Here is a 115,343-nt window from a genome sequence, read left to right as displayed (position 1 = left end):
TTTTTTGAGCACCAAGGTGGTTAAAAATCAATCAAAAAATGTGTTCTAGAGCGACTTTATATTTTATTTTTGTGATCAATGTCACATTACATTTAAAATGAATCACTAGTCACATTGTATGTGCTAACGATTCGGGAGTAGAGTTGGGCCTCTTTAGGAATAATCCTAATATTTTGTAAGAAAAGTTTCATGGCGCAGGTGCAATATCAGAGCAGCATAAAACTTCAGCTGCCAAGAGCCGTGACATGTAATTTCATACCAAAACGGTATTTTTGTAATGTAGCACCAGTAGGTTTCAATTACTTTTAGTTCTATAGGTACTAATTAACTGTATACGGGAAGGATCCCAGGTCTTGGGTGAAGAATACTATCATCCAACTTATGTTTTAAAACATAATCAGTCGGGATGTGTAAAATGAGTACGTCTGAATTACTCAAACATATTTATGATATTAATTTGTCATATTTGCTTTTAGCACAGCGGTTAATTAACGATGAGAAAGCCTCAGCGATGTTTCGTCTAGGTATTACCGATACCATGGCCGATGCATTATCACAGTTAACATTACCGCAGATGGTTAAATTAGCTGAGACTAACCAATTGGTGTGTCATTTCCGTTTTAGTGACCACAATACTATTCATCATCTGACGAAAGAATCTCGTGTGGATGACTTGCAGCAGATCCATACAGGAATTTTATTGTCGAGCCACTTACTCCACGAACTATCGTTAAAAGACGGTAGTGCGCCTAAGAAAAGAGCATGACTGATGGTTGAAAAAAGTATTGTCCAGGAAGCCAAAGACATTCATTTGGCAATGGAGTTGATAACTTTAGGCGCACGCTTGCAGATGCTTGAAAGCGAAACGCAACTCAGCCGGGGGCGTTTAATTAAGCTCTATAAAGAGCTGAGAGGCAGTCCACCGCCGAAGGGAATGTTACCGTTTTCGACCGATTGGTTTATGACTTGGGAACAAAATATTCATTCATCGATGTTTTATAACGCTTATAGCTTCTTGCTAAAAAGTGGTCAATGCACCGGTGTTGAGGCCGTTATTAAGGCTTATCGTCTTTACCTCGAACAGTGCCCTGATCAGTCCGGAATCCCGCCATTACTGGCGTTGACCCGAGCCTGGACTCTAGTTCGATTCGTTGACAGTGGTATGTTGCAACTCTCTGGTTGTAACTGCTGTGGTGGGACTTTTATCACCCATGCGCATCAGCCACGAAACAGCTTTGTTTGCAGTCTCTGCCAGCCACCTTCCCGCGCAGTAAAAAAACGTAAACTTTCTCCGCAATCTGCCGATATAACTTCACAACTGCTGGATGAGCAGGTTAGACGCGCAGTTTGAGTTTCTTTGAGTTGTCAGAATTTTCGGTTACAGCAGCGGTATGGATACCGTTCCTGTAACCGGTTAATGGCAACCAGCAGACTCAAAGGGTGCTAACGCCTCACCTTCCACCCACACACTTTGCTAAGGATATCGCGTGTTAGTTATTTTGGGTTATATCGTGGTCTTAGGTGCGGTTTTTGGCGGCTACATCATTGTTGGTGGTCACCTTGGCGCATTATATCAACCGGCTGAATTCTTAATTATCGGCGGGGCCGGTATTGGCGCGTTTATTGTGGGTAACAATGGTAAAGCGATAAAAGCCACGATGAAGGCAATGCCAAAATTGATGCGCCGCTCTAAATATAACAAAGTCCTATATATGGACTTAATGGCGCTGCTTTACCGCTTATTAGCAAAATCCCGCCAACAGGGAATGCTGTCACTGGAACGCGATATAGAAAGTCCATTGGAAAGCGAAATTTTCTCTAATTATCCAAGGATTTTGGCCGATAAGGTATTAGTAGAATTTATTACCGACTATTTGCGGTTAATTGTCAGTGGGAATATGAACGCTTTTGAAATCGAAGCTTTGATGGATGAAGAGATCGAAACTCACGAGCAAGAATGCGAAGTTCCGGCGGGCAGTTTGGCCATGGTGGGGGATTCTTTACCCGCGTTTGGTATCGTCGCTGCGGTCATGGGGGTGGTGCATGCTTTGGCTTCCGCGGACAGGCCTGCGGCAGAGCTTGGGGCACTAATTGCCCATGCGATGGTAGGGACATTCTTGGGTATTTTGCTGGCATATGGGTTCATCTCACCTTTAGCAACCTTGTTACGTCAGCAGAGTGCAGAAACAACCAAAATGATGCAGTGCATCAAGGTGACTCTGCTTTCCAGCCTAAACGGATATGCGCCGCAAATCGCAGTGGAATTTGGTCGTAAAACGCTCTATACCACTGAACGCCCATCGTTTATTGAGCTGGAAGAGCATGTGCGCAGAGTGAAAGCTCCGGCACCGCAAGCGACAGAAGAGGACGCATGAAGCATCAGAACCACCCCGTTATTCTGGTCAAAAAGCGCAAAGCCAAACATGGTGCAGCCCATCATGGCGGGTCATGGAAAATTGCTTATGCTGACTTTATGACGGCAATGATGGCCTTCTTTCTGGTGATGTGGTTGCTGTCGGTTTCCAGTCCGCAAGAGCTTACGCAGATTGCAGAATATTTTCGGACCCCGTTGAAAGTTGCCTTGACCAGCGGTGATAAAAGTAGCTCCAGCACCAGCCCAATCCCCGGGGGCGGTGATGACCCGACTCAGCAAGTGGGTGAGGTGCGCAAGCACATTGACTCCGAAGAGAGTCGGAAAGAAGAGTATCGGCTCAATAAGTTACGAGAAAAACTGGATCAATTAATTGAGTCAGATCCAAGACTGAGAGCATTGCGGCCACATCTACTGATTAACATGATGGATGAAGGGCTAAGAATTCAGATTATTGATAGTCAAAACCGGCCGATGTTCAAAATGGGGAGTGCGCAGGTTGAGCCCTATATGCGCGATATTTTACGTGCAATAGCGCCAATCCTGAATGACATCCCGAACAAAATCAGTCTGTCTGGTCACACCGATGATCTGCCCTATGCCACGGGTGAACGCGGTTACAGTAACTGGGAATTATCCGCGGATCGTGCCAATGCTTCACGGCGTGAATTGTTGGCTGGTGGTTTAGATGAAGGCAAGGTTTTACGTGTGGTGGGCATGGCGTCGACGATGCGGCTAAAAGAGCAAGCCTCTGATGATCCGGTTAACCGCCGCATCAGTATCTTGGTGCTGAATAAACAGACTCAGCATGATATTGAGCATGAGAATTTAGATAACAAAGCGCTGGATATCGAAAAAGCCGAGAGTTTGAAACAGATTGATTCTGCGGGAACGACGCCAGCAATTACTGCGCCAGCTGCTGTGACAACAGGGGCAGTTACCCCCGCAGCACCTGTGGTGACAACGGATGCAGCTAAGCCAACGCCGCCGCCGGTTACCACCGGTTCAGCAACGGCAACAATACCGGCGACGCCCGCCATTGAGCCAGTGAAAGCGGCAGCGCCGCCAGCAGCACAAACACAACAATCGAGCACGGGGAACATCACTCCGGCAGCCAACCGGCCAACGACATCGTTGCCAGCGGCACCGGCCAGTGATGTACCGGTCTCTCCGACAAGCCGCGACGCACAGTAGAGGTGACACCGTGAGCATGGATATTACCGCGTTTTATCAGACTTTCTTTGATGAAGCAGATGAATTGCTGGCAGATATGGAACAGCATTTGTTATTGCTGGATCCGCTGGCACCAGACAATGAACAACTCAACGCCATTTTCCGTGCCGCGCATTCGATTAAAGGCGGTGCAGCGACATTTGGTTTTTCGGTATTACAAGAAACAACCCATCTGTTGGAAAACCTGTTGGATGGTGCCCGTCGCGACGAAATGCGCTTAAGCACCGATATCATCAATCTGTTTTTGGAAACGAAAGATATTATGCAGGAACAGTTGGACGCCTACAAAACCTCTCAAGAACCTAACGCGGAAAGCTTTGAGTATATTTGTCATGCATTGCGCCAACTGGCACTCGAGGCCCTAGAGCAGCAAGGTAATTCCAGCAATACACCGGCAACTGATCAGAGTAGCGCAACCACTCCGGTAGCTGAAAGTAAAGTTGGCGGCAAATCTCCGGCTCTGGTGCAGGGCGGCATGCGTATTCGCCTCTCAGGGCTGAAAGAGCAAGAAATTCCGCTGATGCTGGAAGAGCTGGGCAATCTGGGTGAAGTCAAAGATCCGCACCAAACAGCCGATAGCCTCGAAGCGACGCTGATTACGTCAGTCAGTGAAGATGATATCAGCGCGGTACTCTGTTTTGTGCTGGAACCTGAGCAAATTAGTTTTGTATCAGATGAGTTGGCGCAACAGCCACCAACTGAAACGATGGTTGCAGCCGTGCCTCAAGCTGCGCCGACCCCGGTTGCGGAAGTTAAAAATGCAGCAAAAGCTGATGCGGTTGCAGCCCCTACCAGCGCAGAACATGTCAAACCAAAAGCCAAAGCGAGCGAATCTACCAGCATCCGGGTGGCGGTCGAAAAGGTTGACCAACTGATTAATCTGGTGGGTGAATTAGTGATTACCCAATCGATGCTGGCGCAGCGTTCCAGTACCTTGGACCCAGTGATTAATGGTGATTTACTTAATAGTATGGGGCAGTTGGAGCGCAATGCGCGCGACTTGCAAGAGTCGGTAATGTCTATCCGTATGATGCCGATGGAGTATGTCTTTAGCCGCTTCCCGCGATTAGTCCGCGATTTGGCCAGCAAGCTGAATAAGCAGGTTGAACTGACCTTACTTGGCAGCTCAACTGAACTGGATAAGAGCCTGATTGAACGCATTATTGACCCATTAACCCATCTGGTTCGCAACAGTCTGGACCACGGCATTGAAGATCCTGAAACACGTCTCGCCGCAGGGAAACACCCGGTGGGGAATCTGACACTGTCAGCAGAGCATCAAGGCGGCAATATTTGCATCGAAGTCCTGGATGATGGTGCCGGTCTTAATCGGCAGAAAATTTTGGCGAAAGCTCAATCGCAGGGTATGGCGGTTAATGAGCATATGAGTGATGAAGACGTCGGGATGCTGATTTTTGCCCCAGGATTTTCGACCGCCGAGCAGGTTACTGATGTTTCGGGCCGTGGTGTTGGGATGGATGTGGTTAAGCGGAACATTCAGGAAATGGGCGGCCATGTGCAAGTCAGCTTCCAGGCTGGCAAAGGGACGTCAATTCGTATTTTGCTCCCTCTGACACTGGCTATCCTTGATGGCATGTCCGTTAAGGTCAGTAATGAAGTCTTCATTCTGCCATTGAATGCCGTAATGGAATCACTGCAACCATTGGCTGAAGATTTACATCCACTCGCCGGTGGTGAACGCGTGCTGCAAGTGCGCGGTGAATATCTGCCGTTAGTTGAATTGTTCCGAGTATTTGATGTTGAGAATGCGAAAACAGAAGCCACTCAAGGCATTGTGGTGATTTTGCAAAGTGCTGGTCGTCGTTATGCACTCTTGGTAGACCAATTGATTGGCCAACATCAGGTGGTGGTGAAAAACCTGGAAAGTAACTACCGGAAGGTGCCAGGTATTTCAGCGGCCACTATTTTGGGTGATGGTAGCGTGGCGTTAATTGTTGATGTGTCGGCATTGCAGGCTTTAAACCGGGAAAAGCGTGTAATGGCTGATGACACAGCTGCCGCATAGCAGAAGTACCGGTATGAAGCCTGTATCGAACCCGTAATAAAACAGGTATAGGGCCGTGAAGTTTGTTTCCGGCTCTAAAAACAAACATAAATTCAACCTATTGATTGAAGGGTAAAAACATGGCAGGACTAGCAACCGTCACGAAGCTGGCTGGCGAAACGGTAGGACAAGAGTTCCTGATTTTTACGCTGGGCGCTGAAGAGTACGGCATTGATATTTTGAAAGTACAAGAGATCCGTGGCTACGACCAGGTGACTCGCATTGCTAACACCCCGGCTTTCATTAAAGGCGTCACTAACTTACGCGGTGTTATTGTTCCTATTATTGACCTACGGGTTAAATTTGCTCAACAGGGTGTCAGTTATAACGAAAATACCGTGGTTATCGTGCTGAACTTTGATCAGCGCGTGGTCGGTATTGTGGTTGACGGCGTATCTGATGTGTTGTCATTGACCACCGAACAAATCCGCCCAGCCCCTGAGTTTGCCGTGACTTTGGCAACCGAGTACCTAACTGGTTTAGGTTCACTGGGGGAAAGAATGCTGATTTTGGTTGATATTGAAAAGCTGCTAAGCAGTGAAGAGATGTCACTGATCGATTCCGTGGTTAAAGGCTAAATCACTGCATCTGGGTGATTGGGGTGAGTATTGCTCACCCCTGCAATTTGTAAGATTAAGGGGCTGAGGATTACCCCATGATGCGCCAGATAAAACGCCCCCAGCACTAGTCATTTTTTGCCCCGTCACATAGATTGCGGCGAACGAACTTAGAAATAGCACGGCACCTACCACATCCTCAGTAATAACTCTATTCCTCCTTTGACCGCAGTGCGTAATACCGCTACCAGTACGGTTACATCGGCTGGACCAGTAATTATGCGATCAACACCTTGAGCCATTGCAGCCTTAATAAGCAAATAATCTTATTGAGTGAGCCGTTAGAAAATACATAAGTGAATTTTATTAATAAGCGCTGCTATTAGCCTTCGAAAAATGGAACTTGACTATGTCATGGTGGGCGGTTTTTCACTGGGTGCTCTACAGGATTGCCTGCATTTTAATATGTGGGAAATAAACGCCTTAATACCAATAAAGATATAACCTTAGCAATAATTGTCATTTATACAGTGCTAATTTAATATATTTTATTCTTAATGGTGATTAGGAAAAAAATATCTAATGATTATAGTCAAAGGACATTTTATTGGCTGTTAAATTACAATGATTATTAATCAAGGAAGGTGTCATGTTAAAACCTATCGCTATTTCTCTGGGGTTAATCAGTTTATCCCTCTTTACATTTAATACTCAGGCAGATGAACCATTGCCCGATGAAGTCCGCGTTGCCTATGGTGGTAGTTCGCAGGTTTTGGTCTTGGCTAAAGTGGATGGTTCATTAGAAAAGGCACTTAACACTAAGGTGAAATGGGTGCAATTTGCCACTGGGGCTGATGCCCTAGGTTATTTTGCTAGTAATGCTATTGATATTGCCAATATAGGTTCAAGCCCTGCTGTCGCTGGTTTAGTTCGAAAACTTCCGATTGAGATATTTGGTATATCCGGCGTTATTGCCACTTCCGAACGCCTTATTGCTAAAGACTCAATTAATTCTTTGAACGATATTGAAGGTAAACGAGTCGCTTACCCACCTAATTCGACGGCGCAATATGCACTAGATGCTGCGATTGCTGTTAATCATATTGATCGTAATAAGGTGACATTAATTCCATTGCGCCCAGCAGAAATAGTGGCGGCTTGGAAACGGGGCGATATTGATGCGGGGTACGTTTGGGCTCCGTTTGCGCAAGAATTAGAGATCTCTGGTGGGCACCCAGTATTTGCGACGAAACAACTTCAGCAAGATGGTTACCTTATTTATAACAACTATGTGGTTAGAACGGCATTTGCCAAAGCGCATCCCGAGTTATTAAGCCAATTCTTACAAATACATCAGCAAAAAGTTGATGAGTTCAAACGCGACCCTATTAAAGCGGCGGCTATTGTAGCGAAAGATGTGGGTGCTCCGGTGACGACAGCAACCAATACATTATCGGGTTTGGAATACCCAACACTCCAACAACAGGAAACTGCACAGTGGTTAGGCAATGGTTCAGATACCGATAACAGTGGTATCGGTCAGGCGGTACATAAAACCGCGGGTTTCCTAGAAAGTATTGGCGAAGTTCGCCAACGCGACATACCTAATTCATTCGAGAAAGGCATTAATGTCAGTTACTTAAAGAATGCGATCGCCGCGCAGGCCCAGCAATAGGTTATTTATGAATCGAGTGCAACATGTTGCGTTAAGTGTCGGGGCGGTTATTTCATTCTTCTTGTTGTGGCAGGTGGTGGGGGCCGAGCAGTGGATTGATCCGCTGCTGTTACCGCCATTATCTGATATCGCACTTACCGCCAAAGAGTTACTGCAAGAGGGATATCGCCAGGTGCCCTTGTGGCAACACATTGCCGTGAGTGTGGCCCGAGCACTGAGTGCATTCGCCGTCGCTATCCTGGTTGGTGTGCCATTGGGATTAATTATGGGGTTATCTGAGCCCATTGCCGCATTACTTAATCCCTTTGTGCAGTTTTTGCGACCATTGCCCAAGATTGCGTTGATTCCCTTAGCGGTTGTCTGGCTGGGTATTGGTGAGTCATCCAAGTTCTTCCTGATTTTTATCGCCACCTTTCTCAGTGTGGTGGTGGGGGCATCTTCGGCGGTTGAACGTATTGGACGAGCCCGTATTCGCGTCGCACAAACCTTAGGAGCCAGTCGCCGTCAGATTTTTTTCCGGGTCGTACTGCCTGAAACTTTGCCTGAATTGTTTACCTGTGTGCGTTTGTCTATTGGTATTGGCTGGACCTCACTGATTGCGGCTGAAATGGTTGCGGCAACATCCGGATTAGGCTGGATGGTGATTAATGCCAGTTCATATTTACGAACAGACATTGTGATGCTGGGAATACTGTTGTTGGGGGGCATTGGTTATTTGCTGGATCTGCTGATTGTTGGTTTACAGCGCTTATTGGTGCCATGGGCAGGGAGAGAGTAATGCAAAGTGAAGAAACGGTGTCTATTGCAGTTAACCGGGTCAATCTGAGTTTTTCCGCCAAGCAGGGGCGGCAAAAAGTCTTGGAAGATATCTCTTTGACGATAGCCGCAGGGGAGTTTGTGGTACTGCTTGGGCCGTCGGGGTGTGGCAAATCAACCATTCTCAATTTAATTGCCGGGTTTGAGCGCCCCGATAGCGGCAATATTCAATGTCAGGGGAGTGTGGTTTCAACTCCGGGGCCGGATCGGGGAATGGTGTTCCAGCAGGCCAATTTATTCCCGTGGTTAACCGTGCGCGATAATGTCTCTTTTGGCCCACGTATGCAGGGCGCGACCCAAGAGGATATTTTGCCCGAGACGCAAGCATTTCTAAAGTTAGTGGGGCTGCAAGGGTTTGAAGACCACTATCCCTGGCAATTATCGGGGGGAATGAAGCAACGGGTGGCAATGGCCAGAGCTTGGTTACCTAATCCCGATGTCTTGCTGATGGACGAACCTTTCGGGGCATTAGATGCGCAGACTCGGTTAATGATGCAAGAGTTGCTGTTATCGGCTTGGCAGCAAACGGGTACCACGATTTTATTTGTGACCCATGATGTTGAGGAAGCTCTGTTTTTGGCAGATAGGATCCTCATTATGTCAGCACACCCCGGTTGCATAGTTGATGAAATAAGACTGCCTTTTGGCCGCCAGCGCGACATAGAGACACTGGCGCACGCTGAGGGTTACAGCGAAATCAAACAACGGGTACTGCATCGTGTTCGCAGCGAAGCTCGTCGCCATTTCAATGATTAATATAATATTATTAAGGAGTTATTATGCACCTTGCTCGATTCCCTCGCCTTTCTCTGGGCCATTTTCCGACGCCACTAGAAGCATTACCTAATTTATCTCGCTATTTGGGGGGCCCTAATATTTATATTAAACGAGATGATTGTACTGGACTGGCGACTGGCGGGAACAAGACGCGAAAATTAGAGTTTCTGTTGGCGGATGCGCTGCAACAAGAGGCTAATGTGATCATCACTCAAGGAGCTACCCAGTCCAATCATGTCCGTCAGACTATCGCGGCGGCAGCCAAGCTCGGTCTGGAGTCACAAGTTTTGCTGGAAAAGCGTGTTAGTGATTTTGGTGATGATTATCAGTTTTCAGGCAATATCCTGTTGGATCATTTGCTCGGTGGAACGATAGCGGGGCATCTGCCCGCGGGGACGGATATGCAGCAGGCGATGGAGCATCTGGCTGAGACATTACGAGCACAAGGGAAAAAGCCATATATCATTCCTGGCGGTGGTTCGAATCCCATTGGGGCATTAGGTTATGTTGCTTGCGCAGAAGAACTGCTTTATCAGTCCAGCCAGCAGCGGCTGCGAATAGATCATATTGTACATGCGACGGGTAGCACCGGCACTCAAGCGGGATTGGTTACAGGGCTTGTTGCCAGTAACAGCAACATTCCGGTGCTGGGTATCAGTGTTCGAGCACCTAAAGATAAACAAGAGCAAAATGTGTATTCTTTGGCGCAGCGAACTTGGGAACTGCTGGGAGTAAAAGGCGAATTTCCGCGCGAAGCGGTGATAGCTAATAGCGATTATGTCGGTGCGGGTTATGGTTTGCCAACCGATGGCATGCTCGAGGCTCTGAGACTATTGGCACAGCTAGAAGGTATTCTGTTGGATCCTGTCTACTCAGGTAAAGGAATGGCGGGCTTGATTGATTTGGTCCGTCGCGGGCATTTCTCACCAGAAGACAATATTGTGTTTATCCATACTGGTGGATCTGCCGGGCTGTTTGGCTATCGTCAGGTATTGGAGCTGGTGGGTCAGTATGACTAAGCCACTTTTATTCGGTGTGCTGGGTGGGATGGGGCCACTTGCGACGCTGGACTTATTGCAAAAAATCATTGAAATTACGCCTGTTAGCCGTGATCAGGAGCATTTGCCTGTCGTGACATGGAATGTCCCACAAATACCTGATCGGCAAAAAGCCTTAGCGGGAATTGGCGAATCGCCTTTGCCACAGTTGCTACATGCAATACAGCAACTGAATCAATTGGGTGTCAGCCATATCGCGATACCTTGTAATACTGCGCACCACTGGTATCCCCAATTGACCAGTGCCAGCCGGGCACCTATTCTGCATATTGTCGATATCGCCGTCGCACACATTGCTAACTTGCATCCACGGCCACAGCAGGTCGGGATTATTGCCACCGAGGCAACGTTGCAGGCGCAGTGGTATCAGGAGCGATTAGCTGCATTAGGCATCAGCACAATTTTACCGACGGAACAGGAACTAAAGACGTTATTCGTTCCTGGATGTTATGCGGTAAAACGGGGTGAGGTTGAGTTGGGTGGGCGATTATTGCAAGAATTGGCTACCGCCTTGCTAGAGCGCGGCGCGGAAAAATTAGTATTGGCCTGTACGGAAATTCCGCTAGCCTTTAATGCTATTGAATCCCAGCTACTTGCATTGAGTATTGATCCAACCTATGCCTTAGCCCAACACTGTGTGACGTTATGGCAACATTCACCAGCAGGACACAACCCCCAATATTTACCTGTGCCGCAGTAGCGGAAATATCACTGATACCTTGATACAATGACACTCTATTGAGATAGTGTGTCATTGAAATAAATAATGGTGAGTATCACTGTAGGTTTCAATATGATATTTAATTTTCAGCGATGAGTTGTAATTCAGATAGTTTCCGCCAGCTAACATCATCAATAAATATGCCATTAACCAAACGTTGCTGATAATTTCTTTGCTCCCACTCCCCGGGGAGTGTCAGTTGATTATCCGGATGAGAGCTACGTACCCAGTCTAATAGCGCTGGAATTTCTTGTTGATAACTCTGTGCACCACCCAAACGCTCGGGATCAATTAATATGGTCAGCATATTATTAATGATTCGCTGCTCTCCCGGTTCAGTATTTCGTTCGGTATTTCCTCCGGTTAATGCAGCCCCCAACATAGAGCAAATGAGCGCGAGGCCAGAACCTTTATGCTCACCAAATGCCCGCAATGCTCCAAAAGGTTCTTCCATCAAATAGCGAGGATCAATGGTGGCATTCCTCGATGATCTACCGCGCAGCCTGGCTCTAGCATACGGCCCTCATTCCAGGCAATACGTGCTTTATTACCGGCAATGACGCTGGTGGCAAAATCCAAAATGACGGGTTCGTTATGCAACAATGGAACTCCGGCGCAGAAAGGATTCGTTCCTAGTCGTGCTGACTGACCCTGCCAGGGAATGACATTGGCTCGATTGTTCACATTAGCAAAATGCAATGAGACCAGACCTGCCGCTGCCGCTTGTTCAGCCCAAGCACCAATACGGCCTAAATGGTGTGCATTTGCCAGACTCAGCACTGCAACTCCGTGTTGTCGAGCGCGTTCAATACCCAAAGTAATGGCTTGTTTACCCACTATCTGACCAAAGCCGTGCTGCCCATCAAATGAGATCAGAGCACCAAAATCTGTGATGACTTTTATGTTTGCCGCAGGGTTTAAACCCCCTTCATGAATGGCTGAAATATAGCGCGGTAACATGCTAACACCATGGGAGTCATGCCCCTTGAGGCTGGACTCAACCAAATTGTTTGCCACCTCGGCGGCGACCTCTGAATCTACCGAAATATCGATCAAGCGGTCGTGCAGATATTGCCGCAGAAAATGATGGCTAAAAACAGGCATTTTTTGCTCCGAAAATCACAATAGAATATCGCGAACTATAACGCCTCTAATGACTATCACATATAATATATATTGCTAAGGATAGCTTAAAATAAGCTACAGAATTTAAATGTTAATGTGATATTAATTATTGTCATTGCTCTGTTGCTTTTATTAATTATCGATTCTAGCTTATTCCAAAAGATAATTTATAAATGACATCCTTTAGCCCATAGGATGATTAAACTTATTAATTTAATCATCCCACTCAGTAATAGCGATAGTGGGATTATTCGGACATATATGAGGCAGGGAAATGAATAACTCAGCAAAAAATAGCAGCATAAAAAAAGTCACTGGAATTTTTACATTAACTTGCCTTGCACTAAGCCCCTTTGCTGTTCATGCCGAAGGTTCTATCAGTATTGCACAGCAATTCGGTATTGGTTATCTCATCCTTGATGTCGTGCGAGATCAGCAATTGATAGAGAAGCATGGTAAAGATCAAGGGATTGATATTAATGTCGACTGGCGCACTATCTCTGGGGCAACAGGGATGAATGAGGCGCTACTTTCTGGTGCTCTTGATGTCGCTTCTGCCGGGGTTCCGCCGATGCTGACTGTTTGGGACCGTACTCGTGGGCGTCAGAATGTAAAAGCGATAGCTTCACTGGGCTCAATGCCGAACTATCTGCTCAGTAATAATCCCGCGGTAAACAAGATCAGCGACCTTAGCGAGAAAGATCGCATTGCGGTGCCGGCTGCTGGTGTTGGTTTTCAGTCTCGCACCCTGCAAATTGAAACCGCTAAGCTGTACGGTAATAGCGAATATAAGCGTTTTGATACGATTACCGTTAGCTTGCCCCATCCCGATGCCAGTGCGGCTTTGATTGCTGGTGGCTCTGAAATTTCAGCCCATTTTTCCAGCCCTCCATTCCAATATCAGGCGCTAGAACATGCCAATGTCCATAAAATCCTCAGCTCCTATGATGTCTTGGGCGGGCCTGCGACATTTAATGTGCTCTACACCACGCAAAAATTTCATGATGAGAATCCTAAAACCTATCGCGCTTTCTACGATGCGTTGGCTGAAGCTTCACAGATAGTGAAAGCTAATAAAGCGGCGGCGGCTGAGACGTATATCCGAGTTGAAAAGTCCCGTTTGTCACCTGAATTGGTGAAGAAAATCGTCGAAGACCCGGAGATTGATTTCACTATCACGCCACAGCGAACCTATGTGTACGCTGATCAACTGCATCAACTCGGGATACTCAAGAATAGAGCCGACTCGTGGCAGGACTATTTCTTCGCCGAAGCCCATAGCGGGTCAGGTAGCTAAGCCATCGGCATCCTTTAACAATCAAAACCGACAATATTGCCAGATTACGCCGGAGGGGGCATGAACCGCATCATCAAAGAAATCTCACCACCGCCGCTATTGCAGGCCGATGGCGTGGGTTTGGAGTACCGTACTCGCCAAAAACGGGTACGTGCCACACATGATGTCAGTTTTGACGTCTATCCTGGCGACCGTTTTGTGCTGTTAGGGCCGTCAGGATGCGGTAAATCCAGCTTGCTTAAATCCATCGGGGGTTTTCTGCCGCCAGTTGACGGGGAAATTCGTCTTGAGGGGCAGGTGATTACCGAGCCAGGCCCGGACCGTATGATGGTATTTCAGGAGTTTGACCAACTGCCGCCGTGGAAAACCGTGTTGGAAAATACGTTATTTCCACTGGTGGCCAGCCGTCAGGCTAACCGCCAGCAGGCTCGCGAGCGGGCATTATATTATCTGGATAAAGTGGGGCTCGCCGGGTTCGCTGATGCTTACCCGCATATGTTGTCGGGTGGAATGAAGCAGCGCGTTGCTATTGCTCGAGCCTTGGCGATGCAGCCCAAAGTTTTACTGATGGATGAACCTTTTGCCGCGCTTGATGCACTGACCCGCCGTAAAATGCAGGAGGAGCTGTTAGCACTGTGGCAAGAGATCCGTTTCACACTGCTCTTTGTCACTCACTCGATCGAGGAAGCGCTGGTGGTCGGTAGCCGAATATTGCTGTTGTCACCGCATCCAGGGCGGGTTTGCGCTGAGGTAAACAGCCACCAGTTTTCTCTGGCGGACTATGGCAATGATGAATTTCAGTCCACGGCACAGCGTATCCATCATTTGCTGTTCCCTAATGAGCAACCGCAAGCTGCGGCGTCGCTCCTGTCGCAAGGTAAACAAAATGAGCATTCAACCGCCAATTCGCGCCGAATATCAGTTGGAACTGACTCCGCTCCAAGAGGTGGCGCTGGCACAGCCATTGCCATTGATTGTCCGCTGTTGGAACCAGCAATGGCTACGTCAGTTGAGCGTGTTACTAATATTGTTGGTGCTGTGGGAACTGGCCGCTCGCTGGCAGGATAACGACCTGATGTTTCCGGGATTTTTGCAGACATTGCGCGCATTGACCGAAGATATGTCCAGCGGTGAATTACCTGCCAAGGTCGCTAACTCACTGAGTACGTTGCTCAAAGGGTATGCCATTGGTAGCTTGCTCGCTTTGGGATTGAGTGCGCTGGCAGCTTCAACCCGTTTTGGTCGTGACCTGCTTCATGTGCTGACATCAATGTTCAATCCGCTACCAGCGATCGCCTTATTACCACTGGCGCTGTTGTGGTTTGGGCTAGGGGAGAAAAGTCTGGTTTTTGTGCTGATCCACTCGGTGATGTGGCCGATGGCATTGAATACTTACGCCGGTTTTCTGGGGGTCTCTGACACATTACGGATGGCGGGGCGTAACTATGGGCTGCGCAACTGGCGCTACGTGGCCTACATTCTTATCCCGGCGGCATTACCCTCAATTCTCTCGGGCCTGAAGATCGGCTGGGCCTTTGCGTGGCGTACCTTGATTGCCGCAGAACTGGTTTTCGGTGCTTCAAGCGGCCAAGGGGGGCTTGGTTGGTATATCTTCCAAAATCGCAATGAATTGTATACCGATAGGGTATTTGCTGGTCTGGCAACCGTGATTGTCATTGGTTTACTGGTTGAGGGGCTGATTTTCGCCAGTATAGAGAAACTGACCGTCAAGCGCTGGGGTATGCAGCGCTGAGGCCATTAACAGGAGTGAAAAATGCTGGCGATTAAAACCCCACAACATTATCTGAATCAAGACGGTATTAGCGGAAAAATCGGGCAATTTGTTGCGCCCTTGGCTCAAAAGGTACTTATCGTGACCAGTCCACGGGCGTGGTCGGCAGTGGAGAGTACGGTAACCACTAGCTTGCAACAACATCAGATCACTTTTCATCTCAGTTATTTGCCGGGAGACTGCACCCGTGCCGCCATTGATGAGCTTGCTGCACAAGCCCGGCAACAGGGGGCTGAACTTATTATTGGTGTCGGTGGTGGCCGGGTATTAGACAGTGCAAAGGCCGTAGGGCAAATACTGGGGCAATTGCCTGTCATCACTTTACCGACGATCGCGGCAACCTGTGCGGCATGGTCGCCAATCAGTGTTCTTTATGATGAGTCGGGGGCACATATTGGCCCTTTGCCTTTAGCCAGGTTACCGGTTTGGGTACTGGTGGACAGTCAGGTTATTGCCAAAACTTCCCCGCGCTATCTAAACGCGGGCATTATTGATGCTTTAGCTAAATGGTATGAGTTCCTTCCCTATCTACGTCATGGTGATGATGGGCTGGCGCTGATACTGAAATCGCAGGTTGCTAAGCAGGCATTGGATACCTTTAACACTTATGGGCAGCAGGCCATCGCGTCTAATCAGCGTCAGGAGGTCAGTGTTGCATTGCGAAAAGTCATAGATGCCGTCATTGCACTGGCGGGTTTAGCCAATAGCATGGCTGATGATATTCCACGTATCGGAATTGCTCATGCAATCCATAACAGCATGACCCGCTTGCCGGAGCTTCACCACTGGCTACACGGTGAAAAAGTGGGTTTCGGGTTGGTTGCACAGTCATTTATTGAGCACCCGGAAAAAGCAGACCGTAATGAGCTACTGTCACTATTAGCGCGTTTTGGTGGCCCATTAACCTTAGACGATTTGGGATTAAATCCACACGATACGCGAGTGAAAAAGATTGCCGAAGGGGTGGCTATCGCACCCAATATTGCGGCACGATTGCCGTTTTCATTGGCCCCAGAGCATATTGAATTAGCACTGCTTGCTACACAGAGTTTACGCGTTGAAGTGGTCAATCACTAAGGAGGAGGCATCCTTAATAAGATAATACTCTCCGCGCTAGCTTCAGCAGTTGCCGTGACGAGTCAGGGCTGATAAGAAGGGCCCTGACTATTTTGATATAGAGTGAAATAACAGGGGCGAAGCGACTCGCTATAAAATGTTAACCCCTGCGCAACCCGCTAAAATAATCCCTCACACCGGTAAAGTTCGCCCCTTTAGTGCCGATAACACACTTAATTAGACGTCTTATGTTTTGGCGTACCTGTGTTTTGACGTACTTATGAAGGGATAACATGTTCAAGCGTATGAAAGTGGTCACCAGCCTGCTGCTGGTGTTAGTGCTATTTGGTGCCTTACAGCTGGTTTCCGGTGGGCTTTTCTTTAACTCACTGAAAAATGACAAAGAAAACTTTGCGGTTTTACAAGTTATCCGCCAACAACAGTCAGTTTTAAATGAAAGCTGGGTCAATCTGCTGCAAACACGTAATACACTGAACCGTGCTGGCATCCGCTACATGATGGATGTGAATCACACGGGAAGTGGCCCGACGGTAAATGATCTTTTGGCCTCCGCCAAAGGGACATTGGGTGTGGCTGCGGAGCGTTTTACAAGTTATGAGCAAATTCCGCTGGATAGCCGACAGGATCCAGAGTCAGCTAAAAAATTAAAACAGACCTATGATCAATACTTTGGTGCTTTGACCGAGCTTATCCAGTTAATGGAAGCGGGCAAAATCAATGAATTCTTCGATCAACCGACCTCTAGCTTCCAGAATGCCTTTGAGCATGACTACAACACTTACCTGACACAAAATGATCGCCTGTATGCCTCCGCAGTGGAAGACAGCAATCAATCCTTCAGTTTTGCCATGGGAGTGATTGTTACCGTGCTGATTGTGGTATTAGCGGTGATTATCGTGGTGTGGCTGGGTATGCAGCATATCTTGATTAACCCACTGAAGCACTTGATAGAACATATCAAATATATCGCCAATGGTGATTTAACCCAGACCATCGAGGTGCATAGCCGCAACGAAATGGGCACCTTGGCTGCCAGCCTGAAACATATGCAATCTGAATTGGTAACCACGGTCAGTGACGTGCGCTTAGGGGCTGATGCTATCTATAGCGGCGCGTCAGAAATTGCGGCCGGTAATAATGATCTGTCCGCCCGTACTGAACAGCAAGCCGCATCACTGGAAGAAACTGCCGCCAGCATGGAACAGTTAACTGCCACCGTGAAACAGAATGCTGAAAATGCCCGTCAGGCTAGTCAATTGGCACTGAGTGCATCAGAAACCGCGCAGAAAGGCGGAAAAGTCGTGGCCAACGTGGTGCAAACCATGCACGAGATTGCCGGTAGCTCACAAAAAATTGCGGATATTACCAGCGTCATTGACGGCATCGCTTTCCAAACCAACATTTTGGCCTTAAATGCCGCGGTTGAAGCCGCGCGCGCCGGTGAGCAAGGCCGAGGTTTTGCTGTGGTTGCGGGTGAAGTTCGTAATCTGGCACAGCGCAGTGCCCAAGCAGCAAAAGAAATTAAAGGCTTGATCGAAGATTCGGTCAGCCGTGTCGATATGGGCTCGGTTCTGGTTGAAAGCGCCGGTGAAACCATGGGCGATATCGTTAATGCCGTGACCCGCGTCACTGACATCATGGGTGAAATCGCTTCCGCCTCTGATGAGCAAAGCCGTGGTATTGATCAAGTCGGTCAAGCTGTTACCGAAATGGACCGCGTCACACAGCAAAACGCCTCTTTGGTGGAAGAATCTGCTTCTGCCGCCGCCGCACTGGAAGAGCAAGCCAGTATGTTAACCCAATCCATGTCCGTATTTGTTCTGCGTATGGATAACGGTAGTACCACAAGAGATGTAAGAAAACCAAAGCAGCCGACACAGGATAAGAGCGGAACTGCTAAAAAAACACTGGGAAGTGACCTGCAAGAGAATTGGGAAACTTTCTAGCGCCCCCTACACAAAAGACCCTAAATAATTCGAGTTGCAGAAAGGCGGCAATTAAGAGAATCCCCAAGAGCTTGCATCAATAAGTGACTGGGGTGAACGAAGGCAGCCAACGCGCATGCAGCTTGAAGTATGGCGGGGATAAATAAAGCCGGACAACGAGCCGGCTGAGAAGAGGTTACGATGTTTGGCCGAATCCGGATTTCTACCAGCTTTTTCCTGTTACTGATGTTGATTTGTTCAATACAGTTAATTTCAAGTGGTCTGTCATTTACTGCTTTTCGTTCAGACTATCAAAATTTAAACCGTGTGGATCTCAGTAGTCAGCAACGGGATGCATTAAGCCTCAGTTGGGTATCCTTGCTTCAGGCGCGTAATACCTTAAACCGAGCGGGGACTCGCTCGGCTCTCAAAGTACCTCAGGAGCAAGTCAACGCGTTAATGGGGAATGCACGTAGCTCATTACAGAAAGCTGATCTCTATTTTAATCAGTTCCTGGCGGTGCCACGTCTGGATGAGAGTGATACCGGTGGTGAATTGATGGATGCCACCAAAAACAGTTATCAGAACCTGCGTACCTCATTACGAGAATTAATCGATCTGCTGGAAGCCGGTAATTTACAAGGCTTTATGGACCAGCCCACCCAGAAGACGCAAGATTTGTTTGAAGCCGATTTTGTGCAGTATTTGCAATATGCCAATGAGGTAATTGCTGAAGCAGGCACTCAGAATCAGCAAGCTTACCATCTCTCCATGTGGATATTTGGTGGCGCGATTCTGATGGTGATTGTGATGGCTATTTCTTCACTGGTCTGGCTGCGCACGATGTTTGTCACACCACTGAAGATTATGCGAGCTCATTTTGATCGCATCGCTGAAGGGGATTTATCCGGTCAAATCTATGTCTCTGGTCGCAATGAAATCAGCCAGATGTTTGCCAGCTTACGCACTATGCAGCGCTCGTTGATTACGACGGTTAGCCATGTGCGCGACGGCACCGAAGCCATGTTAACGGGCATTCAGGAAATCTCGGCCGGTAATAATGACTTATCAGCACGAACTGAGCAGCAAGCGGCATCATTGGAACAAACTGCGGCGAGCATGGAGCAGTTAACCGCGACCGTGAAACAGAATGCGGATAACGCCCGTCAAGCCACATTACTGGCGCAAGATGCTTCGGAGACGGCGGCCAAAGGAGGGGAATTGACGGGAAGTGTTGTCACAACAATGCACGATATTGCCACCAGTTCGCAGAAAATTGGCGCTATTACCAGTGTTATTGATGGCATTGCATTCCAAACCAATATTCTGGCATTGAATGCGGCCGTTGAGGCTGCCCGTGCCGGTGAGCAAGGCCGTGGTTTTGCGGTGGTTGCCGGTGAAGTGCGTAATTTAGCCCAGCGCAGTGCGCAGGCAGCAAAAGAAATCAAAGGGTTGATCGATGAATCGGTCAGCCGTGTTCGCCAGGGCTCCACACTGGTCGAAAATGCGGGAACTACCATGGAAGAGATCGTTCGCTCAGTGACTCGGGTTACCGACATTATGGGTGAAATCGCTTCCGCTTCGGATGAACAAAGCCGAGGCATTGAGCAGGTTTCACTCGCAGTAACACAAATGGATCAGGTCACTCAGCAAAACGCCGCATTAGTGGAAGAGGCTGCGGCTGCGGCTAACGCATTGGAAGAGCAGGCAAGTATGCTCTCTAATGCAGTGTCTGTTTTTCGTTTGGAGCAGGGTAGCGACAACGGGGAGGGGCAGGCAGCAGACGGCAGTGGTAAGCAATCGGTTGTAAAAGCCACGGTCGCAAAGGAAATCCCAGATTGTCAAACGACGTAACAAAGACTGTGTTGCGGGGTGAGGCCGAATGAAACCATCATCGATGAAGTCTTCATTAATGAAAGAATCTACTCAGCCGTCACCCCAAGAGTCTGGGTCGATTCTAACCCAGATGATTCAACGGCTCCCGCTGTCGGATGTGCATTTCCGGCGCATTTGCCAACTTATTTATCAACGGGCCGGGATTGTCCTGGCCGAACACAAACGGGAAATGGTCTATAACCGCTTGGTCAGGCGGCTAAGGTTACTCGGGATTAACGATTTTGGTCAATATCTTGCGTTGCTGGAGACCGATCCAAACAGTGCTGAGTGGCAGGCATTTGTTAATGCATTGACCACTAACCTGACGGCATTTTTCCGTGAGGCGCACCATTTTCCGATTCTGGCTGAGCATGCTCGCCAGCGAGCGGGAAATTATTCGGTATGGAGTACGGCAGCATCGACTGGCGAAGAGCCTTATTCCATCGCTATGACCCTAAGTGATGCGTTGGGAAATCGTTCGGGTTCCTGCCATGTAATGGCCAGCGATATTGATACCCAAGTGTTGGAAAAAGCCACCAGTGGCGTATACCGACAAGATGAATTGCGCTCGTTGTCCGCACAGCAAATGCAACGCTATTTCTTGCGTGGCACCGGCCCTCATCAGGGCATGGTGCGGGTGCGGCCAGAGTTGGCCAACATGATTCAGTTCCAGCAACTCAATCTGTTGGCGCCTGAGTGGGCATTGCCTGGGCAGTTTGACGCTATTTTTTGCCGTAATGTGATGATTTATTTTGATAAAGAGACGCAGGAGCGCATCCTGCGTCGCTTTGTTCCTTTGCTAAAACCCGGTGGCTTGATGTTTGCAGGTCATTCGGAGAATTTCAGTCAAATTAGTCGGGAATTCTATTTGCGCGGGCAGACCGTTTATGGACTGACCAAGGAGAGGTGATGAGTAAAATCAGAGTATTGTGCGTTGATGATTCTGCATTGATGCGCCAGTTAATGACGGAGATTATTAACAGTCACCCGGATATGGAAATGGTTGCGGCAGCACCTGATCCATTGGTTGCCCGTGATTTGATCAAAAAATTCAATCCGCAAGTTTTGACTCTCGATGTTGAAATGCCGCGGATGGATGGTTTGGATTTCCTTGAGAAATTAATGCGGCTGCGGCCCATGCCGGTAGTGATGGTTTCATCATTAACTGGCAAGAACTCCGAGATAACCATGCGGGCGCTGGAGTTGGGGGCGATCGATTTTGTCACCAAACCGCAACTGGGTATCAGAGAGGGGATGCTGGCTTACAGTGAGCTGATTGCGGAGAAAATCCGTACCGCGGCTAAAGCGCGTTTGCCGCAACGTGGCCCGGAACATGCCCCGGTGATGCTCAGCCATACACCTTTGCTCAGTAGTGAAAAGTTAATCGCCATCGGCGCATCAACCGGTGGGACGGAAGCGATCCGAACTGTCTTGCAGCCTTTGCCGCCGACCAGTCCGGCCTTATTGATCACGCAGCATATGCCACCGGGTTTTACCCGTTCATTTGCCGAGAGGCTCAATAAATTGTGTCAGATTACGGTGAAGGAAGCAGAAGACGGTGAAAGGGTATTGCCCGGACACGCATACATTGCACCCGGTGATCGGCACATGGAACTGGCGCGCAGTGGTGCAAACTATCAGGTGCGTATTCATGACGGGCCGGCGGTTAATCGTCATCGCCCCTCGGTCGATGTCCTTTTCCGTTCTGTCGCGCAGTATGCCGGACGTAATGCCGTCGGTGTGATTCTGACGGGAATGGGCAATGATGGTGCTGCCGGTTTGTTGGAAATGCATCGTGCAGGCGCTTATACCATCGCACAAAACGAAGCCAGTTGCGTGGTGTTCGGTATGCCGCGTGAAGCTATCGGAATGGGTGGGGTTAATGAAATCCTGGAGCTGAATCAGATAAGCCAGCGGATGTTGGCGCAGATCAGTAGCGGGCAAGCCTTGCGCATCTAGTCACTCTTCGTCCTTGACGTTACAGGAGGAGTGAGCTGCCTACTGGCAACGTCAATGACCTTGGCTGATATTACTGGATATAATTTTTCTATTATAAACAAGATATTGGTATTTAATCGCTCAGCGGTGAGCAACAAACTTTAGGAGTTAGTATGGCGGATAAGAATCTCAGATTTTTGGTGGTAGACGATTTTTCGACCATGCGTCGTATTGTCCGAAACCTGCTAAAAGAGCTGGGTTTTAACAATGTGGAAGAAGCCGAAGATGGTGTAGACGCATTGAATAAATTACGTACGGGTGGTTTTGATTTTGTGGTTTCCGACTGGAACATGCCAAATATGGATGGCCTGGACCTGTTGAAAACTATCCGTGCTGACGGTGCTCTTGGTACTTTGCCAGTTCTGATGGTAACTGCGGAAGCTAAAAAAGAGAATATCATCGCAGCAGCGCAAGCCGGTGCCAGTGGTTATGTAGTGAAACCTTTCACTGCCGCTACCTTGGAAGAGAAGCTCAATAAGATTTTTGAAAAGTTGGGTATGTAAGGAGGCGAGATGAGTAACCATCAAATGCCCGCAACAGATGCGGCGTCAGCCAGTGATATAATCAGCCGTATTGGTCAGCTCACACGGATGCTGCGTGATAGTTTACGTGAGTTGGGTCTTGACCAAGCCATTGCTCAGGCTGCAGAAGCGATTCCTGATGCTCGCGACCGTCTGGATTATGTGGTCCACATGACGGCACAAGCCGCTGAAAGAGCATTAAACTGCGTTGAAGCAGCGCAGCCGCGCCAGAATGAGCTGGAGTCTTCGGCTAAAGCGCTTAAAGTTCGCTGGGATGAATGGTTTGCAAATCCAATCGAGCTTTCAGATGCCCGTTCGCTGGTCACGGATACCCGCGATTATCTGGATGTGGTGCCACAACATACATCATTTACCAATGCGCAATTGTTGGAAATCATGATGGCGCAAGATTTCCAAGACCTAACTGGTCAGGTTATCAAGCGCATGATGGATGTGGTGCAAGAGATTGAGAAACAACTATTAATGGTGTTGATGGAGAACATTCCAGATATGCCATCCAAACCGCAGAAACCCACTGACAGCCTGCTCAATGGGCCGCAATTGGATAAAAATGGAACTGGCGTTATTGCCAATCAGGATCAGGTTGATGACCTGCTTGATAGCCTGGGCTTCTAATAGGCTCTGAACCCTGTAGCGGATAGTGAATTATACGGTGCAGATGAGGCTACTCTTTGTAGTAGATTAGATCTCATCTGCAACTCTTCTTTGGCTTATTAGCCGCGCTATTTCATCCTGACCATCGGCGTTTATCAAGTATCAGTCATTCATTTTAATAATAAGGTTATATTGCTTGGTGACTGTTTTACATTGATTTTCTGTTAATTTTTCATTGAATTTAATAAATAAGTTTTCGGTATAAATAATAGGCTCTTTATTGCGCTCTATTTTATAGCCATGACCGACAAATCTAACGTCAGTGTTTGCGGCAATATTTTCTTTTAATTTATTGATTTTATTGGCATCAGATTGCACGCTGACAACGTAGACCTCTGCTGAGGCGATGGTGAAAACGACCTGATACTCGATGTTATCTGTCATCGCATTGAGCATCATTACTGCGAAGTCTTTTCCTGGAAACATTCTAATAATCAGTATTTCACTTGATTTTATTATGGATAATATTTTTCTTTTATGATTTTGAATATCATAAGTCACATCGAATCTTTTCATCTCAATTTCCTTTTGATATGTTTTGTTTATCATTTAACTCTGTAGGTTTATTATTTAAATTGAGTTTGTGTGGGTAACAAAATAACTGAATTTAATTCTTTTTTTATATCACATCAAAATACACTGTTTATAAAAAATTCATTATAAAACATGAATAAGCCAATAATGATGTTGGAGGCTCTTGATGTTCGAGTGCTGAGTGAGCCGAAGAGGGCCACTGCGGGCACTGATCCGAGAAATAACCGCCTAATTGCAGCTTTGTTCCATCCATAGGCTAGCTGAATGTTTGTCATGCTAAGCAGCAATTTTATTTTTCATTCATTTCTCTGATATGGGAACGCTTACGCTGAACAGGAATACCTGCTGTGGCTGAAGATAGCGATCTGGAAAAAAGCGAGGAACCCACAGCCCACAAGCTGGAGAAGGCTCGCGAAAAAGGCCAGATCCCGCGCTCGCGCGAACTGACCTCGATGCTGATGCTCGGGGCCGGTTTGGCGATCTTGTGGGTTTCGGGAGAGTCGATGGCGCGACAACTTGCCGCCATGATTGCCCAAGGTTTGCATTTTGACCACGGCATGGTGAGTGATGATAAGCAAATGCTGCGGCAAATTGGCATGCTGTTGAGGCAAACACTGATGGCGCTGCTGCCGATTTTCGCGGGCTTAGTGATTGTGGCGCTGGCAGTGCCGATGCTGTTGGGCGGCGTGCTGTTTAGCGGCGAATCGATCAAATTTGATCTAAAGCGGATGAGCCCTATCGCGGGCTTAAAGCGAATGTTTTCTTCTCAGGCGCTGGCTGAGTTGCTGAAAGCGATTTTGAAGGCGACCTTGGTTGGCTGGGTTACCGGCATATTCCTGTGGCATAACTGGCCAGATATGATGCGGCTGATGGCGGCGCCTCCGGTCGCGGCTTTAGGCGATGCGCTGCATCTGATTATCTTCTGCGGATTGGTGGTGGTGCTTGGTTTGACGCCGATGGTCGGCTTTGACGTATTCTTCCAGATAACCAGCCATATTAAAAAGTTACGTATGACTAAGCAGGAAATACGTGATGAATTCAAAGATCAAGAAGGTGACCCGCACGTGAAAGGGCGCATACGTCAGCAGCAGCGAGCGATGGCCCGCCGGCGGATGATGGCGGATGTCCCCAAAGCCGATGTGATAGTCACTAACCCGACTCACTATGCGGTGGCTTTGCAGTATAACGAAGCAAAAATGAGCGCGCCGAAAGTCTTGGCGAAAGGGGCGGGGGCTGTTGCGCTACGCATCCGTGAATTGGGGGCTGAACACCGCATTCCTTTATTAGAAGCGCCGCCGCTGGCCAGGGCATTATTCCGGCATAGCGAAGTAGGCCAACATATTCCAGCCACCCTGTATGCAGCGGTGGCAGAAGTCCTTGCCTGGGTCTATCAGCTGAAACGCTGGAAGCGGGAAGGTGGGCTAATCCCGAAAAAACCTGAACATCTGCCGGTACCGGAAGGACTGGATTTTGCAACAGAGAGTGAGACTGACTAATGGCTAACTTGGCCGCCCTGCTACGTTTACCGGGCAACTTTAAAGACACGCAGTGGCAAATTCTTGCCGGGCCAATCCTGATCTTAATGATCTTGTCGATGATGGTGTTGCCGCTCCCGCCGTTCATCCTTGACTTGCTGTTTACCTTCAATATCGCGCTGTCCATTATGGTGCTGTTGGTGGCGATGTTTACCCAGCGCACGCTGGATTTCGCGGCATTCCCCACTATTTTGCTGTTCTCAACATTGCTGCGCTTGTCATTAAACGTTGCCTCAACCCGTATCATCCTCATGGATGGTCACACCGGTGCAGCGGCAGCGGGCCGGGTTGTTGAAGCCTTTGGTCACTTCCTGGTGGGCGGTAATTTTGCCATTGGTATCGTGGTCTTTATCATCTTAGTGATTATCAACTTTATGGTTATCACCAAAGGGGCCGGGCGTATTGCCGAAGTGGGCGCGCGTTTTGTGCTGGATGGGATGCCCGGTAAGCAAATGGCGATTGATGCTGACTTGAATGCCGGATTAATTGGTGAAGATGAGGCGAAAAAACGTCGTTCAGATGTCACCCAAGAAGCGGACTTCTACGGCTCAATGGACGGGGCCAGTAAGTTTGTGCGCGGTGATGCGGTTGCCGGGTTACTGATCATGGTGATTAACGTGGTCGGCGGCTTACTCGTTGGGGTACTTCAGCACGACATGGCCGTCGGTCATGCGGCAGAAACTTATACCTTGCTGACCATCGGTGATGGCTTGGTTGCCCAGATTCCGGCATTGGTTATCTCCACCGCCGCCGGTGTTATTGTGACTCGCGTCAGTACCGATCAGGATGTCGGCCAACAAATGGTCACCCAGTTGTTCAACAACCCGCGGGTGATGGTTTTGAGTGCCAGTGTGCTGGGCTTGCTGGGGATGGTCCCGGGGATGCCAAACTTTGTCTTCCTGCTGTTCACGGTAGCGTTGCTGGCATTAGCCTGGCGCTTACGGGGTAAACAGACACAGCAGCCGACAGAGGCAGAATCCCCAGTCATACAGGATCAACAACAAGCTACTGAAGCCACATGGTCAGATGTTCAATTGGAAGACCCGCTGGGTATGGAAGTGGGCTATCGCCTGATTCCTATGGTGGATTTTCAGCAGAATGGCGAGCTACTGGGCCGAATTCGCAGTATCCGTAAAAAGTTTGCCCAAGAAATGGGCTATCTGCCGCCGGTGGTGCATATCAGAGATAATCTGGAACTGCCGCCAGCAAGCTATCGGATATTAATGAAAGGGGTCGAAATTGGCAGTGGTGAAGCTCATCCCGGCCGCTGGTTAGCCATCAACCCGGGTAACGCCGTTGGGACATTACCGGGTGAGGCCACACATGATCCGGCCTTTGGTTTGGCGGCGGTATGGATTGAAAGTGCATTACGTGAACAGGCGCAGATTCAGGGCTTTACCGTGGTAGAGGCGAGCACCGTGGTGGCGACGCACTTGAACCATCTGATTAGCCAATTTGCGAGTGAGCTGTTTGGCCGTCAGGAAACCCAGCAGCTACTGGATCGTGTTTCGCAAGAGATGCCGAAGCTGACCGAAGATTTCATCCCCGGAGTGGTGACCCTAACCACGCTGCACAAAGTGTTGCAAAACCTGTTGCTGGAGCGAGTATCAATCCGCGATATGCGCACCATCATTGAAACACTGGCCGAGCATGCACCAAATCAAACTGATCCTTACGAGTTAACGGCGGTGGTACGTGTTGCATTGGGGCGCTCAATTGCACAGCAATGGTTCCCAGGCACCGGTGAAATTCAGGTTATCGGGCTGGATGCCGCACTGGAGCGCTTGCTGTTACAGGCACTACAAGGCGGTGGCGGTCTGGAACCGGGGCTGGCTGACCGCCTGTTAGAGCAAGCCAAACAAGCGCTGCAACGTCAAGAGATGCTGGGAGCACCGCCAGTGTTGCTGGTTAATCATGCACTTAGGGCATTATTAGCGCGCTTCCTGCGCCGCAGTTTGCCGCAGATGGTGGTGCTGTCTAATCTGGAAATTGGTGATAATCGCCAAATTCGCATGACGTCAACAATAGGAGCGGCCTGATGCCGATTCGTCTTCCTCAAGTCATTATCGGTAGTTTGCTTTCGCTCGGTTTGTTGCCATTGCATGCGGCAGCTTCGGGCTCTTGGGTGGCAGACGATATTGGCGTGACGCAGAGCCTGCGGGGCGTGGCGACATCAGCAAAACCGCTGCGTTCACCTGTGGCACTGGCTCAGGAAAACGCGCGGATTGTTTCAGTAGGCTGGCGCTACCAATTAATGTCGGCAGCACCAGATGGGTTGCAGGTGAAGTTATGCACACCAACCCGTTGTATGCCACTTGAAGGTGGCAGTGGGCAGAGTCGGGGGCTTGCTGGTGAAGCCGCCGCGACCCAACTGACTTTTGTTTATTTCATTGCGGGCAAAGGCCGAGTAAACCCGCCGCTACAAGTGATCAGCAACCAAGTACTAGTCAATTATCGTTAAGCTACATCCGCCGTCAACCTACACCCATATCGGGTAAATGCAGGCATAGCATATAGGCAGTGGCGGATGATTGTTGAGCTCTTTAGCCTGTGCCACCGAGTGTATTGACATCGCCATTACACTGCAAAAAAACAAACTAAATAACATGCGCTGTATTTTCATCTTTCCTCCTTGAAACCAAGCAAAGAGTTGCTTAGTCACGCCACATTAGCGCATCGCGAAAAACTCAAAGAACTTATTTTATGAATAGGATTGCAGTTATTTTAATAGTGAAAAACTATATTAAATAATTTATTAGCCATCTATTTAATATCTTTGTTATTTATTTGGCATTCACTTTTTAATAAATAAAATAATTTTTCATTCTAAGTTTAGATTATGTGCTACTTTAAATTAATCGTGAAAATTTAGAGGGAGGCATTAATGCATTCTTATTATACTAAATTAATAACCATAAATACTATATTAAAAATTATATTTTTGTCTTTTTTAATATTCATGATATTTACTGTGGGCGCTTCATGGAAATATAATGTCAACGATCAGTGGCAAGCTGATGCCGTAGATGTGGAAATGGCTAAAGAATATCGATACGACGAGGCAGTCAATAGGTTGGTAAATGCCAGTACTCGCTTGGCTTCCTCTGAGCGTGTACCCGAAATTGCGCACTCAATGGCAAATGATATGACTAATCAAGAGATAAAGAATTGGCTAAACCAATTTGGCACTGCACAAGTTAATGTTAATTTTAATAAAAAACTCTCCCTTAAAGAAAGTTCTATTGATTGGCTTATTCCTTGGCATGAGTCTCTTTCTCATGTGTTTTTTAGTCAATTTGGCTTTCGTAATAAAGACAGTCGAAATACGCTTAATATTGGCGCCGGGGCTCGTATCGCGCAGGAAGCTTGGATGTACGGTTTTAATACTTTCTATGATAATGATTTTACTGGGCACAACCAACGTATTGGCTTTGGTGTTGAAGCATGGGCTGACTATTTACAATTATCAGCTAATGGTTATTTTCGCCTCAATGGTTGGCACCAGTCCCGTGATTTTTCCGATTATAATGAACGGCCTGTTTCTGGGGGAGACTTGCGAGCAAAGGCTTATTTACCTGCACACCCTCAACTAGGCGGGAAATTAATATATGAGCAATACTCTGGTGAACGAGTCGCTTTATTTGGTAAAGATAATCTACAACGTAACCCTTACGCGGTTACCGCCGGGCTTAATTATACACCAATACCCCTCTTCACTCTTGGTGTTGATCAGCGCATGGGGAAAAGCCGCAAGCATGAAACTCAGTGGAATTTTCAAATGGATTATCGCCTGGGAGAGAGTTTTTACTCACAAGTGAGTTCTTCGGCAATAGCAGGAACACGTTTGCTCACTGAGAGCCGTTATAATCTTGTTGAGCGAAACAATAATATCGTACTGGATTACCAGAAAAAAAATATCCTCAAATTGATATTATCCCCCGTGAAGATTGTTGGCCAACCAGGTCAGAGTTATCCCATTAGCGCACGAGTACAAGCCCAATATGGGGTAAAACATATCGTCTGGAATGATGCGAATTGGGTTGCGGCTGGTGGCAAACTAATACCATTCAGTGCCACGCAGTTCAGTTTACTTTTACCGCCTTACCAGCGCGTGGCCCAAACCGATCAGACTGCTGTTCGTAGCCATGCCGAACAGGCTGCGAACACTTACACTTTGTCGGCGGTTGCTGTTGATGATCACGGGAATCGTTCTAATTCATCAGAATTGACTATCACTATTCAGCAACCCCAATTTTGGATCACATCAGCGGTCATCGGTGATGGTGCGCCAGCGGATGGCCGCACGGCAATAACCGTTGAGTTTACAGTTACCAATGCTGATAAAATGCCCATAGTGGGGAAAGATGTGGTCATCACGGCCAGTCATGGTGCGCTCCCCAGTAAAATAACTGGAAAAACAGAGGGTAATGGGACTGCGCGTATTGCACTAACCAATACGACTGCTGGTCCGTCGATAGTAACTCTGGACGTTGAGGGGCAACAGCAGAGTGTCAATATCCGGTTTACCACTGATTCTGCCCCTGATATAACTCGCTCACGCTTTACTGTCTCTGAGCCAGATATTGTTGCTGACGGCACAATGAGCTCAATACTCTCGTTTGTACCTCTTAATAAAGATAATAATTTTATTAGTGGAATAAAGAATATAGATTTTATTCAAAGTGGTGTCCCGGTGACTATTAGTGCGGTCACGGAAAATATAGATCACTATACTGCCACTCTGACAGGAGATAAGGTGGGCTATGTTACTATTACGCCACAGGTTGATACTCAGGAATTGAGCACATTACAGCAAAAAATAACATTATTCCCAGTACCAAAGATAACCAATATTGCGGTCAATGGCGAACAGTTCGCTACGGATAGAGGGTTCCCGAAAACGGCGTTTGAGAAGGCGACTTTCCAATTAGTGATGAATGACAATATTACTAATAATACTCAGTATGACTGGACATCATCATTCGCAAGCCATGTCGCGGTTAATAATCAAGGACGGGTGACCTTTATCTATAAACCCTTTGGTACATTGACTGTGGCCGCGAAAAGTAAAAAATTCCCGAGTTATACAGTCTCTTATCAATTCAAACCTAATTTATGGATATACTCCACTGGTAAAGGACCGATAACAGCTTTAGAGGCGAGCAGAAAATGCCAGGGTTCGGATCAATCAACACTGATTGATTCCTCACGGGCAACTAATGGGGCACGTGCGCCGGATGGCACGTTGTGGGGAGAATGGGGAAGTTTAACCGACTATGGTTCAGGTTGGTCAGCTGGCGAATATTGGACCAAAAAGACCAGCACAGATTTTATCGTCATGGATATGGCAACAGGTACACTACAGTCACCCTCTGTTACGACGGCACTCCCGCTCTGTGCCAATGGAATATAATCGCCGTGCGATAAAGGGGCTAAATACCAATCTTGCGGCCCAGTAGACTGGCGCCTTTAGATTGACCATCTGGCCCGTACAGTGACTGGCCGTGGCGGGTGTTCAGCACAGCTAATGCTTGAGTGTTATATTCAATATGTTGTTGCAACAACAGCCCATTATGCAGGTTGTTGTATTGAAGGCTTTCAGCCAATTCCATCATCCGCTGCCAGCGTATGGCTAGTTCAGCAACCTTATGATAAGGCGCTTGAATATTGACGGTTTTCTCGGTGGTGAGGCGAGTTTGATCCAGATAAGCCAAGGTAGCCAAGATTGAACTTTTCTGTTCGGTCACACCTTGCAACACGATACCTTGAATCCGACCGGAGCACAGCAATTGTTGCTCTTGCGCTACAACAGCTTTCAGGGATTCGAGAAGTTCAAGTTGTTGGTCTAGATTGGTCTGTAATCTTTCCACCACCAGATATCCTTTTACGATTAACTATTATGGCTTTACTTAACTATTTTTCAGGTCATCGGCGACATTTTTGAGCAGAGCATCGGCAATTTTACCGGTGTCCATAGTCAGTTGGCCTGAGCGAATAGCCTGCTTTAATGTTTCCACACGTTCTACATTGATATCCTGACTGCCCGGTTGCATCAGTTTTGCCTGCGCATCACTCAATTTAACCTCGGTACCGCTTACTGGCGTTTTTGTTTGGGCCGAAGGTTTACGCGTCTGTTGCGCAATATCACTGGTTTCCCGTGGCTGTACTGGTGTTACTGGTAATAGCGGCTGAGTGCGATCAATACTCATGTTGTGGTGCTCCCTTTATAGCGGGATTGGCGTTTATCGACCCGCTATCTTTCAGCAAAAGAATGGCGGGATTGTCACTATTTACCCCGCAAATAACTGCATATTAGTGTTATCGGCAAAGGTTAAAAAAACTTTAATCACTATAACATAATGCGAATTGTGCCATCTTCCGCCACGGTACCACTGACGATTTGACCCGAGGCCATGCGCACCCGAACATTATCTTGAATAGCGCCGTTATTCATGGCCTTGCCATTACTATTAACATTAAATCCTTCGCCTTGCGCTAAGACTTGTACATCTTGCCCGGCTTTTATGAGCCACAGGCGGCGCAGCATATTCCGAGTCAAAGGTTGACCCGCATTGATTTGCCGCAAACTCACCGCCCCTTGGGCAAAATGAGGTTCCAGTAATGCGCCGGGGGGCAGAGTATCGAGCCGGCCTTGTTTCATCTCAATATCCTGCGGGGTAATTTTCGCGCCACTGGCCAGTTGGCGAGCAGCGACAGCATAGTGCCCACTGACCTGTACTTGGGTCTGAATAAAACGGCGCTGACCATCGCAGCGCACCGACAGACTGATATTTCCCCAAGGGCGAGCATTGGTTGGCAGTGTGATTTCGGGCATCTCACATTGCGGCCATTGGCTCTGTGGCGTTTTGATGACAACTTTCACCTGACTCTCTTGGTCGGGATACTGTTGTCGGAAGAATTGATTTACCTGTGCAGATAAATCTGCCGCCACCGCTTGATGTGCCAATGCCTGACTCGCCAGCAGTAGCCCCACAGTTAATGTTATGGCGTCACTTCTTTTTATTGCCATCAATTTTCCTTTTCGCCCCTGCAATCCGCTCAAGCCAGGCTGCTCTTTTATTGCCTACAACCTCTTTTCGCCCACTAGTGTACCTGTACCTCAACAAGGTTAAGGGGATAAATAGCGACGCATTTTGCCCTTATTCTGGCGATAGGCTTCCCTATGCGGCGTTTATGCTGTCGACTCCAAATTCTAACCTTGCGGGGGGACTATGCTCGACAAACTGGACGGTGCTCTGCGTTTTCAACAAGAGGCGCTTAACTTGCGCGCTCAACGACAGGAGATCCTGTCGTCCAATATTGCAAATGCGGATACACCCGGCTTTCAGGCACGTGATATTGATTTCTCCAGCCAACTGAAAAAAGTGATGGAGCAAGGACGTGTCAATGGTACAGGGGTGTCGCTCAGTTTAACGTCAGCCCGTCATATCCCGGCAAGCACAGTTCAGCCGCCTGATCTTGATCTGTTATTCCGCGTCCCCGATCAGCCATCGATGGATGGCAATACAGTGGATATGGACCGTGAACGTACGAATTTTGCCGATAACAGCCTGAAATATCAGACCGATTTGACCGTTCTTGGCGGTCAGATCAAAGGGATGATGTCAGTGTTACAACAAGGATAAGACGTATGTCTTTACTGAATATTTTTGATATTGCCGGTTCCGCATTATCAGCTCAGTCGCAGCGCATGAACGTCAGCGCCAGCAACATGGCTAACGCCGACAGTGTTACTGGCCCAGATGGTCAGCCTTACCGTGCTAAGCAAGTGGTATTTCAGGTCGCGGCTCAGCCGGGGCAGGAAACTGGCGGTGTGCGTGTTGCTCAGGTAGTCGATGATCCGGCTCCAGATCGCTTGGTATTTCAACCGGGTAATCCATTGGCGGATGCCAAGGGGTATGTCCGTATGCCGAATGTCGATGTGACCGGTGAGATGGTCAACACCATCTCGGCTTCGCGCAGCTATCAAGCCAACGTCGAAGTGCTGAATACGACTAAATCTCTAATGCTCAAGACGCTGACCTTGGGTCAATAAAGCATTGGGTCAATAACAGGAGCCTGCATCAATGGCCATTACCAATTCCCTGACAGATAGCGATTACGGTATCACCAGCACCACAGGTACCAGCTCTACCACCGGTAGCGGCAGTACCAGTCAGGATCTGCAAAACAGCTTTCTGACCTTGCTTGTTGCGCAGTTAAAAAATCAGGACCCGACCAACCCAATGCAAAACAACGAGTTGACTACGCAGTTAGCGCAAATCAACACGGTGAGCGGCATTGAAAAGTTGAATACCACTCTGGGTTCTATTTCCGGACAAATCGACAGCAGCCAATCTTTGCAAGCCAGTAGCCTGATTGGTCACGGCGTGATGATCCCGGGCACCAGCATCTTAGCGGGCAGTAAAGATGGCACTGTGACCACCACGCCATTTGGTGTTGAGCTGGAACGTTCAGCAGACAAAGTGACCGCGACTATCAGTGATAGCAATGGTCTGGCCGTGCGCACTATTGAGATAGGCAGCCTGTCTGCGGGGGTGCACGCCTTTACCTGGGATGGCTCACTGGACGCTGGCGGCAATGCGCCAGATGGTGCTTATACCGTGACTATTACCGCCAGCAATGGGGGCGAGTCGCTGGTTGCTACTCCGTTGAGCTACGCCATCGTCAATGGTGTGACCCGCGGTAGCGACGGCTCCAAATTGGACCTTGGTCTGGCAGGAACCATCACGATGGATAAAGTCCGTCAGATTTTGTAAGCCGGTTATCGACATAAACAGCAGTAAACCCACATTACGGTGAGGCAATGATTCGAACTGACTCACCCTTATTTTTAAAAGTGGCATTTGATATGTCATCAATGCTCAAGGTCTTTAACGGGCCTCGAATCTAACGGAGAAGAAAATGGGCTTTTCTCAAGCAGTCAGCGGTTTGAACGCAGCATCCAGTAATCTGGATGTGATCGGTAACAATATCGCCAACACGGCGACCTCAGGTTTTAAAGCCGGCTCAGTTTCTTTTGCCGATATGTTTGCGGGTTCTCAAACCGGTATGGGCGTTAAAGTTGCCGGGATTACTCAGGACTTTAACGACGGCACGCCAACGACGACTAACCGTCGTCTGGATCTGGCCATCAGCCAGAGTGGTTTCTTCCGGATGCAAGATAGCAGCGGTGGCGTATTTTTTGCTCGTAACGGCCAGTTTAAACTTGATGAAAACCGCAATATCGTCAACATGCAGGGGCTGAGCCTGACCGGCTATCCGGCAACAGGTACTCCACCAACCATACAGCAGGGCGCTAACCCGGTTCCTCTGTCTATTCCTCAGGATATGATTGCCGCCAAAGCTACTGTGTCGGGCAACATGGTCGCTAACCTGACCTCAACTCACGATGTCATTACCGCCACTTTTGATCCAGAAAAACCCGACACGTACAGCTTTGTTAATAACATGACGACCTACGACAGTCTGGGTAACCGCCACGTTATCAATGTGTACTATGTGAAAACGGCGGAAGATGCCGCCAATGGCAACACTTGGGCGGTGTACACCAAAGACAGCAGCGCCACTCTGGCTGACGCAACCAAACCCTTTGACCCGGCTGACCCAGCGGCGGCATCCCTGCGTGGCACGATGGTATTTGATACCAATGGCGCATTGAAAACAGTAGCGAATGGCGGCGGTGTAGCCAGCGCGACTAACTTCAATATGACGATCCCGATGGGCGTGGTTAACGGTGCTCCAGCACAAACTTTCGCACTGAATGTGGGTGGCAGCAAACAGCAGAATACCGGGACTGACGGTATCGTGACCCAGAATCAGACCGGTTACGCTGCGGGTGAGTTCACTGGTTTCCAGATCAATAACGACGGTTCTGTGGTAGGTACTTATTCGAACCAACAGACCCAACTGCTCGGTCAAATCGTGCTGGTTAACTTCTCCAACCCTGAAGGTTTATCTCCAGAGGGCGATAACGTCTGGAAGGAAACCAAATCTTCCGGTAATCCCATTCTCGGTACTGCGGGTGGTGGTGGTTTCGGTACTTTGACCAGTGGCGCATTGGAATCTTCTAACGTGGATTTGAGTAAAGAACTGGTGAACATGATCGTGGCGCAGCGTAACTATCAGTCCAACGCCCAGACCATCAAAACTCAGGATCAGATCTTACAAACTCTGGTTAACCTGCGTTAATCGAACTGACGGGATAAGCTCATGGATCACGCAATATATACCGCGATGGGCGCCGCGCGGCAGTCATTAGAGCTGCAAGCGGTGACCGCGAATAACTTGGCTAACGCCTCTACGCCGGGTTTTCGTGCGCAGTTGGCGGCCATGCGCGCCGTACCTATCGACGGGCCGAGTATGGCCACGCGCACCTTGGTCACGGCATCGACCCCGGGAGTAGATATCAGCCAGGGGACGATGAATTACAGTGGTCGTCCGTTGGATGTTGCTTTGCAGCAAGATGGTTATCTGGCGGTGCAACTGCCCGATGGCACTGAGGCCTATACCCGCAACGGTAACATTCAGGTTGGGGCTAACGGGCAAATGACCGTGCAGGGTTATCCATTAATGGGTGACAACGGCCCGATCGAAGTGCCTCCTCAGGCGGCGGTGACCATCGCAGCTGATGGCACCATCTCGGCACTGAATGCCGGTGACTCACCCAATACTATCGCCCAGCTCGGCCAAATTAAACGGGTCAGAGCCACGGCGGGTGAAGTGATGCATGGCGATGACGGTTTGTTCCATTTGACACCTGCGGCGCAACAGGCCCGTGGTGCTCAGTTGGCCAACGATCCGTTGATTAAAATCATGCCGGGTGTGCTGGAGGGCAGTAACGTGAAGGCGGTTGAAGCGATGACCGACATGATTGCCAATGCCCGCAGTTTCGAAATGCAGATGAAAGTCATCCACAGTGTGGATGAAAACGAACAGCGCGCTAATCAGCTGTTAGCAATGAGCTAAGCGCGCAGGCGCAGAGGAATAAACTGATGATCCGATCACTATGGATTGCCAAAACCGGCTTGGATGCACAACAGACCAATATGGATGTTATCGCCAACAACTTGGCGAACGTTAGTACCAATGGCTTTAAACGCCAGCGGGCGGTGTTTGAGGATTTGTTGTATCAAACGATGCGCCAGCCGGGAGCACAATCTTCCGAGCAGACCACGTTGCCATCGGGTTTGCAGATTGGTACGGGTGTGCGCCCGGTCGCCACTGAGCGTTTGCACAGTCAGGGCAACCTATCCAAGACCGATAACAGCAAAGATATCGCCATCAAAGGTGAAGGGTTCTTTCAGGTGCAGATGCCTGATGGCACCAATGCCTATACCCGTGATGGTTCTTTTCAGGTTGACCAAAATGGTCAGTTAGTGACCTCCGGCGGTTTTCAGGTACAACCGGCGATTACTATTCCAGCCAATGCCTTAAGCATGACGGTAGGGCGTGATGGGATAGTGAGTGTCACTTTGCAAGGGCAAACCGCCACCCAACAAGTTGGGCAACTGACACTGACCACCTTTATCAATAACAGTGGTCTGGAAAGTGTGGGCGAGAACCTGTATCAGGAAACTGCCAGCTCCGGCGCACCTAATGATTCAACCCCAGGTCTAAACGGCGCGGGCTTGTTGTATCAGGGGTATGTGGAAACTTCTAACGTCAATGTGGCGGAAGAGTTGGTCAACATGATCCAGACGCAGCGCGCCTATGAAATCAACAGTAAAGCGGTTTCAACTTCCGATCAGATGTTGCAGAAACTGACACAGCTGTAAATCCGCTCTCGGGGGGCAATAGCGCCCCCTGATAGCCGCAGAATAATAAGTATTCGGGGCTGACCTTGCCAGCCTCTAACAGGTTACAGGATCGATAATCAGAAATGGATACATCGCCGCTGCGAAAATTAGGTGAGTTGAGATGGGTGGGTGCGCCATTGATGGCGATGCTACTGCTCAATGGTTGCGCGTATATTCCGCATAAACCACTGGTGGATGGCACTACGTCTGCCCAGCCAGCCCCCGCCAGTGCGCCACTGCCGAATGGCTCTATTTTCCAGGCTGCCCAGCCGATGAATTATGGTTATCAGCCGCTATTCGAAGACCGGCGTCCACGTAACGTCGGTGACACACTGACGATCACCTTGCAGGAAAATGTCAGTGCCAGCAAAAGCTCTTCAGCCAATGCCAGCCGAAATGGCTCCAGCAAATTTGGTGTCGCGACTGCGCCTCGTTATTTAGAAGGATTATTGGGTAACGCGCGGGCTGATATGGATATTTCTGGTGACAACACCTTTGGTGGCAAGGGTGGGGCGAATGCCAATAACACCTTTAATGGCACCATCACCGTTACTGTTAATCAAGTGCTGGCTAACGGCAACTTGCATGTAGTGGGTGAGAAACAGATCGCCATCAATCAGGGAACTGAATTTATTCGCTTCTCTGGGGTAGTCAACCCACGCACCATCAGCGGCAGCAATACCGTGACCTCAACACAGGTTGCCGATGCGCGCATCGAGTATGTGGGTAATGGTTATATCAATGAAGCGCAAACCATGGGCTGGTTGCAGCGGTTCTTCCTTAATATTTCGCCGTACTAAGAGGCCCATCAATGCGTAAAACGTCACTTATCACATTATTTGTTGTACCGCTTTTGGCGCTATTTTCGCTGCTGTCATTACCGGCTTCGGCTGAGCGTATCCGCGATTTAGTGACCGTTCAGGGAGTGCGTGATAACGCATTGATCGGCTATGGCCTGGTGGTGGGTTTGGATGGCTCGGGTGACCAGACCATGCAGACGCCATTTACCACACAGAGCTTGAGTAACATGCTGTCGCAGCTGGGTATTACTGTACCGCCGGGCACCAATATGCAGCTTAAAAACGTGGCTGCGGTGATGGTCACGGCTAAGTTGCCAGCATTTTCCCGTGCCGGGCAAACCATTGATGTCGTGGTTTCCTCGATGGGGAACGCCAAAAGTATCCGTGGCGGCACCTTGCTGATGACTCCGCTAAAAGGGGTCGATAATCAGGTTTATGCGCTGGCGCAGGGTAACGTATTAGTCGGCGGTGCCGGGGCTTCCTCTGGTGGTAGCAGTGTGCAGGTCAACCAATTGACCGGTGGGCGCATTAGCAATGGCGCGACCATTGAACGTGAATTGCCGACCACCTTTGGTACTGACGGCGTTATTAATCTTCAATTGAATAACGAAGATTTCACCATGGCACAGCAGGTCAGTGATGCCATTAACCGTCAACGTGGCTTTGGTTCTGCGACCGCCATTGATGCCCGTACCATTCAGGTTTTAGTGCCGCGCGGTAGTAGCTCGCAAGTCCGTTTCTTGGCTGATATTCAAAATATCCCGGTCAATGTGGATGCCGGTGATGCCAAGGTGATTATCAACTCCCGTACCGGCTCGGTGGTGATGAACCGCAATGTGGTGCTGGACTCTTGCGCGGTGGCTCAGGGGAATCTGTCCGTGGTGGTCGACAAGCAAAATACGGTCAGCCAGCCTGATACCCCTTTTGGTGGCGGTCAGACCGTGGTGACACCGAATACCCAGATTTCCGTGCAGCAGCAAGGCGGAGTATTGCAGCGAGTGAATGCTAGCCCGAATCTGAATAATGTGGTCCGCGCCTTGAATTCCCTAGGGGCAACGCCTATCGATTTGATGTCTATCTTGCAGGCGATGCAAAGTGCTGGCTGCTTACGGGCTAAATTGGAAATTATCTAATGAGTGATTTGATGGCGATGTCCGGGGCGGCTTATGACGCTCAATCACTGAATACATTGAAACGTGATGCGGTCAGAGATCCGCAGGGGAACCTAAAACAGGTGGCCCAGCAGGTCGAGGGGATGTTTGTGCAGATGATGCTCAAAAGCATGCGCTCTGCCTTGCCGCAAGATGGCGTCATGAACAGTGATCAAACCCGGCTTTATACTTCTATGTATGACCAGCAAATCGCTCAGCAAATGTCGGTCAAAGGGTTGGGGCTGGCGGATATGATGGTGGAGCAGCTTTCTGGCACTACCTCACCAAGTGAAAACGCGGGCACGGTACCTATGATGCTGGACAATGAAGTCCTGCAAACTCTGCCCGCGCAAGCCTTGGAGCAAATGGTGCGTCGGGCTATGCCGACGCCGCCGACCAACAGCTCAGCATCACTGCCACAAGGCACGGGTAGTTTCGTCGCGCGCATGTCTATCCCCGCGCAGATTGCCAGTCAGCAAAGTGGTATTCCTCATCAGCTCATTGTGGCGCAGGCCGCACTGGAGTCAGGTTGGGGCCAGCGTGAAATTCCAACGGCGGATGGCAAGACCAGCTATAACGTGTTTGGTATCAAAGCAGGCAGTAACTGGGATGGCCCGGTCAGTGAGATAACCACCACCGAATACGAGCAAGGGGTAGCGAAGAAAACCAAAGCCCGCTTCCGGGTTTACGGCTCTTACGTCGAAGCTATCAGTGATTATGTCAAATTACTGACCCAAAACCCGCGCTATGCCAATGTTGCTGCAGCACAAAGCCCTGAACAAGGCGCACATGCCCTGCAACAAGCTGGTTACGCCACCGACCCACAATATGCGCAAAAATTGGTCAGTGTTATTCAGCAAATGAAGAATGCGGGGGAGCAGGCGGTGAAAGCTTATAGTAGCGACTTAAGCCAGTTATTTTGATAAATAGATATTTTGATTGTAATTAAAGCCGAGTTTGGACCCACATTTTTACTCAAGTTATCAAAAGTCTGGTCGATAACCTTAATAGGCTGTGCGGGGGCTTCGGTTTCCTCAGGCAGTATCCCAATATTAATAAACGCAGGTTCGCGCGTGTTATCGCCTGCTGTAAAAGGATTTCTTCATGTCCAATAGTTTAATGAATACTGCGATGAGTGGTCTGAGCGCAGCACAATATGCCCTGAGCACCGTCAGTAATAACATCAGCAATTACCAAGTCGCGGGCTATAACCGCCAGAACACTATTTTTGCTCAAAGCGGCGGTACACTAAGTCCGGCAGGATTTGTTGGTAATGGTGTCACAGTGACGGGTGTGAATCGCGAATATAACTCCTTTATTACCAACCAATTGCGTTCAGCTCAGACCCAGAGCAGTGGGTTAACCACCTATTATCAGCAAGTTTCACAAATTGATAATTTGCTGTCTAACTCTTCCAATAATCTCTCGGTCACAATGCAAGACTTCTTCAGCAATTTGCAAAACTTAGTCAGTAATGCAGGTGACGATGCGGCGCGAAAAACCGTGCTGGGTAAGGCGGAAGGCTTGGTTAATCAGTTCCAGAATGCGGATAAGTACCTGCGTGACATGGATAATGGTGTCAACCAAAAGATTACTGAAAGTGTTACTAAGATTAATAACTATGCCGATCAAATCGCCAAGTTAAATGACCAAATTACCCGTCTACGCGGCAGCAGTGGCAGCGAACCGAACGCACTACTTGATCAGCGTGATCAACTGGTAACCGAGCTGAATCAGATTGTGGGAGTGACTGTTACTCAACAAGATGGCGATGCTTATAACGTCTCCTTTGCTAACGGTTTGCCTTTGGTTCAGGGACCAAGTTCTTATCATGTTGAAGCGATACCTTCTAGCGCTGATGCCACCCGATTAGCCATTGGCTACAAATATGGTAGTGGTACAACACTGGAAGTGGATGAAAGTCGTCTGATGACCGGTAGCCTTGGCGGTACCTTGAAATTTCGGAGTGAAGCTCTGGATAGCGCCCGTAACCAATTAGGTCAATTGGCACTGGTGATGGCGGATAGCTTCAATACTCAACATAAAGCCGGGTTTGATGCCAACGGAGATGCCGGTACTGACTTCTTTAGTTTTGCCGATCCTACTGTGCTGAAAAATGCTAGAAATCAGGGGGATGCAAGCCTGACCGTCGCTTACACCGACACCTCCAAAGTCCAAGCCAGTGACTATAGCGTTGAGTTCGATGGCACTGACTGGCAAGTGACGCGTTTGTCAGATAATACCAAAGTTCCGGCAAATCCGGTGAAAGATGCCAGTGGCAAAACCACCGGTTTAAGTTTTGATGGTGTTGCCGTCACTATTGATAACGGCACTGCAGGAGCAGAAGCCAGAGATAAATTCACCGTAAAAACGGTGTCTAATGTGGCCGCCAATTTTCAGGTAGCGATTACAGATTCCAGTAAAATTGCGGCTGCCGGTACCGCAGACGGTGGTGAGAGTGACAACGTCAATGCTAAAGCTTTATTAGATCTACAAACTCAAAAATTGGTGGGTGGTAAAGCAACACTTTCTGGTGCTTACGCCGGGTTAGTCAGTAACGTCGGTAACCAGACCAATACCGCGAAAACCAACAGTACCGCGCAAGCCAATATTGTGACTCAGTTGACGGCCGAACAGCAGTCTATTTCCGGGGTGAACCTGGATGAAGAGTATGGCGATTTACAGCGCTTCCAACAATATTACTTAGCCAATGCGCAAGTTATGCAAACCGCATCAACCCTGTTTGATGCGCTGCTGAGTATTCGTGGCTAAATTTTTTGGCGGCGGCAGAATGATGCGCCGCCACTTATCTTATTTCGAGTTAAGTCAGTCTATTGCTGACTTAACTGTTGCTAAAAGGAACTGACATTGTGCGCTTAAGTACCAGCATGATTTATCAGCAAACTATGCAGGGCGTCACCAATGCCCAATCCCTTTGGATGCAGTCGGGTCAACAACTCTCTACCGGTAAGCGCGTGGTTAACCCGTCGGATGATCCGATGGCGGCATCCCAAGCTGTGATGGTGTCGCAAGCTCAATCAGAAAATAATCAATATGCATTAGCGCGTAGCTTTGCCCGCAACGAGTTGTCGCAGGAGACTAAAACGCTAGAGCAAGTTACCAGCACCATTCAGTCAATCCAGAGCATTATCATCAGTGCCAAAAGTGACATTTTGAGTGACGATGATCGCGCCTCCTATGCGACTCAGTTACAGGGTTTAAAAGATCAGTTACTCAACCAGGCTAACTCCACCAATGGCAATGGTCGCTACGCTTTTGCCGCTTTTAAAAGTGACAAACCACCCTTTGTGATGAGTGCGACGGGTGAAGTCACTTATCAAGGTGGTGATGTCGCGATTGAGCAAAAAGTAGATGCTAGCCGCTCGATGACAGTAGGGCATACCGGTTCCAGTGTGTTTATGGCGCTGACCAGTAATGCAAAACCAGAGCCTGATGATGTCAATGGTGTTCCAGTTGCCGCTGAAGCCAATGTCTTTAATACCATCGATACTGTTTTAAAATCGTTGAAGACGCCATTGAGTGGGGCGACGGATGCGGTTAAGGATCAGGCGACAGCGGATATGGATAAAGGTATTCGTGGTATGGCTAACTCATTGAATAATATACTTTCTGTTCAAGCTGAAGTGGGCACGCAACTGCAAGAGCTAGATAACCTTGATAGCCTGGGTAGTGACCGTACATTGAGCAATAAGCAGCGATTAAGTGATTTAGTTGATGTGGATTGGACGTCAGCTATCTCCTCATATGTCATGCAGCAAGCCGCATTACAGGCTTCCTACACCACATTCACCAATATGCAGGGCATGTCTCTGTTCCAACTGAATAAATAAACCGTCTTCTGCCTGTGGGGTTCGCCCCACAGTCTCTCTCCTAACTTGCCAGTCCACTCAATACACCTGCCAAACGGTCAAAAAACTCACTAAACAGATGCTCTGAAAAGGGTGCCAGTAGCGGCATAATTAAACCAAGAGAAATAATGCCGACCGTCAAGGTCAGCGGGAAACCGATAACAAACACAGAAAGTTGCGGTGTCATGCGGTTGAGCATGCCCAGCGCCATGTTGAGAGTGAGCAGTAGGGTAATGAGGGGCAATGCCAGCATCAGTCCATTCATAAAGATCAAGGAACCGGCCTGTGTTAATGCCAGGAATCCATTGCCATTCAGTGGTTCGAACTGAATAGGTAAGGTATGGAAACTGTCGGCCAGCAGTGAAATTAGCCACAGATGGCCGTCGAACGCGAGGAATAACAGCATCGCCAGCAAGTTTAGCAAACGGGCGAGCACCGGCATATTCGGCCCGCCGGAGGGGTCAAAGAAGGTGGCAAAAGAGAGCCCCATTTGTAACCCAATCACCTCACCGGCCAGCCGGACAGCGGCAAAGGCAAACTGCATGGTTAAACCGATGGCGACGCCAATCAATACCTGTTGGGCTGCTACCCACACCGCACCGGCAGAGACCAATGGAATATTGACCGGCGGTAGCGAGGGAGCAATCAGAAAAGTAATTAACACCGCTAAACCGACTTTGACTTTGCGGTTTATCTGCTTCTCGCTTAATACGGGGGCGGTAGTGATCAGGGCCAATACCCGGACTAACGGCCAGAAATATTGGCTGACCCAGATGCTGAGTTGGGTGGTATCGAGAGAAAGCATATTAGCCAATCAACGTTGGCAGGCTGGTAAACAAATTACGCATGTAATCAAGAATCAAGCTCAGCATCCATGGGCCAGCAATAACCATGGTCGCGAAAACCGCCAAAATTTTCGGGATAAATGACAAGGTCATTTCGTTAATCTGCGTGGCGGCCTGCAACAAGCTGACAATTAAGCCGCTTATCAGGGCAGCTAATAGCAGTGGAGCGGCCAGTGCAAGGGCGATTTTCATTGCCTCGACGCCGAGTGCCATTACCGATTCAGGTGTCATGACGTATCTACCTCTTGCCTAACCGTGATTACAAATAACAGTGTTTTCAGCTAAATAGCATCAGCTATAGAAACTTTGCGCCAGTGAACCCAGCAACAGTTGCCAACCATCAACTAAAACAAACAGCATCAACTTGAAGGGGAGCGAGATACTGGCCGGCGGAACCATCATCATCCCCAGGGCCATCAGTACGCTGGCCACCACCAGATCGATAATCAAAAAAGGAATAAAAACGGTAAAACCGATTTGGAAAGCTGTTTTCAGCTCACTGGTGACATAGGCGGGCAGCAGGATCCGCATCGGGACCACTTCTGGCCCTTCCAGTGCCGGTATATTGGCTAAGCGGGCATAGAGTGCCAGGTCTGATTCACGGGTTTGACGCAGCATAAATTCACGCAGCGGCTGCGAGCCTTTATCCATCGCCACTTCCATACTTATCTTGTCCTGACTAAAGGGCAGATAAGCATCTTGATAAACTTTGTCGAATACCGGCGACATAATAAAGAAGGTCAAAAATAGCGCTAAACCCAGCATGACCTGATTCGGTGGTGCTGAGGGGGTACCCAGTGCGTTACGCAGCAAACCCAACACAATAATGATGCGCGTAAAACTGGTCATCATCAGTAAGGCGGCGGGCAGAAAACTCAGGGTGGTAATAAAGACTAATGTCTGTACCGGTAGCGACCAACTTTGCCCACCATTGGCCAAGGGTTGGCTGATAATGCCAGGCAATTGGGCCAATGCTGCCGGGGAGCAGAGCAGGGTGAGTAGCAACAGGGGAGCTTTATTCATTAGCGGACGCAGAGACATCATGCCGATTTTTCCGGATGTTTCAGTAGCTTGTTCAGTAGTTGGCGAAAATCAGCCGGTTTCGCACTATTTGGCGATGACTCGGGACTTGCTTCATCAACGGGTGGGCGGGGCAGAGTATGAAGTTGGGTGACATTTTGCGCGGTAACGCCTAATACCAACCAGGTATTGTCGACTTCCACAATCACGACCCGTTCGCGTTGACCGACCTGACAGCTAGCCCGGACATTCAATAACTTATTGTTGCGCGCCTGCGGTGCAAAACCTAAGCGACGAACCAACCACGCGCCGCACAAAATCAGCAGGAGAATGCCACCTAATACGCTGCCGACTTGTGTTAATACCGTGCCAGCGGGCATTGCTGGTGCAGTTTGCTGCGAAGCGACGCCCGGATGACTGGCAGCAAATCCGGTAACCGGTGTCTGCGCTGTAGTTAATGGACTGACAACTGCTGGGTTAACAACTGCTGGGTTAACAATCGATGAGTTAACAACCGGCTGATTAACTGCCGGTGTATTAACGGCCACCGGCACATCAGATGCAGTGGTCGAATCCGTTGCTGTCACGGTCTGTGCTGCGGTCATTAGCGACTCAGACGACGCATACGTTCTGACGGGGTAATGATGTCGGTGATACGTACGCCGTATTTATCTGCCACCACCACCACTTCACCCTGAGCAATCAGATAACCGTTAATCAGAATATCCAGTGGCTCGCCCGCCAGACCATCAAGGGAAACCACCGAGCCTTGGGACAAGCGCAGCAACTCTTTGATCGTCATTTTGGTGCGACCTAACTCAACAGTCAGCTTCACCGGGATATCCAGAATTAAATCGATATCCTGTAGGTTACCCAGTCCATCTGGCGCTTCCAGTGATTTAAATACGCCTTCGGTGGTGGCCGCTGGCTTATCCGCTGCTTGCTGCTCATTAAACGCATCAGCCCACAGGTCGTCCACGGATTCCTTTCCATCGTCAGACGGAAGCTTAGGGTCACTCATTGGGCTGTTCCTCATTCAGAGCATTCAAAATAGGGTTAATCAAATGTTCAACACGTAGGGCATATTGCCCGTTTAATGTCCCGTACTGACTGGTCAGTACCGGTACGCCGTCGACATGACCAATCAGTCGATCCGGTTTATCAATCGGCAGCACATCCCCGGGTTGCAGCTTGAGTATCTGCGACAGTCTTAGCGGGATATCTACAAAGTTTGCGACCAGCTCCAGCTCGGAATGCTGAACTTGCTTGACCAGTGTTTCACGCCAATGGCTATCTTCCTGACGGGAGTTCTCCAGTGGCGGGTTGGTCAGCAGCTCACGCAATGGCTCGATCATGGCGAACGGAATACAGATGTTAAACTCACCACTCAACGCACCGATTTCCACATGGAAAGGTGTGGTGACCACGATATCGTTAGGGGAGGTGGTGATATTGGTAAATTTCACCTGTATTTCGGAACGAACATATTCCACATCTATTTTATAGATAGGTGCCCAGGCGTCGCGGTAAGCATCCAGCGCCAGCCGCAGCATCCGGTTGATCACGCGTTGTTCGGTGTGGGTAAACTCACGACCTTCTACTTTAGTCGGGAAACGGCCATCGCCACCAAACAAGTTATCTACAGCAATAAACACCAAACTCGGTGCGAAAACGAACAGCGCAGTGCCGCGTAATGGCTTCAGATGGATCAAGTTGAGGTTAGTCGGAACTGGCAGATTTCGAGCAAAATCATGATATGGCTGAATTTTAATCGGGCCAACCGTGATGTCTGGGCTGCGACGTAACAGGTTAAACAGCCCCATTCGGAACTGGCGGGCAAACCGCTCATTAATGATCTCCAGCGCATGTAGCCGTTCACGGACTACACGGCGCTGGGTCGTTGGATCATAAGGTTTAACGTCTGTCTCGCTTCCCGTTACAGCTTCAGGTTCTTCACCACCGCTGTCACCGTTTAACAGTGCGTCAATCTCTGCTTGTGAAAGAATGCTATCGCCCATAATGATTATCGCAATATAAATGCGGTAAACAGCACATCGCTGACTACCTGATTAGGTTGGCCTTTAACCATTGGCGGGCTAAGAACGTTTTTAATTTCACCGACTAAACGCTGTTTGCCTTCTTCATTAGACAGGCTATCGGCGGACTGACGGGAGAGCAGCAACAGCAAGCGGCTGCGCACTTCCGGCAGATAGTCATTGAGTTTTGCACGAGTGGTATCGTCAGGTAGCCTTAAGGTCAGCCCGATATAAAGCACACGATCCAGATTGTTATCTGGCGTGATCAGATTGACCGTGAAGGTCTCCAGTGGCATGAACACCGGGGAAACCGGGGCAGCTTTTGCCGTGGTAGGTTTACTCTTATTGAGCAGCCACCAGCTATAACCGCCACCCGCAGTTGCTGCTACCGCAATCAGCACCAGCAGGATCACCCAGATCGAACTCTTACGCTTGGCCGGGAAGGTATTTTCAGACATGGAGAAGACAAGTTCCTGTTTCGGTATCAAACCGGTGAACCACGATAATAATCTGGGGCAGGTCACCCCAGGTTATCCGAATTATTACTGATGATTATCCCGCGCATCCTTAATCCCAATGGGCAGAATAGGTGGCGAAAAACGGCCTAACTTACTCGTTTGTCACCTTTTGCTGAAACTAACAGCAATTTTAGGCGAAAATATCAACGCCACCCTTGCCATTCGCCAGTGCCTGCAATGCGGCTGGGGTGGTCAGTGGGGTGCTGGTTACGGTCTCGCCTGAGGCAATTTCGCCATAGCCCGGTTGACCACGAGATGCAAAACCTTGTTGATTTTGCTGGCTCTGTTGTTGTGCTTGCTGCCATTGACCTTCGCTGCCGACACTGCTTTGGCCTAGTTGGATACCATTTTCAGCTAATGCACTGCGCAAACTGGGCATCGCCGCTTCGATAGCGGCCCGAACTTGGCTATGCGCTGAAGCAAAATGCAATTGAGCCTGGTTATCTTCTATTTTAAGGCTGATCTGGAGCGCACCTAACTCTTGCGGATTTAAGCGTAACTCAGCATTTTGCTGCCCATTACGACTGAACATAATCACTTGTTGCCCAAGTGATTGCTGCCATTCCTGGCTGCCCAATTGTGCGCTTAAATGGCCGCTAGCCGGGGGGCTGACCAGGGTGCTGGCGGTGGTTGATAACACCGGGCTAGAAACTGGCGGCAGAGACGGCGTGACGGTACTTGCGCTGGCTAAGGTTTTGTCTACTGCTGCTGAGGTGACGGCGGTTTCTACTTGCGCGGCTAATGGCGCCACTTTGGCGTTGTGGTCAGTATCTTTCGCACTCAACGGGCCCAGTTTATCTTGCGCTGCTGCTGTTTTAGATTTGGCGGTTGTCGCGGGCAGTACATCACCGTTGGTGGATTTATCACTCTTCACATTGCCCAGCGTGCCGCCAATCAATGCAGCTAAACCTTTATCTTGCGAGGTTAGGTTAGTCAGCGCGGCGATATCTTGCTTGGTACTGGTCTTGCTATCGGTTAGGCCATTGGCATTGGTTTTTTGCCCAGAACTGGCAGTTCCCAGAGTGTTGGCAACCTGATGGGGCAACATGGCCAACAAGGTTTGCAATGCAGCAAGATCGACTTTATCGCTGGTTTTATCCAACGCGCTGTCATCATTTGCCGTGGTTTTTTTGATACCTGCGGCATCCCCGGTTTGCCCTGCATGAGTCAGACCTGCGGGCAGTGTGGCACTGATGTCGCCTAATGCAGCCAACAACTGATTCAGTTTGCTGTTACCCGTGATTGATTTGCCACCGTCAACATCGGCGGTGATATCGGTCGTGGCGGCCAGAGAGGATTTCAGTGTCGAAGCATCAATGGCAGTAAGCTCTTTACCCAGTTGGTCACCCAATAATTTGGCAAAATCAGCCGGCAGCCCCGCATCGGTAAACAGAGCAGCAATGGAGGATGAGGATGCCGCGCCCTCGGCTTCACCGGCAGTTGCAGTTGTTGAGGCCGCAGCAGTAGGCAATAAAGACAGATTCATGAATTTAGACTCCTTTGTGAGGCTCGCTGGGCGAACTCATCCATCAATTTTTGATCCAAACGGTTTTCTTGCAGGCGTGCGGTGGTGTCGGCGCGCTCTTGCAATGTCTCAAATGCGTTTAGCCGCTGCTGTTTCTCTTGCCAGTGTTTAACTGCCTGTTCAACTTTGACATTCCATTGAGCCAACTGATTTCTATGTTGATCAATGGCTTGCTCCAATGTTTGAATAAATTGTTGATAATTTTGCCAGCTGGAGGAGGCCATCCCGTTACTCAGGGTGTCATTCAACCGCACCCGATATTCATCCTGATAAGACAGCAACATGGTGAGTTGCTGCTCAGCATTTTGATAGGACAGACGAGCTTGCCCCAGCTGAGTAGTTGCCTGTTCAACGGCCTTTTGGGCCAGTTCGCACAGGGTAACGAGAGGTGACTGATTTTTCATCGTATTCCTCATTTACACCCTTACTCTAATGTCGTTGAGCATCAGGTGGGATAGCAGGGACGTCATCGGCTGGCGATTAGCCAGGGAACAGACTCTTCAAGTGCTGGCAGGCATCTTCATAGCTGCTACGCTCGAACATGCCTTGCTGTAAGAAAATTTCCATTTGTGGATACAGGGCTATAGCCTTATCCAATAAAGGGTCGCTACCTGCGGCATAGGCACCCACACTGACCAAATCGCGGTTACGCTGGAAGCTAGCCAGTAACTGCTTGAATTGGCGAACTTTACTGTAATGGTTCTCATCAATCAGCGAGGTCATGGCGCGACTGATTGAGGCTTCAATATCGATAGCCGGGTAGTGGCCGGATTCAGCTAGCCGGCGTGATAACACCACGTGGCCGTCAAGAATGGCGCGCGCCGAGTCGGCGATAGGGTCTTGCTGGTCATCGCCTTCGGTTAATACGGTATAAAATGCGGTAATGGAGCCGCCACCGGATACCCCGTTACCGGCCCGTTCAACCAGAGCCGGTAATTTGGCAAATACGGACGGTGGATAACCCTTGGTTGCCGGAGGTTCACCAATAGCCAGCGCGATTTCACGTTGTGCCATAGCATAGCGAGTGAGGGAGTCCATAATCAGCAAGACGTGCTGGCCGCGATCGCGAAAATCTTCTGCAATGCGGGTGGCATAAGCCGCGCCCTGCATGCGCAGTAGCGGCGAAACATCGGCTGGGGCCGCTATCACCACCGAACGGGCACGACCTTCAGCGCCGAGAATATTCTCGATAAAGTCTTTTACTTCGCGCCCACGTTCACCGATTAGCCCAACGACAATCACATCAGCCTGGGTGTAGCGGGCCATCATCCCCAGAAGCACACTTTTACCAACCCCAGAACCAGCAAACAGCCCCATACGCTGGCCGCGACCTACCGTCAGCAGGGCATTAATGGTGCGCACGCCAACATCCAAGACCTGCTCAATTGCGGTGCGCTGCAATGGGTTGATGGGCGGGGTAATCAGGGGGGCGCGATAGCCGGTTTCAGGTGCCGGTAAACCATCAAGCGGTTTGGCACTGCCGTCCAGCACTCGTCCCAGTAATTCTGGGCCAAGAGGCAGTTGCTTGCTGGCCGAGGCACCACCGGTTGTGACTCGCGCATAGACACGAGCGCCGGGCACAATGCCTTCCACTTCTTCCAGTGGCATCAGGAACAGACGCTGGCCATTAAAGCCGACCACTTCACTTTCAACTTCCTGAACTTCGCCGTTATCGTGGCGTTCAATCAGACAAGTTGCACCCAATGGCAACTGTAGGCCGGTGGCTTCCAGCACCAGACCCGTCGCTCGCGTCAATCGCCCATAACGGCGGATGGTGGTTGATTGGCTGATACGCTCTTCGAATTTATCCAAAGAGGTGAGCCAGCGACCAAGACGGGCGGTCATCATAATTCTCCCGGTGCTGCCAGCCGACACAGTTCATGCCAGCGAGTCGCCAGACTGGCATCCAAGTCGCCTTCTTCGGCACTGACCTTGCAGCCGCCCGGATGAATTTGACTATCACCCAATAAACGCCAGCCATGCAGACTCAGGGTGGTTCCTAAACGCTGTTCAACCACGGCTAAGTCATTCGGATTCACTCGTAATTGCGGCTTACCGGCAAACATCGGTTCTTGCTGAATCATCTGCTGGATTTGGGCGAGCAAGGCGGTGCCATCACAAATTGCGGGTTGACCCAAAATCTGTTTGGCTGCCGCCAGCGCCATCTGCATAAGCCGCGAAGCAATGACGCTATCCAGTGCATCCAGAGTGCTTTGGAAGTCGTTAACCAGCAGTTGCCAGTGGGCAGTTATCGGGGCCAGTTGTTTCTCGGCATCAGCCAAAGCTTGCTGATGACCCTCTTCAAGACCGGTTTGATAACCTTTATCCAGACCTTCTTGCAGCCCTTTGGCAAAACCTTGTTGCCGGCCTTGCTTCTCAGCTTCGAGTTGCAGGTTTATCAGTGTTTGTTGCTCATCAACGGCAGTGGGCTCAGTCTCGGTACCCGGCTCATCAGTAAACAGCATGCTGATATCTGGCGCCGTGGATGCAGCGATAGGCTCGGGCTGGCTGGCAAAATCGTTAAGTGACCAGGGCTGCCAGGGCAGGGTATTAATCCGATCAGACATAGATATCCTCGCCGCCACCGATGACTATCTCGCCGCTTTCCGCCAAACGACGGACGATGAGCAAGATAGCTTTCTGTTCGTTTTCCACCAGTGACATACGCACCGGTCCGCGGGTTGCCAAGTCGTCGCGCAAGATTTCTGCTGCGCGCAGTGACATATTGCTGAGGAAGCGCTCGCGCAGTGCTTGATCCGCACCTTTCAATGCAATCAACAGCGACTCGTTGTCGATCTCTTGTAGCAAACGCTGAATGCTGCGGTCGTCGACACTGACCAAGTTCTCGAACAGGAACATTTCGTCGATAATTTTCTGTGCCAGCTCGCCGTCATATTCGCGTACCGCTTCCATAACCGTCTCTTCCTGCTGTGTTTTCATCAGGTTGATAATCTCGGCTGCGGTGCGGATACCGCCCATTTTGCTGCGTTTGAGATTCTGGCCATCGAGCAGGTTGTTCAGCACTTCAGTTAATTCAGCCAACGCCGCGGGTTGAACACCGCCAAAGGTGGCGATACGCAACATGACATCGTTGCGCAGGCGCTCGTCGAACAGGGCCAGAATGTCGGCGGCCTGAGCGCGTTTGAGGTGAACCAAAATGGTGGCAATGATCTGCGGATGTTCATCGCGGATCAGGTCGGCCGCCATCTGCGGTTCCATAAAGTTGAGTGTTTCCATACCACTGGTGGTTTCGCGTGATTCCAGAATATCTTCCAACAAGCTGGACGCACGCTCTTCCCCCAAGGCTTTTATCAGCACGGTGCGCAGATAATCGCTGGCATTGACACTCAGAGCCGCATATTGCTCGGCATCGTCTTCAAACTCAGCCAAGACATCAACCAACTGCTGATGAGAGACCTGACGCATACTCGCCATAGTGGTACTGAGCTGTTGCACTTCGCGCGAGGAGAGGTGCTTAAACACCTCGGCGGCATGGTCTTCACCCAGAGTCATCAGCATGATGGCGCTTTTTTCAGTTCCGGTCAGGCTCATTGGTCATTACTCATCCATTGACGGATAACCAGCGCGACAACACGTGGGTCTTTATCCGCAAGTTCGCGTATACGCTGGGCCTGAACTTCAGCACTTACCCGCTGCTGATTTTTCTTACGTAAGGCCAGCTCTTCTTTACTCTGTTTCGCCGTTTCAGTGGCTTGCGCGGTCTGAACAATGTTATTGACCGAGGCTGCTGCTTTATCAGCAATTTGTTTCTTGGCAATTAATGGACGAACCAGTTTGCGCCATAAGATCCACGCCACCAGCAAGATCAGCAGATAACGACCCGCATTCAGCAACTGATCAAAGAAGGACGGTTGTTGCCAGAATGGTAGGGTATTGCCGGAGGCATCATCGGTAGCATTAAATGGCGTGTTCACCACATTTAAGGTGTCGCCACGATTAGTGGAGAAGCCCATCGCCTCGCGGGTCAGAGATTCCACCTGCGCCAATTGATCTTTAGTCAAGGCAATGGGTTTGCCCGCTTTATCACTGCCGTAATTAACCACCACGGCGACGGAGAGGCGCTGTACCATGCCCGCTTGCTGCTGGGTGTGGCGGATAGTGCGGTCAACTTCGAAGTTAGTGGTTTGGTCATGGCGACTATTACTGGATGTCGCTGTCGGCCGGGTTGTGGCAGGGCGATTCGCCGCATTGGCATTATTCGCGGCTGCACCCGCAGCACTGGGTGCCGCAGCCGGCTGAGGCACTTCAATCGGAGCGACCGGCGTGGCTGAAGGTTGGTTGGACAATGCCCCCGGCACGCCACCAACATTGGTGCCGCCCAGTTGTTCACTGGAGCTGACTTGCTGAGAACGTACCGCGCCTTGGTTGGCTGCCTGATTCGGTTTGTACTCTTCGTCAGTCTGTTCGCGGCTGGCGAAATCAACCTGGGCAGTCACCTGAGCATGCACATTACCGCTGCCGACCATAGGGGCCAGAATGGTTTCAATGCGGCGCTGGAAGCGGTTTTCAACTTCATTGGTAAATTTGAGTTGTGCCGCATTTAAGTCGCGACCGGCGCTGTCAGATTGCGTCAGCAAACGACCGGTCTGATCGACCACGGTGACGTTAGCCGGTGGTAAGCCAGCCACACTGCTGGATACCATATACACGATAGCGTTAATCTGACCGTCATCAAGTGCACGGCCAGGTTGCAAGGCGAGTGTTACCGAGGCAGTCGGTGATTTTTGTTCGCGGACAAACAGTGAGGGTTTTGGCATCGCCAAATGGACTCGTACATTCAGTACTGGCCCCAGAGTGCCGATAGTCCGGGCGAGTTCACCTTCCAGCGCCCGCTGGTAGTTAACTTGCTCACTGAATTGGCTAATGCCAAATTTTTCCTGGTCCAGCAGCTCGAAACCGACTGCACCACCTTTAGGTAAACCTTGCTGTGCCAAACGCAGGCGGGTTTCATGTACTTTATCCGCCGGGATCAACAACGCCCCGCCATTATCAGCGAAGCGGTAAGGAATATTCAGTTGTGTCAGTTGTGTGACGATATCGCCACCGTCACGATCACTCAGGTTGCTATAAAGAACGCGATAATCTGGGCTTTTAGCCCATAACATCAGCGCGACAATAATAGCGATAGCGGCTGCCGCTGCAATCAGCAGTGGGATTTTTGGATTCGCGCGTAGGCGTGCCAGTGTCGTCGCAAAGGTATTTTCACGATTTTCACCGCCGGTTATCGAGGCATTCATACACGTCCTTGGCCAAGCTGATCAACGTTTGAGTGAGTATTCTTTGTGTAACTAGTGTGTCGAAACAAAACAGACTCCCAAGTGAAAGCATCAATAACTGATATCCCCTTTTGTGGGCACGCCATTATTTGCTGTAAGTGAGTGGTTTGATGGCTCAATTAGCCGGTATTTTTGTGTCTAATTAGCCGCTTTAGCGCAAAAATGATGTGTTAGGGTGTCATCCTGAAAAAAGTGATACGGGTCTGGCGGTGAATAACTGTGTTGGCCGCTTCACTTGTCATGATGTTATTCGAACAACTGAATGTTCTGGGGTGAGTATGTCTGTCCAAGGTATCGAAGGGGTTTTACAGCAGTTGCAGGTCACTGCATTGCAAGCATCTAACTCGGTGAAAACATTGCCCGCAGAAGCCGGTTTTGCCAGTGAATTAAAAGCGGCAATTGGCAAAATCAGTGAAAATCAGCAACATGCTCGCACCCAAGCACAAAATTTTGAGTTGGGCGTCCCCGGTGTCGGTCTGAATGATGTGATGGTGGACATGCAGAAGTCATCGGTCTCTTTACAGCTCGGTATTCAGGTACGTAATAAGCTGGTTGCGGCTTATCAAGACGTAATGAATATGGGGGTTTAATTATTTTAAATCTTTGCTGACTCCCCGCACGACTTAAAATAACTTGGGCTTTGTGCAGTGAAATGCCAGCCCGAGAGTCTCTTTCTCATGGTGATAATTAACTTCGCACCTGTGAGCAAAATCTCATTCAACATTTATGTAACAATTCGATGCGATATTTATTATTCAAATCAATTGATATAGGTGGCTGTAATGAGAATTTATTTAATGATATTCCTTGTCTCTTTTCCTATTTTTTCATTCTCTAGTGAACTCCAACCACTCTTGGCCGAACCGGCAATAATGAAAGTTTCAGAAGCTGTTTGCAGTAATCGCTATGTGAAGAAAGAGCGAATTGCCTGCATGAAATTAGTCGATTTATCCATTCTTAAAGCTTATTGGGTTGGGCAGATGAAAAATACTTGCAGCTCGAGGTTTGATACGCCGAAACCTGGCTGCGTTAATATTAAAAGGCTGGCGAATGCATTAGATAGAATGGGCGGGCGATATCTTGAGGAATAATATAAGGCAATAACTGCGCCACAGATGTTATTCAAATTCTTCGTGTGACAATGCCCATAGATAAAGTGATGCAGTGGTACCATAAGGGGTATAACGGCGGCGATATCGTTCAAAACGCTCGCGCGGCAATGTTTTATGGCGATATAAATTCATCATACCTCGGCGTATTGCCAGGTCACCCCAACTGACTATATCTGGGCGAGAAAGTGAAGAGATAAGCAGCATTTCTGCCGTCCAAATACCCACGCCGTTAAGGTTCGATAACTGAGTAATGACGTCATTATCGGGTAACTGCGAGATAGCTGATAAATCCAGTGATCCATCGAGTGCCGCATCTGCGGCTCCTTTAATGTATCCGGCTTTTCTCATGGTCATACCACAAGCTTGAATAGCCTCAATAGGCGCTGCTGCCACCGCCGTTGGTGTAACAGCACCGAGTAAAGTCACCAGGCGCGCATTAACAGTGAGCGCCGCTTTAACCGATATTTGCTGATCAACGATATTTCTGATTAATGCGGCAAATAGATCTGGTGATAATGGGCGGGCTATCATCCCTAATCGATCGATGGCCGCCGCCATCTTTTTATCCCGCCGCTTGAGATGATTAATTTCTGTTTCACCGTAGCTATAAAACATGCTTAAAAACTCCCTTATGGTGCATGTGAAAAGCGAAAAGCTTAGCCTCAATTCTGTTTGGCGCACACTCCGTTTCTTGCTGCTGGTGTTTAAGCCGTCTCCGCCAACGTAATATTCTGATGACCTATTCTTTGCAGTAATGCCGATACATCAATAACATCCACTTTATCGGCTTGCAAGTGAGCCACGGCGTATTCATGCCAGATACCCGATTGCAGGAACAAGATAAATATCTCTCTATCCAGATGATTCTCGTTCACCATATTAACCATGATGTTCAGTGCCTCAGATAACAATTTCCCCGGTTTATAAGGGCGATCGGCGGCGGTCAGCGCTTCAAAAACATCAGCAATGGCCATCATACGGACAGGAATACTCATCTGGGTATAATTGAGTCGATAAGGATATCCTTTACCATCCATCCGTTCATGATGCCCGCCGGCAATAGTGGGCACATTCGCCATGGTGCGCGGGAAGGGGAGTTTTTTAAGCATTACAATGGTCTGCATAATATGCTCATTTATTTTATAGCGATCTTCTTCCGTCAGTGTCCCACGGCGAATACTGAGGTTATAAATCTCCCCACGGTTATAAAGTAAGGTTGGCTCTGGCACTTTGAAATCATAATATTCTGGGCGTCTGTTTTTATTATCGCGATAAATAATATGTTCTTCTTTATCTGCCAGCATAGGCTCTTGTACTGGCAATGATGCGGCTGGCTGCCGGGCTTTACGTGCTCGTTCCTCATTAGCAATACCAGCGTTATCATCCAATGTGCGCGTCCAGCGATAACCGGCAATTTGCTGAATACGGGTTATTGCTTCATCAGACATAAATTCGCCGCCGACATTACAGTTAGCGATAAAGTAAAAATCTTCATCTAACTGGCGCAATTCATCAGCCAGCAATTGTTGGTCAGCTTCACTGGCCGTGATGGTGGCATGGCGGCGCAAGAAGGCAATTTCTTTCTCACGTTTTAATACTTCAAACCGCATTCTTACCTCGTGAATACGGTCATAAATTAATTCCAGTTTTGTTGATTTATCGACAACAAATTCTGGTGTTGTTATCTTGCCACAGTCATGTAACCAGCAAGCTGTATGCAGTTCTTCCCACTCATTCTCTGATAAAGTAAAGTCAGCAAAAGGCCCTTCTTTAACATTAACCGCGGCTTTGGCAAGCATTTTGGTTATTTCAGGTACCCGCTGGCAGTGCCCTCCGGTATAAGCACTCTTGGCATCTATTGCACCGGCAATAAGCTCTATAAATGCATTGAGCAGATTTTTTTGTTCTTGCAGTAATCGTTGTGTTTCTACAGAAACAGACAAACTACCAACCAGCGCATTAACTAACTGAATTTTTGACCGTTCACGTTCAGTATTTAATACATAAGGGTTAAAGAGCAGCAAGAAGCCCAATAATTGTTCATCATGCGTCTTCATTGGCACAGCAATAAAACGTAGCGGTAAATAGGGCAGGAGGAAGTCTTTCAATTGGCTGAATATATTTTCTTTGTTCAATGTGCCAGTGATGGTTTTTCCCTCCAGCACGGGATGGAAGGTGGCAAAATTATCTTCTGCTACCTGTAATGAAGACATCTCTGCCACAGGGATATTTTCACCATTCCAGCGAAATGCCGTTGGCGTAAAGATCCCTTCATTTTTATCCGCGAGGAATATCATCCCCCCAGTCATTGCTGCAATTTCCGTGGTTTCACTCAATAAACCCTGCATCTGACGGAAGAAGTTACTTTCGGCTGTCAGCATATTGCCCATGGAAATAAACTGTTTTAGCGTCGACTTCATTTTTGACATTGATTTGTGCAATTCATCCACTTCTTCAATCACCGAGTGCTCTACCTCGTGTTCCTCGAAATATAAGTTGCTGATGGAGTCAGCATCTTTACGGAGACGAATAAGCGGGTTGGATATTTTTCTGGAGAAGTACCAGACGATCGGCAAGCTGAGCATCAGAAGAATAAAGGCAATAAAGGTCGAATGATTACGAATAGAATTAGCATCGGCAGTTAGATAGCTGGCTGGAGTCGCAATGACTAACTGATATTTATTGTTATTGTTATTAATATCGACAACAGCACCATACCATTGCTGACTTTGTGCTTCAAACATGATGCTATCACCACTATTACCATCAAGATTGTTGGTGGCGGTGCTATTTTCTTTAGCATTTAGCAATGCTTGCAATACCGGAACTTGTTTATCAGCACTGGCAGAGACTGTTGTGCTTTCTTTGATTTTTGGCAAGCTAGCGATAACTTCGCCGCGAGAGTTAATAATGATGGCCTGACTGCCTGGCGGTAAGTTTTGTTTAACAAGAAATTGTGATAAAGATGCTAATGAAACATCGAGTCCAATAATTGCCTTTTTATTCTCAGCCTGACGGCTATAAGTAAAACCCGCCTCTCCTGTGCCTTTGAAAATATAGATAGGGGAGGTGACTAATGTAGGGCTGGCCGAGGCCAAAATAAACCAATCTCGCCGGCGGGGATCATAGTTATCATTGTCCCGAGGCATAACGGCAATGACTTGCTGCTGTTTATTCAGATAGATAAAGCGTTTTTCCGGCAAGCTATCGAGAAAGCGATTACTTTGAATCATCCACTCAGCATCTTCAGGGGCATGAAATAAGAGGCGATTAGCCGCTGTCAGACGCCTCAGCATAAATAAATCCCCATTAGGATAAGCACTGTAGACAGCGCTGGCATAGTTATTCTGCTTGAGGATTTCAATAAACTTACCCACAAAGTTCATTCTTTGTTCAAGGGTGGATAATTCTGTAATTTGCATACTGGCGAGAATATTAACCGACATCATCATCGGGCGGGTCACCGCATCTAACTCGGCCGCAATTGCTTGGCCAGTTTTTTGATACTGCCTATTGGTGCTGATTTCAGTCAATTTAGTGAGTTGGCTATGACCAAAGATAATAATTACCGTGCCAATTGAGACAATCAGCAACGTAAACAGGGCTGCAATCTGGATGTGCAGAGGATAGCGGTTTTTTAGTCCGAACAGGTTGCTAAGCATCATAACCATCCCGGAAGATTATTATTTAATCAAATTTAATAATAGAATGTACTGGCCTAACTAACATATTTCCCTTTTTTTCAGTGGGTTATGGATAATTGCATGATTGTAATCACTTTTTTAGTTATCAAGTCCGGTTTGTTGGATGAAATAACTAATGACCGCAGTAAAAAAAACGTTTTAACGCGCAGAATATCCAAAAGCAGTGTTTAGCAATCTAAATAACTGGCTGTAATACAGATAGAGAAAGCTTAAATAAGCGAGGCGGATGTATTTTAGATTGGAGAACAAAGAGCTACAGTGAAAATTATCTGAAGCTTCAATGAGTTTAGATTGAGTCTAAATCCGGTGTATGAAGATTTAAATAACTATGATAGTTGGGGGGCGATGGCTCATTATCAGGGGGTTGTAAACGATGATGCCCGCGAATGGCGGTGGGAGCAAAACCAAAACGTTTACGAAAACGTTCAGCGAAGCGTGATGCGCTTTCGTAACCAACTTGGCTGGCAATTAATGAAATCGGCCAATCTGTCCCTTGCAATAAACGTAAGGCACTGGTCATACGAACATCAATCATCAAATCGCGTAATAATGTATTTTCCGCCGCAAGTTTTCGCCGTAATACCACTTCGCTCATTGCCATATGTTCGGCGACCTCCGATGCTGACCATATTTTGTGGGGGTCAATCGCCAGACAACGGCGTACCTGCTCAGTTAATGAGTGACTTTCATTGAGTGTGAATTTAACCCCTCGCTGAGCTAACCAAAGCAGTAATTCAAGCATACGATGCCTGACGATAGATGGAGGGATATCGCCAATATCTGAGATGGCTTTAAAGGTATTTCCGAAGGTATTAATAAATTCGGGAGCTAAATTACGCACTGGCATCACACTAGGAATGGCCCTAAGGCCAGATGATGCTGGGTGATTGGCAAATGTGGCTATCAAACGAGGATCACAACGAAGCTGATGACTGAAAAATAACCCATCATCAGATAGGCCGTTAACTATATCAATGGTTTGGCCACTACTCACTGCGACTATTTCGCCCGATTGAACTCGACATTCTTGATTATTCCAACGAATAATCTTATGCCCACGGTTAACCATAATGAGCAATGGATGCTCAATATAGACAGAGGAGAGTAGTAGCTCTGTGTGTTGAATAACATGTGCCGAGCTACCCACACCAGGGCAAAAATTAATTGTACGTTCCATCGATATTCATTTCACAATTTTGGCCTGAGAATATCTTTACGCTTTGAATAGCAGACTGGCAACCCATTTTAATAGAAAACTTACAGTAACTGACTATTTTAGCGAAAAGTATTAAATATGAGAATAATAGTCAGTTAGATATGAGTAATTGTTACTGTCAATATAATCCCATGTTAAAAATAATGGTAATTAAAAGTAGTTATCATGATAATCATTTAAGTTGCAAGTTATTGCTTCGCAACAAGTCGATATATTGTGGCCAGGCGAACTGGAGATTATTGTGTTTCGCCTAGCAGCAATGCATGGTCAGGAAATTGACCATAGGTATTATTAACCGCCTGCTGTCGGGTGGATTGCCCGACCAATTCACTTAATGCATCGAGACGCAGTTGTAATAAACGCTTAATCTCTATTTCATTATCCAGAATAGCTTTCAGCTTCTCCCGTAATAGCTCTTGCAGCACCGAAGATGTGCAGGACGAAATAGTCACATTAGCCGTATTTTCAACTGCTTTGAGGTAAGTCATTTCCAGATCAACCAGCGCATCCCATTTTCCCTCAGTCGCCAGCATTAACATTTGCTCACTGAGGGTCAGGATTTGTTGATATTCGGACAAAAGGTGCTGGTGACGTTCCATTAAATGGGGTCCTAATCAGGTTGATAATTGGGGCCGATCTGCCGCCATGCATCTGCTATATTTTCGAGCAGAGCCAAGACTTCATCAATGGCCTGTTCGTCATTATGCAAATTGGCATGCAACAAGCGCCGTGACATATAGTCATACAAGGCTGACAAGTTTTCTGCCAGCTCGCCGCCTTTTTCTATATCGATACCTGCGCTCAGACCATTATTAATAATGTTGATCGCTTTAGATATCTCAGCCCCTTTTGCTGGGATATCACCTTGAGTCATCAGAATTCGTGCACGAACCAGGGCGCTCTGCGCCCCGTCGAATAGCATCACGATCAACTGATGAGGGCTGGCACTCATTACGCCACTTTCCAACCCTACTTGTGCGTAGGTTTGGCTCCCTGATCGGTTATACATACACTATCCTTTATGAACTGAATTGCTGTGTTAAGAAGTTAGCCGTACTGTTTAATGAAGTCATCATTTTATCTAATTGCGTAAACTGTGTTTTATAACGCGCAATAGTGGCAGTGATGCTATCAGTGGTAGCAGTAATTTGTTTATCTAAACTTTTTAATGACTTATTGATACCGTCAGTGGCATTTTTCAGTGAGCCATTAGTTGTATCGAGAGCAGTATTAAGCAAGTTATCAGTTAGGGTAGCAAAACCGGTGGTTTTACCATCGCCGACAAAGAATGCAGTGACACTGTTGGGTTTATCTTTTAATGCAGCATCAAGTTTGTCTGAATTAACGACTAATTTCCCATCAAGATCCTGTGTAATGCCTAAACTGGTGAGAGTTTTAATATCGCCGGATTGAGCCGACCCGATTAGACCTTTCAACTGAGTTTGGATATTACGTAAAGTGCCATCACCAACTAATGCCCCATTACTGGTGGACTGGTCGGCACCGGCTTCAACTGCTGTATATTTCGTTAAAGAAGCAAAGGTGGTTTGCAGCGAGTTATATGCATCAACAAAAGATTGGATTGCCGTTTTAGTCGCTGAGTTATCACGAATGATGTTTAATTGTTCTGGTGCGCCAGCCTTTGTCTCTGATTTTAGATTAATTGTTACGCCTTGAGGCGCATCTGTAATCGTATTGCTTTGACGTACAATGCTGGTGCCGTTGACCGTTAATTCAGCATTCTCTGCGGCGACTTTTTGTGTCATCCCACCACTACCACCGGTAGCACTTGGCGTATAGTTAAGAAAATCATTTAAAGTATCATCGCCAGTCACACTCACCGTCATTTCTGACTGAGTTCCGGTATCTTTAGCTGTTAATGACAAATAATAGGTATTGTCATCGGCTTTCATGATACTGGCGCTGACACTGCCTTCTTGTTTATTAATAGCGTCACGAATATCAGTCAGTGAGGTTTTTCCACTCTCTAACGTGACTTCCAGCGGTTTTTTCTGCCCTGGTTGACTAATAGTAATAGTTCGGCTGGCATTACTATTACCCAACTGCTCGGTTGCGGTTGCGACGTCAGAGGACAACAGTGATTGTGCTTTAGCAATATTAGTGACTTCAATAGTATAAGAGCCCGCAGTGGCTTTGCTGTCTGTGGTTGCACTAAATGCGGTATTACTACCACTAACAGTTGTGGTGTTTATGGTGTCTGCTTTTTTTAATGCTGCGGCTGAAGTTTCTAATTTTGCTAGGGCACTTTGCAGCACACCAAAGGCCGTCAATTTGCCTTTATAGCTGGTTTGCTGTTGTGTTAGTGGGGTTAAACGCCCTTGTTCTGCAGTACTTAACTGATCTAACAAAGACGTTAAATTTAATCCTGAACCGGTGCCCAATGCACTGATACTTGCCATATCTAATCCTTAATTTTCAAGTGTCGTTGCAATGGTTATCGGCTGAGGAGAAAGAAAGTTTACACATAAAAGTAAATTTATAATGGCTGGAATAACAGGGGATAACAGGGGGCTATTTCTGCCATTGAATAGGTAAGTAATATAAGGAGGAATGGCAGAATAATATTATAAATTTTTAAAATTATTTAGTGGAATGACTAAAGGTTCCTTAAAGAGCGCCGATACAAGTTGTGACGGTGATGAAGCCGTGGGCAGTAAGCCCAAACCATAACCCAACAGCATTTAAGGAATAATACTATGGCGGTAATTAACACTAACAGCTTGTCTCTGATGACTCAGAACAACCTGAACAAATCCCAGTCTTCTTTAGGCACCGCCATTGAGCGTTTGTCTTCTGGTCTGCGTATCAACAGTGCGAAAGATGATGCTGCGGGTCAAGCTATTGCTAACCGCTTCACCTCTAACATCAAAGGCCTGACTCAAGCAGCTCGTAACGCTAACGATGGTATCTCTATCGCTCAGACCACTGAAGGTTCACTGAACGAAATCAACAACAACTTGCAACGTGTTCGTGAATTGACCGTTCAAGCGCAAACTGGTTCTAACTCAAGCAGCGATTTGACCTCAATCCAGGACGAAATCAGCCAGCGTTTGAGCGAAATTGACCGTGTGTCTTCACAGACTCAGTTCAACGGCACTAAAGTTCTGGCTGAAAACACCACCATGAACATCCAGGTTGGTGCAAATGATGGCGAAACTATCTCCATCAATTTGCAGAAAATCGATTCACAAAGTCTGGGTCTGGGCAGCTTTAGTGTCAGCGGTGTGACCAACTCACTGACTGCATTGACTTCAACAACTGGTGGTGTAACCACAACTACTGCTATTGATATGAAAGGGGTTGAGGCAGCTGCTGGTAAAGGTGCAACAGTTCACGGTGTTGGTACTGCCGATGCAACTACTGGTGCGTATACTGACTATGTTATCCGTACTAGTGATGGTAAACAGTATCAAGGTGCTGTAGATGCAACTAGTGGCGCAGTCACCTTTAAAGATACTGATATCGCTGGAAAAGCAGCCGGTTTAGCTACAGCTGTTGCTGCTGCTGCTGCTGGTACTCCTGGTGATGCGACTCTTGCTGCTGCAGTTACAACTGCCAAGACTGCTTTTACAACCTCATTAGATGGTAAACAATATACCCCTGCTGGTGCAGCAACGGCTTCACCATTGGAAACTTTGGATAGTGCTATCAAACAAGTTGATGGTTTCCGTAGCCAACTGGGTGCGGTACAAAACCGTTTCGAGTCTGCTGTCACCAACTTGAACAACACCGTAAACAACCTGACTTCTGCTCGTAGCCGTATCGAAGATGCTGACTATGCAACAGAAGTATCTAACATGAGCCGTGCGCAGATTCTGCAACAAGCAGGTACTTCAGTACTGTCTCAGGCAAACCAGGTTCCACAAACTGTGCTGTCTCTGCTGCGTTAATTCCACAGATACACCATAAGTTTTCAAACCCCGCTACGGCGGGGTTTTATCTTGCCTTGTCGAAATAATAAACAGAGCTATTTCGATAAGGACAGTTCAAATCAGGCGCTAATTATCTATTTTTGCTGGTTTTTACTGCAACTTCTCGCTCTGTTTTTTCACTCTAAGCAGTAGATTAACCGTAAAACTCGCAGGCATAAGCCAAATAGCCGCCCTTTTATAGGCCTATTCCGGCGATTGTCTGACTGACCTGACAGGATAATGGTACGACTCTCTTACCCTTAGGTGCCTGTCTAGTGAGCGATCTGTATACCGCCGAAGGCGTGATGGACAAGAATTCCCTCTGGCAACGTTATGTTCCTCTGGTGCGCCATGAGGCATTACGTTTGCAGGTGCGCCTGCCGGCCAGTGTGGAATTGGACGATTTGTTGCAGGCTGGGGGGATTGGTCTGCTGAATGCCGTTGAGCGTTATGACGCTTTACAAGGAACCGCATTTACCACTTATGCGGTACAGCGTATACGTGGCGCCATGTTGGATGAGCTGCGCAGCCGAGATTGGGCTCCGCGCAGTGTTCGGCGTAATGCTCGCGAAGTTGCCAGCGCCATGCAAAAAGTCGAACAGCGGCTTGGGCGACCGGCAACTGAGCAGGAAGTGGCGCAAATTCTTGAAATTGATCTGGCCGAATATCGCCAGATCTTATTAGACACCAATAACAGCCAGCTTTTCTCCTATGACGAATGGCGAGAAGAGCATGGTGAAAGTGTCGAGCCGCTGCTGGAAGGGCATGAAGATGCCAATCCGTTGCAACATTTGTTGGAAGGAAATCTGCGCCAGCGCGTCATTGAAGCGATCGAGGCATTGCCGGAACGTGAGAAAATGGTGTTGACGCTGTATTACCAGGAAGAGCTGAACCTGAAAGAAATCGGCGCTGTACTCGAAGTGGGGGAATCCCGCGTCAGTCAGCTTCATAGCCAGGCGATAAAACGCTTACGCGCCCGCCTGAGTAACGACTCTTAATTCACTTTCGCTCAGTGATATCACAGTGTTTAACTTTATTAATGCAGGTCTTCTCATGCCAGGACTTCAGTTAAAAAAGCGGCCGCTGAGCCGTTATTTAAAAGATTATAAGCACGGCCAAACTCATTGCTCACATTGTCATAAAGAACTCGACCGCATGGCATTGGTTTTTCGCGGACAAATTATTAATAAAGAAGCAATCGCTGGCATGGACCAGCCTATTGACGATCAAGTCTGGTCAAAACTTCAGCATGAATTAACCGCATTATGCCGCTTTTGCAGTGAGATATACTGTAATAGCGCACCGGGTTATTTTGATATTATGGCGTTCAAACAGTATCTATTTGAACAAACTGAGATGAGTCATAGCACTGTTCGTGAATATGTTGTGCGTCTACGTCGATTAGATGAAATGCTGGTTGCCACTAATTACCCAGCAGAAAAATTCGCCAGTGAAACCATGCATCAGCGTATTATCGATGAACTGCCCAATGCCGCACATAACAATTACCGCATTGCTTTGCGTAAATATGATCAATATTTGGCATGGCAAAAAAATTACTAAGGTTAATAGAGCGCATTCCAGCAGTTGAGAAAGCTCTGTGTTTTCAGTGGAATCATTTCTAATATAACGCAAAACTATTCAGTCACACTCTTCCGTGATTCAGCGCCCGGCAAGGTTTCTCCTTCGCCGGGCGTTTCATTTATTCCTCCTATGATATTAATCTCCGACGCTGTTGCTTACCGACATCTATAATAAAATCAGTGATTATTCGTGTTACATCTGATAAATCTATGTAATTGCAGTAACTCATTAATTCCCCGGGGGACCCGTGACGTTTCAACATAAACTGGCGCAATTTCCGCGCCTGGACTTGGTCGGTCATACGACACCATTAGAAAAATTATCTCGACTCTCCGATTACCTGGGACGTGAAATTTATATCAAACGTGATGATGTCACCCCGCTGGCACTAGGTGGTAACAAGTTGCGTAAGCTGGAGTTTTTGGCTGCCGATGCACTGAGGCAGGGGGCCGATACACTGGTAACCGCTGGGGCTATTCAGTCTAATCATGTGCGTCAAACAGCCGCCGTTGCCGCCAAGCTGGGGCTACATTGTGTTGCGTTACTCGAGAATCCTATCGGCACTTCAGCGGAAAATTATCTGACCAATGGCAATCGATTGCTGCTGGATTTGTTTAATGCCGATGTGGTGATGTGTGATGGCTTGCACGACCCCAATCAGCAATTAGCGGAGCTGGCTACTCGAATTGAAGCGCAAGGTTTTCGCCCTTATGTGGTGCCGGTTGGCGGCTCCAATGCCTTAGGTGCATTGGGCTATGTGCAGTGCGCATTGGAAATTGCTGCCCAGTCGGCAGGGAATGTTGCTTTTAGCTCGGTGGTGGTGGCCTCGGGTAGTGCCGGGACTCATGCCGGGTTAGCCGTGGGGTTACAGCAACTGCTACCTGAGGTTGAATTGATCGGCGTGACAGTGTCGCGTAAAGCGGATGAACAACGGCCTAAAGTGGTGGATATTCAGGAAAAACTGGCCGCATCCCTTGGCATTACTGGGCCGCAGGCAGCAATTACCTTGTGGGATGACTATTTCGCTCCGCGCTATGGCGAGCCAAACGAAGAAGGATTGGCCGCGATAGGGCTGCTGGCAAGGTTAGAGGGCATGTTGCTGGATCCTGTTTATACCGGTAAGGCGATGGCGGGTTTACTCGATGGCCTGGAGCAGAAAAAGTTTCGTGATGAGGGGCCGATTCTGTTTATTCACACTGGCGGTGCCCCGGCATTATTTGCATATCATCCACAGGTGTAACCTTTGGTTATTGCTTATTCCATTTATGGCTATCGTTATTATTTTATATTCCTTTATTCCATTAACAGCACTGATAAAGTACTGAATATCAAAAACAAACATGACAGTTGGGGTATGTATGAGCTTTTCAATTGTACGTCGTCGAATGGTTCTGGGTATGGTGGCAGTTGCACTGGCAACCGGCCTTAATGTGAAGTCTTACGCTGCGGCTGACCTGCTCGATCAGGTCAAAGAACGCGGAACTCTGGTGGTCGGCCTGGAAGGGACTTATCCTCCGTTCAGCTTCCAAGGTGAAGATGGCAAACTGACTGGATTCGAAGTGGATTTTGCTAACGCATTGGCTGAACACATGGGTGTTAAGGCAAAAATCACTCCAACTAAATGGGATGGCATGCTGGCCTCACTGGAGTCCAAACGTATTGATGTGGCGATTAACCAAGTCACTATCTCGGAAGAACGTAAGAAAAAGTATGATTTCTCAACCCCTTATACCATCTCTGGTATTCAGGTTTTGACCAAGAAAGGTAATGAAGGCAAGTTCAACAAACCTGAAGATTTGGAAGGTAAAAAAGTCGGCGTCGGCTTGGGCAGTAACTATGAGCAGTGGTTACGTGACAACCTGAAAGGTGTTGATATCCGTACTTATGATGATGACCCAACCAAGTATCAGGATCTTCGCGTTGGCCGTACAGACGCCATTTTAGTTGATCGCTTAGCGGCGTTGGATTTGGTGAAGAAAACCAATGACACCCTTGCCGTTGCTGGCCCAGCGTTTGCTCGTCAGGAGTCAGGCGTGGCATTGCGTAAAAATAACCCTCAGTTGTTAGCGGCAATCAATCAGGCTATTGCTGAGATGCAAAAAGATGGCACATTGGCCAAAATTTCTGAAAAATATTTTGGTGCGGACGTAACTAAATAATGCAAGAAAGTATTCAATTGGTGCTGGATTCAGCACCATTTTTATTGAAAGGTGCTTGGTTTACCCTCCAGCTTAGTCTGGGGGGGATGTTTTTTGGTCTGGCATTAGGTTTTATGTTGGCAATGATGCGGCTATCCCGTTTCTTGCCACTTTCACTGCTCTCGCGTTTTTACGTCTCCATTTTCCGTGGTACGCCATTAATTGCCCAGCTGTTCATGATTTATTATGGTTTACCACAGTTTGGTATTGAGCTGGACCCAATGCCAGCGGCGTTGATTGGCTTATCATTGAATACTGCGGCTTATACCTCCGAGACACTGCGTGCTGCCATTTCATCAATTGAGAAAGGGCAGTGGGAAGCGGCGGCCAGTATCGGGATGACACGCTGGCAGACACTTTATCGGGTGATATTGCCACAAGCCGGGCGCACCGCTTTACCCCCACTGGGTAACAGTTTTATTGGTTTGGTCAAAGATACTTCTCTGGCGGCCACCATTCAGGTGCCTGAGCTGTTCCGCCAGGCGCAATTGGTAACGTCTCGGACACTGGAAGTTTTCACTATGTATCTGGCGGCATCATTGATTTACTGGATCATGGCAACATTGTTGTCAGCATTACAAAATCGCCTGGAAGCACATGTTAATCGTCAGGATCAGGAGTAGCCATGAGTGCCATCGACGTGAAAAAACTGACCAAACAGTTTAAAGGTCAACGGGTACTACATGGTATCGATCTTGAAGTGAATAGTGGCGAAGTGGTGGCGATCATCGGGCCTAGTGGCTCAGGAAAAACCACCTTGCTACGGAGTATCAACCTGCTGGAGATCCCTGACTCGGGGATTATTCGAGTGGGTGATATAGAGATTGACGGCAGTATTCCTATCAGCAGGCAGCAACGTCAGGTGCGCGCACTACGCCAGCAAGTAGGGTTCGTGTTTCAAAGCTTCAATCTGTTTCCGCACCGGTCAGTGCTGGAAAATATCATTGAGGGGCCGGTCATTGTTAAGGGCGAGAAACGCGCTGAGGCTGAAAAGCGGGCGCGGGCGTTGTTGGCAAAAGTTGGGTTAAGTGGCAAGGAAGATGCTTATCCTCGCCGTTTATCTGGTGGTCAGCAGCAACGTGTTGCTATCGCTCGGGCATTGGCAATGCAACCTCAGGTCATTTTGTTTGATGAACCGACTTCTGCGCTAGACCCCGAGCTGGTGGGTGAGGTATTAAATACTATCCGTGCATTGGCTGAAGAAAAACGCACGATGGTCATCGTCACTCATGAAATGAGCTTTGCTCGCGATGTCGCGGATCGGGCTATCTTTATGGACCATGGGCGGATTGTTGAACAAGGGCCAGCGAAAGAATTGTTTGCTCATCCGCAACATGACCGCACTCGGCAGTTCCTGGATAAGTTCCTGAATAATCACTGAGTCGCCAGTGGGTTAATTAGCATAAAGTGTGTTAATGAGCATAAACAGTTGTGTAATGGGGCCGCCAATGGCCCCTGATTTTTTCGGCAGTGCTATAGAAAGGCTTCGAGCTTAAGGCGATGAGCGGTTGTTTTAACTTCTTTCATGCGCCCATGGCCGGGTAATACTTTCTGTTCCACGGTAACCAACCCCGCTTTCTGCAAAATAGCGACATCGCGGGTGACGGCACTGCGATCTCTTTTGAGTAGCGTTGAAAGGGAGGTGATAGAACCGGGATGCTTTTTGACGGCTCGTAGTAGCACGATGCGTGCGGCACTTAATACTCGCACCATTTCCAACGGGTCTTCGAAAGTAATTATATGCTCTTCAGGTAATGTTTGCCCCACATCAGCCAAGGCTGCGAGTTGTTTACCTCGCTTGAAAAATTCATCTTCCGTTGCAGTTTTGATGACTAGCTTGTCCATTAACTTCTCCTTAGTGAAGTCCAATCCTTTTGAAAGCAATCCTCTATTTGTTCAAAGCTGACAAAATTAACCGCTTCAATGGCGCCTAAGTAATGGCGATGATGATACCCATGAGCATTGTCATAACCGATGACCCGACCATTATCACCCCGCGATAAACAGTGATTGATATAGGCTAAATTATAACGGGTAATGGTACCTGACCGGTCGGCCCATATCTCGCGGCGTAATTGACCATTACCGCGCCGGCTAGCAATTTGATGGGTCTCATCAATAATCTTTTTATCAGCCATGAATATAAATATCACCTCTGAAAGTTGCTGTATAGAATATCTTCACTAAGAAGAAAGCTAGGAACACAAGTCGCTCAGTTGTTTGCTTGAATTAATAGTGAGTTAGGCACAGCAAGGTGACAAGAACACGAAGCTAGAGATGCGGAATGTTGCCAGAGAAAAAGAGGATTGTTGCGGTTTTGCACACGACAGTGCGGGATACCTCGAGAAATAAACACTCATTATCGAGCAAATAATAAGGCCCCAAAGGGCCTTATTATGCTAATTAAAAAATTGGAAATACGAAAAGCTAGCCGATGGTCATCAGGCTGGCATTGCCACCCGCTGCCGCAGTATTGACACTGAGTGAGTGCTCAATGAGCAAGCGCTCTAACAGGATATTGGTTTCACCACGGGCAAAACCTTGTACCGAGACAATTGGCCCATCAATTTGCGCTATCTGCTCACACAAGATACGCAATTGGTCGGCATCGCCGTGGTAGATAACCGCATCAAAGCTGACATTAGCCGTTTGCCAATCTTTAGTGAGGGTAATACGCGCTTGCACAACTGGAGGTAATTTGCGGAACAAATCACTTTGCACGGTATTTTCCGACCATAATACCTCACTGCCGGTTGCCAGTACGGCGGCGAGTTGTGTCAGTGCATCGGCCTCGGTATCAGCTAAACATAACACTCGCTCACGAGGTAACAGAGCATAAGTATTACGCTCACCGGTTGGCCCCGGTAACAACCGGACTGTTCCCCCTTGAGCCAACTCACCATAGCGCTGCGCCAATTCAGCGAGCTCGCTGTGTTGCTGCTCTCCAGCCCATGTGATCAGAGCGTGATGGGCGGCTTGCAACATTTCACGGCCAGCGACATTCTGCACTTCTTCACTATGCGGATGTGACAGTGTATTGACCACCGCATCTTCCGGGCGACTGCACAGAAGGCGATACAGATACAGCGGGCCGCCGGCTTTAGGGCCCGTGCCAGATAAACCTTCACCACCAAAAGGCTGTACCCCGACCACTGCACCGACCATATTGCGGTTAACGTAGAGATTTCCGACTTTGGCTTTTTCAGTGATATGGGCGATGGTTTCATCAATACGGGTGTGAATGCCTAACGTCAGGCCATAACCAGAAGCATTGATTTGATCGACCAGTGCACTCAGGTTCTGGCGCTGGAAGCGCACTACGTGCAGCACTGGGCCGAAGATCTCTTTTTGCAGTTCATCAAAACTATCCAACTCTATTAAGGTCGGTTTGATAAAGGTGCCGTGTTGCCACTCTTTCTCATCTTGTTCATTGCTGCGGGCAGCTTGATAAACCTTGCGCCCTTTGGCGCGCATCGCCTGGATATGGCGTTCAATGCCAGCTTTAGCCTCCGCATCAATCACCGGCCCGATATCGGTAGATAGGCGTTCTGGGTTGCCCATCCGGCATTCAGCCATGGCGCCACGTAGCATTTGTAAGGTGTGCTCAGCGACATCATCCTGAATGCAGAGGATGCGTAAAGCGGAACAACGCTGACCTGCGCTGTCAAAGGCCGAAGCAACAACGTCCGTGACCACTTGCTCGGTAAGCGCCGAAGAGTCCACTATCATGGCATTGAGACCACCGGTCTCAGCAATTAATGGGGTTGGGCGGCCCTGAGGATCAAGTCTACCAGCAATGCTGCGCTGTAGAATGCTCGCTACTTCGGTTGAGCCCGTAAACATCACGCCGCGTACTCGCGCATCGTTGACGAGTGTGGCGCCAACACTGTCACCTTGGCCCGGCAACAGTTGCAGTACACCTTGCGGGATACCGGCTTCCAGTAGAATACGAACGGCCTGAGCGGCAACCAGTGGTGTCTGTTCTGCCGGTTTTGCCAACACACTGTTACCGGCAGCTAAAGCAGCAGCAACCTGACCGGTAAAGATGGCGAGTGGGAAGTTCCATGGGCTAATGCAAACCACTGGGCCGAGTGGGCGGTGGCTATCATTAGAAAAGTTATCACGTACCATTCCGGCATAGTAGTGCAGGAAATCAACGGCTTCACGCACTTCTGCAATGGCATTACTGAAGGTTTTACCGGCTTCGCGCACCAGGATACCCATCAGTGTTTGCATCTGATTTTCCATCAGCTCGGCAGCACGCACTAAAATAGCGGCTCGCTCCGCCGGTGGGGTGGCAAACCAAATCGCCCCGGCATTGGCTGCGGCATCCAAAGCACGGCTCACTTCAGCTTCTGTGGCTTCACGAACGTAACCGACGATATCTGTTGGCTCGGCGGGGTTGATAACGGGCAGATCGACACCGCTATCAAGCTCGGCATCAATAATAGGCTCTGCCCGCCACAGTTGACTGGCACTGGTGAGTAATGCGCTGGAGAGTGAGGCCAGACGATGTTCGTTGGCCAAATCTAACCCGCTGGAGTTAGCGCGGTCTTTACCATACAAATCCCGAGGTAATGGGATTCGTGGGTGAGGTAAGCCGAGTTGCCCCTCACTGGCGGCGATAGCCTCCACGGCACTCACCGGATCGGCGACTAATTCATCCAGTGGTAGGGTGGCGTCCGCAATACGGTTAACAAATGAGGTATTTGCCCCGTTTTCCAACAGGCGGCGAACTAAATAGGCCAGCAATGTTTCATGGGTGCCCACCGGTGCATAAATACGGCATGGTCGATTAAGCTTACCCTCGGCAACTTTCCCAACTACCTGCTCATACAGCGGTTCACCCATACCATGCAGACACTGGAATTCATATTGCCCAGGGTAGTAATTCTGCCCAGCAAGATGGTAAATCGCTGATAACGTATGCGCGTTGTGGGTGGCGAATTGCGGGTAAATCAGGTTAGGCACCGCCAGTAATTTTCGTGCGCAAGCCAGATAAGAAACATCGGTATAAACTTTGCGGGTATAAACCGGGTAACCCTCTAAGCCATCCATTTGGGCGCGTTTGATTTCGCTGTCCCAATATGCACCTTTGACCAAGCGGATCATCAGGCGGCGACGGCTGCGCTGCGCCATATCTATTACTGCATCAATGGTGAATGGGCAGCGTTTTTGATAGGCCTGAATAACGAAGCCAATACCATTCCAGCCTGCCAGCTTTGGCTCAAAGCAGAGTTTTTCCAGCAGATCGAGTGAAATTTCCAGACGATCGGCTTCTTCGGCGTCAATATTAATCCCAATATCGTACTGGCGAGCTTGCAGGGTGAGTGACAACAAACGCGGATAAAGCTCATCCATGACTCGCTCATATTGAGCACGGCTGTAACGAGGGTGCAGTGCCGAAAGTTTGATTGAAATCCCCGGCCCTTCATAAATCCCCCGACCATTTGACGCTTTACCAATGGCATGAATTGCCTGTTGGTAAGAGAGCAGATAAGCCTGAGCATCCGCTTCTGTCAGCGCGGCTTCACCCAGCATATCGTAAGAGTAACGGAAACCTTTATCTTCCAGCTTGCGGGCATTAGCCAATGCTTCCGCAATGGTTTCGCCAGTCACAAATTGCTCACCCATCAGGCGCATGGCCATATCCACGCCTTTGCGGATCAGCGGTTCGCCGCCTTTACCAATAATTCGGTTTAAGGAGCTGGAGAGTTTGGCTTCATTGTGAGTCGAAACCAGATGGCCGGTAAACAGCAGGCCCCAGGTCGCTGCATTGACAAACATTGACGGGCTACGGCCCAAATGGGAGTGCCAGTTGCCATTGCTGATTTTATCGCGAATCAGAGCGTCACGAGTGGGTTTATCCGGAATACGCAGCAGGGCTTCTGCCAGACACATCAATGCCACGCCTTCTTGTGAAGAGAGTGAAAACTCTTGCAGCAAGCCTTGGACTATCCCGGCACGACCATTGGCACTCTTTTGATTACGCAGTTTCTCAGCAATGGAGTAAGCCAGTTTATGGGTTGCTTGCGCCTGGTCTGCCGGTAAGCGCGCCTGCTCCAATAGCATGGGAATGGCTTCTGTCTCTGGGCGGCGATAGGCCGCGGTGATAGCGGCTCGGGTAACCGATTGCGGCAGCACCTGCTCGGCAAAATCTAAGAATGGCTGGTGGGCGCTTTCAGTGACTTGCGGCATAATGTCGTCCGCTTCCTGAGAGGTGGCCGCATTTGTTGCAGGAAGCTCCGGTAATTCGCTGTTATTTTCCAGTCGTTCCAAATAGTTAAAAATTGCCTGCTTGATAAGCCAGTGTGGCGTGCGGTCAATACGCTGTGCCGCGGCTTTAATACGGTCACGTGTCGCTTCATCGAGCTTCACGCCCATTGTGGTGCTACCCATGCGGTCTATCTCCTTCCATAAGGGGAGTTATGATTTTATTTCAGACAATATCAAGCATGTTGCAACTTTGTGCAACCTTGTTAATTGAGGTGCGTATTTGAACTGTGAATTCCGTCTTGTTTTTAACAATTATCAAGAATTGGTATTTGCTTAAAATTACGCGTAAGGACGACTAATGCTAATAATAGTAGGGGTTATGGCGGCTTTGCCTTAGGTGTCACTCGTTTTATGATGTCGGGTGTAACTGTCGACATTGCGTAATGTGATGCAGGGTGAATTTCTTGTAAATAATTTGTTTAAATTCTTGTGAGTGAAGAAAGGACTCTACTAGGATAGCAACCGCGAGACAGTGGTTTGCTAGCGAATAGGTGCGCTAGCAATGTATTTAAGGTTAAGCATTCAGCTCTGGTGCAACTTAGTGTCACGTTCCGACCAGCCAGAGAGATAACCATCATTTTGCAACCTATTGGGTATAAAGCATGATGCCGCTTTAAGCGGAAAGAACTAAAAATAGCGAGATATATTAAAACGATAATACGCACTATGGAGACGTTGCATGACCATGAACACACCGATGTTGGTGACTTTTTTAGTTTACATTTTTGGGATGATACTTATCGGCCTTATGGCCTACCGGGCGACCAATAACTTTGATGACTATATTTTGGGTGGGCGAAGTCTAGGCAGTGTGGTGACCGCATTGTCTGCTGGCGCTTCTGATATGAGTGGTTGGCTACTGATGGGGTTGCCGGGGGCGATTTTTCTTTCAGGCATCTCTGAGAGCTGGATTGCGATTGGTTTGACTATTGGTGCTTACCTTAACTGGAAGTTAGTTGCCGGTCGTTTGCGAGTGCATACCGAAGCGAATAATAATGCTCTGACACTGCCGGATTATTTCACCAGCCGCTTTGAAGACAACAGTAAATTGCTGCGGGTGATATCTGCGGTTGTTATCTTGGTTTTCTTCACTATTTATTGTGCTTCAGGGATTGTTGCCGGAGCACGACTGTTCGAAAGCACCTTTGGCATGAGTTATGGCACTGCTCTGTGGGCCGGTGCTGCGGCGACCATCGCATATACCTTTATTGGGGGTTTCCTGGCCGTTAGTTGGACTGACACCGTTCAGGCAACTCTGATGATTTTTGCCCTGATTCTAACTCCGATTATCGTCATTCTGGCGGTCGGGGGCATCGATACTTCAATGATGGTGATTGCGGCGAAAAACCCGGCCAATATTGATATGTTCAAAGGACTGAATCTGGTCGCAATTCTCTCTTTGCTGGGTTGGGGCTTGGGCTATTTTGGTCAGCCACATATTCTGGCGCGTTTTATGGCGGCAGATTCTCATCGTACTATCCGTAGTGCTCGCCGTATCAGCATGACTTGGATGATCTTGTGTCTGGCAGGGACTATCGCGGTAGGCTTCTTTGGCATCGCTTATTTCGAGAACCATCCAGAGCAAGCGGGAAGTGTGACTCAAAATGGCGAGCGAGTGTTTATCGAGCTAGCCAAGTTGCTGTTCAATCCGTGGATTGCCGGCATTCTATTGTCTGCTATTTTGGCGGCAGTAATGAGCACATTAAGCTGCCAGTTACTGGTGTGTTCCAGTGCATTGACGGAAGACCTGTACAAAGCATTCTTGCGTAAAAAAGCCAGCCAGAAGGAGTTGGTGTGGGTAGGGCGCGCCATGGTGTTGCTGGTGGCTCTGATTGCTATCGCCTTGGCGGCGGACCCAGACAACCGCGTGCTTGGCTTAGTGAGCTATGCTTGGGCTGGTTTCGGTGCGGCATTTGGCCCTGTGGTTCTGATTTCAGTGATGTGGCCACGAATGACGCGCAATGGCGCATTGGCGGGGATGCTAATTGGTGCGATTACCGTCATTGTCTGGAAGCAATATGCTTGGTTGGATCTCTATGAAATCATCCCGGGCTTCTTGTTCGCCAGTATCGCCATTGTGGTGGTGAGCTTGCTAGGCCGCACGCCGAGCAATGCAATTACTGAACGTTTCCGTAACGCGGAAGCCGAGTTTAAAACCATTTAATATCGCGGTCATTTTGCCCGTTGCCAGTGTGTCGGTGGTGCTTAGCCACTCTAATCACTCGCTGATAAAAGCTCCCTACCAGATAGGGAGCTTTTTTTTGCAATAAATCTTACACAGAACAAATCGCAGCATTAATTTGTATCCTAATGAATTTATTTATTATTTAACCCATCAGAAACAACTTGCCACAGTTTGTTTAACAATATTCTTATTCAGCCTCTTGAATTTCTTTTTGCCAGAATGATAATCACTATCGTTTTACTTTTCTTTACGTTTACTGACACTGTCTATAATCATAGATCGCTACCCATAGCCATACCCATCAGGGGTGTTTAGCATGTTTGTCCCATTTCTTATTATGTTTCGTGAAGGGCTAGAGGCTGCGCTGATTGTTAGCCTGATCGCCAGTTATCTTAAACGTACTCAACGCGGTCAATGGATGGGAGCAGTATGGGTGGGGGTTATTACCGCCGCAGCACTTTGTCTGGCGATAGGTATTTTTATTAATGAGACCACGGGTGAGTTCCCGCAAAAACAGCAAGAGCTGTTCGAAGGGATTATCGCGGTGGTGGCAGTTTGCATATTAACCTATATGGTTTTCTGGATGCGCAAAGTATCCAAGTCAGTCAAAGTTCATCTCGAAGGGGCGATTGATAGCGCACTAAATTCGGGCCGCAGTCAGGGATGGGCATTAGTGGCAATGGTATTCTTCGCGGTGGCTCGTGAAGGCCTTGAGTCGGTCTTTTTCTTATTGGCGGCGTTCCAGCAAGATGTCGGCATTGGTGCACCTATTGGTGCAATATTAGGCTTAACCTGCGCCATTTTAGTTGGCATGGCTATCTACTGGGGCGGTGTTAAGTTACATCTGGCTAAATTCTTTAAATGGACCAGCCTGTTTATTCTGTTTGTGGCCGCCGGTCTTGCTGCCGGGGCGATAAGAGCCTTCCATGAAGCCGGTCTGTGGAACCATTTCCAGGACATCGCTTTTGATCTGACCAATGTCCTGTCAACACATTCATTACTTGGCACCTTCCTTGAGGGCATGTTTGGCTATCAGGAAGCACCGACCATCAGTGAGGTTGCTGTCTACTTTATCTACCTAATTCCGGCATTGATTCTCTTCTTCCTTCCACCACGCACCACGGCGGCCTCAACCGTACCTGCTGCGCGGAAAACTAACCAATAATTCAGGGATTTATTACATGTCTAACCGGTTCTTCCGTCGCACAGCCTTACACGCCGCTTTATTGGCACTGCCTGCTTTTGCTATCAGCGCGCAGGCAGCTGATATTCCACAAGTTAAAATAACGGTTAATGATAAACAGTGTGAGCCAATGGCGCTGTCCATCCCTGCCGGTAAAACTCAGTTTATTGTCCACAATGCGAGCCAGAAAGGCTTGGAGTGGGAGATTCTGAAAGGGGTGATGGTAGTTGAAGAACGTGAAAATATCGCCCCTGGCTTTACGCAGAAGATGACCGCCAATTTGGAACCGGGTGAGTACGATATGACCTGTGGTTTGCTGAGCAATCCGAAAGGCAAATTGACGGTCACTGCAGCAGCAGATTCCAACGCAGCAGTAAAACCAGATGCCATGGCGCTGGTGGGGCCAATTGCCGAATACAAAGTCTATGTAACACAGGAAGTTGCTCAGTTAGTGGCGCAAACCAAAGCCTTTACTGACGCGGTAAAAAAAGGTGATTTGGCCTTGGCACGCCAGCTTTATGCGCCAACCCGCCAACATTATGAGCGCATTGAGCCTATTGCCGAGTTGTTCTCTGATTTAGATGGCAGTATCGATGCCCGTGAAGATGATTTTGAACATAAAGCGGCGGACCCGAAATTCACCGGTTTCCACCGTTTAGAGAAAATCTTATTTGGTGATAACACCACCAAAGGCGCGGATAAATTTGCCGATACGCTGTATCAAGACACGCAGGAATTGCAAAAACGGATTAGCGGCCTAACCTTTGCGCCAAGCAAAGTGGTGGGCGGTGCAGCAGGTCTGATTGAAGAAGTCGCCGCCAGTAAAATCAGTGGTGAAGAAGATCGCTACAGCCGCACTGACTTATGGGATTTCCAGGCTAACGTCGATGGCGCGCAGAAAATTGTTAATCTGCTACGTCCATTGCTGGAAAAAGCCGATAAACCGTTGCTGGAAAAAATTGATGCTAACTTCAAGACTGTTGATAGCATTTTGGCGAAATATCGTACCAAAGATGGCTATGAGTCATACGAGAAGTTAACCGATGCCGACCGCACTGCAATGAAAGGGCCGATTACGGCTCTGGCGGAAGACCTTGCTCAGCTCCGTGGCGTATTAGGTCTTGATTGAGGCATTAAGATGAGTAAGAAAACCGGCCCGCAATTAGGGCCGTATCAGCATGATAACGGGGCGGCTTTGCCGTCCCGTCGGCGTTTGTTGCTTGGTATGGGGATGATGAGTGGCGCACTGGCCCTCGGTGGGGCAAAAGTCGCGCGTGCTGCGGATTGCCCAGCCCCCGAGGCGGCTCCTGCTCAAGATGAGCGCTGGCAGAAACAGCCGTTTTATGGTCAACATCAATCTGGGGTACTCACGCCACAGCAGGCCGCGATGATGCTGGTGGCGTTTGATGTGCTGGCAACAGATAAAGCGGCATTGAGCCGGTTATTCAAGTTGTTAACCGAGCGCATTGCCTTTCTGACCACCGGCGGGCATGCACCCTCAGTGAATGCCAAGTTACCGCCACTGGATTCAGGCATTATGGGGCCGGAAATCTATCCGGATAATCTGACTATCACAGTGTCGGTCGGTGACTCGCTGTTTGATGAGCGTTTTGGCTTGCAGCAGCATAAACCTTTGCGGCTTCAGCGCATGACCCGTTTCCCAAATGACTCACTGGATGCGGGCTTGTGCCACGGCGATATTTTGCTGCAAATTTGCGCCAATACCAATGAAACCGTGATTCATGCGCTGCGGGATATTATTAAGCACTCACCGGATCTGCTCAGTGTTCGTTGGAAGCGCGAGGGGTTTATCTCTGCGCATTCTGCTCGCAGCCAAGGTAAAGAGACGCCGATTAACTTGCTGGGTTTCAAAGACGGCACTGCCAACCCGAAAACCAGTGATAAACCACTAATCAATCAGGTGGTCTGGGTGCAGGATAATGTCGGCGAACCTGCTTGGGCTGTGGGAGGGAGCTATCAGGCCGCGCGGATTATCCGCTTTAAAGTGGAGTTTTGGGACCGAACACCACTGCAAGAACAGCAAACTATTTTTGGCCGTGATAAGCACAGCGGCGCACCTTTGGGCAGGGTTCATGAACATGATGAGCCCGATTACACCCAAGATCCTGATGGCAAAGTCATCAAGTTGGATGCTCATATCCGCCTGGCGAATCCGCGTACCGTTGAAACTCAGAATAATTTGATGCTGCGTCGTGGTTACAGTTACTCATTAGGGGTTTCAAATTCAGGGCAATTGGATATGGGGCTATTATTTGTCTGCTACCAGTCTGATTTGGAAAAAGCCTTTCTCACCGTGCAAAAACGGTTAAATGGTGAAGCGCTGGAAGAGTATGTGAAACCGATTGGCGGGGGATACTTCTTTGTATTACCGGGAGTGAGTGACGCCAACCACTATCTGGCGCAAGGGTTGCTGGAAGCTTAATGTGTTATGTTTGAAATCCAGCACCGCTTTTATGCGGTGCTTTCATTTTTAATAGCAACTTAACTTTTCAGTTTGGCGGTAATCTTCGCCACATGCTCACCTTGGAAACGGGCTATCGCCAGCTCTTCAGCACTTGGCTGACGGGAGCCATCGCCACCGGCAATCGTCGTTGCGCCATAGGGCGTCCCACCACGAGTTTGTGAAACATCAAACAACTCTTTAGCACCATAACCAATCGGAACAATGATAAAGCCGTGGTGTGCCAAGGTGGTCCAGGTGGAGGTAATGGTATGTTCTTGTCCACCGCCAGTACCGGTTGAGGAGAATACACTGGCGACTTTGCCGTACAGTGCACCAGATGCCCACAAACCGCCGGTTTGATCGAGGAAAGTCCGCATCTGCCCAGCCATATTGCCAAAGCGGGTGGGTGTACCGAAAATAATGCCGTCGTAATCAGCCAGTTCTTGTGGGGTGGCCACCGGTGCTTTTTGGTCAGTTTTGCCGCCAGCTTTGGCGAAAGCATCGGCAGGCATAGTTTCCGGCACTCGCTTGACAGTCACTTCGACACCGCTGACCTTTTGGGCACCTTCGGCTATCGCGCCAGCAAGTGTCTCGATATGTCCATACATGGAATAATAAAGCACTAAAATTTTCGCCATCTCGCTTCGCTCCAATCAAGGTTATTGAATAATACTGATATTGAATGATGCTGATGATGTATTCATAGCCGCTAGTTATGATACTTACTAACAATACGCCAATACCACCAAGCTGCAAGATTGACCGCACGGAAGGTATATAGCGTTGGGGGTAACAACTTGGTTACCCAGACTTTTTAGTTGTTATGACAGATCGCGTAACTTCTTTTGTAGCCGTTTTTGCTGCCAGCGTTCCAGCCAGTTACCCAACACGAAAGTGTTTATCGCTCGCAAGCCCAATACAATACTGAACCCTAGCACCACCCACCATGCCCACATATAGCTGGGTGAGGTAAACCAGTTAATCGCCAACAATACGCCGCACAGGATCACTGCCCGCAATAATTGGCGCATAAAAGCCATTTCATTTTCAACCGCATTGCGGGCATCCAGCACACGTTGGTCAACCGCATTGGCCGGGGCATCTTGCTGCTGGCTGGCGTCGGAGGAGTAAAGCTCGCTGACTTTCAGATCCATTACAGCGGCAATCGCCCCTAAGGTTTCGAGGCTGGCCTGTTCGCCATTCTCAATACGTTGGATGGTGCGCACGTTAAGGCTGCAAAGCTCCGCCAGTTGTTCTTGTGACCAAGCCCGGGCTTGGCGTAATTCACGAATACGGTAAAGGTTCATCTTAAGTTCTCCTGGGGTTAGAAGGTCACCAATAACCCTATGCGCAAGCAGGCTACACCACCACGACAGTAACCAGACAATAACCCGACATCTTCCCGCCAGCGGTTGTGGCCGGTTAATCATCGGGCTATCTCGCCAAAATCTGACCTCTGGGGTATTTATCACAGTTATATGTCATTCGCATTGACAGTGCTGAGTACGGATTATAATTTCAATGGTAGTTAAACTCCATTTTGCTTTTAAATATGGAGTTTTATTTTTACTATCCCCAACACACAGCGCCAAAACTATTGATTAATGAGGAACACCGCGAATGACTCAGATATATCATCAATATAAGAAACCCGTGAGTAGCAAAATAGTCTTGTTTAGCGCCTTGACGCTGATGCTCTCGCTCTCTTTACCTTATGCCAATGCTGAACGTTATCCCGATGTGCCAGTCCCCTTTAAGTATGGTACCGGTGCGCGGATAGCTAACAATTTATATGTTGGCTTGGGCAGTGCCGGTCAGTCGTGGTTTCGCCTTGATACAGATAACGCCAGTGGTGGCTGGCAAAAAATAGCAGATTTCCCCGGTCAACCGCGCGAGCAGGCGGTAGCGGTAACACTGGATGGAAAGCTGTATGTCTTTGGCGGTGTGGGTAAAAATAGCGCCAGTGATACTCAGGTGCAGGCGCTCAATGATGTCTATCGATTTGATCCGCAAACCAATCAATGGCAACAATTGGCCACCCGCGCACCCCGTGGTTTGGTAGGAACTGCCGCGACCACATTAGATGGATCCCAAGCGCTATTATTGGGTGGGGTAAACAAAGCCATTTTTGACGGTTACTTCGCGGATCTTGCTGCTGCGGGGAGTAATGAAACACAAAAAAATGCGGTTATTGATGCCTATTTTGAGCAAGCTCCAGCCGACTATTTTTATAACCGCGATGTCCTAATTTATGAACCGAGCAAAAATCAATGGAAGAGCGGCGGTCAGGTACCATTTTTAGGCACGGCAGGATCGGCAATCACTGTTATGAATGACAACTTGATATTAATAAATGGTGAAATTAAGCCCGGGTTACGAACCGCTGCGGTATGGCAAGGGAAAAAGCAGGGGGGCGAACTGGCATGGCAACAACAGCCAGATTTAATGAGTGCTGAAAAAGGTGTCGTTCAAGAAGGATTGGCCGGGGCATTTTCCGGCAGCAGCAATAATGTGCTGCTGGTGGCGGGGGGCGCTAACTTCCCCGGAGCCTGGCAGCAGTTTAATGCCGGTCAGTTATATGCTCACAAAGGGCTGAAAAAACAGTGGAAGCAGCCGATTTATGCCCGAGTGAATAACCAGTGGCAGTTGGCTGGCAAATTACCTCAACCACTGGGTTACGGTGTTTCTATTCAAGATGGTGATAAATTGATTTTGGTTGGTGGCGAAACCACCGGCGGCACCGCCACATCCGCAGTGATGCAGATGTCTTGGCAGGGGGGGCAGCTACATATTGAATAATTCCGCCGAATAAAAAGATCGCTAACGCTCTATATTGAGCTTTTTGGCATAATATAAGAGCGTTATGGCACAATGTGACAGAGCCTGTTTGCGTAAGCTGGCAACTTACCTCACAGGAGAACGAACATGAAAAAAATAGCACTGTCTTTGGCTATCATTGCGGTTTCATTATCAGCTCAGGCGCACACTTTTAGCGTGAAAAGCCGGGATATGCCAGCCGGGAAACCGCTGCAAAATCAGCAGGTTTTTAACGGATTTGGCTGCGCGGGTGAGAATCAATCGCCACAGCTTTCATGGCAGGGTGCTCCCGCAGGGACGAAAAGCTTTGCTATCACGGCTTATGATCCTGACGCGCCAACAGGTAGCGGCTGGTGGCATTGGACGGTGGTGAATATTCCGGCCAATGTCCATGAATTGGCAACCAATGCAGGGCAGCGCAGCGATAATGAGGCGACCGGCAGCTTACCCCAAGGTGCCGTGCAGGGGCGCAATGACTTCGGCTATGCCGGATTTGGTGGTGCTTGCCCGCCAGCAGGAGATAAGCCCCACCGTTACCAGTTCACCGTCTGGGCATTGAAAACAGACAAATTGCCATTGAACAGTGATGCTAGCGGCGCATTGGTGGGCTTTATGCTTAACAGCAACGTCATTTCGAAAGCGGAACTGGTCACGACCTATGGCCGTTAGCCTCTAATCCAAGAGTAAAACGTATGCAGCAGATAAGCCACCGCCAGATGACCATCTCCAGTGCTGAGATTGTTGCCCGCCGTGCACACACGTTGCATCGGGTGACGGTATTTGCGCCAGCGCTGTGTCATGTTCGCCAAGGCAGTAAATTGGTGCAATGGGGAGCACAGGCCGCCAACGCCGGGCAATCAACACTTATTTTGTTCCCTGCTGGTGCGGAAGTCAGTATCGCCAATACCCCCGATCGGGGCCATTACTGTTCGGATATGGTTTATCTGCCACCAGAGTTACTGCGCCAGTTTCGTCAATGGTACGGCGCGCAGGCCGTCACACCGGTAACCAGCGCTTCTTTATGTGTTCCTCTGGATGCCGATACCCATCGAGCATGGGAATCTTTATTGCTCAACCTAAAAAGTCAGGCACCCAATGTACTGTTACAGCACTCTGCCATGGGGGTTTTATTGGCCCTCCATCTGGCTGGGCAAGCAGGGCCATTATTGATCGATCGCCGAGATAAACTGGCTGAACAGGTGCAACAAATTTTCTTGCTCGATCCGGCCCGTGACTGGAGTGTGAGTGATGTCGCGCAAGCGCTGCATATGGGAGACTCCACTTTGCGGCGCAAGCTGATGCAAGAAGAGCGGCAGTTCAGGGGGATTCTGGAGGAAGTTCGCATGGGCTGCGCGTTGCATGCACTGCAAACCACATCACTGTCGATAGGGGAGATTGCGGCACAGCACGGTTATATCTCGCCGTCTCGTTTTACCTCGCGTTTTCAGCAGCATTTTGGTTTAACTCCGCGCCGGTTACGTGAAGCAATAACCGCCCCATAGTCTGAGTAAGGCATTATAAAAAACCGAATCATAGCCAATGATGGTAGTCACCGGGGTTTGCAATGTCTTTTCTCTATTGCCACGGGATAAAGTGGGTAACAGCCACTCTTTAGCTTGGGGGATTGTCTGGCGTGATGGGGTTAAGGGTTAGCACCGGCGTCAGAAAAGTACTGACGCCGGGCTAGGCAGTGATGATTACAATTTAGTGATCTTGCTGTCGTACAGGCGGGCTCTGCGTTTTTTCAATGTGATATAACCGATGGTCAAAATGACAAACCACAGCGGCGTCACTATCAGCGCCTGACGGGTATCACTTTCCAGCGTTAACAGCACCAACACAAAGGCGAAGAACGCCATACATACCCAAGACATAAAGATACCGGCTGGCATTTTGTAGATGGATTTCTTATGCAGTGCTGGGCGTCTTTTGCGGTACACCAAATAAGAGCACAGAATAATGGTCCAGACGAACATAAACAAAATTGCTGACACGGTAGTGACCAACGTAAACACGGTCATGACGTTTGGAATCAAGTAGATAAGTACCACGCCGCCGAGCAGACAAATACAGGAGAATGTCAGGCCGGAAGCGGGAACAGAGCGACGTGATAATTTGCCAAATTGCTTTGGCGCATCGCCTTCTTTCGCCAAACCGAACAACATGCGGCTGGTGGAGAACACGCCGCTATTGGCTGAAGAGGCCGCAGAGGTCAATACCACAAAGTTAATCACACTGGCGGCAGCGGGTAGCCCGACCAGAACGAATAACTCAACAAAGGGGCTCTTATCGGCAACCACGGAACTCCACGGGGTCACTGACATAATCATAATCAATGAGAAAACATAGAACATGATTATGCGGATAGGAATGGAGTTAATCGCGCGCGGTAATACCACTTCAGGATCTTTGGTTTCTGCCGCGGTGGTCCCGACTAACTCAATACCAACAAAGGCAAAGACTGCTATTTGGAAACCGGCGAAGAAGCCACTGATTCCTTTCGGGAACATCCCACCGTCATTCCATAAGTGAGTAAATGACGCCGTGGTGCCCGAAGGGGACTGATAGCTCATCAACACCATAGTCAGGCCAGCAAAGATTAGCGCCACGATTGCCACGATTTTAATCATGGCGAACCAAAACTCCATCTCACCAAACATTTTTACGGTTGCCAAATTCAGTGAGAGCAACAGTAAAACCACTAACAATGAGGCGACCCATTGGGAGAACCCGGGGAACCAGAATTGCGCATAAGCGGTGATGGCGACAACATCAGCGATGCCGGTGATGACCCAACAAAACCAGTAAGTCCAGCCAGTGAAAAAACCGGCCCAAGGGCCAAGTAAATCCGCGGCAAAATCACTGAATGACTTATATTTTAGATTCGAGAGCAGCAATTCACCCATTGCACGCATCACGAAAAACAACATAAAGCCGATTATCATATAGACGAAGATGATCGACGGCCCGGCAAGGCTGATGGTTTTACCCGAACCCATAAACAAACCGGTACCTATGGCACCGCCAATAGCAATTAACTGAATATGGCGGTTGGAGAGACTTCGTTGAAGGTGCTCTTCAGGTTCCGGCAGCGGTTCTGCCACTATCTTGGATTGGTCTACCATCTTTCCCATTCCCTCTTCCTGTATTTGTGAAGTTGTTGAGCTCTATGCTGGCTCTTTGGTCTTAACCTGTCTGTCTGTCTGTCTGTTAGATTTTTTGTATGCTTTAAGTACAATTTGCGAATTATTTAATATCTTCGCAACAATAATTACACAACGCGCCTCGTTTTCCAGTGTTTATATTTCACACACTGAAATTTGTTAAGTTCATCACAGCGCGTAGAATTACAACATGAAGTTACATAACTAACAATAATCGCTAGTGCCAGATGCATAATTAATCCGCAGCGGTAAATACAGCGCAGTATAAAAAGAAAAATCCGACGAAGTGTTTGACAGCCAAGGCTAACAGGAGAATAATTATCGCCGTTGGGTCGTTAGCTCAGTTGGTAGAGCAGTTGACTCTTAATCAATTGGTCGCAGGTTCGAACCCTGCACGACCCACCAACAGAATCAATTAGTTAGAATTAACCTCTGGTTTTAAATCTATTCCATAGGATATGTTCTGGACACCATTATTAAATATCGCATCTATTTATTAGGTTCGTTTATTTATATTATTTGGCGAGGATGAACATATCTCCTAGTATGCATTAAATCACAGCACTATAAGTTATCTATTATTTTACTATTAAAGCTGAATAGCTTGATTTATTGTTATTAACACATAATTATTTTATTTCTGCTGGTTTTTTTCTGCTATTTGTATCGAATCACGGCTCTGAATTAGCAATGACCTAAATCCTGCTTTCTGGTTTTCTTCGAGGGAGTATGCCTTCCTTGGCGGAGTTTCTTCCATTTCTAACTTCATAAACTTGTGGTGTGGTATTGCACTATTGCAAGTCATCCGAAAAATCCACGTATAGCCGCGTTTTCGATGGTATATACACTCACCAGAGCAAGGTAAGCGATGATTGTCATGAGACACCAAGCTGTCTCCGGTATTCTACGTTTCATGATGTTTTACTCCCAAAGCTAGATTCAGCCATCAGGCTGATACATAAGATTATGGAAGGTTGTTTTAGATGTTGCCACTGCACGGACATATTTTGTCGATATTGCCTTTCAAAGACCCCTTTTCACAATAAAATATCGGCCCTATAAAAAAATATGACGTCTTGAATGGCGAGAAAGAGCCGTGCATTCGCTCGACTCTTTTTAGTGCTTATTGAAAAACAAAATGAATGGCCCCAGCAATCACTAGTAGAAACGCTGTATATTGTAAGTAGTATCCCGACATTGATTTCATATTTGCCCCCTTTAGCATCATCACACTTAATGAAGCAATATCTGCGCCAAATATAATCAATTGAAAAATAGCATAATTTATTTTTTCTCAATAAATGAATGCCCCTAATTAGGGCGTTGGCACTATTTGGGCGCAAATTGGGTGCACAGTATCCGGGGAGTTAGCCTCCCCAAGAATGGATGTTTCTAGAAATAGGTCGTGAAGGGCGGGCTGGTTCTTATTCGGGTTTTTTAACGGAGAGCAAAAATATCATTGGGCGCTCTTTTTCTTCATCCAATGCCGGATAATCAGCAATTTGCTGTGCTGTTGGTCCCCACTCATTTAAGTGTGTAATCGTAAATCCTTGCTTAATCAAAAGATTAATATAGGTTCCTAGCGTTCGATGCTGTTTGATGACTCCCTCGGCTAGCCAGTTTGTTATCCGTTCACCTTCAGCTTGATAACTATTTATTGGCCATGATTTCTGTCCATCATCTGCAATTAACCAACCTGGCTGTTTGGGGGAGGTATAGATAGGGTGTTCTGCAGTAAAAATAAAACTGCCACCGGGTAACAAAGTGTTATAAACCGCTTCTAGTAGGGCTGGTAGTGATTCTATATAATGCAACATTAGCGAACTATAAACTAAATGGTAAAACTGCTGTGGTAACTGAGTATTTTCCAAATCCTCCTGACGATAAACAATATCTTTGTCAGTGGTCATTTCTTTAGCTCGGTTTAACATTTTCTCCGAAATATCTACTCCCAAAATGTCAGTTGCGCCTTGCGATTTTGCATAACGGCAAAACCAGCCATAGCCACATCCCAGATCTAGTACTTTTCGCCCAGATAGGGGCGGTAAGATTTGGCGAATTGCCGGCCACTCTGGCGCTCCATCCAAACCATCAACTGAACGGCTAAGTTTGGCATAACCTGAAAAAAAAGCCTGATTATCATAAATATTCTGTGTCATCTATTTTTCCTTATAAATAGACTTCTTATTGTTCAATAAAAAGCTTGGGCAGTTTAGCATTAATAAGATGCGATTAGAAAAGTGAGCAAGATCTCAGAATGTTATCTTTGTTTAGCAATATTCCATGGAGGGATAATATTGTTCCGATAGTTAAAAGTATTTGAAGTAAGGCTCAGATAGAGTTAATGCAATTAGGATTGTGCTCTTTATCGATAAATAGACTAAACTTTGTACAGCTCGCGTTAGCGAATTATTGTTAACCGTTCTGAAAAGATAGTTTTCTGTTTGGCGTTCTCAAAGACTGATAAAGCACGCATATACTGCCGGAGTAGTCTGTTATATGCCAGAGAGTAGTGCTTTATCCCTGACTAGCTGCTTCTCTCGAAGGAGATAGCGATGACTCCCGTACAAATACTGATTATTCTGGTGCTAACACTTTTTGCGTTATACCGTCAGTCGGTCAGTCACGAGGTCTTATTAGGCCCTGCTCGTTTTAAATGGGCCTGGGTTTACGGGATGGTCGGTCTGGTAGTGGGTGGTACATATATGCCAACTACAATGACTTCCTGGGTAGTTTTAGGTAGTGGTGTCCTGTTTAGTATTATCATCGGTGTTTTACAAGGTCGCCTCATCGAGATCTGGCGTGAACCTGATGGGCTTATTTTCTGTAAAGGAACACCTCTGACCATGACTTTATTCCTGCTGCTCGTTGGGTCTAAATGGATTATTGGCACACTGCAGTATCTTTATAATCAACCAACGGAACAAGGCGGGTTTGGTGAGATTCTGATAATGATTGCTGTAATGGCTGCATTTCAGGTTGAAATCGTCAGACGTCGAGTCCGGGCCTTATATCCGGATAATCCGATTGACTCATTACCGGAAGGGCGATAACAAAATCTTCTCTCAGCTAACAGTCAAGGATTGGCTGCTAGCTGATATAGATGTGAAATCAACTCTTCTAAGAGACTGAATATCAATCGACAATAAAAAGTCTGGCACCTGAGGTTGTTGATGAACGGTGTGCTTCAGCATGATCAGCAACCTGATAACTCATCCCTGCCTTTAATACAAAAACGCGGCCATCATCCAATTCAGTGCTTAATTCCCCTTCGAGACAGAGTAAAATATGCCCTTTGGAACACCAATGGTCTGCTAGGTATCCTTCACTGTATTCAACCATACGAACTCTAATATTGCCAAAGTTCCTGGTCTGCCAGTAAGCAACACCTTTCTCTCCTTGATGTTCGGTTTTATCTACTGCTGACCAATCGGTGATACCAAATGGAATATCCACTATATTCATTTAAAGCCCCTATTTAATACAGACTGACCAATTAAAAGTTAACGCAGATTAAAAGGAATACACAGTCTATTACTTTATTGCCAGCCTAATCTTTATAAAGTGGGCCATACTATGGGGTATACAGTAAAATGGAATCATCAAGCCTATGAAAAATCCGACGATTTTCCAGTTTTTCCATTGGTACTACCCCGATGGTAGCAAGTTATGGCAGGAAGTCTCTGAGCGGGCAGAACATATTCACAATATTGGCATTAATGTTGTCTGGCTGCCTCCTGCCAATAAAGGGGCCTCAGGGGGATACTCAGTAGGTTATGATACCTATGACTTGTTTGACCTAGGTGAATTCGATCAAAAGGGGACTCAGGCAACAAAGTATGGTGATAAAGATGGGCTGTTGAATGCGATTAACCGATTGAAGGAAATGGATATCAAGGTACTTTTTGACGTTGTATTCAATCACAAAATGGGCGCTGATGAAAAAGAGCCAGTAAGTGTCCGTAAAGCGAATCCTGAAAATCGTACCGAAATTGACGATGAAGTTATCGATGCGCAAGCTTATACCCGTTTTACATTTCCTGGCCGCCATGAGGCTTATTCATCATTCATCTGGGATAAACAGTGTTTTACTGGTGTTGATTATATTGAAGACCCCACTGATGAAGGAATTTTCAAGATTTTAAATGACTACAGCGATGAGGGTTGGAATACCGAAGTGGACGATGAATTAGGTAATTTTGATTACCTAATGGGAGCGGATATTGACTTCAGAAATCCCGCAGTCATGGGGGAGCTAAAGTATTGGGGCGAATGGTTGCTCGAAACTCTGCCAATTGATGGTTTCCGGCTGGATGCAGTGAAGCATATTCCCGCGTGGTTCTTTAAAGAATGGATCGGCCATGTACAGAATAAAGCGGAGCATGATTTACTGATTATCGCTGAATACTGGTCGCCGGATATTGAAAAGTTACAGCTGTATTTAGAGCGGATTGAAGGTTCTGCAATGCTATTTGATGTTGCGCTACACCATAAATTTCATGCGGCCTCAAAACAAGGTGAAGATTTTGATCTGACCCAAATCTTCAATGGTTCGTTAATTGAAGTCGATCCGATGCATACAATAACGTTGGTCGCCAACCATGATACTCAACCACTTCAATCCTTGGAAGCACCCGTTGAGCCTTGGTTTAAGCCTTTAGCCTATGCATTGATTTTAATTCGTGAGCAGGGAATCCCATGTGTCTTTTATCCCGACTTGTTTGGTGCTAACTATGAAGATACTGGGGATGATGGAGAGACTTATCAGATAGAAATGCCGGTTATCCCTGAATTGGAAAAACTGATTCAAGCCCGACAACGTTTTGCCCATGGTGCACAGAGTGACTATTTTGATGACAAAAACTGTATCGCTTTTGTTCGCGCAGGTACGGAAGAAGATCCCGGCTGCGTAGTCATTCTTTCTAATGGTTCTGAGAATGAAAAAACAATCTCACTTGGAGAAGGTTTACAAAATAAAGAGTTTGCTGATTATCTGGATAACCACCAGGCTATTATTACGACTAATGATACTGGCGAGGCCGTATTCCCGGTGAACGGCGGGAGTGTCAGTCTTTGGGTGCTTAGAGAATTGCTATCATAAATAACATGCATAGCATTCGTATAGAATCAGAGAGAAGGGTGCCTTGGTATAAGAACTAAGTCTGTATGACTGACCAGAACTTAGCTCTTATACATTATTTTCCTAACTTACTGATGGTTCATTAATATGAAAGAAACGGATGACTTGGCGCAACTCAGCACCTTGCTCTGTTAATGACTGTGCTGCCGCCGCAGCTTGCTCAACCAGGGCTGCATTTTGCTGTGTAACTTGGTCCATCTGTTCGACGGCAATGCCTATCTCTTGGATACCAATATGTTGTTCTTGTGAGGCGGTAGATATTTCACCCACTATATGCGCAACTTTGCCCACAGAATCTACAATTTCGCCCATAGCCTGACTGGCATGATCGGCGCGTTCTGAACCTGCCGTAATTTTTTCAACAGTGCCGACAATCAATTGCTTAATTTCTTTCGCGGCATTTGCACTTTTTTGAGCTAAAGTTCGAACTTCACTTGCCACCACAGCAAATCCTTTGCCTTCGTTGCCTGCTCTAGCTGCTTCAACTGCCGCATTTAGCGCTAATATATTGGTTTGGAAAGCAATACCTTCAATGACCGCAATGATATCAACAATCTTTTTCGAGCTGTTGGATATTTCCTGCATACGAAGTAGCATTTCATCCACAATAATTCCACCTTCAGTGGCCGTGGCGGCGGTATTTATGGCTAATTCACTTGCTTGCCGAGCATTATCAGCATTCTGGCGTACAGTTTGAGTCAATTCTTGCATATTTGCTGAGGTCTGAATTAATGAAGACGCTTGTTCCTCGGTACGTTGTGATAAATCAGTATTTCCTTGGGCAATTTGGTGCGAGGCAACAGAAATTGATTCGCTACCGTGCATGATTTCATTAATTGTCTTCTTCAACTGCTGATTCATTGTATTTAGGGATGCCAACAGACTATGGTTATCTCCTGAGCGCAGTTTTATTTCAGTTGATAAGTTACCTGCTGCAATATGACCCATAATTTCTACTGCATAAGCAGGCTCTCCGCCCAGTAAACGTGATAAGTTTCGAGCAATGACAATAGCAAGCACGGCCGAAATGAAAACAGCAAAGAGTAATAAGGCGAGCAGTACGTTTTTAGCGGTATTAAAGCTTTGTTGGCCTTCTGCCGCTGCTTGCTCTCCGCCTTGAACTTCAAGTACCACCAACTCAGCTAAGTCTTTCATTAATTGCGTGCGAAATTTTCTGGAGGTATCTCCGCTTATCTTACTTGCTTCAGCCAATTGGTTATTATTAACGGCATCAATAACAATATTATTAGCTTGAGAAAAATGGTCAAAATCTGACATTATTTTCTTGAATAACTCCGAGTCATTGTAACCTTCCGGTAGTTTCAAGAATAGATTTTGTGCTGCACGAAAATCATCCATGGCCTGCAAAATCTCCAGACGATGACCTTCACGTTCTTTTTCTGTTGAGGAGGCGATATATTGCACCTGTTGCAGCCGCAGTTCAGCTAAAACTCCACGCATTTCCAATGCATAGCGAACCCCTGGTAGCCAGCTGTCGCGATAGGCTTCTAGCCGAGAGTTATTACTGCTTAACTGCGACAACGCTACAGCACCAAGCAATAGCATCATTAGGATAACAACAGAAAAACCGGAGAGTAATTTTGTCAAAATGGATAGGTCGGAGAACTTTTTCATGATCACTGCATTTATTAAATTTAGGTGCAATGTATAACGGCAAATGAAATGAATTCTTGATGTAATAAAACTACTTAATTTAGTTTTTTAAGTGTTTTGTTTTATATCTAAAGTTCAGATAAATGTTACTTAATAGAAGAGGGGTAATCAGAGCTCATGCCAATCCTAGATTATTAATCTGGCAATTCGCCGTATCTCAATGTTGTGTACTTGATTGATGACTGACTGATAAAAATATTACTCACAATAATTAACGAACAACCAACCTGGCACTAATCTTAATGATGTTTTCATACCGCTATTTTTTGCCTTTCTATCATTTTCAGTTCTCTCTCGCTAACGTGACTTAATCGTTTTTAAGGAATGTGCTAAGCTCGAATCATCAAAACTTTAGGTGGTCAATTATGGTCTTTGTCATTCTTTGGTTTGCTATTGCAGGATTAAGTGAGTACTTGGTGTGGGGCTATCCGCTATTGGCGGTCTTACTTGCTCTACTTTTTGTGGTGCTTGGCGGATACTGGATTTACCGAATCAGAAAAATTCAGGTAAGTGATGAGCCTTCTGATGAGGTCAGATCAACGTCAATCAGTAATCTAAACCTGACTTTTTCAGTGGTGCTGCTGGCGATTCACGCAGTTATTTTGTTGCTAGTTCGCTGATCGGACCCGGTTTCATGGCATATCCCGCCATTAACTGTGCCACTGGCCCCATGCGGATATGAGTATCCAGGCAGCAAGAACCCAACATAAAACGGCGGCCAATAGAGCTATGGGTAAACGTAAGTGAGCAATGAAAAAATAAAGTGATATCAGATAGATAAAGTAAGGAATTATCGCCCATAAGCCGAATATAATTGTTATGCGTAATGCTTGGATGCTACGCTCACTGCCCACAATATAATGTGCAATAAGAGCAAACGTCGGAAACAGCGGGATTAGGCCAGCAATATAGTAATTACGTGTTTTCGATAATATCCCAATCAGTACCACAACTCCGGCACCGATCAATGCTTTCAGCAGCAGACCCATTATTGTCTCAAACATATCAAAAATGTAAGCTACCAATAAAGTATATTATCTTGAAAGAAAAGAAAATTCTTTATCGGTAGCAGCATTACATCAAGATTTCACACCTATCTCGCGGCTATTATTGACGATAACCGTTCTTAATTTGAGCCAGAGTATTGGTGAAAACTTCAGCTTGAGCAGGGTCTTCAATACCGGCGATGGAGCGTTCGATATTTAAGATTACTTTCCCAGCGTCGGCTTGGCCGATCGCTTTTAGCAGCAGGGTCATCGTTGCTTTCAAACAGGCAACTTCATTTGCTAAAGTTTCTGGGTCAGCAGAAGTGGTAAAGTCTGGATTACTCATTTTTTTTCCTGAAGTTGTAGCTTACCTGCGCACAAGGAGACGTGGGGAACCCAGTATCACAGTGAACATTAGCGGCATTATTAAACAGTCGTTTCATTATATCATAAACTGATGATTAGCTTTGATAACCTGTGCGTAATTTTAAATGGACAGCCCGAGCAATGGTGTTGTCGACGGTGGTAGGTAGCGGCAGCTATACTCACTCAATGTTTTCACTCACCACGCTTTAACTTAATTAAGTCACTTTTGTTCATAAAAAACATATCCATTTTCTCGGTATGATTTGTGTCAAAAAACACTCATTTTGATAGTAAATGAGATATAAACAATAAATAAACAACTAAGAATAATTCCTATGCCAGAAAATAGTGCAGAATTATCTGATTGTTAGTTTTATCAATATGTTGTCTCAGTCTGCCTAAAAAATTACTTTCTAGTGTTAAGATTTATTTTTTGTATGAATATGTGGGCGACGCCGAGAAAAATCTTAAAAAAACTTTTCTTTTCTATCATGGTATTAATTGATATGCCTGCGATTTTATGTACATAGTCAAAATGATGATGAAAATAATATCTGTCAAACAATATAGATATGAATTTGCAATTATTCTGTATTCATTCTTTGGTCGAAAACAAGTAATATCATTAGCGTAAACAAAGTGTGATTAGGTTACTCCCTTATTTTTGGAGAATTTTCTTTGATTAGCGTTCTTCTTGTTGATGACCACGAACTGGTGCGCGCAGGGATACGACGCATTCTTGAAGACATCAAGGGTATCAAAGTTGCGGGCGAGATGCAGTGTGGGGAAGATGCGGTAAAATGGTGCCGTAGCCACATTGTTGATATCGTTTTGATGGATATGAATATGCCCGGTATTGGTGGGTTGGAGGCTACCCGCAAGATTTTGCGTTTTTCTCCAGATACTAAAGTTATCATGCTAACCATTCATACAGAGAACCCATTACCGGCGAAAGTTATGCAAGCTGGAGCCAGTGGATATCTGAGTAAAGGCGCGGCCCCTCAAGATGTGATTACCGCAATTCGTGCGGTTCACTCAGGGCAACGTTATATAGCTTCTGATATTGCGCAACAGATGGCCTTGGGGCAGTTGGAGCCCTCAACAGAGACTCCATTTAGTTGTTTGTCAGAGCGTGAATTACAAATTATGCTAATGATCACGAAAGGCCAGAAAGTGAATGAGATATCGGAACAACTTCACCTGAGCCCCAAAACGGTGAATAGCTATCGTTACCGGATGTTTAGTAAGCTTAATATTAGTGGTGACGTTGAGCTGACCCATTTGGCTATTCGCCATGGTCTGTTTAACGCGGAGACGTTGTCTAATAGTGACTGATTGTTTTGATTCTAAAGAGTTTTTAAAAACTGTCACCAGCCAACCTGGTGTTTACCGCATGTATGATAAAGCGGGCACAGTTATTTATGTCGGCAAAGCCAAAGATCTTAAGAAACGCCTGACGAGCTATTTTCGTGCTCATGTAGCAAGCCGCAAAACCGAGACCTTGGTCAAGAATATTGCTCAGATCGACGTGACTGTCACTCATACAGAGACGGAAGCGCTACTGCTTGAGCATAATTACATCAAGCTTTATCAGCCTCGTTACAACGTGTTGTTACGTGATGATAAGTCGTATCCACTTATTTTCCTAAGCGCGGATAAGCATCCGCGTCTAGCCATTCATCGTGGTGCAAAGCACGAAAAAGGCGAGTATTTCGGGCCATTTCCCAATTCCTATGCTGTCCGAGAAACTCTGGCACTGTTACAAAAACTTTTCCCTGTAAGACAGTGCGAAAACAGTGTTTATCGCAATCGTTCGCGACCGTGCCTGCAATACCAAATCGGTCGTTGTTCTGGGCCATGTGTATCCGGCCTGGTGAGTGATGAAGAGTATCAGCGGCAGGTTGATTATGTGCGTTTGTTCCTATCGGGCAAAGACCAACAAGTATTGACGCAACTCATTTCCCGTATGGAAGAGGCCAGCCAATTACTTCATTTTGAAGATGCTGCACGTATTCGTGATCAAATTCAGGCGGTACGCCGAGTGACAGAACAGCAGTTTGTTTCTGGCGACAGTGAAGATCTTGATGTTATTGGCGTGGCATTTGATGCGGGATTAGCTTGTGTTCATGTGTTGTTTATCCGGCAAGGCAAGGTGTTGGGAAGTCGAAGCTATTTCCCCAAAGTGCCTGCAGGAACTGAACTGAGCGAAGTTGTTCAAACATTTGTTGGGCAGTTTTACTTGCAAGGCAGTCAGGGCCGCACGCTCCCAGGCGAAATTTTGTTAGATTTCACGTTGGCGGAAAAAGATCTGCTGGCTTCTTCTCTTTCTGAACTGGCGGGAAGAAAAATCCAGATTCAAAGCCGGCCACGCGGTGATCGCGCTCGCTATCTCAAGCTTGCGCGCACCAATGCTTCAACTGCGCTAGTTACACGTTTGTCTCAGCAATCAACTATTCATCAGCGTATGAAAGAGTTAGCAAAAATTCTTAATCTCGATGAAATAAATCGGATGGAATGTTTTGATATCAGCCATACGATGGGGGAGCAAACAGTGGCATCTTGTGTGGTATTTGATGCAAATGGCCCTGTACGTTCGGAATATAGGCGCTACAATATTAGTGGCATCACGCCCGGTGATGATTATGCGGCGATGTCTCAAGTGCTTAAACGTCGATATGGCAAAGCATTAGATGATAAAAAAATTCCTGACGTTATCTTTATTGATGGCGGGAAAGGGCAGTTATCTCAGGCTTTTGAGGTTTTTGCCTCATTAAATGTGCCGTGGGATAAGCAAAAGCCTTTATTAGTCGGTGTTGCTAAAGGAAGTGATCGAAAGGCTGGGCTAGAAACATTGTTTCTGGCAGCGGAGGGCGAGGGCTTCTCGTTACCACCGGATTCGCCAGCATTGCATTTGATCCAGCATATTCGTGATGATTCTCATAATCACGCAATAACCGGGCATAGGCAGCGCCGCTCAAAAGTAAAAAATACGAGCGCATTAGAAATGATAGAGGGAGTTGGCCCTAAACGGCGGCAAATATTGCTCAAGTATATGGGGGGACTGCAACCTTTACTTAACGCAAGCGTCGAGGAAATTGCAAAAGTGCCGAGTATTTCACAAGCATTGGCAGAAAAAATCTACAATGCATTGAAACACTGAAGCTAATGTTGCACCATACTCATAATATCCACACCAGCCAGATAGTTATCGTAGCATTATGCAATTGAATATACCGACTTGGCTTACCCTGTTTCGTGTTGTACTCATCCCATTCTTCGTTCTGGCATTTTATCTGCCATTCGTTTGGGCCCCGATGGTTTGTGCCATCATATTCGTGTTTGCAGCAGCAACCGATTGGTTTGATGGCTTTTTAGCCCGCCGCTGGAAACAGACAACCCGTTTCGGGGCTTTTCTTGACCCTGTAGCGGATAAAGTTATGGTGGCCATTGCCTTAGTGCTGGTTGCTGAACACTATCATGTCTGGTGGATTACTCTGCCAGCAGCGACTATGATTGCCCGTGAAATTATCATTTCCTCTCTTCGAGAGTGGATGGCTGAAATTGGCAAACGTAGCAGTGTTGCAGTCTCATGGATTGGCAAGGTAAAAACAACGGCTCAAATGGGCTCATTGGTGGGGTTACTTTGGCGTCCAGACCATAATGTTGAGCTGGCGAGTTTTGTTCTACTCTACATCGCTGCGGTACTGACTTTCTGGTCAATGTTTCAATATTTAAACGCGGCATGGAAAGATTTGCTCGAACCTTGATCGAAGCGCCGCAAAAAGCAGCAAACGAACACATTCGTCAGATAATTTTATTGACTCATTGCGTCAGGTAAGTAGAATGCATCGCATCAGACGGCAGCAACGAAATGTCGAAAGATAGCAAAAGAATCAGTAAGTTCTGATGTTGCGGGAATAGCTCAGTTGGTAGAGCACGACCTTGCCAAGGTCGGGGTCGCGAGTTCGAGTCTCGTTTCCCGCTCCAAATTAGTAGGTTGGCGATAAGCGAACCTCAGCAGTAAAGGCAAAGAAGAATAAGGCGCGTTGGCAGAGTGGCCATGCTACGGATTGCAAATCCGTCTACCTCGGTTCGACTCCGGGACGCGCCTCCAGTTTTCCAGAGCCCGGGTGGTGAAATCGGTAGACACAAGGGATTTAAAATCCCTCGGCTTATGGCTGTGCGGGTTCAAGTCCCGCCCCGGGCACCATGGAAACAAATCTAAGTAAAACAAAGCAGTATGAGTATGTCGTTAACCGCCGTGAGGCGGTTTTTTTGTGCCTGAAATCACATTCCTAAGATGTTCCTAACATCATTTCCTAACATGATTTTGGCAATCTGAATAAAAACTCACTTTTTCTGACCGCCCACCACTGGCACGATTTCTGTTTTCCTGTCATATCTTGCTGTCTGAGCCGTATTCTTATGCCCTGAAATAGCTTGCTTCTCTTCGAGTGTTCCCTCTAAATCGGATATTCCCTTTGCCTTTAAATCATGAAATGTGAAGTCAAAATCCAATTCAGGAAATGTTTTTGTGGCCAGTAATTTTGCATTGCGCCACCGACTATTGAAACCATCTCTTGTGTAACCATGCCCTGATTTTTGATGCAGTACATAAATACTGCTCACTCCTGGCGCTATTTCTATTTCATCGGCAATCTTGATGGCCTGCTGTAATCTTTCTGTCCATGCCTTGATCTGCTTCTTGCCTGTTTTCCCTTGCTGTATAAATACGCCGCTATCCATTAGCTGTGACTTTTTCAAGGCAAGGATGTCCGCTTGCCGAGCACAACAAAGATAGGCAAGTTCCATTGCAGCTTTTACAATAAACGGTGCAACATTGTAGAGAGCGTTATATTCCGCGTCAGTGATGTACCTTTCTCTACTAACCTCTTTAAACTGTTTAACCCCTTTGCATGGATTGCCTTTCACCATTCCCCGCTCATATCCCCAGCGATAAACTCGCGAGAGGAAAGTTTTCTCACGGTTTGCTTGTGTTCTGCTGGCCACCCCCGCGTTTATCCATATATTTCCTGATATGTTCAGGTTTTATATTGTCTGGTTCCATTTTCCCGAATACTGGTAATACCCTAAGTGAATATTTGCGGTAATCTTTCTGCGTCTCAATGGCTAACTCATTAAAATCAGCAGAGCGGAAAAATTGCTCAATGAGTTTATTCAGGCTGGTTTTTTCTAGTGGCTCATTATTTATCTTTTCGTAGCATGACCAGATTTGAGAAATAGGTGCATCTAGCGGACAAAGAGATATTGAGCCGCCACGCGCAGGGTGAAATTCATATTTGGATTTACCACGATAAACCCGAGGGGGCAATGCGGCATCTTCGGGTTTTTTACGCTTACCGGCCATTGGTCATGGCCTCGAAATTAGGTTCTTCTTTCGCCAGTTCTACTTGTTTGCCGCGTAAACTAACTGGATTCAAAAAATGACCCCAAGTTGTTTTCGGGTGTCCATCTGGACGCAGGATAGAAAAGATCCCAGAGCGGTGTAAAGATTCGCATTGTTTGGTTTTATAGTGATGACCGGTTAGTTCAATAATCTCCTCTTTGGTGATTATGTCGTGGTCGTTTCTCATGGTCTTGCCCCTGTATTATTCGGCCTATCGCTCTGTCGGTCTCAGAACAGGCACGCTGTATATCTTGGTCGGTGAGTTGCTGCTTTCGTACGTTGGCTGATAATTTGCCGATCTTAATATCGAAGTCGGTTAATAGGCGCTTGCCCAGTTGCCATTGCTGCATGCTGGTTTCCCTGGTGTTGGTTTTCCACCATGCTAGCGGGGTAGGCTGATTATTTCTGATTAAGCCAAATCAACTTTTGGTTGGTACCTTTTTTTGTCTCCAGCACCCTATAGCTAAATCAGTGCCGAATTAAAGGGCTGATAATGTTAGCCAATAGGCGCTTAAGGCCAGCAATAAGAATATTCATTCGGTCAGTCTGCCGCCTACGGGCGCGCGGGGCATGTGATGGGTTTTGTGTGAGGGATGGCACAAAAGGTTCACCAGAGCTTTAAATTCAATTTTCATACATAGCATTTAGTTAAATTAAAACAATGAGTTAAATAAAATAAAGCAAAAGAGGTTAGACTGCTAAATAATACATAATCAATTAATATTGTATTTGATAAATTAATTAATGTTGTGTTTAATATAAATGTAAAACAAATTATTAAATAAAAGCTCATTATAATAATTATATTTTTTAGTTAATAATTTAAATTCAACCTGAAATATATGTAATGTACATTTTAATAACTATTATACTAATCTTGCCTGTCATTTCTAATGTCTGGCATTTTCATTTTCCCACGTAGAATTATCATGATAATTTATTTGGAGTTTGTATGAATGTTAATAGTAAACTTATGGAGCTTTTCAAGTTGCCATTATTTAATGCTGAATTGAAATATCACATTTCCAGGCGTGACTATATAGATTTAACTGTAAAAAGGATGAAGTTGATCTTTAAAGAGAAATTAATTCACAATGATATGTGGCTTGGGCAGGGTAAAGAAATTAAGTTCAATGAGTTATGTGAAAATATAGGTTTAATTGGTGCATTTGACCACTCATTAGCAATATCGATATCTACCCATCTGATTTCTGGGAATGTTATGTTCACACAGTCTGACCCTATTCAGATGGAGAAATACCATGATGAAGTAAATAACCTTCACTGCATATACTCTATGTGTTGTTCAGAAATTGCCAACGGCACTAACGTAAAGAATCTGGAAACCACGGTAACCTATGAGCATAAACAAAAAAAAATGCTCCTTCACTCCCCAAGCTCTGGTTCATGTAAGTTTTGGATAGGGAATGCTCTCTACAGCGCATCAGTGGGCATGGTATTAGCAAGACTTATAGTTAATGATACTGATCATGGCCCTCATTGGTTTCGAGTCCCGTTAAGGGATAAGGATGAAGGGATATTATTTCCTGGTATAAATATCATCACCGTAGGCCCTGAAGGAGGAATGCACGGAATACAGATGGCTGCAATTCGATTTAATCAGGTTAGCATCCCTCTCGATGCTATGTTACAACGCTATTCAAGAATATCTTCTGACGGCGTATATCATAGCGAAATGGATCAACCACAGCGTTATATAAATTTATTTGAAACTTTTTTACAAGAAAGACTAATCCCATTATATATGCTAGTAAAATCCTCAGCAACTGCACTTAATATTACATTTAAATACTCTCAGAATAGAATTATATCATATGAGCCAACATGTAAAACATTAATTATGGAGCCTCTATTTTGCCAACGATTATATCCTGAGTTATTAAAGTCTGCGGCGATTATGATTATGGGAAAGATAATTGTCAGGATGTTTGTAAACTCGTGGGAAAATAAGAATTCATATAAAGAGTTGCAAATCCTAGCCTCGGCGGGAAAGTATATTGGAACATCGTTGGGTTTGGATGTTCTGCGGCAGTGTCGTTTGATGTGTGGAGCCTTGGGATTCCATCATTATAATAAAATTATTACATTACAGAATGATGCAGAGGCAGCATTAACTTATGCTGGTGACAATTCAGTAATGTCATACCAAATTGCAAAGCACATGGTTAGGACACACCGATTTAATAATCCGATGACTGTTCCCGCCAATCTTGCTCAAGAGGTCGAGAAGAAAGTAGTCGCTGATTGTCAACATAACCCATTATCGCATGCTGCCGCACAAATATTATCTTACTCTTACGGGTTAGATTTGGTTATTCAGGAGATACAAAATTCAGGTATTTTAGATGATGAGCTGTTATTAGATTTAATTAATGTCTTTTCACCTTATCTGTCTGAAAATCCAAGTCCTGTAGTTCCTACAATGGAGAAAATAACGTATCTGATTAACCTTATCTCACCTCCACCTGAACTAATAACAGCACCAATAGCTAACGCTGACTATACAAAGGAGTTCACTTCGAAATTATATATTGAATGATATGATGCTTATCTGTCTCATACTGACTAATCACTATAGGAATTATACTATGAATACAACCAGTTTAAACATAGATAAATATAATGACAAAGTTAAATCTCGGAAAATAAGGCAGGCTATAGTTGGCCACTGCAAAGAAATAGAGGGGAAATATAGTATATTAAAACACCAGGACGCATTAGGTTTTAGTATTTTATACTCTATGATTGGAATTATTATAGTTAGTTCATTATGTTATCTCAATGGATATATCGCATGGTGGGCATGTATCATAATCAATACTCTTTGTATTTCTGTGGCACATGAAATTGAACATGATTTAATCCATAATCTATATTTCAAAAGTAATCGTGTCATGCATAACGTAATGATGGCCTCAGTATGGATGGTTCGCCCTAGTACGGCTAACCCTTGGGTTAGGAGAAAGATTCACTTAAGGCATCACCAAATGCCAGGAACATATGAGGATTTAGAAGAACGATTACTTTCTAATGGTCAGCGCTGGAGCCTGCTGAGGCTATGGATGATTAGTGATTTTATAGTTGCAGTAGCTGTAGTGATATTACAGGCTGAATCGAAGGAGGAAAGAAAAAAATTACTTAAGAAGGCAATTAAAGCGTTCTTCCCAGTCTCACTTTTACACTCACTAATTGTATATTCATTTATTATATTTCACTTAGTAAATGTTGCCTTGCCATTACTTGGCATCGCAATAACTTGGTCTGGAATGACTCTAAAAATATTCAATGCTATTGATGTAATGATGGTAATAATCATAGCTCCTAATATACTTTGGTCGTTCTGCTTACATTTCATAAGTTCAAATATGCATTATTATGGTGATAATGAAAGTGGTAATACTATTCAGGAAACTCAGGTGCTTAACCCTTGGTGGCTTTGGCCGTTCAACCTATTTTGTTTTAACTTTGGTAGCACTCATGCAATACATCACTTTGTAGTAAATAAGCCTTTTTATATCAGACAACTATCAGCACCATTTGCACATAAAGTAATGAAGGATATGGGGGTAAGATTTAATGATTTTAAAACATTTAACAGAGCAAATAGATGGGGGGAAACAAATAATTAAGTAATGGACGATAAAAAGTTACTTACCAATACAATCCAAAGCCAGCCCCCAATCCATTCACTATCGCCGTCAGTAAAACTCAATAACTGGCGGCGTTCATATTTCACGGTTGGCCCTTTCTTTGTGACCTTATCGCGCAAGCCGTAGTGATGCACCCGCACTAGACTATTAACCATACCGCTAAAGGTGACAGTGTCCCCGTCGGCGTTGGATTCGCTTTTAATAAAACGGGCGGTGCGCAGTTTGGTAAACATCTTGCGTTTGATGCGGCCTAGTTTATCGGGGCGCTTTTTCTTGCGGGCTATAAAGGGGGGGGGCGCGTCATAAAGCGCTATATGTTTTTCATCCGTTATATAGCGAGCTCGGGCTTTTTCTTTGAATTGCTTCACTCCCTAGCATGGATTTAATTTTACTTTCTCCCGCTCGTAACCCCAGCGAAAAACCCTCGACATAAAAGACTTTTCTTTATTTGCCTGGACTCTGCTTTTTACTCTACGCTTATCCATATACTTCCGAATATGCTCAGGTTTTATGTTGTCTGGCGTCATTTTTCCGAACACAGAAATTATTTTTGATGAATACTTCCGGTAGTCCTTTTATGTTTCGCTAGCAAGTTCGCAGAAATCACCAGACAACAGAAATTTATTAATCAAACCAATAAATGAAGAATCCTCTTTCTGGCTGATCATGAACTTTTCAAAGGCAACCCATACATCAGCCTGACTATACTATGCAGATGAAAATGGCGGATGGTTAGTTGGCCTGCACCGCAAATTAGGCAACAGATGATTATTGAGGCCACTTTGACTGAAGCCTAAAATGCAAAACCGGGCTTAATTGCCCGGTCTGTTTACCTATATTTTTTAACCAGTATTAGAAGTTGTATTTAACTCCCAGCATTACAGCTGTATCGCTGTAACCTTTGTTACCAATTTGCTGGCCGACATTACCCCAGACATTCACTTTCTTATTAATCTGGCCTTCCACACCCACTTTCAGCTCACCAATATTGGCCGCACCGTCTTGCTTAACCGTCATACCGTCCATCGTAGTGCCGAAATCATTAGTATTGTGGACCCAGTTGGCTTCCACAAACGGTTGGAATACACGATCTTTACCTTTATCCTGATCGGCGTAGCCATTCATAAAGGCTTTCACCCCCAGACGGGTCTGGATGTTTCCATCACCTTCACCGGAGATATTTGTCCCATTGGCTTCTTTATGGTCATCGGCTTTAACACCCATCCATGTCACCTGCGCTTTCGGCTGGATAAAGTAACTGGCGTTTTTCGACGCATTCTCACCGATTTTAAAGGTATAGCCACTTTCGACTGAGGCGCTTACGCCCTTAGACTTGTACTCTTCAGAAGCTAAATCCTGACCATTGACCGTGTTGTTGAACCAGCTGTATTGCGCCCAACTATCTACGTATAATCCGGACTTATCTTCGCTATTCGCGTACCAGGTACCGTATACACCGGCGCTGTAGCCGTCGATTGAGCCTTTAGAGCTATAGCCAGACACTTGTGAAACAGTCGTACTCTTGCTATTGCCATATCCAGCCATAACACCTAGATGGAAACGGTCCGTGTTGTTATTACTCCACTGAGCAATATCACCGCCCAGTTGCAGGACATAACGATTAGCTTGTGTATTCAATTGCCCCGATGCATCACGTGAACGGTTATGCCCACCTTCGTTACGCAACCACAGGCTGGTCACTTTATGTTCACCGGTCAATGCATCAATATATTGGGTTTCACCCATGCGGTCATTGAGACTCGTTATAAACATGTTATTGGCAGTTGCCAGGTTAGCAGTGTAACTGCCAGCTTCTGGCCGTTCGACCATCACTGGTGGTTCAACAGGTTCAACAAGTGGAACTGTTGTTGCTGTGCTGGTCAGATACCAGTTGCTGGCATTTATCCCTACACCACGCGCCAGAGAGTAATCATAGGCACCGGCAACAATACGCCCCTGCTTAACAAACTCACCGCTTGACAGCCCATTAACCTCAATCAGTTCGATACCATTCAATGTTGTTGCGCCACTGCCACCCAAGTTAGCCACGCCCACACGAGTTGTGCCAGAAGTATTGCCATTAACGACTAATTTATCAGTAGCTGAAGTGTCATTATTTAATAGAGAATTAAAATTGAGCAAGCCATCGTTGCCGATGTAATTACCGGATACTGTCAATACAGTACCTGGTGCACCATTAAGGCTTACCGTGCCGCTGTTGCTCAGGCTGTTCAGTGTTTGGTCAAAACCAGCTAAATCCAGTAGTCCCGCGGTATCAACAAGATAATCAGAAACTGCACTGAAGCTGTTTGCTGAACTTGCCTTTAAAGTGCCGCCATTAACAGTTGTCGTGCCGCTGTAGTTATTGACACCATTGAGTACCGTAGTTCCGCTGTAAACTGCCACTTTACCAATACCATTAATTGCAGAATTAAATTGATAATTGGTATTCGTATGGTTAAAGACAATTGAACTATCGCCGTTGCCTAAGGTGATAATTGGCGTATTAATATTTCCAGCAGAGGTTGCAGCATAACCCGCGGCACTCCCAATATTCAGCACACCGGTCGAAGTAGCATCGTTAGCAATTATTATATTATCTGTTTTAACGAAACCATTGTTATTGATGGTAAGTGAGGTGTTACCACCATACTCACCGAAACGCATATCACCGTTGTTAATCCACGTGGAATTGGCCCCTGTGACTAAAATGTCACCTCTTGACCCTGAAGCGGCACCCACATAGCTGCCAGCACTAGTTAAACTCCCACCATCAGAGACGACTACTGAGCCATCCCCATTCGAACCTACCATCAATAAGCTAGCGTTTTGCCAAGCAGAACCGGCCCCTGAGATATTTACTCGGCCAGTGGCATTGTTTCCGGCACCAACATAACCCGAATTATCTGTAACAATACCACCATTAGTAATATTTAGAGTGCTATCAGAACCTACTGATGCGGAACTTGAACCAATTTGAAGGGCTTGAGCATTATCCCAACGAGAACCAATACCGGTGATTTCCACCAGTCCGATAGAGTCATTAATATTTCCACTTTGACTGGTTACCACGCCGCCATCAGAAACAATCATGGTGGCAGGGCCATTAGTCCCTATATCTAGCAATGTACCAATTTGCCAGCGAGAACCTGTACCACTCACTTCCACATAACCGGTTGACGTAACACCTGCGGCAACACTTGCTTTTGTTGTCGTTGTAACAACTCCGCCGTCGGTGATTTTAAGGCTACCATCGCCTTCATGGCCGATAAACATACGGTTACCAGCATTCCAGATTGAGCCTGGGCCTGTTACTTCGACACTACCGGTAGAACCTGGATGGTATGCAATATCAGCATCATTTTGGTTAGTGACTACAGCACCATCAGCGATTCTCATCTTGCCATTGCTATTATCTTCACCACCAATCCGTAATCCGCCACCGTTGATCAATTGCGAACCAACCCCACTGACTTCAAGGTAACCAGTAGCTCCAACACCAAAACCAATATGTGTCGTGTTAACTGGGTTGTTTACAACGCCACCATCTAATATTTGTAATGTGCCACTCCCGTTATAGCCAACAAAGAGCACTCCGTTATTTATCCACTTAGAGTCAGAGCCAGTAATAGTCACCTGACCGGTAGCCCCCGAGTTATTACCGATATAACTCCACAGTCCAGCGGCTACATTTCCGCTGGTCAACGTTCCACCATCGAAAATATCCATAATACCTGCTGCTGTATTACCGATTATTAGGACCCCGGGAATATCCCAACCAGCATTGTCAGGTATTACATCACCCGCAAAACCGATGTCAGCATAAGAAGTTGTGGTACTAATCGTAGATATAATAGTTAAGGCAATACAAGATAACTTACAATTAAAAGAACTCATGTTAAGTAATAACCCTGATATAAAATATGATAAAAAGAGTGAATTTATTAATATGAATTTTCGTTTACTTTTTAAAATACATATGAACGTCAAGCTAATTACTTACAACGATAATTCATGAGCTCACAATAACGTGATCTAAGTCAAAAAATAATCAGATTGCAGGGCTGATTTTGTAGGAATGTTCCTGTTTTTTAAATATCTTATTTTTTGCATCCAGATAATTAGCTGAAAATAATATTCATATTAATCATTGCATTAATTTTTTTATAAATATGCTTGGGTGTTGAACCGATTTGTTTGATGACAACCAAAGGCGAATAACACTGCCACTGATGGCTGTTCTTGACGATATTAATAAGTCAGGAAAGGGTAGCGTGCGGTGTGCGGTGTGCGGTGTGCGGGGTAGGGGATACAAAGGGGCTGGCAAATGAAAAGAGAAATGCTATCACCTGGTTATACAACGTGCTGGTCTGAGTTGCCACTGGTTAGGTGAACAATGAAAATGATGAGGTCAAGTAGGGGGAGTGAGCGACCAACAAACCGGGCGAGATTACGAACCATAACTCGCCATAACTTTTCCTTGGTATAGCTATAGTTATTTCCGTTCAAGCATATTGGATTTGGCTTAAAGGCTACCTAGCAAACATCTCTGACACTACATATCCAGCCACAAAAGCAGCAACTATGAGGACGATAACAACTACAGTGCTATTTATTTTCATACATCCTCCAGTGGACGTAAAATTAAACTTAGTACGCTAACTGAGATAGTAAGTCATATCACCAATTTTTATACCATTGCCTAGCAAGGCTATGGTTATCACCGCTACAGCAGAAATAGCGATTACCGTAGCCAATACTAAAATGACAGGAATTACATACTCTTTCATCTATCTTCCTTGCCTATCTACAGGCTAATCGTTAGCTACCTAGTCAATAAATCAAACACCAGAAAGCCAAACGACACAACCGCAACAATGATGGTAGCCGCAAATAAGGTACTATTAATTTTCATTTTACCACATAGATTGATTGAGCGCTTTTTCGGGGCACTTATAGGTATCCCGCTAAACCGAACTAGTCACTTTTAGAGATATTTCAACATACTGAATTGATTGATTATTAAGCATTCTGGCGGGTATTCCATGAGTACACTCAATAATGGTACTGGCATATAAGAGTTAACGCAATCTCATGCATAATTAATAAAAATGAGAATTATTATCAACAACAGTTAAACAAACTAACTTATTTGATTGATTAGTAAGCATGCTGAATCAATGATGAGAGCGGCTATTACGAGCACTGAAAGTAATAGTCAAATCGTCCGTCGCTTTAGGTATGGCGGCTAATCATGGAGGAAGTTACGATGAAAGATATATTAAAAGGTTTACTGTTAGTCGGTGTTATGTCTGTATCTGCGGGAGCTATGGCTGAAGAATGTAATCCTTCCAGCAAATGGTGGCCCTATTGCAATGATCCTGCTACCGGGCCAGATGTAGGCACTTCTGAGTATGCACATTGTCAAGCTAATGGCGGATGCACTAATCCTTAGATAAGCATGAAGAATCCCTATGTTGGGAGTCTAGTTTAATATGCTCAGTATTATCGCCAAACCGTCTACGGGCGGTTTTTACATATCTAGCCCTCAGGTGAATTAAATAAAGCACAAAAGCTCCTCTGAGATAAAGAGAACTGGCAGCCATTGAGCGATATGATTCAATAAAGCAGGGGCAGGAGAAGAGCAGGCTAGTCACATATTCAACGCCACATGGCGAAATTGCCCCAGAGTTGAGAAAAATGATTCGTTTGGTCAGAGAGTTAAAACCGGCGATATTAGTGAATCGCTCAGTAGTGGAATAGTAAATAGAAAAGGTGCTTAAAAGTCTCGGTGTTACTTCGCTAACACTCTGTTAAACAGCCATTCAGGTTTCACAACCTAACGTGATATAGTCCAATATTTACGGAAGAATTAATTTGAGTAACTCATCCATTCGCCTTAACAAATACATTAGTGAGAGCGGCATCTGTTCGCGTCGTGATGCAGATCGTTATATTGAACAGGGAAATGTTTTCATTAACGGTAAGCGGGCCGTAATTGGCGATCAGGTCTATGCTGGGGATGTGGTGAAGGTTAACGGTCAGCTTATCGACGCGCGTGATGAAGATGACTTGGTGTTGATTGCTCTGAATAAGCCAGTGGGTATCATAAGTACCACAGAAGATAGTGAACACAATAACATCGTTGATTTTGTTAACCACAGTAAACGAGTCTTCCCTATCGGGCGTCTGGATAAAGACTCTCAAGGGCTGATTTTCCTGACTAATCAGGGCGATTTGGTTAACAAGGTTTTGCGTGCAGGAAACGATCACGAGAAAGAGTATGTAGTGACTGTTAACAAGCCGGTGACTGATGAGTTTATTCTCGGTTTAGGGGCCGGCGTACCGATGCTCGGAACAATGACCAAAAAATGCAAAGTGAAGAAAGTATCGACCTTTGTATTTAACATCACTCTGGTTCAAGGGCTTAATCGCCAAATTCGTCGCATGTGCCAGCATTTTGGTTATGAAGTCACCAAGCTTGAACGTACTCGTATCATGAATATCAATCTGAAAGGACTACCACTAGGCGAGTGGCGTGATTTGAATGACGATGAACTCATCGGCTTATTTAAACTGATTGAGAACTCGTCATCTGAAGAAAAAACGGTTAAAAAAGTACGCGCTAAACCTACTGCAGATAAAAAATCAAATACCAATGGGCCAAAAAAGACCGAGAAACCTGATGGTAACTCTGCTTCTCGTAAGCGATTTTCTCAGCCTGGGCGTAAGAAAAAGGGGCGCTAGATTCGCATAACTATTGTCGGCCTGAGCTCCTCATCAACTCTTTGAGCGAATTTTGCTGCGGGCTGACTTTTATCTATTTACTTAATGGCTGCCGCTTCATGATAGTAGAGTTGAACTCTGCTTTTTTGTAATGAGCGAAGTTGGAGTATCTATATTTTCAACGGGTGCCCGACTAGGGAGCCATTATGTTAATTAATAGACCCTTCCATTTTTTATGTTAACTCAATATGAAAGGGCAGTTTCAGTCATTGATTTATTTTTATGCGAAAGGTGGCTCTTTTTTTAGAATTTTATCGATCACATTTAGTACACCAGAGTCATTATTTGAGTCTGTTTGATACTTTGCTATTTTTTTAATATTTTCAGGTGCGTTAGCCATAGCGAAGCCAAAACCGGCATATTGCAGCATCTCAATATCATTACCTCCATCGCCAAAGGTGACGACTTCTTCATCTTTTACACCCCATATGTTTTGCAATAATTGAATACCATTGGCTTTGTGTACACCGGGTATTATCAGATCGACAGAGCCGTGACCACTGGAGACCGGGGTGACAATTCCGGCTAATTCACTCTCAATAAACGCCATAAATTCAGCCAACTTTTCATTGGGTAGACTTATTGCAAATTTGAATGCTGGCTCATCAACTTGACTAAAATCATCAATAATTTTAAGACGATAGTAATATTTACTCATCGTAGTAAAGAAATCACTGTTGGCAGAACTCAACATGTAAGCTCCGTTTTTGCCACAAATAATGATGTCGATATAGGGTATTGGTAATATTGTGTTTATAACTTTATTTCGATCTTCATCTGATGTTTTTCCACAAAAAATTTCAGTGTTCTCATTGCTGACATAGGCACCATTTTCGGCGACAAATGCTATTTCGTGAGCAATCTCAGGGAAGTAGGTAATTAGCTGATAATATTGATTTCCGCTAGCGACAACAAACTTTATCCCATTATTTTTTAATTGAGAATATTGTGAGCTAAAGCGCTTTCTATCAAAACTCATCTGATCATCGAGAAAGGTTCCATCCATATCAACAGCAATAATTTTAATACTCATTTTATTTCCTTCTTTAATATACCCAAGACGTTGGTTTGACAGAAAATATCTTAACGTTTTTTCATTTAAAAAAAAGCTAGCATAATTCTGCTAGCCGGTAAAATTACCATACTCAGTCACAAATTTTATTTTCAGATAACGTTAACAGACCGCCACCTGCTTATCCCTCTCTGCAGGATTGCACTAGTCGCAGGAATATTTCAGTTTAAAAGCACCTACTGTAATGACAATAAATGTCAGCGCGACAATAGAGAACGCGGTGTAGAGGTCTGTTAGATGGGCAATAAAGCCGATCAGGGCTGGGCCACCCAGAACACCGAAATAACCCAGTGTTGCTACCATGGCAACGGACATATTCACTGGCATAACTTTTTCTTGGCCTGCTAATGTGATCAACACTGGGACAATATTCGCAGCTCCTATTCCGACCAAAGCAAAACCAAGTAATGTAAATTTCCAGTCAGGTATAATGACCGCAACGGCATAACCGACCATGGCAAACAAACTACTTAAGATCAGTACACGTTTGCGTCCCAGGATGCTAACAACCTTATCGCCAGTAAAGCGCATGACCGACATGGTTCCACCAAAAACGGCAAATCCCCAACCGGCATGTGTTATATCTAGCCCACGATCATTCGTTAGAAATACACCACTCCAATCTAATACAGCCCCTTCAGCCATAAAACAAATCATGCACATCAGTGCCATTAATACGAGGCGAAAATTTGGCCGCGGCTTGGCTATTGCAGACTCACTAGGTTCTTTATGATCACCAAAGGGAATTAATTCATTGAAAACTGCCGACGTAATAATTGCTATCAAGACGATGGCAATGAACGTCACGGTAAGAGGCATTAACCCTAGAGCAAACAGGGTTGCACCCCCACCGGCACCGGCAATGGAACCAATGCTGAATAGGCAATGGAAGCCAGACATGAGTGGCTTATCTGACGATTGCTCAACCAGAGAACCTTGAACATTAACTGCTACATCAACCAAACCAATTCCAGCACCAAAAAAGAACAAACAGACTGCCATTAAGGGAAATTGATCAATAATTGCCAAGGTGGGTAAGAAAATACAGGTAAGTACAATACCTAATGACATTATTTTCCTACACCCAAAATGGCCAATAAGTTTTCCGGAGAAAAGCATGGCGAGTAGTGAGCCAGTGCCTAAACAGAGCAAAAGTAATCCTAATGAGCCAGCATCAAACTGGAGCCGATTTTGTGCGTAGGGCACAAGTGAAGCCCACAATCCCATAGCAAACCCAGCGATAAAAAAAACAGCGCGAGTGGATGTGCGTTTAGCACGGGTATCCAGCGGAAAATCAATGGTATAGCTAGACATTAACGGGTTACCTTTCTCGGGTTAATCGTGGTGACATTGGGGTGGATATCAATGTAAAACCACTTTATAAAAGACTTATATTAAGTGGTAAAATATAATGCCAAAGCTTGAGATGTCAAGAACATTCTGGTTAGAAAATGGGTTTATGCTGGGTAATAGATGGCTAAGGTGTTGATGCAGGGGGGTGGATGCTTGATTACTGTCGATTGGCATTATTTTGGCGGCGATAGAATGCTTATCTATAAGCAGCTGTGTGAGCTAAATATCAAAAACTCTAAAATTATTATATGCATCAAGCGTATATTCGGATATTCCATAATGATAATCAGACTTGATTGAGTCACGATAAACAAAATGTGGAATATGTTTACTATCAAACTTTTCCAGTAATTTAACAGTTAGTTCGCCAATACAACTCTGGTCAATTGTACTCCCCGATATAGCGATGGTAGTAGGGTTTATTATTGCGATCAGAGATGAAGCGATATGAACCAGCTTTTCTAGGGCGAGGTTATTTTGCGTATTATGATTGGCTTCGTTTTCTAAATTATCATAGAAAGGAAGTTTTGAAACCTCTCCAGCAAATTGGCTTCCGCCACGGAGCATTTCTCCTGAGATAACAATACCACAACCTGCACAATGCCTTGGTGGCATATATATATAAGCAATGGGATCACTTATATTGCGACAATTATGCCGGTAAAACCCAAATGCGGCATAATTCATATCATTGCCAACCTGAACAAAAATACCTAATTGGTGGCTTAATAACTCTGTTATAGCTAACCCTTCAAGATTGACGATATCACAGGTAAGCACTTTACCATCAACCACGACGCCAGGTAAACCGAGTCCTATTGCCTTGATATTACTGTTCTTATCTATAATATTTTGAATGTGGAGCATTAATTTATCCACGGTAAAATCACTATAAACTTCATTATACTCTTTGATTTTTTTACCATCAGCGGAGGTCAGAGCTGATGATATAATCCCTGAATTACCGATTCCTTCAACATAGATGCTTAATACACTAAAATAATTGGCATTATATTTATAGCGTTTTGCAGGCCGACCACCGCGCGATTCATCGAGAGACTCTTCAATAACTTCTCCCTTTGCACATAATTCATTCAGAATTGTGCCGCAAGTTGCCAGACTTAACCCGGTATGTGTCGATATATCTCCTTTGGTGGCAGATGTCAGTGATTTTAATGTGCTAGCAACCAGCATGATATTTTTTTGCTTCATTTGTTTGGTTGTATTAATCAGCACGGTAGTCATTTTTTTCACCCGTAATTTAATTAAATTGAATATAACATGTTCGTATTTATGAAGGAATAATTATCATAATCTTTGCTCGGAGGTTACAGCGAGTAAACTTTGCTATAAGTTGACTCACTTGTCGACATATCTCATTCAATGTTACCTTCCGTTTAGGTGTGTATCTACTGCGGGTGCCAGCTTGTTCAACTGGCTACATCGTTTGGGGGCTATTTGATGGAATCGCTATTGACTGATCGTCTGTTGTTATTGCCTTTGACGTTACGAGATGCACAGCAGATACAGCAAAAATTTCCAATTTGGGACGTCGTTAAATATCTTGATGCTTCAGCGGTTCCCTGGCCTTATCCCGCAGAGGGTGGTTTAACTTTTGTGCGTGACATTGCATTGCCTAAGATGCAGTGTGGCAGTGGTTTTTTCTGGTCAATTCGCCCTAAAGTTGCCCCTGATACATTGATTGGTGTCATTAATCTAGTTTGTGATACTGAAGATCATCGCGGTTTTTGGTTAAGTCCGGAATGGCAGGGACAGGGGCTAATAAGCGAAGCCAGTACCGCAGTGACCCATTTTTGGTTTACCCAATTAAATCGCCCCTATCTGCGGGTAACAAAAGCTGCGCCTAATCAAGCCTCCGCCGCTATCTCGCGTAAAAATGGGATGCGCTTGATAGGAAGAGAAGAACGAGATTATGTGGGCGGCCATTTCCCGACCGAAATATGGGAGATCAGCCGTGAAGAGTGGCTGAGAAATAATGGGTAAGTAAGAATAGGTTATCTTTGGCGGAATATGACCTGAATTAATTAACAGTGGATGGATATATGGCAAGTAAAAAAAGAGGGATGGGATATATTGCCATCGTAGTTGATGATTACGATAAAGCGATTGAATACTATACTGAAAAGTTGGGTTTCTTTTTACGGGAAGATGAACCACAACCCGGTAAGCGCTGGGTATCAGTGTCACCGAGTGAGGACAGTGAATGCCGCTTATTGTTGGCTCGCGCATCAAATGATCATCAAGCCACATTTATTGGCAACCAATGTGGTGGACGGGTTTTCCTTTTCCTTGAGACCGAGAATTTCTGGCGTGATTATGAGCTGATGAAATCAAAGGGAGTCACTTTCTGTGAGGAACCTCGTAAAGAATCCTATGGCATGGTGGTTGTGTTCGAAGATATCTACGGCAATCGTTGGGATCTTTACCAAAAATAGAAAATCCCATTAAACCCGCCAAGAGTACTGAGTGCTGTATGCCATTCAGTACCTATTTTCTTCCCTCGGTTTAAATCTATCGTTACCACC

At 46.8% G+C, this 115,343-nt stretch carries 103 protein-coding genes, 4 tRNA genes and 4 pseudogenes; 68 read left to right on the top strand and 43 right to left on the bottom strand.

The features are described from left to right. Positions 1-415: 415 nt before the first annotated feature. The 11 genes from flhD (at position 416) to cuyB (ending at position 11,252) form a co-directional block, all read left to right on the top strand. Entirely contained in the window at positions 416-766 is a 351-nt protein-coding gene (flhD, locus tag N0H69_RS16485; RefSeq protein WP_032910768.1) for a flagellar transcriptional regulator FlhD, read from the top strand. A gap of 3 nt (positions 767-769) precedes the next feature. Next, on the top strand, positions 770-1,351 hold the full coding sequence (gene flhC, locus N0H69_RS16480; RefSeq protein ID WP_005164496.1) for a flagellar transcriptional regulator FlhC: 582 nt from the start codon (positions 770-772) through the stop codon (positions 1,349-1,351). A gap of 136 nt (positions 1,352-1,487) precedes the next feature. Next, entirely contained in the window at positions 1,488-2,375 is an 888-nt protein-coding gene (gene motA, locus N0H69_RS16475) for a flagellar motor stator protein MotA (RefSeq protein ID WP_004708125.1), read from the top strand. Then, positions 2,372-3,565 (top strand): flagellar motor protein MotB, encoded by a 1,194-nt coding sequence (gene motB, locus N0H69_RS16470; RefSeq protein WP_050151320.1) that lies wholly within the window; start codon positions 2,372-2,374, stop codon positions 3,563-3,565. Before motA ends, motB begins: the two co-directional genes overlap by 4 nt. 16 nt (positions 3,566-3,581) lie before the next feature. Beyond that, positions 3,582-5,630, top strand: coding sequence for a chemotaxis protein CheA (gene cheA, locus N0H69_RS16465; RefSeq protein WP_050151319.1), 2,049 nt, complete (start codon positions 3,582-3,584; stop codon positions 5,628-5,630). Positions 5,631-5,749: 119 nt separating this feature from the next. Then, on the top strand, positions 5,750-6,247 hold the full coding sequence (cheW, locus tag N0H69_RS16460) for a chemotaxis protein CheW (protein ID WP_050098372.1): 498 nt from the start codon (positions 5,750-5,752) through the stop codon (positions 6,245-6,247). A 628-nt stretch (positions 6,248-6,875) separates the two neighbouring features. Beyond that, the gene (locus tag N0H69_RS16455) at positions 6,876-7,901 is read left to right on the top strand and encodes a taurine ABC transporter substrate-binding protein (RefSeq protein ID WP_050151318.1); all 1,026 of its coding nucleotides are present in this window, start codon (positions 6,876-6,878) and stop codon (positions 7,899-7,901) included. Between the two features lie 7 nt (positions 7,902-7,908). Then, positions 7,909-8,679: an ABC transporter permease gene (locus N0H69_RS16450; RefSeq protein ID WP_050151317.1), complete on the top strand. Its 771-nt coding sequence runs from the start codon at positions 7,909-7,911 to the stop codon at positions 8,677-8,679. Continuing rightward, positions 8,679-9,473 carry an ABC transporter ATP-binding protein gene (locus N0H69_RS16445; RefSeq protein ID WP_080987037.1) on the top strand — a complete coding sequence of 265 codons (795 nt, stop codon included), beginning with the start codon at positions 8,679-8,681 and terminating at the stop codon, positions 9,471-9,473. The genes N0H69_RS16450 and N0H69_RS16445 overlap by 1 nt, the downstream gene beginning before the upstream one ends. 23 nt (positions 9,474-9,496) lie before the next feature. Continuing rightward, positions 9,497-10,513, top strand: a complete 1,017-nt coding sequence (cuyA, locus tag N0H69_RS16440; protein ID WP_050151316.1) for a D-cysteate sulfo-lyase — start codon at positions 9,497-9,499, stop codon at positions 10,511-10,513. Further along, a complete protein-coding gene (gene cuyB / locus N0H69_RS16435; protein WP_050151315.1) occupies positions 10,506-11,252 on the top strand; it encodes a cysteate racemase in 747 nt (248 codons plus the stop codon). Before cuyA ends, cuyB begins: the two co-directional genes overlap by 8 nt. A gap of 100 nt (positions 11,253-11,352) precedes the next feature. On the opposite strand, the pseudogene N0H69_RS16430 reads toward cuyB, so the two are convergent. Beyond that, a pseudogene (locus N0H69_RS16430) lies at positions 11,353-12,377 on the bottom strand (malate/lactate/ureidoglycolate dehydrogenase). A gap of 322 nt (positions 12,378-12,699) precedes the next feature. Here N0H69_RS16430 and N0H69_RS16425 point away from each other — a divergent pair. The 10 genes and pseudogenes from N0H69_RS16425 to cheZ all read left to right on the top strand — a co-directional run bounded on the left by N0H69_RS16425 (position 12,700) and on the right by cheZ (position 23,519). Beyond that, positions 12,700-13,695 carry an ABC transporter substrate-binding protein gene (locus N0H69_RS16425; protein ID WP_375541945.1) on the top strand — a complete coding sequence of 332 codons (996 nt, stop codon included), beginning with the start codon at positions 12,700-12,702 and terminating at the stop codon, positions 13,693-13,695. A gap of 60 nt (positions 13,696-13,755) precedes the next feature. Further along, positions 13,756-14,592: pseudogene (locus N0H69_RS16420) on the top strand (ABC transporter ATP-binding protein); the annotation flags it as partial. Further along, positions 14,582-15,448 (top strand): ABC transporter permease, encoded by an 867-nt coding sequence (locus tag N0H69_RS16415; RefSeq protein WP_050106695.1) that lies wholly within the window; start codon positions 14,582-14,584, stop codon positions 15,446-15,448. The pseudogene N0H69_RS16420 and the gene N0H69_RS16415, both read left to right, overlap by 11 nt. Positions 15,449-15,469: 21 nt before the next feature. Beyond that, entirely contained in the window at positions 15,470-16,564 is a 1,095-nt protein-coding gene (locus N0H69_RS16410; RefSeq protein ID WP_050151314.1) for an iron-containing alcohol dehydrogenase family protein, read from the top strand. A 272-nt stretch (positions 16,565-16,836) separates the two neighbouring features. Further along, positions 16,837-18,388: pseudogene (locus N0H69_RS16405) on the top strand (methyl-accepting chemotaxis protein); the annotation flags it as partial. 302 nt (positions 18,389-18,690) lie between these two features. Next, positions 18,691-20,343 carry a methyl-accepting chemotaxis protein gene (locus tag N0H69_RS16400; RefSeq protein ID WP_050106692.1) on the top strand — a complete coding sequence of 551 codons (1,653 nt, stop codon included), beginning with the start codon at positions 18,691-18,693 and terminating at the stop codon, positions 20,341-20,343. A 112-nt stretch (positions 20,344-20,455) separates the two neighbouring features. Next, positions 20,456-21,274 (top strand): protein-glutamate O-methyltransferase CheR, encoded by an 819-nt coding sequence (gene cheR / locus N0H69_RS16395; RefSeq protein ID WP_235895239.1) that lies wholly within the window; start codon positions 20,456-20,458, stop codon positions 21,272-21,274. Beyond that, positions 21,274-22,323 (top strand): protein-glutamate methylesterase/protein-glutamine glutaminase, encoded by a 1,050-nt coding sequence (locus N0H69_RS16390; RefSeq protein WP_004708134.1) that lies wholly within the window; start codon positions 21,274-21,276, stop codon positions 22,321-22,323. The genes cheR and N0H69_RS16390 overlap by 1 nt, the downstream gene beginning before the upstream one ends. 152 nt (positions 22,324-22,475) lie before the next feature. Further along, a complete protein-coding gene (gene cheY, locus N0H69_RS16385; RefSeq protein ID WP_005164479.1) occupies positions 22,476-22,865 on the top strand; it encodes a chemotaxis response regulator CheY in 390 nt (129 codons plus the stop codon). 9 nt (positions 22,866-22,874) lie between these two features. Beyond that, positions 22,875-23,519: a protein phosphatase CheZ gene (gene cheZ / locus N0H69_RS16380; RefSeq protein WP_050106690.1), complete on the top strand. Its 645-nt coding sequence runs from the start codon at positions 22,875-22,877 to the stop codon at positions 23,517-23,519. Positions 23,520-23,660: 141 nt separating this feature from the next. Here the strand turns inward: cheZ and N0H69_RS16375 are convergent, their stop codons facing one another. Then, positions 23,661-24,074, bottom strand: a complete 414-nt coding sequence (locus N0H69_RS16375) for a hypothetical protein (protein WP_050151313.1) — start codon at positions 24,072-24,074, stop codon at positions 23,661-23,663. Positions 24,075-24,439: 365 nt separating this feature from the next. Here N0H69_RS16375 and flhB point away from each other — a divergent pair, with 365 nt between their 5' ends. The 4 genes from flhB to inv all read left to right on the top strand — a co-directional run bounded on the left by flhB (position 24,440) and on the right by inv (position 31,040). Further along, the gene (gene flhB / locus N0H69_RS16370) at positions 24,440-25,588 is read left to right on the top strand and encodes a flagellar biosynthesis protein FlhB (RefSeq protein WP_050106688.1); all 1,149 of its coding nucleotides are present in this window, start codon (positions 24,440-24,442) and stop codon (positions 25,586-25,588) included. Next, complete coding sequence (flhA, locus tag N0H69_RS16365) at positions 25,588-27,666, top strand: flagellar biosynthesis protein FlhA (RefSeq protein ID WP_050121945.1); 2,079 nt, start codon at positions 25,588-25,590, stop codon at positions 27,664-27,666. The genes flhB and flhA overlap by 1 nt, the downstream gene beginning before the upstream one ends. Continuing rightward, on the top strand, positions 27,666-28,088 hold the full coding sequence (locus N0H69_RS16360) for a flagellar protein FlhE (protein WP_050121948.1): 423 nt from the start codon (positions 27,666-27,668) through the stop codon (positions 28,086-28,088). Before flhA ends, N0H69_RS16360 begins: the two co-directional genes overlap by 1 nt. A gap of 423 nt (positions 28,089-28,511) precedes the next feature. Continuing rightward, positions 28,512-31,040, top strand: coding sequence for an inverse autotransporter invasin Inv (gene inv / locus N0H69_RS16355; RefSeq protein WP_050151312.1), 2,529 nt, complete (start codon positions 28,512-28,514; stop codon positions 31,038-31,040). 19 nt (positions 31,041-31,059) lie between these two features. On the opposite strand, the gene N0H69_RS16350 is transcribed toward inv, so the two are convergent. The 3 genes from N0H69_RS16350 to flgA form a co-directional block, all read right to left on the bottom strand. Then, a complete protein-coding gene (locus N0H69_RS16350; RefSeq protein WP_050121950.1) occupies positions 31,060-31,500 on the bottom strand; it encodes a flagellar protein FlgN in 441 nt (146 codons plus the stop codon). 36 nt (positions 31,501-31,536) lie between these two features. Beyond that, positions 31,537-31,836, bottom strand: a complete 300-nt coding sequence (gene flgM / locus N0H69_RS16345) for a flagellar biosynthesis anti-sigma factor FlgM (protein WP_050106684.1) — start codon at positions 31,834-31,836, stop codon at positions 31,537-31,539. 140 nt (positions 31,837-31,976) lie between these two features. Then, a complete protein-coding gene (flgA, locus tag N0H69_RS16340) occupies positions 31,977-32,657 on the bottom strand; it encodes a flagellar basal body P-ring formation chaperone FlgA (RefSeq protein ID WP_050151311.1) in 681 nt (226 codons plus the stop codon). Between the two features lie 202 nt (positions 32,658-32,859). Between flgA and flgB the strand changes: the two genes are divergently transcribed. The 11 genes from flgB (at position 32,860) to flgL (ending at position 43,248) form a co-directional block, all read left to right on the top strand. Further along, entirely contained in the window at positions 32,860-33,273 is a 414-nt protein-coding gene (gene flgB, locus N0H69_RS16335) for a flagellar basal body rod protein FlgB (protein WP_004392144.1), read from the top strand. 5 nt (positions 33,274-33,278) lie between these two features. Next, positions 33,279-33,683: a flagellar basal body rod protein FlgC gene (flgC, locus tag N0H69_RS16330; protein WP_004708157.1), complete on the top strand. Its 405-nt coding sequence runs from the start codon at positions 33,279-33,281 to the stop codon at positions 33,681-33,683. 31 nt (positions 33,684-33,714) lie between these two features. Next, a complete protein-coding gene (gene flgD, locus N0H69_RS16325) occupies positions 33,715-34,407 on the top strand; it encodes a flagellar hook assembly protein FlgD (protein WP_050106682.1) in 693 nt (230 codons plus the stop codon). Between the two features lie 145 nt (positions 34,408-34,552). After that, complete coding sequence (gene flgE, locus N0H69_RS16320; protein WP_050151310.1) at positions 34,553-35,839, top strand: flagellar hook protein FlgE; 1,287 nt, start codon at positions 34,553-34,555, stop codon at positions 35,837-35,839. 21 nt (positions 35,840-35,860) lie between these two features. Continuing rightward, positions 35,861-36,616, top strand: coding sequence for a flagellar basal-body rod protein FlgF (flgF, locus tag N0H69_RS16315; RefSeq protein WP_050106680.1), 756 nt, complete (start codon positions 35,861-35,863; stop codon positions 36,614-36,616). Positions 36,617-36,642: 26 nt separating this feature from the next. Then, a complete protein-coding gene (gene flgG / locus N0H69_RS16310; protein ID WP_050106679.1) occupies positions 36,643-37,425 on the top strand; it encodes a flagellar basal-body rod protein FlgG in 783 nt (260 codons plus the stop codon). A gap of 104 nt (positions 37,426-37,529) precedes the next feature. Beyond that, a complete protein-coding gene (gene flgH / locus N0H69_RS16305) occupies positions 37,530-38,246 on the top strand; it encodes a flagellar basal body L-ring protein FlgH (protein ID WP_050129671.1) in 717 nt (238 codons plus the stop codon). 11 nt (positions 38,247-38,257) lie between these two features. After that, complete coding sequence (locus N0H69_RS16300) at positions 38,258-39,379, top strand: flagellar basal body P-ring protein FlgI (RefSeq protein WP_050151309.1); 1,122 nt, start codon at positions 38,258-38,260, stop codon at positions 39,377-39,379. Further along, positions 39,379-40,320, top strand: coding sequence for a flagellar assembly peptidoglycan hydrolase FlgJ (gene flgJ, locus N0H69_RS16295; protein ID WP_050151308.1), 942 nt, complete (start codon positions 39,379-39,381; stop codon positions 40,318-40,320). The genes N0H69_RS16300 and flgJ overlap by 1 nt, the downstream gene beginning before the upstream one ends. Before the next feature lie 181 nt (positions 40,321-40,501). Beyond that, complete coding sequence (gene flgK / locus N0H69_RS16290; RefSeq protein ID WP_050151307.1) at positions 40,502-42,169, top strand: flagellar hook-associated protein FlgK; 1,668 nt, start codon at positions 40,502-40,504, stop codon at positions 42,167-42,169. Positions 42,170-42,267: 98 nt separating this feature from the next. Next, positions 42,268-43,248: a flagellar hook-associated protein FlgL gene (flgL, locus tag N0H69_RS16285; protein ID WP_050151306.1), complete on the top strand. Its 981-nt coding sequence runs from the start codon at positions 42,268-42,270 to the stop codon at positions 43,246-43,248. 40 nt (positions 43,249-43,288) lie between these two features. On the opposite strand, the gene fliR is transcribed toward flgL, so the two are convergent. The 13 genes from fliR to fliF form a co-directional block, all read right to left on the bottom strand. Next, a complete protein-coding gene (fliR, locus tag N0H69_RS16280) occupies positions 43,289-44,071 on the bottom strand; it encodes a flagellar biosynthetic protein FliR (protein WP_050151305.1) in 783 nt (260 codons plus the stop codon). Position 44,072: 1 nt separating this feature from the next. Further along, entirely contained in the window at positions 44,073-44,342 is a 270-nt protein-coding gene (gene fliQ, locus N0H69_RS16275) for a flagellar biosynthesis protein FliQ (protein ID WP_050075376.1), read from the bottom strand. A gap of 60 nt (positions 44,343-44,402) precedes the next feature. Further along, positions 44,403-45,155 carry a flagellar type III secretion system pore protein FliP gene (gene fliP / locus N0H69_RS16270; protein ID WP_050106672.1) on the bottom strand — a complete coding sequence of 251 codons (753 nt, stop codon included), beginning with the start codon at positions 45,153-45,155 and terminating at the stop codon, positions 44,403-44,405. Beyond that, on the bottom strand, positions 45,152-45,736 hold the full coding sequence (gene fliO / locus N0H69_RS16265; protein WP_050151304.1) for a flagellar biosynthetic protein FliO: 585 nt from the start codon (positions 45,734-45,736) through the stop codon (positions 45,152-45,154). The genes fliP and fliO overlap by 4 nt, the downstream gene beginning before the upstream one ends. Continuing rightward, positions 45,736-46,152 carry a flagellar motor switch protein FliN gene (gene fliN, locus N0H69_RS16260; RefSeq protein WP_050106670.1) on the bottom strand — a complete coding sequence of 139 codons (417 nt, stop codon included), beginning with the start codon at positions 46,150-46,152 and terminating at the stop codon, positions 45,736-45,738. The genes fliO and fliN overlap by 1 nt, the downstream gene beginning before the upstream one ends. Then, positions 46,145-47,149, bottom strand: coding sequence for a flagellar motor switch protein FliM (fliM, locus tag N0H69_RS16255; protein ID WP_050106669.1), 1,005 nt, complete (start codon positions 47,147-47,149; stop codon positions 46,145-46,147). The genes fliN and fliM overlap by 8 nt, the downstream gene beginning before the upstream one ends. A 5-nt stretch (positions 47,150-47,154) precedes the next feature. Next, on the bottom strand, positions 47,155-47,625 hold the full coding sequence (gene fliL / locus N0H69_RS16250) for a flagellar basal body-associated protein FliL (protein ID WP_050106668.1): 471 nt from the start codon (positions 47,623-47,625) through the stop codon (positions 47,155-47,157). A 190-nt stretch (positions 47,626-47,815) separates the two neighbouring features. Then, positions 47,816-49,171, bottom strand: a complete 1,356-nt coding sequence (locus N0H69_RS16245) for a flagellar hook-length control protein FliK (protein ID WP_050151303.1) — start codon at positions 49,169-49,171, stop codon at positions 47,816-47,818. Beyond that, positions 49,168-49,614: a flagellar export protein FliJ gene (gene fliJ, locus N0H69_RS16240; protein ID WP_050106666.1), complete on the bottom strand. Its 447-nt coding sequence runs from the start codon at positions 49,612-49,614 to the stop codon at positions 49,168-49,170. Before fliJ ends, N0H69_RS16245 begins: the two co-directional genes overlap by 4 nt. Before the next feature lie 76 nt (positions 49,615-49,690). Beyond that, positions 49,691-51,055 carry a flagellar protein export ATPase FliI gene (fliI, locus tag N0H69_RS16235; protein WP_050106665.1) on the bottom strand — a complete coding sequence of 455 codons (1,365 nt, stop codon included), beginning with the start codon at positions 51,053-51,055 and terminating at the stop codon, positions 49,691-49,693. Then, on the bottom strand, positions 51,055-51,777 hold the full coding sequence (gene fliH, locus N0H69_RS16230) for a flagellar assembly protein FliH (protein ID WP_050106664.1): 723 nt from the start codon (positions 51,775-51,777) through the stop codon (positions 51,055-51,057). Before fliH ends, fliI begins: the two co-directional genes overlap by 1 nt. Further along, the gene (gene fliG, locus N0H69_RS16225; RefSeq protein ID WP_032910786.1) at positions 51,770-52,762 is read right to left on the bottom strand and encodes a flagellar motor switch protein FliG; all 993 of its coding nucleotides are present in this window, start codon (positions 52,760-52,762) and stop codon (positions 51,770-51,772) included. The genes fliH and fliG overlap by 8 nt, the downstream gene beginning before the upstream one ends. Continuing rightward, a complete protein-coding gene (gene fliF, locus N0H69_RS16220) occupies positions 52,759-54,468 on the bottom strand; it encodes a flagellar basal-body MS-ring/collar protein FliF (RefSeq protein WP_050151302.1) in 1,710 nt (569 codons plus the stop codon). Before fliF ends, fliG begins: the two co-directional genes overlap by 4 nt. Positions 54,469-54,785: 317 nt before the next feature. On the opposite strand from fliF, the gene fliE reads away from it, so the two are divergent. Further along, positions 54,786-55,097 carry a flagellar hook-basal body complex protein FliE gene (fliE, locus tag N0H69_RS16215; protein WP_050106662.1) on the top strand — a complete coding sequence of 104 codons (312 nt, stop codon included), beginning with the start codon at positions 54,786-54,788 and terminating at the stop codon, positions 55,095-55,097. A 192-nt stretch (positions 55,098-55,289) separates the two neighbouring features. Further along, on the top strand, positions 55,290-55,598 hold the full coding sequence (locus N0H69_RS16210; protein WP_072077527.1) for a hypothetical protein: 309 nt from the start codon (positions 55,290-55,292) through the stop codon (positions 55,596-55,598). Between the two features lie 27 nt (positions 55,599-55,625). On the opposite strand, the gene N0H69_RS16205 is transcribed toward N0H69_RS16210, so the two are convergent. The 6 genes from N0H69_RS16205 to fliD form a co-directional block, all read right to left on the bottom strand. After that, positions 55,626-56,234 carry a DNA-3-methyladenine glycosylase family protein gene (locus N0H69_RS16205; RefSeq protein WP_050121958.1) on the bottom strand — a complete coding sequence of 203 codons (609 nt, stop codon included), beginning with the start codon at positions 56,232-56,234 and terminating at the stop codon, positions 55,626-55,628. A gap of 89 nt (positions 56,235-56,323) precedes the next feature. Then, the gene (locus N0H69_RS16200; protein WP_050151384.1) at positions 56,324-59,281 is read right to left on the bottom strand and encodes an HD domain-containing phosphohydrolase; all 2,958 of its coding nucleotides are present in this window, start codon (positions 59,279-59,281) and stop codon (positions 56,324-56,326) included. Positions 59,282-59,609: 328 nt separating this feature from the next. After that, positions 59,610-60,500, bottom strand: coding sequence for a helix-turn-helix transcriptional regulator (locus N0H69_RS16195; RefSeq protein WP_050121959.1), 891 nt, complete (start codon positions 60,498-60,500; stop codon positions 59,610-59,612). A 275-nt stretch (positions 60,501-60,775) separates the two neighbouring features. Beyond that, a complete protein-coding gene (gene fliT, locus N0H69_RS16190) occupies positions 60,776-61,138 on the bottom strand; it encodes a flagella biosynthesis regulatory protein FliT (protein ID WP_050106659.1) in 363 nt (120 codons plus the stop codon). 11 nt (positions 61,139-61,149) lie between these two features. Further along, on the bottom strand, positions 61,150-61,548 hold the full coding sequence (gene fliS, locus N0H69_RS16185) for a flagellar export chaperone FliS (protein ID WP_050129682.1): 399 nt from the start codon (positions 61,546-61,548) through the stop codon (positions 61,150-61,152). 10 nt (positions 61,549-61,558) lie between these two features. After that, entirely contained in the window at positions 61,559-62,959 is a 1,401-nt protein-coding gene (gene fliD, locus N0H69_RS16180) for a flagellar filament capping protein FliD (RefSeq protein WP_050145301.1), read from the bottom strand. A 297-nt stretch (positions 62,960-63,256) separates the two neighbouring features. Here fliD and N0H69_RS16175 point away from each other — a divergent pair, with 297 nt between their 5' ends. From N0H69_RS16175 to tcyN, 7 genes are all read left to right on the top strand, one after another. Next, positions 63,257-64,450: a flagellin FliC gene (locus tag N0H69_RS16175; RefSeq protein ID WP_050151301.1), complete on the top strand. Its 1,194-nt coding sequence runs from the start codon at positions 63,257-63,259 to the stop codon at positions 64,448-64,450. A 296-nt stretch (positions 64,451-64,746) separates the two neighbouring features. After that, entirely contained in the window at positions 64,747-65,469 is a 723-nt protein-coding gene (locus tag N0H69_RS16170; protein ID WP_050106656.1) for an RNA polymerase sigma factor FliA, read from the top strand. Between the two features lie 55 nt (positions 65,470-65,524). Then, entirely contained in the window at positions 65,525-66,034 is a 510-nt protein-coding gene (gene fliZ / locus N0H69_RS16165) for a flagella biosynthesis regulatory protein FliZ (protein ID WP_004708222.1), read from the top strand. A gap of 268 nt (positions 66,035-66,302) precedes the next feature. Further along, positions 66,303-67,295: a D-cysteine desulfhydrase gene (locus N0H69_RS16160; protein WP_050106655.1), complete on the top strand. Its 993-nt coding sequence runs from the start codon at positions 66,303-66,305 to the stop codon at positions 67,293-67,295. 118 nt (positions 67,296-67,413) lie between these two features. Further along, positions 67,414-68,214 (top strand): cystine ABC transporter substrate-binding protein, encoded by an 801-nt coding sequence (gene tcyJ, locus N0H69_RS16155; protein ID WP_050106654.1) that lies wholly within the window; start codon positions 67,414-67,416, stop codon positions 68,212-68,214. Then, positions 68,214-68,876 carry a cystine ABC transporter permease gene (gene tcyL / locus N0H69_RS16150; protein WP_005160319.1) on the top strand — a complete coding sequence of 221 codons (663 nt, stop codon included), beginning with the start codon at positions 68,214-68,216 and terminating at the stop codon, positions 68,874-68,876. Before tcyJ ends, tcyL begins: the two co-directional genes overlap by 1 nt. A gap of 2 nt (positions 68,877-68,878) precedes the next feature. After that, positions 68,879-69,634, top strand: a complete 756-nt coding sequence (tcyN, locus tag N0H69_RS16145; protein WP_050151300.1) for an L-cystine ABC transporter ATP-binding protein TcyN — start codon at positions 68,879-68,881, stop codon at positions 69,632-69,634. Between the two features lie 92 nt (positions 69,635-69,726). On the opposite strand, the gene N0H69_RS16140 is transcribed toward tcyN, so the two are convergent. The 3 genes from N0H69_RS16140 to putA all read right to left on the bottom strand — a co-directional run bounded on the left by N0H69_RS16140 (position 69,727) and on the right by putA (position 74,652). Continuing rightward, positions 69,727-70,098, bottom strand: a complete 372-nt coding sequence (locus N0H69_RS16140; RefSeq protein ID WP_050106652.1) for an HVO_A0114 family putative DNA-binding protein — start codon at positions 70,096-70,098, stop codon at positions 69,727-69,729. Beyond that, positions 70,098-70,391: a toxin-antitoxin system TumE family protein gene (locus N0H69_RS16135; RefSeq protein ID WP_050121963.1), complete on the bottom strand. Its 294-nt coding sequence runs from the start codon at positions 70,389-70,391 to the stop codon at positions 70,098-70,100. Before N0H69_RS16135 ends, N0H69_RS16140 begins: the two co-directional genes overlap by 1 nt. Positions 70,392-70,680: 289 nt before the next feature. Continuing rightward, positions 70,681-74,652 carry a trifunctional transcriptional regulator/proline dehydrogenase/L-glutamate gamma-semialdehyde dehydrogenase gene (putA, locus tag N0H69_RS16130; protein WP_050151299.1) on the bottom strand — a complete coding sequence of 1,324 codons (3,972 nt, stop codon included), beginning with the start codon at positions 74,650-74,652 and terminating at the stop codon, positions 70,681-70,683. Between the two features lie 556 nt (positions 74,653-75,208). Between putA and putP the strand changes: the two genes are divergently transcribed. The 4 genes from putP (at position 75,209) to efeB (ending at position 80,340) form a co-directional block, all read left to right on the top strand. After that, on the top strand, positions 75,209-76,693 hold the full coding sequence (gene putP / locus N0H69_RS16125) for a sodium/proline symporter PutP (RefSeq protein WP_050151297.1): 1,485 nt from the start codon (positions 75,209-75,211) through the stop codon (positions 76,691-76,693). Between the two features lie 337 nt (positions 76,694-77,030). Continuing rightward, the gene (gene efeU, locus N0H69_RS16120) at positions 77,031-77,879 is read left to right on the top strand and encodes an iron uptake transporter permease EfeU (RefSeq protein ID WP_050106648.1); all 849 of its coding nucleotides are present in this window, start codon (positions 77,031-77,033) and stop codon (positions 77,877-77,879) included. 16 nt (positions 77,880-77,895) lie between these two features. Beyond that, entirely contained in the window at positions 77,896-79,026 is a 1,131-nt protein-coding gene (efeO, locus tag N0H69_RS16115; protein ID WP_050106647.1) for an iron uptake system protein EfeO, read from the top strand. 9 nt (positions 79,027-79,035) lie between these two features. Continuing rightward, positions 79,036-80,340, top strand: a complete 1,305-nt coding sequence (gene efeB, locus N0H69_RS16110) for an iron uptake transporter deferrochelatase/peroxidase subunit (protein WP_050151295.1) — start codon at positions 79,036-79,038, stop codon at positions 80,338-80,340. 59 nt (positions 80,341-80,399) lie between these two features. Here the strand turns inward: efeB and wrbA are convergent, their stop codons facing one another. Together wrbA and N0H69_RS16100 are read right to left on the bottom strand one after the other, a co-directional pair. Then, on the bottom strand, positions 80,400-80,999 hold the full coding sequence (wrbA, locus tag N0H69_RS16105; protein ID WP_050106645.1) for an NAD(P)H:quinone oxidoreductase: 600 nt from the start codon (positions 80,997-80,999) through the stop codon (positions 80,400-80,402). A gap of 183 nt (positions 81,000-81,182) precedes the next feature. Continuing rightward, complete coding sequence (locus N0H69_RS16100) at positions 81,183-81,668, bottom strand: helix-turn-helix domain-containing protein (RefSeq protein WP_050121969.1); 486 nt, start codon at positions 81,666-81,668, stop codon at positions 81,183-81,185. Positions 81,669-81,981: 313 nt separating this feature from the next. Here N0H69_RS16100 and N0H69_RS16095 point away from each other — a divergent pair, with 313 nt between their 5' ends. From N0H69_RS16095 to N0H69_RS16085, 3 genes are all read left to right on the top strand, one after another. Then, positions 81,982-83,160 (top strand): N-acetylneuraminate epimerase, encoded by a 1,179-nt coding sequence (locus N0H69_RS16095; RefSeq protein ID WP_050151294.1) that lies wholly within the window; start codon positions 81,982-81,984, stop codon positions 83,158-83,160. A gap of 126 nt (positions 83,161-83,286) precedes the next feature. Next, entirely contained in the window at positions 83,287-83,847 is a 561-nt protein-coding gene (locus tag N0H69_RS16090) for a kinase inhibitor (protein WP_050106642.1), read from the top strand. Between the two features lie 23 nt (positions 83,848-83,870). Next, positions 83,871-84,680 carry a helix-turn-helix transcriptional regulator gene (locus N0H69_RS16085; RefSeq protein ID WP_050151292.1) on the top strand — a complete coding sequence of 270 codons (810 nt, stop codon included), beginning with the start codon at positions 83,871-83,873 and terminating at the stop codon, positions 84,678-84,680. A gap of 195 nt (positions 84,681-84,875) precedes the next feature. Here the strand turns inward: N0H69_RS16085 and cycA are convergent, their stop codons facing one another. Continuing rightward, positions 84,876-86,303, bottom strand: coding sequence for a D-serine/D-alanine/glycine transporter (gene cycA, locus N0H69_RS16080; protein WP_179210562.1), 1,428 nt, complete (start codon positions 86,301-86,303; stop codon positions 84,876-84,878). A 368-nt stretch (positions 86,304-86,671) separates the two neighbouring features. On the opposite strand from cycA, the gene N0H69_RS16075 reads away from it, so the two are divergent. Next, positions 86,672-86,747: transfer RNA gene (locus tag N0H69_RS16075), tRNA-Lys, on the top strand. 1,019 nt (positions 86,748-87,766) lie between these two features. Here N0H69_RS16075 and N0H69_RS16070 read toward each other — a convergent pair. Then, on the bottom strand, positions 87,767-88,501 hold the full coding sequence (locus N0H69_RS16070; protein WP_050151290.1) for a class I SAM-dependent methyltransferase: 735 nt from the start codon (positions 88,499-88,501) through the stop codon (positions 87,767-87,769). 396 nt (positions 88,502-88,897) lie between these two features. Here N0H69_RS16070 and N0H69_RS16065 point away from each other — a divergent pair, with 396 nt between their 5' ends. Then, positions 88,898-89,395, top strand: a complete 498-nt coding sequence (locus N0H69_RS16065; RefSeq protein ID WP_050107491.1) for a hypothetical protein — start codon at positions 88,898-88,900, stop codon at positions 89,393-89,395. An 82-nt stretch (positions 89,396-89,477) separates the two neighbouring features. Here N0H69_RS16065 and N0H69_RS16060 read toward each other — a convergent pair whose 3' ends face one another. Beyond that, a complete protein-coding gene (locus tag N0H69_RS16060) occupies positions 89,478-89,807 on the bottom strand; it encodes a DHCW motif cupin fold protein (RefSeq protein WP_050151289.1) in 330 nt (109 codons plus the stop codon). 145 nt (positions 89,808-89,952) lie between these two features. Here N0H69_RS16060 and amyA point away from each other — a divergent pair, with 145 nt between their 5' ends. Then, the gene (amyA, locus tag N0H69_RS16055; RefSeq protein ID WP_050146342.1) at positions 89,953-91,443 is read left to right on the top strand and encodes an alpha-amylase; all 1,491 of its coding nucleotides are present in this window, start codon (positions 89,953-89,955) and stop codon (positions 91,441-91,443) included. 102 nt (positions 91,444-91,545) lie between these two features. Here amyA and N0H69_RS16050 read toward each other — a convergent pair whose 3' ends face one another. Continuing rightward, positions 91,546-93,117, bottom strand: coding sequence for a methyl-accepting chemotaxis protein (locus tag N0H69_RS16050; RefSeq protein WP_050151287.1), 1,572 nt, complete (start codon positions 93,115-93,117; stop codon positions 91,546-91,548). A gap of 404 nt (positions 93,118-93,521) precedes the next feature. Between N0H69_RS16050 and N0H69_RS16045 the strand changes: the two genes are divergently transcribed. Continuing rightward, complete coding sequence (locus N0H69_RS16045; RefSeq protein ID WP_050107483.1) at positions 93,522-93,776, top strand: hypothetical protein; 255 nt, start codon at positions 93,522-93,524, stop codon at positions 93,774-93,776. Positions 93,777-93,806: 30 nt separating this feature from the next. Here the strand turns inward: N0H69_RS16045 and N0H69_RS16040 are convergent, their stop codons facing one another. Together N0H69_RS16040 and N0H69_RS16035 are read right to left on the bottom strand one after the other, a co-directional pair. Then, a complete protein-coding gene (locus tag N0H69_RS16040; RefSeq protein WP_050107481.1) occupies positions 93,807-94,145 on the bottom strand; it encodes a GlpM family protein in 339 nt (112 codons plus the stop codon). A 118-nt stretch (positions 94,146-94,263) separates the two neighbouring features. Further along, on the bottom strand, positions 94,264-94,488 hold the full coding sequence (locus N0H69_RS16035; protein ID WP_050107479.1) for a DUF2594 family protein: 225 nt from the start codon (positions 94,486-94,488) through the stop codon (positions 94,264-94,266). Between the two features lie 698 nt (positions 94,489-95,186). Here N0H69_RS16035 and uvrY point away from each other — a divergent pair. From uvrY to N0H69_RS16005, 6 genes are all read left to right on the top strand, one after another. After that, positions 95,187-95,843: a UvrY/SirA/GacA family response regulator transcription factor gene (uvrY, locus tag N0H69_RS16030; RefSeq protein ID WP_050107477.1), complete on the top strand. Its 657-nt coding sequence runs from the start codon at positions 95,187-95,189 to the stop codon at positions 95,841-95,843. Continuing rightward, positions 95,836-97,668, top strand: coding sequence for an excinuclease ABC subunit UvrC (uvrC, locus tag N0H69_RS16025; protein ID WP_050107475.1), 1,833 nt, complete (start codon positions 95,836-95,838; stop codon positions 97,666-97,668). The genes uvrY and uvrC overlap by 8 nt, the downstream gene beginning before the upstream one ends. Before the next feature lie 58 nt (positions 97,669-97,726). After that, a complete protein-coding gene (gene pgsA / locus N0H69_RS16020; protein ID WP_019080796.1) occupies positions 97,727-98,275 on the top strand; it encodes a CDP-diacylglycerol--glycerol-3-phosphate 3-phosphatidyltransferase in 549 nt (182 codons plus the stop codon). Positions 98,276-98,419: 144 nt separating this feature from the next. Next, positions 98,420-98,495 (top strand) — tRNA-Gly (locus N0H69_RS16015). A gap of 53 nt (positions 98,496-98,548) precedes the next feature. Continuing rightward, positions 98,549-98,622, top strand: a tRNA-Cys gene (locus tag N0H69_RS16010). A 10-nt stretch (positions 98,623-98,632) separates the two neighbouring features. Then, positions 98,633-98,718 (top strand) — tRNA-Leu (locus N0H69_RS16005). Positions 98,719-98,858: 140 nt separating this feature from the next. Here N0H69_RS16005 and N0H69_RS16000 read toward each other — a convergent pair. Together N0H69_RS16000 and N0H69_RS15995 are read right to left on the bottom strand one after the other, a co-directional pair. Further along, a pseudogene (locus tag N0H69_RS16000) lies at positions 98,859-99,876 on the bottom strand (tyrosine-type recombinase/integrase). Then, positions 99,866-100,102, bottom strand: coding sequence for a DUF4224 domain-containing protein (locus N0H69_RS15995; RefSeq protein WP_050151286.1), 237 nt, complete (start codon positions 100,100-100,102; stop codon positions 99,866-99,868). Before N0H69_RS15995 ends, N0H69_RS16000 begins: the two are co-directional and overlap by 11 nt. A gap of 765 nt (positions 100,103-100,867) precedes the next feature. On the opposite strand from N0H69_RS15995, the gene N0H69_RS15985 reads away from it, so the two are divergent. Together N0H69_RS15985 and N0H69_RS15980 are read left to right on the top strand one after the other, a co-directional pair. Beyond that, entirely contained in the window at positions 100,868-102,475 is a 1,608-nt protein-coding gene (locus N0H69_RS15985) for an acyl-CoA dehydrogenase family protein (protein WP_050151285.1), read from the top strand. 49 nt (positions 102,476-102,524) lie between these two features. Continuing rightward, positions 102,525-103,565, top strand: a complete 1,041-nt coding sequence (locus N0H69_RS15980) for a fatty acid desaturase (RefSeq protein WP_050151383.1) — start codon at positions 102,525-102,527, stop codon at positions 103,563-103,565. Here N0H69_RS15980 and N0H69_RS15975 read toward each other — a convergent pair. Both N0H69_RS15975 and N0H69_RS15965 read right to left on the bottom strand, forming a co-directional pair. Then, on the bottom strand, positions 103,562-103,954 hold the full coding sequence (locus N0H69_RS15975) for a phage virion morphogenesis protein (protein ID WP_080994242.1): 393 nt from the start codon (positions 103,952-103,954) through the stop codon (positions 103,562-103,564). The two genes, N0H69_RS15980 and N0H69_RS15975, sit on opposite strands and share 4 nt — an antisense overlap. 484 nt (positions 103,955-104,438) lie before the next feature. After that, entirely contained in the window at positions 104,439-107,483 is a 3,045-nt protein-coding gene (locus N0H69_RS15965) for an autotransporter outer membrane beta-barrel domain-containing protein (protein ID WP_050151284.1), read from the bottom strand. A gap of 430 nt (positions 107,484-107,913) precedes the next feature. On the opposite strand from N0H69_RS15965, the gene N0H69_RS22280 reads away from it, so the two are divergent. Then, positions 107,914-107,979: a DUF4113 domain-containing protein gene (locus N0H69_RS22280; RefSeq protein ID WP_072077538.1), complete on the top strand. Its 66-nt coding sequence runs from the start codon at positions 107,914-107,916 to the stop codon at positions 107,977-107,979. A gap of 265 nt (positions 107,980-108,244) precedes the next feature. Here the strand turns inward: N0H69_RS22280 and N0H69_RS15960 are convergent, their stop codons facing one another. Then, positions 108,245-108,376 (bottom strand): hypothetical protein, encoded by a 132-nt coding sequence (locus N0H69_RS15960; RefSeq protein WP_256967527.1) that lies wholly within the window; start codon positions 108,374-108,376, stop codon positions 108,245-108,247. Between the two features lie 1,087 nt (positions 108,377-109,463). Here N0H69_RS15960 and rluF point away from each other — a divergent pair. Next, a complete protein-coding gene (gene rluF / locus N0H69_RS15955; RefSeq protein ID WP_050107390.1) occupies positions 109,464-110,333 on the top strand; it encodes a 23S rRNA pseudouridine(2604) synthase RluF in 870 nt (289 codons plus the stop codon). Positions 110,334-110,592: 259 nt separating this feature from the next. Here rluF and N0H69_RS15950 read toward each other — a convergent pair whose 3' ends face one another. From N0H69_RS15950 to N0H69_RS15940, 3 genes are all read right to left on the bottom strand, one after another. Continuing rightward, a complete protein-coding gene (locus N0H69_RS15950; protein ID WP_050146350.1) occupies positions 110,593-111,405 on the bottom strand; it encodes a Cof-type HAD-IIB family hydrolase in 813 nt (270 codons plus the stop codon). Between the two features lie 183 nt (positions 111,406-111,588). Then, complete coding sequence (locus N0H69_RS15945) at positions 111,589-112,758, bottom strand: MFS transporter (RefSeq protein WP_050151283.1); 1,170 nt, start codon at positions 112,756-112,758, stop codon at positions 111,589-111,591. Between the two features lie 258 nt (positions 112,759-113,016). Next, entirely contained in the window at positions 113,017-114,042 is a 1,026-nt protein-coding gene (locus N0H69_RS15940; RefSeq protein WP_050151282.1) for an ROK family protein, read from the bottom strand. Between the two features lie 216 nt (positions 114,043-114,258). On the opposite strand from N0H69_RS15940, the gene N0H69_RS15935 reads away from it, so the two are divergent. Next, entirely contained in the window at positions 114,259-114,801 is a 543-nt protein-coding gene (locus N0H69_RS15935) for a GNAT family N-acetyltransferase (RefSeq protein ID WP_050107382.1), read from the top strand. A 59-nt stretch (positions 114,802-114,860) separates the two neighbouring features. Beyond that, positions 114,861-115,253: a VOC family protein gene (locus tag N0H69_RS15930; protein ID WP_050107379.1), complete on the top strand. Its 393-nt coding sequence runs from the start codon at positions 114,861-114,863 to the stop codon at positions 115,251-115,253. The last annotated feature ends 90 nt before the right edge of the window (positions 115,254-115,343 follow it).

The sequence above is a fragment of the Yersinia alsatica genome, assembly GCF_025133195.1.
In the GTDB taxonomy this organism is placed as follows: domain Bacteria; phylum Pseudomonadota; class Gammaproteobacteria; order Enterobacterales; family Enterobacteriaceae; genus Yersinia; species Yersinia alsatica.
Note: the sequence above shows the minus strand (reverse complement) of the source record. Positions and strands in the feature narration are given on the sequence as shown.

Bases quoted from the DNA above. Each gene is read 5' to 3' on its own strand.
- cheY (WP_005164479.1), top strand. From the start codon at position 22,476: ATGGCGGATAAGAATCTCAGATTTTTGGTGGTAGACGATTTTTCGACC.
- N0H69_RS16210 (WP_072077527.1), top strand. From the start codon at position 55,290: ATGAGAATTTATTTAATGATATTCCTTGTCTCTTTTCCTATTTTTTCA.
- N0H69_RS16205 (WP_050121958.1), bottom strand. From the start codon at position 56,234: ATGTTTTATAGCTACGGTGAAACAGAAATTAATCATCTCAAGCGGCGG.
- putP (WP_050151297.1), top strand. From the start codon at position 75,209: ATGACCATGAACACACCGATGTTGGTGACTTTTTTAGTTTACATTTTT.
- fliF (WP_050151302.1), bottom strand. From the start codon at position 54,468: ATGAATGCCTCGATAACCGGCGGTGAAAATCGTGAAAATACCTTTGCG.
- N0H69_RS16455 (WP_050151318.1), top strand. From the start codon at position 6,876: ATGTTAAAACCTATCGCTATTTCTCTGGGGTTAATCAGTTTATCCCTC.
- N0H69_RS16400 (WP_050106692.1), top strand. From the start codon at position 18,691: ATGTTTGGCCGAATCCGGATTTCTACCAGCTTTTTCCTGTTACTGATG.
- flgJ (WP_050151308.1), top strand. From the start codon at position 39,379: ATGAGTGATTTGATGGCGATGTCCGGGGCGGCTTATGACGCTCAATCA.
- fliH (WP_050106664.1), bottom strand. From the start codon at position 51,777: ATGTCTGATCGGATTAATACCCTGCCCTGGCAGCCCTGGTCACTTAAC.
- cuyA (WP_050151316.1), top strand. From the start codon at position 9,497: ATGCACCTTGCTCGATTCCCTCGCCTTTCTCTGGGCCATTTTCCGACG.
- fliO (WP_050151304.1), bottom strand. From the start codon at position 45,736: ATGACCGCAGCACAGACCGTGACAGCAACGGATTCGACCACTGCATCT.
- amyA (WP_050146342.1), top strand. From the start codon at position 89,953: ATGAAAAATCCGACGATTTTCCAGTTTTTCCATTGGTACTACCCCGAT.
- flgM (WP_050106684.1), bottom strand. From the start codon at position 31,836: ATGAGTATTGATCGCACTCAGCCGCTATTACCAGTAACACCAGTACAG.
- N0H69_RS16065 (WP_050107491.1), top strand. From the start codon at position 88,898: ATGACTCCCGTACAAATACTGATTATTCTGGTGCTAACACTTTTTGCG.
- efeU (WP_050106648.1), top strand. From the start codon at position 77,031: ATGTTTGTCCCATTTCTTATTATGTTTCGTGAAGGGCTAGAGGCTGCG.
- flgG (WP_050106679.1), top strand. From the start codon at position 36,643: ATGATCCGATCACTATGGATTGCCAAAACCGGCTTGGATGCACAACAG.
- N0H69_RS16050 (WP_050151287.1), bottom strand. From the start codon at position 93,117: ATGAAAAAGTTCTCCGACCTATCCATTTTGACAAAATTACTCTCCGGT.
- N0H69_RS16195 (WP_050121959.1), bottom strand. From the start codon at position 60,500: ATGGAACGTACAATTAATTTTTGCCCTGGTGTGGGTAGCTCGGCACAT.
- N0H69_RS16035 (WP_050107479.1), bottom strand. From the start codon at position 94,488: ATGAGTAATCCAGACTTTACCACTTCTGCTGACCCAGAAACTTTAGCA.
- fliT (WP_050106659.1), bottom strand. From the start codon at position 61,138: ATGGAACGTCACCAGCACCTTTTGTCCGAATATCAACAAATCCTGACC.
- flgB (WP_004392144.1), top strand. From the start codon at position 32,860: ATGCTCGACAAACTGGACGGTGCTCTGCGTTTTCAACAAGAGGCGCTT.
- fliJ (WP_050106666.1), bottom strand. From the start codon at position 49,614: ATGAAAAATCAGTCACCTCTCGTTACCCTGTGCGAACTGGCCCAAAAG.
- N0H69_RS16175 (WP_050151301.1), top strand. From the start codon at position 63,257: ATGGCGGTAATTAACACTAACAGCTTGTCTCTGATGACTCAGAACAAC.
- N0H69_RS15960 (WP_256967527.1), bottom strand. From the start codon at position 108,376: ATGAAAGAGTATGTAATTCCTGTCATTTTAGTATTGGCTACGGTAATC.
- N0H69_RS16095 (WP_050151294.1), top strand. From the start codon at position 81,982: ATGACTCAGATATATCATCAATATAAGAAACCCGTGAGTAGCAAAATA.
- flhC (WP_005164496.1), top strand. From the start codon at position 770: ATGGTTGAAAAAAGTATTGTCCAGGAAGCCAAAGACATTCATTTGGCA.
- N0H69_RS16040 (WP_050107481.1), bottom strand. From the start codon at position 94,145: ATGGGTCTGCTGCTGAAAGCATTGATCGGTGCCGGAGTTGTGGTACTG.
- N0H69_RS16135 (WP_050121963.1), bottom strand. From the start codon at position 70,391: ATGGCTGATAAAAAGATTATTGATGAGACCCATCAAATTGCTAGCCGG.
- fliQ (WP_050075376.1), bottom strand. From the start codon at position 44,342: ATGACACCTGAATCGGTAATGGCACTCGGCGTCGAGGCAATGAAAATC.
- fliS (WP_050129682.1), bottom strand. From the start codon at position 61,548: ATGTATAACCGATCAGGGAGCCAAACCTACGCACAAGTAGGGTTGGAA.
- flgE (WP_050151310.1), top strand. From the start codon at position 34,553: ATGGGCTTTTCTCAAGCAGTCAGCGGTTTGAACGCAGCATCCAGTAAT.
- N0H69_RS15995 (WP_050151286.1), bottom strand. From the start codon at position 100,102: ATGAGAAACGACCACGACATAATCACCAAAGAGGAGATTATTGAACTA.
- pgsA (WP_019080796.1), top strand. From the start codon at position 97,727: ATGCAATTGAATATACCGACTTGGCTTACCCTGTTTCGTGTTGTACTC.
- N0H69_RS16375 (WP_050151313.1), bottom strand. From the start codon at position 24,074: ATGAAAAGATTCGATGTGACTTATGATATTCAAAATCATAAAAGAAAA.
- N0H69_RS16045 (WP_050107483.1), top strand. From the start codon at position 93,522: ATGGTCTTTGTCATTCTTTGGTTTGCTATTGCAGGATTAAGTGAGTAC.
- cheR (WP_235895239.1), top strand. From the start codon at position 20,456: ATGATTCAACGGCTCCCGCTGTCGGATGTGCATTTCCGGCGCATTTGC.
- N0H69_RS16360 (WP_050121948.1), top strand. From the start codon at position 27,666: ATGCCGATTCGTCTTCCTCAAGTCATTATCGGTAGTTTGCTTTCGCTC.
- flgD (WP_050106682.1), top strand. From the start codon at position 33,715: ATGGCCATTACCAATTCCCTGACAGATAGCGATTACGGTATCACCAGC.
- N0H69_RS15985 (WP_050151285.1), top strand. From the start codon at position 100,868: ATGAATGTTAATAGTAAACTTATGGAGCTTTTCAAGTTGCCATTATTT.
- fliZ (WP_004708222.1), top strand. From the start codon at position 65,525: ATGCCAGGACTTCAGTTAAAAAAGCGGCCGCTGAGCCGTTATTTAAAA.
- N0H69_RS16300 (WP_050151309.1), top strand. From the start codon at position 38,258: ATGCGTAAAACGTCACTTATCACATTATTTGTTGTACCGCTTTTGGCG.
- inv (WP_050151312.1), top strand. From the start codon at position 28,512: ATGCATTCTTATTATACTAAATTAATAACCATAAATACTATATTAAAA.
- cycA (WP_179210562.1), bottom strand. From the start codon at position 86,303: ATGGTAGACCAATCCAAGATAGTGGCAGAACCGCTGCCGGAACCTGAA.
- flhA (WP_050121945.1), top strand. From the start codon at position 25,588: ATGGCTAACTTGGCCGCCCTGCTACGTTTACCGGGCAACTTTAAAGAC.
- fliL (WP_050106668.1), bottom strand. From the start codon at position 47,625: ATGTCTGAAAATACCTTCCCGGCCAAGCGTAAGAGTTCGATCTGGGTG.
- N0H69_RS16200 (WP_050151384.1), bottom strand. From the start codon at position 59,281: ATGCTTAGCAACCTGTTCGGACTAAAAAACCGCTATCCTCTGCACATC.
- fliI (WP_050106665.1), bottom strand. From the start codon at position 51,055: ATGACCGCCCGTCTTGGTCGCTGGCTCACCTCTTTGGATAAATTCGAA.
- fliM (WP_050106669.1), bottom strand. From the start codon at position 47,149: ATGGGCGATAGCATTCTTTCACAAGCAGAGATTGACGCACTGTTAAAC.
- N0H69_RS16070 (WP_050151290.1), bottom strand. From the start codon at position 88,501: ATGACACAGAATATTTATGATAATCAGGCTTTTTTTTCAGGTTATGCC.
- N0H69_RS15965 (WP_050151284.1), bottom strand. From the start codon at position 107,483: ATGAGTTCTTTTAATTGTAAGTTATCTTGTATTGCCTTAACTATTATA.
- putA (WP_050151299.1), bottom strand. From the start codon at position 74,652: ATGGGTAGCACCACAATGGGCGTGAAGCTCGATGAAGCGACACGTGAC.
- efeB (WP_050151295.1), top strand. From the start codon at position 79,036: ATGAGTAAGAAAACCGGCCCGCAATTAGGGCCGTATCAGCATGATAAC.
- wrbA (WP_050106645.1), bottom strand. From the start codon at position 80,999: ATGGCGAAAATTTTAGTGCTTTATTATTCCATGTATGGACATATCGAG.
- cheA (WP_050151319.1), top strand. From the start codon at position 3,582: ATGGATATTACCGCGTTTTATCAGACTTTCTTTGATGAAGCAGATGAA.
- N0H69_RS15980 (WP_050151383.1), top strand. From the start codon at position 102,525: ATGAATACAACCAGTTTAAACATAGATAAATATAATGACAAAGTTAAA.
- flgC (WP_004708157.1), top strand. From the start codon at position 33,279: ATGTCTTTACTGAATATTTTTGATATTGCCGGTTCCGCATTATCAGCT.
- tcyJ (WP_050106654.1), top strand. From the start codon at position 67,414: ATGAGCTTTTCAATTGTACGTCGTCGAATGGTTCTGGGTATGGTGGCA.
- N0H69_RS16085 (WP_050151292.1), top strand. From the start codon at position 83,871: ATGCAGCAGATAAGCCACCGCCAGATGACCATCTCCAGTGCTGAGATT.
- N0H69_RS15945 (WP_050151283.1), bottom strand. From the start codon at position 112,758: ATGTCTAGCTATACCATTGATTTTCCGCTGGATACCCGTGCTAAACGC.
- fliD (WP_050145301.1), bottom strand. From the start codon at position 62,959: ATGGCAAGTATCAGTGCATTGGGCACCGGTTCAGGATTAAATTTAACG.
- fliG (WP_032910786.1), bottom strand. From the start codon at position 52,762: ATGAGCCTGACCGGAACTGAAAAAAGCGCCATCATGCTGATGACTCTG.
- N0H69_RS16415 (WP_050106695.1), top strand. From the start codon at position 14,582: ATGAGCATTCAACCGCCAATTCGCGCCGAATATCAGTTGGAACTGACT.
- N0H69_RS15930 (WP_050107379.1), top strand. From the start codon at position 114,861: ATGGCAAGTAAAAAAAGAGGGATGGGATATATTGCCATCGTAGTTGAT.
- N0H69_RS16410 (WP_050151314.1), top strand. From the start codon at position 15,470: ATGCTGGCGATTAAAACCCCACAACATTATCTGAATCAAGACGGTATT.
- N0H69_RS16450 (WP_050151317.1), top strand. From the start codon at position 7,909: ATGAATCGAGTGCAACATGTTGCGTTAAGTGTCGGGGCGGTTATTTCA.
- cuyB (WP_050151315.1), top strand. From the start codon at position 10,506: ATGACTAAGCCACTTTTATTCGGTGTGCTGGGTGGGATGGGGCCACTT.
- flgH (WP_050129671.1), top strand. From the start codon at position 37,530: ATGGATACATCGCCGCTGCGAAAATTAGGTGAGTTGAGATGGGTGGGT.
- flhD (WP_032910768.1), top strand. From the start codon at position 416: ATGAGTACGTCTGAATTACTCAAACATATTTATGATATTAATTTGTCA.
- N0H69_RS16390 (WP_004708134.1), top strand. From the start codon at position 21,274: ATGAGTAAAATCAGAGTATTGTGCGTTGATGATTCTGCATTGATGCGC.
- flgK (WP_050151307.1), top strand. From the start codon at position 40,502: ATGTCCAATAGTTTAATGAATACTGCGATGAGTGGTCTGAGCGCAGCA.
- fliP (WP_050106672.1), bottom strand. From the start codon at position 45,155: ATGATGTCTCTGCGTCCGCTAATGAATAAAGCTCCCCTGTTGCTACTC.
- N0H69_RS16100 (WP_050121969.1), bottom strand. From the start codon at position 81,668: ATGAACCTTTACCGTATTCGTGAATTACGCCAAGCCCGGGCTTGGTCA.
- cheZ (WP_050106690.1), top strand. From the start codon at position 22,875: ATGAGTAACCATCAAATGCCCGCAACAGATGCGGCGTCAGCCAGTGAT.
- motB (WP_050151320.1), top strand. From the start codon at position 2,372: ATGAAGCATCAGAACCACCCCGTTATTCTGGTCAAAAAGCGCAAAGCC.
- cheW (WP_050098372.1), top strand. From the start codon at position 5,750: ATGGCAGGACTAGCAACCGTCACGAAGCTGGCTGGCGAAACGGTAGGA.
- N0H69_RS16090 (WP_050106642.1), top strand. From the start codon at position 83,287: ATGAAAAAAATAGCACTGTCTTTGGCTATCATTGCGGTTTCATTATCA.
- tcyN (WP_050151300.1), top strand. From the start codon at position 68,879: ATGAGTGCCATCGACGTGAAAAAACTGACCAAACAGTTTAAAGGTCAA.
- tcyL (WP_005160319.1), top strand. From the start codon at position 68,214: ATGCAAGAAAGTATTCAATTGGTGCTGGATTCAGCACCATTTTTATTG.
- fliE (WP_050106662.1), top strand. From the start codon at position 54,786: ATGTCTGTCCAAGGTATCGAAGGGGTTTTACAGCAGTTGCAGGTCACT.
- efeO (WP_050106647.1), top strand. From the start codon at position 77,896: ATGTCTAACCGGTTCTTCCGTCGCACAGCCTTACACGCCGCTTTATTG.
- N0H69_RS15950 (WP_050146350.1), bottom strand. From the start codon at position 111,405: ATGAGTATTAAAATTATTGCTGTTGATATGGATGGAACCTTTCTCGAT.
- flgA (WP_050151311.1), bottom strand. From the start codon at position 32,657: ATGGCAATAAAAAGAAGTGACGCCATAACATTAACTGTGGGGCTACTG.
- N0H69_RS16445 (WP_080987037.1), top strand. From the start codon at position 8,679: ATGCAAAGTGAAGAAACGGTGTCTATTGCAGTTAACCGGGTCAATCTG.
- fliR (WP_050151305.1), bottom strand. From the start codon at position 44,071: ATGCTTTCTCTCGATACCACCCAACTCAGCATCTGGGTCAGCCAATAT.
- N0H69_RS15940 (WP_050151282.1), bottom strand. From the start codon at position 114,042: ATGACTACCGTGCTGATTAATACAACCAAACAAATGAAGCAAAAAAAT.
- N0H69_RS16140 (WP_050106652.1), bottom strand. From the start codon at position 70,098: ATGGACAAGCTAGTCATCAAAACTGCAACGGAAGATGAATTTTTCAAG.
- N0H69_RS16245 (WP_050151303.1), bottom strand. From the start codon at position 49,171: ATGAATCTGTCTTTATTGCCTACTGCTGCGGCCTCAACAACTGCAACT.
- fliN (WP_050106670.1), bottom strand. From the start codon at position 46,152: ATGAGTGACCCTAAGCTTCCGTCTGACGATGGAAAGGAATCCGTGGAC.
- N0H69_RS16060 (WP_050151289.1), bottom strand. From the start codon at position 89,807: ATGAATATAGTGGATATTCCATTTGGTATCACCGATTGGTCAGCAGTA.
- flgF (WP_050106680.1), top strand. From the start codon at position 35,861: ATGGATCACGCAATATATACCGCGATGGGCGCCGCGCGGCAGTCATTA.
- N0H69_RS15935 (WP_050107382.1), top strand. From the start codon at position 114,259: ATGGAATCGCTATTGACTGATCGTCTGTTGTTATTGCCTTTGACGTTA.